This is a genomic window from Cupriavidus sp. 05T41 (assembly GCF_056396525.1).
This window is the reverse complement of record NZ_JBFTLQ010000002.1, coordinates 1-111,265: the sequence shown is the minus strand read 5'-3', so window position 1 is coordinate 111,265 and position 111,265 is coordinate 1. Positions and strand designations below refer to the sequence as shown.

Genomic DNA, 111,265 nt, shown 5'->3' with positions numbered 1-111,265 from the left:
AGCGCCACAGCACGCCGGCGTCCGGGTAGGCGGGGTTGCCGTCGTAGAGCGCGATGGTGGTGCCCAGCAGCAGTCCCGCCACCTGCGCGTTCCACATGATCCAGCCGCTGCTGCTGTACCAGTGGAAGACATCGTCCGGGCCGAGGTTGTTGTGGAATGCCATGAGCTTGAGCTGCTCGATGACGATGCCGCCGTGGCCGTGCACGATGGGCTTGGGCATGCCGGTGGTGCCGGACGAGTAGACGATCCACAGCGGGTGATCGAACGGCACCGGCTCGATCGCCAGCGCCACGCGATGCGCCAGCACCGCCTGCCAGGCGTGGCGGCGCATGCCGGCGGGCAGCTCGACGTGGCTGGCCTGCCCGCGTGCCGGCAGCAGCACGATGTCGGTCAGCGAGGGCAGGGCGGCGGCCAGGTCGGCCAGCACCGGCGCGCGGTCGAAGTACTTGCCGCCGTACTGGTAGCCGTCCACGGCGATCAGCACCTTGGGCTCGATCTGGCGGAAGCGGTCGGTCACGGCCACCTGGCCCATGTCCGGGGCGCAGCCAGACCAGATCGCGCCGAGGCTGGCGGTGGCCAGGAAGGCGACCACGGTGGCGGGAATATTCGGCAGGTAGCCCGCCACTCGGTCGCCGCGCGTCACCCCCATGGCGCGCAGCGCGTGGGCGAGCGAGGCTACCTGTGCCTCGAGCGCATCCCAGCTCAGGTCTGTCACGCCGACGGCTTCGCCGGCAGAACGGATGGCGGCGCGCTGGCGCGCGGTGCCGCTGCCTGCGTGGCGGAACACCTGTTGCACGTAATTGAGGGTGGCGCCCTCGAACCAGCGTGCGCCGGGCATGGCGGGATCGCCGAGCACGCGTGCGGGCTCGGTGTCGAAGCGCAGGTCGAAGTAGGCGCGGATGGCGTCCCAGAAGGCTTCGAGGTCGGTTACCGACCATTGCCACAGGGCCGCGTAACCGTCAAAAGCGAGGCCGCGCTCGCTCGCCAGCCAGCGCATGAAGTGCGCGATATGGCTGTCGTCGCGGAACGCCGGCGACGGCGTCCACATCAGTCTCCCTTCTTCAAGGGTGGTCATGTCTCCTCCTCGGGTCCGTCTTTCGCGGACGTGCGGATGGTTGGGTCTTGGCTCGGTGCCGCGGCGGCAGCGCTGCCGCGTGCGGCTTTGCATGATCTTACATGCTGCGTCCCTTTGCGCTGGCGCGGTCCTCGAAAAGCGAGTCCCACAGGCCATCTATGCGCGCCTTCACCGCATCGTCCATGCGGATCGGGCGGCCCCATTCACGGGTGGTCTCGCCCGGCCACTTGTCGGTCGCGTCGATGCCCATCTTGGAGCCGAGCCCAGAGACCGGGGACGCGAAATCGAGGTAGTCGATCGGCGTGTTGTCGACCAGCACCGTGTCGCGCGACGGGTCCACGCGCGTGGTGATGGCCCAGATCACTTCCTTCCAGTCGCGCACGTCGACGTCGTCGTCCACCACCACGATGAACTTCGTGTACATGAACTGCCGCAGGAAGCTCCACACGCCGAACATCACGCGCTTGGCATGGCCGGCGTACTGCTTCTTCATGCGCACCACGGCCATGCGGTAGCTGCAGCCCTCGGGCGGCAGGTAGAAGTCGGTGATCTCCGGGAACTGCTTCTGCAGCAGCGGCACGAACACTTCGTTCAGCGCGACGCCCAGGATGGCCGGCTCGTCGGGCGGCTTGCCGGTATAGGTGGAGTGGTAGATCGGGTCGCGCCGCATGGTGATGCGGTCGATGGTGAAGACCGGGAACCAGTCCTGCTCGTTGTAGTAGCCGGTGTGGTCGCCGTAAGGGCCTTCGAGCGCATGCTGGTAGCCGCTGGGATGGTTCGGGTCGGGCTGGATATGGCCTTCGAGCACGATCTCGGCCGAGGCCGGTACGCTCAGTTCGGACAGCGTCGGCGTGATGCAGCCCGCCAGGGCGGTGCGGCTGCCGCGCAGCAGCCCGGCGAACTGGTACTCGGACAGGGTGTCCGGCACCGGCGTGACGGCGCCGAGGATGGTGGCGGGATCGGCGCCCAGCGCCACCGCGATCGGGAACGGCTTGCCCGGACTGGCGAGCGCGTGTTCACGGAAATCCAGCGCGCCGCCGCGATGGGCCAGCCAGCGCATGATGACCTGGTTGCGGCTGATGACCTGCTGGCGGTAGATGCCCAGGTTCTGGCGCTTCTTGTGCGGGCCCTTGGTAACCACCAGGCCCCAGGTGATCAGCGGCGCGGCATCCTCGGGCCAGCAGGTCTGGATCGGCAGCCGCGCCAGGTCCACGTCGTTGCCTTCCCAGACCACCTCCTGGCAGGCCGGGCTGCCGACGCGCTTGGGCGCCATGTCCCACACTGACTTGGCCAGCGTGAAGAGCTTGCCGGCTTCGCGCAGGCCGCGCGGCGGCTCAGGCTCCTTGAGGGCGGACAGTACGCGGCCGATGTCGCGCAGGTCGGCCAGGCTTTCTGCGCCCATACCTAGCGCAACCCTGCGTGTCGTGCCGAACAGATTGGCGAGCACGGGCACGCTATAAGTGTGTCCAGGCCGCCGGGGATCGCTCGGGTTTTCGAACACGACTGCCGGTCCTTCTGCCCGCAACAACCTGTCGCAGATCTCAGTCATTTCCAGGTTGGGCGACACCGGCGCGCCGATTCGCTTCAGTTCGCCAAGGCCTTCCAGTTGGCCGATGAAATCGCGCAAGTCGTTGTATTTCATAGTGAATTGTGTTGATGCCCAGGCGCGGCGACGCGCTTCTTCGGGCAGTGAGTGCGTGTTAATCATCACATGGGCACGGCGAGACGCAAATAAATCGCCCTGTTTTACATGCCCAAATTGTAAATTTTTTTGCCTTGTCCACTGCGGCGGCGATAGCCCCGATGCTTTACCAGCACTGACTTTGCCCCAATCCACGGCATGTCAAAGTGATGGAAAGGACTTTGTTACATATAGCTTTTAGTTATTATTTTGCCAAACGTTATTCTTGACGAGGTATAAAAGCGTTCCTACAATCCGGTTCTGCTCGTTGGAGTGTTGCGTTGCAGCACATTTTTTTCGGCCCTGTCAAGGGGCTGGTGAAGAATCATCCATATCTGATCATCTAAGCGGAATCGCCTGAGCAAGGGCGGATCCGGATCGACTGCCCCGGCGCTGACCGGGTGCATTGAGTAGTTCGCGGCAGGGCAGGCTCCCCCAAGAGCCTACCCTGTTTCCCGTTGGGCGCATGGGGAGCGCCCACCAACAGGTGCTGGCAGCCTTTGCTGGGCAGTGCAGCATCCTTACTTTGAGTACGCGGTCATCGGCGTGGTGCGTTTCGGCGCGGCACGATGCGGACGGCGGATGGAGGTAAGTATGAGTGGTTGGAAAACCCTTCATCTTCCCGGTGTCGGACGGGCATTGCAGGTCCGTTTCAGACAACCGGTTCCCGGGGTGAGTCGGGCATTGCAGGTCCGTCTCGCACACCGGGTCGCCGGCCGCGCCTTCCGGGGTGGCCGCGCAACACTGAAGTACGCCCTGAACAGTCTCGGGGTGGTGTCTGTAGTCGCAGCGGTATCGCTGGCTGTCAGCCAGGAATGGCGTACTGCACTGGCCGGCGCGCTGGCCGGTGAGGAAGCGCCTGCGGTGCTGATGGAAGCCGCGGTGCCGGCCGCCACGGCCGACGTGGCCGCGGCCAAGCTCGGCCTGGCGCCGTCGCCGATGCTGTCCAAGGCCGCGGGCCTGCCGACGGTGTCCGGCACGGACGACTGGGGCCAGCAGCCGGCCGGCAAGGTGCCCTCCGTGGCCCACCTGGCCGCGCAGATCCCGGCACAGCGCGTAGCGCTGGACGCCCGCAACCCGGCCACGCTGGGCAGCGCGCGCGAACAGGCCGTGGTGGCGGACTATATTGCCCGCAAGTACCGCGTGGCAGCCCAGGCAACCGTGCAACTGGTGAAGGCCGCGTACCTGACCGGCCGCGAGGTCGGTATCGATCCGCTGCTGATCCTGGGCGTGATCGCCATCGAGTCCAGCTTCAACCCATATGCCGAGAGCGGCGTGGGCGCGCAGGGCCTGATGCAGGTCATGACCAAGGTCCACCAGGACAAATACGAGGCCGTGGGCGGCGTGGCAGCCGCGCTCAACCCGTACGCCAATATCAAGATCGGCGCGCTGGTGCTGAAGGACTGCATCGCCCGTGCCGGTTCGCTCGAAGGCGGCCTGAAGTTCTACGTGGGTGCGACCAGCAACACCGATGGCGGCTATGGCGCCAAGGTGCTGGCCGAGCGGGCCCGCCTGCGCCAGCTCCCGGGCGTGCGCAGCGCGCCGGAGCCTGCCAAGCCGGAAGTCACGGCCGACGCCGATGCCAAGGCGCAGGCCCAGGCGGTGCACAACCAGGGTACCGCCGGCGACAAGCTGGAAGCCGCGGGCAATGTGCCCAAGAGCGCCTGATACGTCGCCTGGCCATGCATCGACAAGAAAAGCACCCCTCGGGGTGCTTTTCTGCTTTTTGCTCTTTGCTTTTTGCTTTTCCCGCCGCGCGCCAGCGCGGCCGGGCAGCGGGCAAGGCGTCAGGCGAAGAACTTGCGCAGCCGCGCCATGGCTTCCTCGATGTTTTCCATCGAGGTGGCGTAGGAGATGCGGATATAGTCGCTGGCCGTGTACGGCCCGAAGTCCTGTCCGGGCACCATGACCACGCCGGCATCGCGCAGCATGGCCTGGGTCAGGCTGTCGGCGTTGCCGGCGGCGGGGTGGTTGACGCCGCGGCAGTCCGCATAGATATAGAAGGCGCCGTCCGGCTTGACCGGCACCCGCAGCCCGATGGATTCCAGCGCCGGCACGACGGCATCGCGGCGGCGGCGGAACTCTGCCTTGCGCGCATCGTAGATGGCCAGCGCCTCGGGCGTGAAGCAGGCCAGCGCGGCATGCTGGGCGACCGCAGAGGCGCAGATGAACAGATTCTGCGCCACCTTCTCGAAGGCCTCGACCAGTTCGTCGGGCACCACCAGCCAGCCCAGGCGCCAGCCAGTCATGTTGAAGTACTTGGAGAAGCTGTTGACGGTGATCACGTCGTCATCCAGGCTCAGCGCCGACACCGGCGGCGCGTCATAGGACAAGCCCTGGTAGATCTCGTCGACGATGGCGAAGCCCTGGCGGGCGCGCACGGCCTTGAGGATGCGATCGAGTTCGGCCGGCAGGACCGAGGTGCCGGTCGGGTTGGAGGGCGAAGCCAGCAGCACGCCGCGCGTCTGCTCGCCCCAGTTGGCCTCGACCTGGTCGGCCGTGAGCTGGAAGCGCTGTGCCGGACCGCTAGGAATCATCTTCGCGCGGCCGTCGAAGGCTGCCACGAAATGGCGGTTGCACGGGTAGCTGGGATCCGGCATCAGCACCTCGGCGCCGATTTCGACCAGCACCGCGCAGGCCAGCAGCAGCGCGCCGGAGGCACCCGCCGTGACGATCACGCGGCGCGCGGGGATGTCGATCCCGTAGGTGGTCTTGTAGTAGCCGGCGATGGCCTCGCGCAGCGGCGCGATGCCGAGGGCGCCCGTGTACTGGGTGACGCCGCGCCGCATGGCCGCCTCCGCCGCCTTCAGGACGGGCTCGGCCGCCGTAAAGTCAGGCTCGCCGATGCCCATGTGGATGATGTGCCGCCCGGCACGTTCCAGGTCGGCAGCCTGCTTGGCCAGCTCCATCACGTGGAAGGCGTCGATATTGGCGAGGCGGGAGGCGGTGGCGAGGCGCTGCAGGTCCATGGCGGAAAAGGCTCGGTTGAGGGCGCGGTTGGCCCCGTAGTCGGTTCGGGTGCGGGAGCACAGGCTCCAGCTCAAGTAAAAACACCCGCCTGAAGCGGGTGTCGTTGTGGCAGGCGCGGGCGCCGCAGTGCGGCCCCGGCTGCCTTGCTCAGCGTCGGGCGGCCAGTTCGGGTGCGCGCACCTGGGCGGCCAGCTTGTCCAGCACGCCATTGACGTACTTGTAGCCTTCCACGCCGCCGAAGGTCTTGGTCAGCTCCACGGCCTCGTTGATGACGACCTTGTAGGGGATGTCGACGCAGTGGACCAGCTCGTAGCTGCCGATCAGCAGCGCGGCGCGCTCCACCGGCGAGAGCTCGTCCACCGGGCGGTCCAGGAACGGTGCGAACACCCCCGTCAGCGTGCTTTCCTCGCGGATCGCGCCGTTGAGCAGGGCGTCGAAATGCTCGCGGTCAGCCTTGTTGAAGCCTTGTGCCTCATGCAGGTGCGCCTGGATGGCGCCGGTGTCGTTGCGGTTCAGCAGCCACTGGTAGAGGCCCTGCAGCGCGAGCTCGCGCGAGCGGCGGCGGGCGCTCTTGGGTGCCGCCTTGGGCTCGGACTTCGCCTCGGACTTGCCTGCGGGCTTGCCGGCCGGGTTGCTGCTCTCGGGCGCATCACTCATCGTCGTCCTCGTCTTCGTCCTCTTCCTGGCCGCGCAGCGAATCCAGCGCGGAAACCAGGTTGGCCATCTCGACCGCGGCACGGGCGCAGTCGCGGCCCTTCTCGCGGGTGCGGGCGTGCGCCTGGGCGTCGGTGTCCACGGTCAGGATGCCGTTGGAAATGGGCACGTTGAAGTCCAGGCCCACGCGGGTGATGCCGGCGCCCGATTCGTTCGAAACCAGTTCGAAATGGTAGGTCTCGCCGCGTACCACGGCGCCCAGCGCGATCAGGGCGTCGAATTGGCCGCTTTCGGCCATCTTTTGCAATGCCAGCGGCACTTCCAGCGCGCCGGGCACGGTCACCACGAGGGTATCTTCGCCTTCGATGCCCAGCTTTTCCAGCTCGGCGACACAAGCTTCGCGCAGTTCTTCGCAAACCGGCTCGTTGAAGCGGGCCTGAACGATGCCGATGCGCAGGCCTTCGCCTTCGAGGTTGCTGGGGTAGAAACCGTGATCCATCTTGTATTCTCCTGGGTTCGGTTCGCGGCTGCCGCGGTTCGGAAAGGGGCGGCCGCTGGTATTCGATATTTCAGTCTGCCTGGCCGCGCATGGGCTGGTACCCGGTCACTTCCAGGTCGTAGCCGGTCATGCTCGGCATCTTCAGCGGCGAAGCCAGCACGCGCATCTTGCCCACCCCGACGTCCTTGAGGATCTGGGCGCCCGTGCCGTAGGTACGCAGGTCCGGCTTCTGGCGCGGCCGCTCCTGGGGCGTGTCGAGCGCTGCAAACTGGGTGAAGAGCTGCTGGGCGGTATCGCCGCAGTTCAGCAGCACCATCACGCCATGCTCGGCCTCGGCGATGGCTTCCAGCGCGGCCGGCACGCTCCACGAATGCGTAGTGCACGACACTTCCAGCAAGTCCAGCGTGGACAGCGGCTCGTGCACGCGCACCAGGGTTTCGCGCTCCGGCCGCGGTTCGCCCTTGACCAGCGCCAGGTGGGCGCGGCCGCTCGGCTTGTCGCGGTAGATGATGCTGTGGAAGGTGCCATACGGGGTCTGCATGGCGCGTTCGCCGGCGCGCTCGACGATGCTCTCGGTCCGGCTGCGGTAGTGGATCAGGTCGGCGATCGTGCCGATCTTGATATGGTGTTCTTGCGCGAACTCGATCAGGTCGGGCAGGCGCGCCATGGTGCCGTCGTCCTTCATGATCTCGCAGATCACGGCAGCCGGCGTCAGGCCGGCCAGGGCGCCCAGGTCGCAACCGGCTTCGGTGTGGCCGGCACGGATCAGCACGCCGCCCGGCTGCGCCGTGAGCGGGAAGATATGGCCCGGCTGGACCAGATCCACCGCGCGGGCATCCTTGGCTACCGCGGCCTGTACGGTGCGTGCGCGGTCAGCCGCGGAAATCCCCGTGGTCACGCCCTCCGCGGCCTCGATCGAGACCGTGAAGTTGGTGCCATGCACCGTGCCGTTGCGGCTGACCATGGGTTGCAGGTCCAGCTGGCGGCAGCGTTCGGCGGTCAGCGTCAGGCAGATCAGGCCGCGCCCGTACTTCGCCATGAAGTTGATTGCCTCGGGTGTGACGAAATCGGCAGCCAGGACCAGGTCGCCCTCGTTTTCGCGGTCTTCCTCGTCGACCAGGATGACCATGCGGCCGGCACGGATTTCGGCAATGATTTCTTCGGTACGGGCGATTGTCATGGATGGCAGGCTGGAGAACTGGCTGAAATTGGGGCGGAGTGCTTTGAAATTCGGGGCGGGATGGGATTGCTGGCCGGCTGGCGGGGCGCGTTGGCCGGGTTTTCGGAAAAAACCGGCCGGCCGCGCCAGCGGTCTGGCCCAATATTGTACGTCAAGCCGGCGCCGCGGGGCGCGGTGCCGCCGGCTGTCGGCTCGGTTCGGGACTCAGCCGGCCTTGGGCGCGCTCATCATGCGCTCCACGTAGCGCGCGATCAGGTCGATTTCCAGGTTTACGCGGGCGCCTGCCTTCAGGTCCTGCAGCGTGGTGACTTCGATGGTGTGGGGGATCAGGTTGATCGAGAACGTGCAACCCTGCGCGTCGTCGCTGACCTTGTTGACGGTCAGCGAGACGCCGTTGACCACCACGGAGCCCTTGTACGCCAGATAGCGGCCGAGTTCGCGCGGGGCGCGGATGCGCAGTTCGTGGGACTCGCCCACCGGGGCGAAATGGACGACCTCCCCGAGGCCGTCGACATGGCCGGACACCAGGTGGCCGCCGAGGCGGTCGGCCAGGCGCAGTGCCTTTTCCAGGTTGACGCGGCCCGGGCGGTCCAGGCCGGCGGTCTTGTCGAGCGATTCACGCGACACATCTACGTCGAAGGCGTCGCCATCCAGCGCGATCACCGTCATGCAGGCGCCCTGGATGGCAATGCTGTCGCCGAGGATGACATCGCTCAGGTCCAGTCCGGTGGCGCGCACGCGCAGGCGCACGCCGGCGGTTTCACCGGCAGCCAGCGGGGAAATGGTTTCGATGCGGCCGACGGCCGCGACAATGCCTGTAAACATGGTCAGTGCGGGATGCAAGGGGAAAACACGCATGCTAGCAGGTGCGCGGCCAGTTCGTTTTCCCGGCACGCGGCGGTGGCCGTGGCCGCGCCGCCGCCCGGCGCCTGAACGTGATCGCTGCCCGGCACCTAGACGTGGTCGGCGCGGCGGGCGATCAGGCGCAGGTCTTCGCCGACCATGCGCACGTCGTGCCAGCGGAAGGCCGCGGCATCCTGCAGGCGCGCCAGCGGCGGCAGGTTGAACATGCCCTGGGCATCGCCCAGCAGCTTGGGAGCCAGGTAGACCAGCAGTTCGTCGACGCAATGCTCGCGGATCAGCGAGCCGTTGAGCTTGAAGCCGGCCTCCACATGCAGTTCGTTGATGCCGCGCTTGCCCAGTTCCTCCAGCATGCGGCGCAGTTCTACCTTGCCATGCGGATTGGGCAGCACCACCACCTCGGCGCCGCGGGCTTCCAGCGCCCGCCGGCGGGCAGCGTCGTCGAAGGCGCAGAAGACCAGCACCGGCTTGGCGAAATCGCCGGTGTCCGGCGTGAGCAGGCGCGCATCCAGCGGGATCTCCAGCCGCGAGTCGACCACCACGCGTTGCGGCTGGCGCGGCGTTTCGATGGCGCGCACGTTGAGCTGCGGGTTGTCGTCGCGCACGGTGCCGATGCCGGTGAGGATGGCGCTGGCGCGCGCGCGCCAGGCATGGCCGTCGTCGCGCGCCGCCTGGCCGGTGATCCACTGGCTGGTGCCGTCGTGCAGCGCCGTGCCGCCGTCGAGCGAAGCCGCCACCTTGACCCGCACCCAGGGCAGGCCGCGCGTCATGCGAGAGACAAAGCCGATATTGAGTTCGCGCGCTTCCTTTTCCAGCAGCCCGCAGCGCACGTCGATGCCTGCTTCGCGCAGGCGCTGCAGGCCACGCCCGGAGACCGAGGGATTGGGGTCTTCCATGGCAGCCACCACGCGGGCGATGCCGGCGCGCGCCAGCGCATCCGCGCACGGCGGCGTACGACCGAAGTGGCTGCATGGCTCGAGCGTGACGTAGGCCGTCGCGCCCGCCGGGTCGTGGCCGTTTGCCGCGGCGTTCTTGAGCGCCTGGATTTCCGCGTGGTCCTGCCCGGCCGGCTGGGTGAAGCCCTGGCCGATGATCTTGCCGTCCTTCGACAACACGCAGCCGACGCGCGGATTGGGCGTAGTGGTGTACATGCCCCGCGCAGCTAGCGCGAGAGCCTGTGCCATGGCTGCGTGGTCGGTGTCAGAGAACATGAGGCTAGGGTGTCGCTCGCGGCGCGTTGGGTGGGGATCGGTCTCGGCAACAGGATACCCGGGCGTCCGGATGTCACGATGTCACTGTGGATCGGGCTGGGCGGCGCCGTCGCAGTCGGCATCCCGTCCCGGAGTGCAAAGGCGAACCCGGCCATGCGCGCCGAGCCTCAGCTGCCGTTGTTCACCGCGGCAGGACACGGTGAAGGTGGCGGCAAGGAAACCACCCTGCTCTGAGCGAGAGTATCCCACAGCTGTCATGCGCAGCGTATTGTTGCCTTGCGCCGTAGAGCGCAGGCCGATCCGCAGGCAGGCGCTGCGCATTTCCACCACCGCAAGCGGCGGTGCGGCGTGTTCGCCCGCCGTCACCACGCTCAAATGCCAGCCGCGGTCGAGCGTCGTGGCACCGGGCAGCGGCGCGAGTATCACGTCGCTGCGCCTGGCCACGGCGGTGGCGCGCGCCAGCGCGAGCGAGCCGGCCAGGCGGTCCGCCGCCAGATCGACCTGCTGCCGCGCCACCATGTGCTGCAACGACGGATAGGCCGCCCCGGCAAGGATGGCAAGCACGGCCAGGCAGGCCAGGAGTTCGGCAAGCGTGGCGCCGTGCCACGGGCGCCACGCCAGCGGTCGCCCCATCGCTCAGCAAACCGGCGGTAGCGGCACCGCTTCGGCGGCATGCGCTGGATGTGCAAGCCATTCGCCCGTGCTGCGCAGGATCAGCGTGCCGCATGGCGCATCGGGCCGTTGCGGCACGGCGCGAAGCTCGACGCAGCGCTCCAGCTCCCCGCCCGGGCAAGCACCGGCACTGATCAGATGTCGGGAGCGCGCCGGCGGTGCCGGCACGGGGCGCGGCCACTTGCCTGCCACCTGTCCGCCGCCGGGCTCGGCTGCGAAGGTCATGGCGGCCAGCGCGTGGCGTTCCAGTTCCAGCATGCCGCCAAGCAAGGCGCTGCGCGCCTCGGCGCGCCAGCCGCGCTCCAGGTGCTGGTGCCAGGCGGGCACGACCATGGCGGCGAGGATGCCCAGGACGGTCAGCGTGACCAGCAATTCGAGCAGGGTAAAACCGGTTGGGCGGGGTCTGTGCGACATGAGCGGTTCTCCGGTTGCGGACCGGCGCACCACGGGATGCGCGACGGGCGGTGAATGAGGAGGGGAGGGGAGGTGTGGCGTGCCGTTTCAAGGGGCGCCCGCGCGGATCAGCTCCCGCCAGCGCAGGCGGCCGGTGCGGCGGCTGGCCACCGTGCTGGCGAGTTGCGTGGCACGGCCCGCCTCAAGGGACCAAAGTGTCAATGTCACCGTCGCGCGCGCGCCTAGGCCAGGCCCGCTCGGCGGTGCCGGGGAAAGCGGCGTGGCGGCAAGGCTGATCGCGGCGTCCGCACCGACGGCTTGCCCGCGTGGCGGCTGCACGAGGGGCTTGCCGGGCGGGGCGGCATCTCCGCTCAGCGCGCGGAGCAGGTAAGCCCGCTGGCGTGCGTCGGGCGTGCGCGTAACCAGGGCCAGGTGACCCGGGGCGGCGGGCAGGATCCGCTCCAGGCGCTCGCCGGGGTTGGCAAGCACTCGTTTCCAGCCGCCCGTGGCTTGCGCGTTCGCCGAGGTGGCAGGCTCGAACACGGCGGCGACATCGCCGCCGCTGCCGTACACCACGAGATGGCCGCCGGGCGCGCTGATGATCTCCGGCGCCACGGGTATGGGCGGTGCCGCTTGCTGCGAGGCGCGCGTATCCAGGCGGTGCTGGCAACGGCCGTCCTCCCCGAGCCACGGCGCTGGCCCGCGCAGGTCGAAGCGCCAGAGGCGGCCGGCGTCATCCACGGCATAGGCTGCCACGGCCAGCCCGCCAGCATCGGACAGCACGGTCGCGGCGAGCAGCGCCGTACCGGCCGTGCCTGCCCCGCAGCCGCTCGCGGGCAAGCGCAGGCGTTGCACGGCGTACTTGCCGAGCCACGGGGTGTGGGCGGGTTTGTCCAGTGGCAGCAGCGCGAGTCCGCCCGGCGCCAGCGGCACCATCGCATACCATCTGTTCCCGTCAGGCGCGGGCAGGGCCAGCGCCCGGATCGGCCCCGCGGGCGCCAGCGGAAGCGCGGGGGAGGCATGGGCTTCCCACAGCGGGCCGAGCGGGGGCTCGAGCGCGGTATCGGTGATATCGAGGGCGAACACGGCGGCCGGGGCCTGCTGCCCCGCCTGCCTCGCCTGCCCCGGGCGGGCGGCCGTGATTGCTGCCATGCCGCACAGCAGCACAGTTCGCCAGCGTCCCGGTCCGAGCAGGACATCGGCGGCCTCGGGGAATGGGCAGGGAACCTGGGCTGGCCGGTTGGCGGGGGCTGACAGCGTTCCTCGCGCGACTGGTCCCGATGGTGCCGCCTGGCCCGGCAGGACGCCTGGCGCGTAAGCCAGCACTTCCTCGCCGGTGCCGGCATCGAAGGCATGCAGCAGGCCGCCGTGTGTTCCCAGCCAGACGAGGGCGGGGCGGGCCGCATGCTTGCGGGCAAACCTGGCGTGGCCGGGGCGGCCTGGCATCCATGCCGGCGGCGGCACGAGAACTGGCTGCGCACCGGTCGGGCTGCGGGCCAGGGGCGCCCGACGCAGCCTAGCCAGATGCCGTGCCGCGGCGCCATCCACGTCCGGTTGCGCGGAGAGCAGCCGGCGTGAATCCGGATCGCGCGCGGCAAGCCGTGCTCCGGCTTCCCAGGCGGGCAGGAAGGGCGCAGGCAAATGCGGAGGTTGCTTCGCAGTCGTGGCCGGACGGACAAGGGCGAGCAGGCGGCCGGTCCCGGGCTGCTGGCCGGGCTCCGCTATATAAATGAGCGACTGCCGCGACGCCGTGACGGAGCCCTGCACCGCGCCGGCGCCGAGACCGGCGAAGAAGGCGACCAGCAGGCCGCAGCCCAGGACAGCGCGCCTCATGGCTCGAATTCCGTCTGCAGCAGCCTGCGCACCGCCCGGTCGCGCCCGGCGCCAAGCGCGGTGATGCGAAAGCGCAGCCGCGGGCCGCCGCTCGCATACCCTGGCGTCAGCCATTCGCCGGCTGGCCGCTCGTGGAGCAGCTCGACCACGTAGCGCGGCAGCGCATTCGCGCCAGCGACGTCTGGCGGCAGCACCGGCAGCGTGGTCCCCGTGAAAGCGCCCATGGCGACGCCGGTGGCCACATCCGCTCCGCGCGCATCGAGCCAGTCGTCCCAGGCCGGCGGCAGGCCCACGCCGGGCCGGCACAGCCCCAGCCGCGGTCCCTGCCCGCACTGGCCGGCCGGCGGCCACGTGCCCAGCCGTGCATCCGCGCCGGCGTTGCCGGCGCGCAGTGCCTGCAGCAGGTCGGCCTCGGCGTCCAGCAGACCGGTCTCAGCCGCACGGAAGGCAATTTCGCGATCGAGCTGGTAGGTGCCGATCTGCCGTGCGGAGAGCAGGAAATGCAGGCCAGCCACCATGGCGGTTGCGGTGAGCAGCAACATCGTGGCGGTCAGCATCAGCGTCGTGCCGCCGGCGGCACGGTGCCGCGCGTTCAACAAGGGCAGCATCAACATACCGCTGCCGCGCAAGGCACGGCATTGCGCAGCCGTACCGAGGCCGAGAACACGCGCCGCATCACACCCGGCCCCGCGGGCGGCTGGAATACCGTGTCGCCGCCCTGGACATCGGGCGTGGGCGGAAACAGCACGAGCCGCTGCCCCCCAGCTGCCTGCGGCAGCGGCCGCTCGCCGCGCAAGACCAGCGCCACCTGCACCGCCAGTACCCCGCGCCATGCAGACGTTCCCCGCCGGTTCAGTTCCTCGGCGCGCAGGAAGGTGTCCGGCTTGCCGTCGCCGCTGGTGTCGATGCCGTAGCGCAGCTGCATGGCCTCGACGCCGCGCACCAGCGCGCCCGATGTCCAGCTGCCAGCCTGCACCTGCCCGCCGCGCCGGCTTGCATAGCGGCACAGTAGCTGCGGCTCGCCATCGGCGCCAATGGCGACGTAGAGCAAGTTGGCGCCCGCATACGCCGTGGCGGGCGCTGCGCCGGCCGCATCGCCCACGCTTTGCGCCGCCAGCGCATAGCCGCTGCAATCCACCATGGTCCGGTCCGGCACGGTCGGCTGCAGTTCGCGTCCGCTGCCACTGAAGCGCACCAGCAACGCGTCGCTGCCATTGACGCCGCTGCGCGCGCAACTGGGGACGGCGGCGATGCCGGGCTGCCCGCAGTCGTCGCGCCCGGACAGCGCCGGCGGCGCATCGGCGGGATCCGGCGCGGCGTCCGGCAGCCAGCCGGCGTGGTGGACCAAGTGCGTGACGATGGCGAGCGCACGCTGGCCGCGTTCTTCCAGCAGCACGAGATCGACCGCGGTGCGATAGGCGGCCTGGGCCATATGAAGGGCCGACATCGCCAGCGCGCTAACCAGCAGGCCAAGGGTCAGGCCGACCAAGAGTTCGATCAGCGAGTAGCCCTTCCAGCGTTGGCGCAGGGGAACACAAGCGCTTGTCACGGTCGCACCCATAGTGCAATCGTGCGCAAGCGCGCATTGTTGCTGTTGCCGCTGGCCGCGTCCGCGAACGCATGGAGCGGACCAACGACCGCCAACTGCTGCCCAGCCACGCAAGCCGGCAGGATGTGTTGGTCGCCTGCGGAAGCAAGTGATTTGCACAGACGCAGGTGCTCCGTAGCGATGCCGCGGGTGTGCACCGAAGACAGTACCAGTGATGGTGCTTCGAGTTCGGCCAGCTCGGCGCCCGCGCGCGTCGCATGGCTGAGCGCTTCGTAGTGGCGCAATGTTCCAAGTGCGACAGGTGCGAGCGTGCAGAGCGGCAGGAGACCAATGCCAAGCAAGGCGAGAGCGGTAAGAGCCTCGATCAGGAAGAAACCTCGCATGGGCGGATTGCCCTCGCAAATCGGGGGCATGACATGTCGCGGCGGCAGTTCTCTGAACGTATTGACATGAGTGGCACCGAGCGGACGCAGAAAGCCCGCGCGCCGGGCGCACCGATTCATGTAAGCCGGATGAAGTGTCGCTGCGGGCATGGCAAATCCGCTCTGGATGACGATTTGCCGAGGATGCCGCGCCAAAGATCAGGTGAATGTGCCGGGCAGTGACGAGTTTGAAAATTCATGTTGCAGACATATGTGGCCACAAACCAACGCCGGCGATCGAAAATCATGGGCTAGAGCGCCTGAATTGACACTTCCCTGTCCTTTCCCCCACTATAGCGGGGTGGCGCTGACGGCTGGATGCGCTATGAAGTAAGCAAGGCCGATGCGCATGTCGCCGGCCCGCAGAAAATTAAAAGATATTTCGGGATGGGTTCGGTGCTTCCATCGCAGAGTGGGATGCCGGAATCCGGATGAGTTATTCAACCGGGGGTCATATGAACTGGGTCAAATCTTCGCTCGCGCAGCGCCCGTATCCGGCTGTTTACCGGCGGCGTTGACATGTCCGCGCCGCTTCGCTATTTCGCGACCGCGCCGCGCCTCCTCACTCAGCAAGACGCTCCGCCTGGATCAGGCCGGCGCGGATGTCGAGTGGCGCGCGGCTTTACCTTGATCGAACTGATGGTGACGGTGGCGATCCTGGCCATCCTATCGGCGATCTCTATTCCGATGTACTCGGACTACGTCACGCGTAGCAAACTGTCCGAAGCCTTTGATACGCTTTCCGTTTTCGGCTTGCGCATGGAGCAGAGCTTTCAGGACAACGGCAACTATGGCGTGGCAGCTTGCAATGTTTCCACGTCGTCGGCGAACTTCTCCTACCAGTGCAACCTGACTTCTGCTGGGCAAGGCTTCCTTGTGACTGCGCAGGGCAAGGGACCGGTCACCGGGTATACCTATACGCTTGACCAGACCGGCAATAGAGCAACCACTATCTACAAGGGCCAGGCGGCAAATGGCGCCTGCTGGTGGCTGACTGCGGGGAACTGCTGATATGAGGATGAAAGGGCTGTCTCTTATCGAGATGATGGCCGTGCTTGCCATCATCTCCATTCTGTTGATGGTGGGCGTGCCGAGCCTTAGCGACTATTTGCAGAACAACCGCTTGCGTGCCGTCGGCGAACAATTGTCCTCCGATCTCAAGGCTGCGCGCGTTGAAGCGCTCAATCGCAACCGGATGACGACATTCACGATGTCGGCAAAGGGCTGGTCCTACGCGGTGCCAAGCGCTGCCGGATTCGCCGGTTATTCTGCCTCTCCGCCGGAGATGAGCCGGGCGGTGGCTATTGCCTCGAACCAGGCATCGATTTGCTTCGACGGTACTGGGCGTGTGCTGGCAGCGGATTGCGGCGGACCGCCGGTGGCGCTGCCGCAGTTTGATGTCCAGCCTGTGAGCGGAAGTGCCGCCTGTCAGGCCAAGGGCGGGACCATGCAGTGCTTGCGCGTGACGCTGTCAGCGTTGGGGCAAGCGCGCGTGTGCAATCCTGCGGCCGCGGCCAACAGTGTGATGGCGTGCTGATATGAAAGTACGCACCGAAGGCTTCGCGCTAATCGAGGCGCTGGTGTCATTGACGCTTTTCTCGATCGGGATCGTTGGCTTGTGCGCGGCGACCTTGCTCGCGGCCAAGCAGAACTCGCAAACGCGCTACCGCACGGTGGCACAGTACTACGCCGCGGAGATCATCGGGGTCGCCACGGTGGATTCCGCGAACGCAGCTTGCTACACCGTGCCCGCCGGGGGTGGCTGCACAGCGGGCACGGGCCAGGCGATCGCTGCCGACTGGTTGACGCGCGTGAAGGCGGCGCTGCCCAGCGATGTACCGCATGCGCCTAGCGTGGTGTACGACGCCGTCTCAGGCAATATGACCGTTACGCTGCAATGGAAGCTTGCGGGCGAGGCACAGGAGAAGACCTACGTGAGCCTCACCACGTGGCACAACCTCGTGACCACCACTAACCTCAGGTAGCCACTCCATGCACGCCAGGCTTCACTCGCATCTGCGTACTAGCGGCTTTACGCTGATTGAGTTGCTGGTCGGCCTAGTTGTCGGTCTGATCGCCGGGGTCGCCATTGTCAGTGCGACTTATTTTTTCGAAGATTTCAAGCGTACGCAGTTCGGTACGAACGCCGCCGCCGACAGCAGTGTGCTGGCGATGCTGGCGATCGAGCGCGATATCAAGGGCGCAGGGGTAGGCGTTGCCACGAGCGGGCGAAACAACCAATCCACCATCATCTGCCAGGCGCTGAATGCCTATTTCAATGGCGTGCTGGTCGACAATGCCGCCATTGCGCCGGTATGGGTGACGCGCCCGGGCGGGGCGGGCGCTTCGGATACGATTTCCGTCGCGGGCGCCGTCTCGATTAGCGCTGCCGCGCCCATTGCCCTCACCACTGGCATGGCCGCCGCATCGGATTCGCTGAACGTGGCTTCGGCCCAGGGGATCAGCGCGCCAGGCCCAAATGCGCAAGGTTCGGTGCTGCTGGTGTCCGCGTACAGCGGCACCGGCAGTGTGACCTCGCCCTGCACAGTCATGCAGGTCAGCGGCACATCGCTGCAAGCCAATAGTACGCAGATCGCACATGTGGCTGGTAGCGGCAACTGGAATCCTCCGGCGACAGTCGCATTCTCGAATCCACAACTATATGGCGCAGGCGCCAGCGTAATGAACGCGGGGGCATTCTCCTGGACGGCCTACCAGGTGAACAATGCGACTGCCATGCTTGAACTTGTCAATCAGTTTGCCGCAGCCAATACCCCGGCGACACCCATGGCCGAGAATGTGGTCTACATGCGCGCGCAATACGGCGTGGCGGCTGGGGTGGGCCTGAGCGTCTCCCAGTGGGTTGATGCAAGCGGGGCATGGGCATGGCCGCTGAGCGCGGCAAACATGAGTCAGATCCGCGCAATCCGTGTAGGCCTGGTGACGCGAATTCCGGCGGCGGTAAAGCCGACGGGAGGAGCGGGAGCTGCGTGCGATGCAACCACGGCCGCGACGCTGCCCGTGATATTTCCGGCTACCGTATCGCCGCTGGGAGCGGCCGTGTCAGCCGACCTGAGCGCGACGCAGAACTGGCAATGCTATCGCTATCGCACGCAGAGCCTGGTCATACCGCTCAAGAATATCGTGTTCGGAGAACAATAAGTATGCGATCGCTTCGCGCCCAGAGAGGCCTCGCACTTCCGGTAGTGCTGATCATCCTGCTGGCCATCCTGGTGTCCGCCGTCTCGTTGCTGCGCTCCGGGTCGGTGTCCGGAACCACGGCCGGCAATATCGCCTTCAAGGAGGCTGCGAGCCATGCGACCGACCTGGCCTTGACCGCGGCAAAGGCCACTCTTGACGGGATTGCCAATCCGGATGCCACGGATAGCACCAAGCAGTACTACGCGACTTCCGGGACCTTCGCGGTGGACCAGAATGGCCTGCCCAATGTGAACTGGGGCGACATCAACACTTTCCCGCAGGTCAAGGTCGCCAACGGTGGCCTGCAGTACCAGTACGTTGTCGAGCGCCTTTGTGGTCTGACGCCGGTAACCGATCCTTACGGACAATGTACTGCCCGTCCCAAGACGATTCAGGGGCCGGGCAGCTACCAGGTAGGCTCACCGTCGCTGCAATTGCCGCAGGTTGCTTATCGTGTGACGGTACATGTTACAAGCCCGCGTAGCGGCGAGACATTCGTTCAGGCAATCCTTAACAGATAATCTGCCATGAAATTCTCTACGTTGCTCAAGGCCTGTCTGGCAGTTTCGGCATTAGCGGTGATTTCGGCCTATCCAGCTTCGACCGACATCTCCGTCACCCCATTGTCCGCAACGTCGCAGGCTCCTCCCAATGTCATCTTTGGCGTTGACGATTCGGGGTCGATGGACTTCGAGGTGCTGATGAGTACGAGCGACGGTGCCTTGTGGTGGAATACGAGCAACAAGAACTTCTACTCGAATGGCACGTTCAACTTCAACGACACGGGATCGTCCGGAAGCCCGTGGATGAAGTATGCCTATCTGTTCCCGAACGGCCAGAGCACGAGCAATGACAGCGATCTGCGCCGCTATGCCGACTCGAACTCCGACCACTACGCAATACCGCCTCTGCCGCAGTACTCGTACATGCGCAGTTCGGACTACAACCCGCTCTATTACAACCCGAACGTAACTTACGTCGCGTGGCCTACCGCCTATGTGGGTAGCGCCATGAAGAGTTTCGGCGACGCGAATACGGCGGCTACACGCAGCCACCCATACTACCCGACCCAGAGTTCGTCCTCGCCCTACCTGTGGAACCTGGCGACGACAGTCGCTGCGCAAAACAGCGCGGCGGGCAATACGGCCTTCCGCATGTTTTCTGGCATGACGATCACGGCGAAGTGGGCGTCAGACAACGGCTACACGACGATCTACTACAAGCCCAAGAATGGCAATTGGACGTCAAGCAATATGGCGTCCGATCTCACGGTACCCGACGCCGCGACCTACTGGGACGTGTCGCTTCCGTATCGCCCTGCGACATACTACGTCAAGGATGCGACCTGCAAGGCCAATACCGCCGGATGTAACGCCACCCCGGATGGCAGCTATGTGCGGGAGTGGCAGATCACCGCCGCCAACAGCCTGAAGTTTCCCGGCGGGCGTACATATAGCGCCGAATTGCAGAATTTCGCCAACTGGTTCCAGTACTACCGCAAGCGTAAGCTGATGCTGGCCTCGGGCATGGGCCAGGTATTGACGAATCTCAAGGGCATGTATGGCGCCTATACCAACTTCAACTCCGGCGCGGGCACCGATGTCACCATGTACGACTTTTCTTCGACGGACAACTCGAAGAATGGCTCCGCCTTGCTGGGGGCGATTTACCAGAGTGTAGCGTCCGGCGGTACGCCCACGCTTGAAACACTCAACTTCATTGGCAAGCAGTTCATGAGAACGGACGCTAATGCGCCGGTCAAGTTTGCATGCCAGCAGAATGCCGGCTTTATCCTGACTGATGGCTATGCCAACAAGTCAACCGTGACGCCGCCAAGCTATTCGGCGAGCAGCAACTTCATAAATAGCGCGCCTTACACGTCGATCCCCAAGCCTTCCTTGGCGGACATTGCCAGTTCCTACTTCGTCAACAATTTGCGCGGCGATCTCACTAAGGGACTGGTGCCGGTGAATTCGACGGACAGCTCATGGAATGCCGACAAGAACTCCGACCCGCATATGAATACGTATGCAGTGGCACTGGGAGCCAGAGGTTATATCTATGGTCAGAACGCGGCGCAGACCGCCAATCCGAACCTTAACCCGCCAGCCTGGGTGGCTACATCCCAGAACTACAGTCCGAACGCCCTGGACGACCTTTGGCACGCCACTATCAACGGTCGCGGGCAGATGTTCCGTGCCACCAATGCCGCGGACCTGACTTCGTTCTTTCAGCAGGTCCTTCAGAGCCTGCTGTCGAAGTCCGCATCCAATGCGGCGATTGCTGTCAGTTCCACCAACGGCGGCGGCGCGGCGTTCATGGCTAGCTACAACGGACAGAATTGGTCCGGTGAACTGACTGCCGCTCCTATCGACCCGACAACCGGCTTTATCAATGCGGCGGCGCCGTTGTGGAAGGCGCGCGACCAACTGACCAGCCTCACGCCGAGCGGGCGTCGGATCGGTACCTACGATAACGGGAAGGGCGTTGCGTTCGCGGCGGGGTCGGGGGCCGGGTTCCTGCAGCCGGCCACTATCAGTCTTCTCAATACTCCTGGGAAGACTGACGGAGCCAGCGTGTTGGGCTACTTGCGCGGAGACCGTTCGCTGGAAGGCAGCACCTATCGCACACGGTCGTCGCTTCTCGGCGATATCGTTTCGGCGGAGCCCGTGTATGTCGCAGGTGCCGCAGCCTACTATTCGGATCCGGGCTACCCTAGCTTCCAGAGCCAGTTGGCATCACGCAAGTCGGCGATCTACCAAGGGGCAAACGACGGCATGCTGCATGCATTCGATGCGTCCTCGGGGGCAGAACTCTGGGCTTACGTGCCGGGCGCGCTCCTGACCTCGAGCGGGAAGATGAATGCGTACACAGTGACGCCCTACACGCACCAATACTATGTGGATGCAACGCCGGCGGTTGGCGATGTCTACATGGCAGGTACCAAGACCTGGCAAACATTGCTTGTCGGCGGCTTGGGGGCGGGTGGGAGTGGCTACTACGCGCTTGACGTGACCAGCTCTACGGCGCAGAGCGATGCGGACGTAGCCAGCAAGGTGAAGTGGGAGTTTCCGAATTCTTCCACCAGCAGTACGGACGCAGCCAACCTTGGCTTGACCTTCGGCAAGCCTGTTCTCGCCAAGACCAAAGCAATGGGGTGGGTGGTACTGGTGCCGTCGGGCTACAACAACAATGTGGTTCGCAATGGCGGAACGCAGGGCGATGGCAAGGGCCGGCTGTTTGTGCTGGATCCTGCGACCGGCAATGTGCTCAAGTCGATTTCGACGGGGGTTGGCGATACCACTACGCCTTCCGGGCTGGCCTATATCTCAGCGTTTGCGGCGAACGGCGCCACCGATGCGACGATCGACTACGTCTATGGCGGTGACCTGCTGGGGAATGTGTGGCGTTTCGATCTGTCTGGCACCACCGCTACAGCATGGAACGTCAGCAAGCTGGCCAGCCTTGCTGATAGCACCGGCAAGGTACAGCCGATCAGCTCGGCGCCGGAGCTTACTGTCTATAACGGGCAGCGCATGGTGTTCGTGGGTACGGGGCTGTTGCTCGGTCAATCAGACCTGGGCGTCAGCAATGTGCAGTCGATGTATGCGCTGGTCGACAAGATGACCGCGGCACCGCTGATCTCCAACGTACGGACCGCTCTCGTGAAAAGAGCCGTGACACTATCGGGGTCGGTTCGGCATATCAGTAACACCCCCGCAATCGACTACACCAAGAACCCGGGTTGGTATTTCGACCTGCCAGGGTCGGGCGAACGTGTGGTGACCAATCCGACAGCAGTCGCGGGAATCCTGGTCTTTACGACCGACATCCCTTCGGCGGCGACGTGTGGCTCGTCTAGTTACCTGTACGCCGTTGACTTGACCACCGGCGGCGAACTGCCCAGCACGAATTTCACCTTGACTGGCCAGTCTCCGTGGACAGGCATTGCGCTGTCCAATACTGCGCTGTCGTCGAGACCCTCCCTGGTCGCGCTGACCAATGGCAACCTCGATGCGCTTACCCAGCAGTCGAATGCAACTTCGTCCACATCGCGGCTTCCCATCAATCTTCTGGGGACATCCAAGCGAGTGGCATGGAAGGAGGTCTATATCCAGAAATAAATGGCGTATGGGGCAGGGGGGAGCCCCCTCTGTTCCGCGCGTGTTCAGCGCTTGCTATTGTTCCCGCTCACCTCGGCCAGCACGTCCGAGAATTCCGCCACGTCCTCGAAGCTCCGATACACCGAAGCAAAGCGGATATACGCAATCTTGTCGAGCCGGCGCAGTTCGCGCATGACCTGCTCGCCGACCTGGCTGCTGGGGATTTCCTTTTCGCCAAGCGCAAGCAGTCGTTCTTCGATACGGGCCAGCGACGCGTCGATGGCTTCGGCCGAGACGGGGCGCTTGCGCAACGCCAGGCGCATGGAGTCCTTCAGCTTGTCGCGGGCATAGTCCGCGCGGGAGCCGTTTTTCTTGACGATGGCGGGGAAGGACAGTTCGATCCGCTCATAGGTGGTGAAGCGGCGGTCGCAGGATTCGCAGCGGCGGCGGCGGCGAACGGTATCGCCTTCTTCCGACATGCGCGTGTCCAGGACCTGCGTATTGGAATGGGCGCAAAAGGGGCATTTCATGCCTGACCACCTTGTAGTTTGAGCCTGGGCGCCGGCTGCGCGGGGCAGCGCCCCGTTATCTTGTCATTCTGTGATGCGCCGGGCCGGGTTGGCAAGGCCCGCGCCGCACAGCGGCACGGGGCTGCCGGCCGCCCGCGCTCAGGCGGGCGGCGCAGGGCATCAGCCGTAGACCGGGAAACGCTTGGTCAGGGCCGACACTTGCTCGCGCACGCTGGCGATGTTGGCTGCGTCGTGCGGGTTGTCCAGCACGTCGGCCACCAGGTTGGCCACCAGGCGGGCTTCTTCTTCCTTGAAGCCGCGGGTGGTCATGGCCGGCGAGCCCAGGCGGATGCCCGAGGTGACGAAGGGCTTTTCCGGGTCGTTGGGGATGGCGTTCTTGTTGGCGGTGATGTGCGCTTCGCCCAGCACGCGTTCGGCTTCCTTGCCGGTGATCTTCTTGGCGCGCAGGTCGACCAGCATCACGTGGCTTTCGGTGCGGCCCGAGACGATGCGCAGGCCGCGCTCGATCAGGGTCTCGGCCATCACGCGGGCGTTCTTGACCACTTGTTGCTGGTAGGTCTTGAACTCAGGCGAGAGCGCCTCCTTGAAGGCCACGGCCTTGCCGGCGATGACGTGCATCAGCGGGCCGCCCTGGATGCCGGGGAAGATGGCCGAGTTGATGGCCTTCTCGTGCTCGGCCTTCATCAGGATCACACCGCCGCGCGGGCCGCGCAGGCTCTTGTGGGTGGTGGTGGTGACGAAGTCGGCGTGCGGCACCGGGTTGGGGTACTCGCCGGCGGCGATCAGGCCGGCGTAGTGGGCCATGTCGACCATGAACAGCGCGCCGACCGACTTGGCCACGCGGGCGATGCGCTCGAAGTCGATGCGCAGGGCGAAGGCCGAGGCGCCGGCGATGATCAGCTTGGGCTGCTTTTCATGGGCCAGCTTTTCCAGCGCGTCGTAGTCGATGTCTTCGTTGGCGTCCAGGCCGTAGCTGACCACGTTGAACCACTTGCCGCTCATGTTGAGCGCCATGCCGTGGGTCAGGTGGCCGCCTTCGGCCAGGCTCATGCCCATGATGGTGTCGCCAGGCTTGAGGGCGGCGAAGAACACGCCCTGGTTGGCCTGGGAGCCGGAGTTGGGCTGCACGTTGGCGGCTTCGGCGCCGAACAGTTGCTTGACGCGGTCGATGGCGAGCTGTTCGACCACGTCGACGTACTCGCAGCCACCGTAGTAGCGCTTGCCGGGATAACCTTCGGCGTACTTGTTGGTCAGTTGCGAGCCCTGCGCGGCCATCACGGCCGGCGAGGTGTAGTTTTCCGAGGCGATCAGCTCGATGTGCTCTTCCTGGCGCTGGTCTTCCTTCTGGATGGCGGCAAAAATCTCGGGGTCGATCTGGTCGATCGTATAGCGGCTGCGTTCGAACATGGCGAAAAACTCGTCTTAAGAAATGGGGATCCGAATGGCTTCGGGGTAGGGCGCGCGGGGAAGGCACAGGCGACCGGCGCCGGACACGTCAGAAGTCCGGCGCAGGGCGCACCCTGCTTCCCATTCGCTGCCCAGGCGAGCGGCAGGCGCTTGAAACTTCGCGCCAGAGAGCTTGCGCTTCCTCGTGGTAGTACCCACTGACTTCGCCAGTCGCGCAAGATGGAATGGTTGGCGGCAGTTTACGCGAGGCGCCGCCCGGCCGCAAGACGTGGGCCGGGCGGCGGCAGCGCATAAAGTCAATGGCTTGTCTGTCAGACAATGTAATTGTTGTAAAGTCAGACAAGGGTTTACACCGGGTCGGGCCACCTGTCCGCTACAATCGCGGCCATGAGCAACAATGTGTGGGCCCTGCGGGTGTACTGGGAAGACACTGACGCGGGCGGCGTGGTTTTCTACGCCAATTACCTGAAATTCTTCGAGCGCGCCCGGACCGAGTGGCTGCGCTCGCTCGGCATCGAGCAGCAGGCGCTCGCGGACGGAGCGGGCGTGGTCTTTATCGTCAGGAGCACGGCGGTGGACTACAATGCCCCCGCCCGGCTGGACGACCTGCTCGAGATCCGGACCCGGATTGAACGGGTTGGGCCGGCATCGGTCCAATTCGCCCAGGAAGCCTGGCGTGGGGAGCAGTTGCTGGCTACCGGCGCCATCCGTGTCGGATGTGTTGATCGCAGCACGTTCCGCCCGACCCCCATCCCCGCTCCCGTCCTCGCAACCATCAAGACCGCCCGATGAACCCCGTGACCGTCACGCAAGACCTGTCGATCATTTCGCTGGTGCTGCACGCCAGCTTGCTGGCCCAGGCCGTCATGGCCCTGCTGCTCGTCATGTCCCTGTTCTCGTGGACATATATCTTCCGCAAGCACCTGGCGCTGCGCGCCGCGCGCACCCAGACGGAGCGCTTCGAGCGCGATTTCTGGGCCGGCGGCGACCTCCAGGCGCTATACCAGAGCGCGGCCAACAACCGCCACAGCACCGGTGCCCTGGAACGTATCTTCGAGTCCGGCATGGGTGAATACCTGAAGGCACGCGAGCGCAACCACGAAGCCGGGGCCCTGCTCGACGCCGCCCGGCGCGCCATGCGCGCGGCTTACCAGCGCGAGATGGATGTGCTGGAATCGCACCTTCCGTTCCTGGCGTCGGTTGGCTCGGTCAGTCCCTATATCGGCCTGTTCGGCACCGTGTGGGGGATCATGAACGCCTTCCGCGGCCTGTCGAATGTGCAGCAGGCGACGCTGGCTTCCGTGGCGCCCGGCATCGCGGAGGCGCTGGTCGCCACCGCCATCGGCCTGTTTGCCGCCATTCCCGCCGTGATCGCCTACAACCGCTACGCCACCGAGATCGATCGCCTGGCAATCCGCTTTGAAAGCTTCATGGAAGAGTTCCTGAATATCCTGCAGCGCCAGACTCGCTGAGCTGCCGGTTCGCGCCGGCTCGCGCAAGTCCACGCAGTTACGTAGTCAAGGTCAAGGAGAAACCCGCATATGGCAGCGATACAGCGCCGCGGCGGTTCGCGCCGCCGGGCCAGCGCCGAGATCAACGTCGTTCCCTATATCGACGTGATGCTGGTGCTGCTCGTCATCTTCATGGTGGCGGCACCGATCGTGAATCCGGCCGTGGTCGACCTCCCCACCGTGGCCAACGCCACGCCGCAGCAGAAGGCGCCGCCGATCGTGGTGACCGTGCATGAAGACGGCCAGCTGACCGCACGCGGCAAGGACAATGCCGGCAACGCCTTCGACCGCAAGGTCGACAAGGCCGGACTGGTGGCATTCGTGCATCAGCGCCAGAACGAAAATCCCGACCAGCCCGTGGTGATCGCCGCCGACCGCTCGGTCAAGTACGAGTCCGTGCTCGACGTGATGTCGGTGCTCAAGGCCGACGGCGTCAAGCGCGTCGGCCTGATGGTCAAGTCAAAGTAATCAGACATTGCAGCGCGAGATGAAGACCGTCGCCTATCCTTATCAGCCGGTCAAGGAACGGGGAACCATGCGTTCCTTCCTGCTCGCGCTCTTCATGCACCTGCTGCTGGGCATCGTGCTGTACTACGGCGTGCACTGGCAAAGCAGCACTCCGGTCGGCGCCGAAGCCGAGTTGTGGGAAGAAATCCCGGACACGGCCGTCGCGCCGCCACCGCCGCGTCCCGTGCCCGAACCGGTGGTGCAGCCGCGTCCGGCCCCTCCCGCGCCCGCGGTCAAGTCCCGCGCCGAGGAAGACGCCGATATCGCGCTCGAGCAGCAAAAGCGCAAGCAGGCCGAAGCTGCCGCCCGCGAGGAAGCACGCAAGCAGGCCGATCTGCGCGCGCGCCAGGAAGCCGAGCGCCAGGAAGAGGCCCGCAAGGAGGCCCAGCGCAAGGAAGACCAGCGTAAGGACGCGCAGCGCAAGGAAGACCAGCGTAAGGACGCGCAGCGCAAGGAAGATCAACGCAAGGAAGACCTGCGCAAGGACGCGCAACGCAAGGAAGACGCGCGCAAGCTTGCCGCCCAGCAGGAGCAGCAGCACAAGGAGCAGGCCGAGCGCGACCGCAAGGAAGCCGACGCCAAGGCCCGCGCGGATGCGAAGGCCCGCGCGGACGCCGACGCCAAGGCCCGCGCCGAAGCCGACGCCAAGGCCAAGGCAAATGCGGACGCCAAGGCCGCCGCCAGCGCGAAGGCGAAGGCCGACGCGGACGCCAAGGCCAAGCGCGATGCCGCCGCCAACGCGCAGCGCCACAGCGAACTGGCGCGGCTGCAGGCCATGGCCGGCGGAGCCGGCGTGCCGGGCGGGGCCGGCGGCGTGGGCAGCAATGCCGGCAGCGGCGCAGGTTCGGGTGGCAAGGCCTCGCCGGGTTATTCGGATCGCGTACAGCGCAAGGTGCAGCCCAATATCAAGTATTCGGAGGATTTCCCGGCCAGCCTCGCGGCCGTGATCTCGGTCCGGCTGGCACCGGACGGCGCGTTGCTGTCGGCTCGGGTCAAGTCGTCGAGTGGCAACGCGGCCTGGGACGACGCCGCCCTGAGGGCGGTGCAGAACTCGGATCCGCTGCCCAAGGATGAGAACGGCAAGGCACCCCCGAGCTTCGACATCCGGCTGCGCCCGCATGCCAATTGAAGCGGCGAACGTAACAATATGCATAGTGAACGGATGCCTGGCGACGATGCGGCTACTATCTAGCGCTCATGGCCGGGCACGGCCGGCAAGTTAAACCATTTGTTAGGAAACGACATGCGATTCTGCAAACGGAACATAGCCTGGATGAAGGGACTTCTCCTCGGTAGCCTGCTGCTGCTGGCAACCGGCGCCCAGGCGCAATTCACGGTGGAAGTCACCGGCGTAGGCCCGACCCAGTTCCCGATTGCCACGGCCAACTTCCAGGGCGAGGCGCAGGCACCGCAGAACCTCACCGCCATCATCCGCAGCGACCTGCAGCGCAGTGGCCGCTTCCGCAATGTCGACGTGGCCGGCGCCACGGTGGCCGAGTCCGCCAACGTCGACCTGGGCAGCTGGAAGTCGCGCGGCGCGGATGCCTTCGTGGCCGGCAGCGTGACTCCCACCGGCAACGGCCAGTACGATGTCCGCTTCCGTCTCTACGACACGCAGAAGGGGCAGAGCCTCGGCGGCCTGGCCTTCACGGTCGGTGCCAACCAGCTGCGCGTCACCGGCCACAAGATCGCCGACTACATCTATGAAAAGCTGCTGGGCGAGCGCGGCGTGTTCGCCACGCGCCTGTCCTATGTGGCGCGCGTGGGTGGCCGCTACCAGCTGCTGATCTCGGATTCCGACGGCCAGAACTCGCAGGTGGCGCTGACCAGCAACGAGCCGATCATCTCGCCGTCGTGGTCGCCGGACGGGGGCAAGGTTGCCTACGTCTCGTTCGAGGCCAAGAAGCCGGTGGTCTATGTGCATGACCTCGCTTCGGGCCGCCGCACGCTGGTGTCGAACCAGAAGGGCAACAACAGCGCGCCTTCGTGGTCGCCCGACGGGCAGCGCCTGGCGGTGGCGCTGTCGCGCGACGGCAATACCCAGATCTACCAGGTCAACGCCGACGGCTCCGGCCTCAAGCGCCTGACGCGCAGCAGCGCCATCGACACCGAGCCGCAATACGCGCCGGACGGCCGCAACATCTATTTCACCAGCGACCGGGGCGGTGCGCCGCAGGTCTACCGCATGCCCACCGGCGGCGAGGAAGCCGGCGCGGCCCAGCGCGTGACCTTCAAGGGCAGCTACAACGTCAGCCCGCGCATTTCGCCGGACGGCAAGCAACTGGCCTACATTACCCGTAGCGGCGGCTTCAAGCTGCAACTGCTGGACCTGGGCAGCGGCGATGTCACTTCGCTGACCGATACCGCCAACGACGAAGCCCCGAGCTTCGCCGCCAACGGCAAGTACATTCTCTACGCCACCCGGGTGGGCGGTCGCGCGGTGCTGGCGGCGGTATCCACCGACGGGCGCACCCGGCAGGTTCTGTCCCTCCAGTCCGGCGAGGTTCGCGAGCCGTCCTGGGGCCCATTCATGCAATAACGAGGAGTATCACGCCATGACCCAAATGATGACCAAGACCCTTGCCGTAGCCGCACTGCTGGCCCTCGGCGCCTGCAGCTCCGGCGTCAAGCTGGACGACACCGCCAACGCCGGCGCCAACAAGGGCGCGCCGACGACCGATGCCCGCGCCGTGGCGCCGGTGGACGTCTCGCGCGATCCGCTGAACGACCCGAACAGCCCGCTGGCCAAGCGCAGCGTGTACTTCGACTTCGACAGCTACAGCGTCAAGTCCGACTACCAGGGCATGCTGTCCGAGCATTCGAAGTACCTGGGCGCCAACAAGGGCCGCCGCATCCTGATCCAGGGCAACACCGACGAGCGTGGCACCAGCGAGTACAACCTGGCGCTGGGCCAGAAGCGCGCCGAGGCCGTGCGCCGCTCGCTGTCCTCGCTGGGCGTGCCTGAAAGCCAGATGGAAGCCGTCAGCCTGGGCAAGGAAAAGCCCAAGGCAACCGGTCACGACGAAGCCGCCTGGGCGGAAAACCGCCGCGCGGACATCACGTACTAATCCGCGCATAGGCATCTCATGAAAGCACGCGTCTCCAAGTTGGTATTGCTCACTGCGATGTCCTGCGCCAGCCTGCTGCCGGTGGCGCAGGCGCGAGCGGGCGTGTTCGACGATGACGAGGCGCGCCGCGCCATCGTTACCATGCGAGACCAGTTCAACGGTTTCCAGGCGACGGCATCGCAGCGCATCGACCAGAACAGCCGCGCCCAGCTCGACATGCAGAACCAGCTCGAGGGCCTGCGCCAGGAAGTGGCGCGGCTGCGCGGCCAGAACGAGATGCTGCAGAACGAGGTGACCACGCTGCAGAAGCAGCAGAAGGACTACTACGCCGACCTCGATGCGCGCCTGAAGAAATTCGAGCCGCAGCAGGTCACCGTGGACGGCCGTGAGGGCTTGTCGCAACCTGGCGAGAAGACCGAGTACGATGCCGCGCTCAAGCAGTTCCAGACCGGGGACTTCAAGGGCGCGGGCAACGTATTCGCCGGGTTCATCAAGAAGTACCCGCAGAGCCCGTATGTCCCGCTGGCGCAGTTCTGGCTCGGCAACTCGCTGTACGCGCAGCGGGACTACCGCGGTTCCACCACGGTGTTGCAGAACATGGTGCAGGCGTACCCGGACCACCCCAAGGTGCCCGACGCGCTGATCGCCATCGCCAACAACCAGATGGAATCGGGCCAGAAGCCCGCGGCCCGCAAGACCCTGGAGCAGGTGGTGGCAAAGTATCCTGGCACCGAGGGCGCGCAGGCAGCGAGCAATCGCCTGAAGACGCTGAAGTAGGCGTTGCGCGGGCCGGCGCCTCGAAAGGGCGGCCTTGCCGGAGCATGACAAAGGCCCGCATTCGCGGGCCTTTGTCATGCTCGCGCTAAAATACGCGATTCGCCCTGATTTTCCGCGTGCCGCCGTGCGGCGCCGCGCCCCCGCCATCATGAAAAAACGCGCTATCGTCCTGCTCTCCGGCGGCCTGGATTCCGCCACCGTCCTCGCCATGGCCAATGCGCAGGGCTTCGAGACCTATGCCCTGTCGATGCGCTACGGCCAGCGCCATTCCTCCGAGCTGGAGGCGGCCAGGCGCGTGGCCGCGGCCCTCGGCGCGGTGCGCCACGAGATCATCGACCTGGACCTGCGCCGCTTCGGCGGCTCGGCCCTGACCGACGACAGCCTCGATGTGCCCACCGACGGTGCCCTCGGCGGCATCCCCGTGACCTACGTGCCGGCGCGCAATACGATCATGCTGTCGCTGGCGCTCGGCTGGGCCGAGGCCGTGGGCGGGCGCGACTTGTTCTTCGGCGCCAACGCGGTCGACTATTCCGGCTATCCGGACTGCCGCCCCGAGTACGTCTCCGCCTACGAGGCGCTGGCCAACCTGGCCACCAAGGCCGGCGTGGAAGGCGAGCGCATTCGCGTGCATGCGCCCATCATCGACATGACCAAGGCCGAGATCATCCGCGCCGGGGTCCGCCTTGGCGTTGACTACGGCATGACCGTGTCGTGCTACCAGGCCGACGACGATGGCCGCGCCTGCGGTGTCTGCGATTCCTGCCGCATCCGCCGCAGCGGCTTCGAGGCCGCCGGCGTGCCCGATCCCACGCGCTACCAGGATGCTGCCTGACGGCTGACCGGCAAGGCGGCGCGATCGCGTGCCGTCTGGCCGGCGCCACATCCGCCCCTTTCCCCATCCCTTTCCCCGTTCCGCTTCCCCCGCCGGACACCCATGCCTGAAATCGACATCGCCGCGCTCAGCCGTACCATACTGGCCAGCACGTTCATCCTGACCTTCCTCTTCGGCGCGGTGCTGCAACGCACGCATTTCTGCACCATGGGCGCCGTCTCCGACATCGTCAACATGGGCGACTGGAGCCGCATGCGCATGTGGGGGCTGGCCATCGGCGTGGCGATGATCGGCACGGGCGCGCTGGCCGCGGGCGGCCTGATCGACCCCACCAAGACCATCTATGCGGCCAGCAAGCTGGGCTGGCTTTCCGCGCTGGTGGGCGGGCTGATGTTCGGCTTTGGCATGGTGCTGGCTTCGGGCTGCGGCAGCAAGACGCTGGTGCGCATCGGTGCGGGCAACCTGAAATCGCTGGTGGTCTTTGTCTTCCTCGGGCTGTCGGCCTATATGACGCTGCGCGGGCTGTTCGGCGTGATCCGCGTCAACACGGTCGATGCGGTATCGCTCACGTTGCCCACCACGCAGGACCTGCCGTCCGTGCTGGCGCACGCCAGCGGCATGGCGCGCCCGACCCTGCAACTCGGCATGGCGCTGGTGCTGGGCGGGGCGCTTGTGATCTGGGCGCTGGCGGGGCGGGGCTTCCGCACCTTCGACAACCTGCTCGGCGGCCTTGCCGTAGGCCTGATCATCGTGGCGATGTGGTATGTGTCGGGGCATCTCGGCTATGTCGCCGAGGATCCCAATACGCTCGAAGAACTGTTCGTTGCCACCAACAGCGGCCGCATGGAAAGCCTGAGCTTCGTCGCGCCGTACGCCTATACGCTCGACTGGCTGATGCTGTTCAGCGACAAGAGCAAAGTGTTGACGCTTGGTATCGTCAGCGTGTTCGGCGTGGTGGCCGGTGCCGCCGCCTACGCGCTGGTCACGGGCACGTTCCGCTGGGAAGGGTTCGGTAACGCCGAGGACGTCGGCAACCATATGGTGGGCGGCATCCTGATGGGCGCCGGCGGCGTGACCGCGCTCGGCTGTACCATCGGGCAGGGCCTGTCGGGCGTGTCGACGCTGGCGATCGGCTCGTTCATTGCGCTGGCCGGCATCCTGGCGGGCTCGGTACTGGGCTTTCGCTACCAGATATGGCGCCTTGAGCGCATGGCCTAGCCAGCATGGCTTATCACACCGTGCCTGCGTTCCAAGGTTGACATAGAGGCCGGTATCTTCCTATAATCGCGGCTTCAGTTTTTCCGGGTCGTTAGCTCAGTCGGTAGAGCAGCGGACTTTTAATCCGTTGGTCGCGTGTTCGAGTCACGCACGACCCACCAGCATTACGAAGGGCCTGTGGCGCAAGTCACAGGCCCTTTTTGTTTTGCGTTCCGTTTTGCCTTCCGGCTCGGTCCGGACCTGGCCCGGACGGTGTTCGCCCGGGCCAGATCGCCCGCTCAGGCGGGCTTGCCCAGGTGCTTGGCAAGGAACGCTTCCATCGCCTCGTAGAAATCGAAGCGGTTTTCTTCGTTGTGGAAGCCGTGTCCTTCGTTCTCCTTGAGCAGGTAGGCCACGTCGACGCCGCGCGCGCGCAGCGCCTCGACGATCTGGTCGCTCTCCGCCTGCTTGACGCGCGGGTCGTTGGCGCCCTGGGCCACCAGCAGCGGCGTGCGGATGCGGTCGGCGAAGAATACCGGCGAGGCGTCGTGCATGGCCTTGCGGTCGTTCTCGTCGTCGGGGTTGCCGATCATCTCGTAGAGCATGTCGAGCATCGGCGTCCAGTAGGCGGGAATGGTCTCCAGCAGCGTGAACAGGTTCGATACGCCTACGTAGTCGATGGCCGCAGCATAGCGCTCGGGCGTGAAGGCCACACCCGCCAGGGTGGCATAGCCGCCGTAGCTGCCGCCGTAGATCGCCACGCGGCGCGCATCGGCGATGCCTTGCGCGGTCAGCCAGTCGACGCCGTCGTCGATGTCGTTCTGCATCGTCCTGCCCCATTGCTTGAAGCTGGCTTCCCAGAACTTGCGCCCGTAGCCGGTCGAGCCGCGGAAGTTGATCTGCAGCACCGCATAGCCGCGGTTGGCCAGCAACTGCACCTCGGGGTTGAAGCCCCACACGTCGCGCGTCCACGGGCCGCCGTGCGGGTTGACCACCAGCGGCAGGTTCCCTGGCTCGGCCCCGGCTGCCAGCGGCAGCGTCAGGTAGCCGTGCAGTTGCAGGCCATCGCGCGAGGTGAAGCTCACCGCTTGCATCGGCGCCATGTCGGCCTCGTCGAGCCACGGCAGGATCTGCCCGAGCGAGACCAGCTTGCGCGTGTCGCTGTCGTACAGGTAGCGCGTGCCGGTAGTGCGGTCGCTCGATGCCGAGACGATCATGCGGGTCTCGTCGCGCGTGATGCTGGTGACGTGGTGCTCGTAGCCCGGCAGCTGGCGTTCCAGGTCGGCATGGATCTGCTCGCTGCGCGCGTCGAAGAAATGCCGGCGGGTCTTCCAGTCCGTGTACCAGGCGGCGGTCAGCACGCGGCGGTGGCGCGAATACGCCAGGCCGCCGGCATCGACCTCGCCGTGCTCGAACACCAGGCGCCCTTCCTGCGCGGTTTGCGGGTCGAACTCGAAGATGGCCAGCTTGTCGCGGCCGCGGTTCGATTGCACGTAGAGCCGGGCATCGTCGAAGGTGAAGAACAGCGGCGAGACCGTCTCGCGGAAATCCGTGGTGAGGATGGGGCGGAACGGCTCGTCTTCGGCATCGCGGTAGAGCAGGGTGGTGTTGACGCCGTCGCTTGCCGTGGCCACGCGCAGGCGGCCGGCATGGTCGGTGCCCCAGCTCATCACATTGCCGGGGTTCTCGGCGATCTGTACCGATTCCCCGGTCACCACGTCCACGCGCAGCACGTCGAACACCTGCGGGTCGCGCCGGTTGTGCGACAGCAGGATATGGCGGTCGTCGTCCTCGAGGTCATCGACGATGTCCGCGCGAACGTCCGGGTACGGGGTCAGGTCGACCGGATCGCCGCCGTCGATTGGCACCGACAGCACATGGAAATTCTCGTCGCCGCCGAAGTCCTTGATGTAGAGAATGTGCGCATTGCCTTTCCATGTATGGAAGGGCAGGTCGCGCTCGGTTTCTCCGGTCAGCGGCCGGGCTTCGCCAAGGAGGTTGCCTTCGGCGTCGATGGCTTGCACGAAGATGTTCTGGCGGCCCTGGTGGCGCGCCAGGAACGACAGGTGGCGCCCGTCCGGCGAGATCGAGAACTGGGAGCGGTCCGGCTTGCGGAACAGCTCGCGCACCGTGTAGTGCCTGGGTTTTGTGTCGCTCTGGTTCAAGGCTTGCTCCTGGATGGATGCGGGGATGCCCGCGGCGTGCTTACTCGGTGCGGTCCGCGGCAGGGCGGCGGTCCTGCGGGCTGGCCGGCGTGGCCGGGGCGGCAGGGCTGGCGGCCATGTCGGGCGCCGGCGGGGGTGTCGCGGCCTGGTCCTGCGCAGCCTCGCGGCGTTCGATTTCCTCGCGCGTGGAGGTGGACAGGTCCCAGCTGGCGATGAACAGCGCGGCGATCAGCGGACCGATGACGAAGCCGTTCAGCCCGAACAGCGCCATGCCGCCCAGCGTGGAGATCAGGACCACCCAGTCGGGCATGCGGGTGTCCTTGCCGACCAGGATGGGGCGCAGCACGTTGTCCACCGCGCCGATCACCACCACGCAGAAGCCGATCAGGATCGAGCCCTTGCCGACGTCGCCGGTCAGCAGGAAGTAGATTGCCACCGGCCCCCAGATCAGCGCCGCGCCGATGGCGGGCAGCAGCGAAAGGAAGGCCATCAGCACGCCCCACAGCAGCGAGCCCTGGATGCCGAGGAACCAGAAGATCAGGCCGCCGAGCGCGCCTTGCACCGCCGCCACGGCGATATTGCCCTTGACGGTGGCGCGCGCCACGGTGGTGAACTTGCGCAACAGGTGCAGCTTGTGCGGCTCGCTCAGCGGGATGGCATGCACGATGCGGCGCGAGATCTCGGGGCCATCGCGCAGCAGGAAAAACAGCAGGTACAGCATCACGCCGAAGCTGATCACGAACTGGAAGGTGTTCTGTCCGATGCTCAGCGCCTGTGTGGCAATCAGCTGGCTGGCCTGGGCGGCGCCGGCGGTCAGCTTTCGCTGCAGGTCGGCGATGTCCGAAAGGCCGAAGCGTTCCAGCACCCTGCCGATGGAAGGCGGCAGCGCATGCACCGCTTGCTGGAAGTAGGAGCCGAAGTTGATCTGGCCCGACTTGATCTGCTGGTAGACCATGCTGATTTCCTGCATCAGCGCGCCGGTGACGAAGATCAGCGGCAGCACCACGATCAGCAGGCACAGCGTGAGCGTGGTCAGCGCGGCCAGGTTGCGGCGACCGCCCATGCGGCGCGTGAGCCAGTTGTTCGGCGGTGTGAAGATGATGGCGAGGATGGCGCCCCAGAACACGGCGCCGAAGAATGGCCACAGCACGAAGCAAAAGGCTATCGAGACTGCCGCCAGGAGCAGATAGAACGCCTTCTGCTGCATATCCGCTCGTTGGGTCATTGCGCTCTACCTTGCGTGGCAAATCCTTCGGGGCTGGTCTAAAAAGGACCTCGCCCGGATCTCGTTTCCGCAACGGGTTCCTGCCGCGCGCGCCATGTGGAGATCTGGCGTGACTGGTGCCGCGGCGCGCTGCGCGGTGTGCCCCGTGGCGCGTGTGCGCGGGACAGGGCCGCCAGTGCGGCGGCCCGGCATGACGGCATCTAGCGTACCAGGGGGTCGCGGAAGCCGGTGTCGATGGTGCCGGCGGGGGTATCGCCGGGGCCGGGCCGTGCCTGCCGTGCCTCGGCCGTGCCTTTCTGCCAGGTCTCGTAGGCCCAGTAGCCGGCCGCCGCCAGGCCGCCCAACTTGGCGAGCTTCCAGCCCCAGCGCAGCACCGGGGTCCTGCGCACCAGGGGCAGGGCCAGGGACACGGCCGAACTGAGCATCGGATAGTCCTTGGCCAGGCCTAGCAGCTTGAGCCAGGAGGCTGGCCGCGTCATGCGTGGCAGCCATGTGCTGAAGCGGCCGAGCCGGACCGCGCCGCCACGCACCTGGCGCAGGGCCTCGGCGCAGTCATGGCGCTCAATCAGGGCACGCGTGATCAGCAATTCCTTGCGGATCGCGAGTGGCAGGCGGACTTCGCGGGAATGACGCACGGGGCGGGGATGCGCGCGGGGCTGCCCGGTAGCGCGGGCCGCCGCCGTATCCGCCTGGTCGTCGGGCGCCTCGGGGGGAGTGGATGGCGTGCTCATCGGCGCAGGATCTCCCGGTCTTTGTCGATCTCGGCCAGCGTGGCCTCGAACAGGGGCGGGGCGTTGCGCACGAGATGGCGCGCCATGGCCAGGCAGGCCACGCAGGCGAGCAGGTAGAGCGCGACCAGCGCGCCCAGGGCCTGCCAGCGGTAGGAATCCCAGAATACGATGGCGATCAGGAACGTAAGCGTGACCATGGACAGGCCGAAGAACACCAGGCCGAAGCAGGCCAGCAAGGCCATCTTCATCAGGCGGGTTCGTTCTTCCGCGAGTTCGACGGTGGCAAGTTCGAGGCGCGTCAGCATCATCGCCACCAACGATCCTGCCAGGCTGCGCAGGGCGTCCATGAACTTGGGGGAAGGGGTGGGGTCGCTCATGCAATTCCGGCAAGGGCGTGCAACGGAAGGCTGCACCGGTTGCGGACGGGAAGCCAGGCGGGCGGCGTAAGGCCTGCCCGCGAGGCATTCGCCCTGCATGCCCGCCAGGCGGGCCTGCAGGGCGCTCGGGTTCTGGTGCCGGGCCCGCTGGCCCGGCAGTTCGAAAAATCCGAATTACTTGCGGTTGAGCAGCAGGCCGACCAGCAGGCCGACGCCGGCCGCCACGCCCACGGCGCGCCACGGGTGATCGTGCACGTAGTCATCGGTGGCGCGAGCTGCCGCCTTGCTCTTGGTGACGACTGCGTCCTGCAGGTCCTGGGCTTTCTCCTTGGCTTGCTTCAGCAGGCCCATGCCGCGTTCGCGCAGTTCGGCGGCTTTCTCGCCAGTGGTCGAGGCCGCTTGCTTAAGCAGTTCTTCGGCATCGGACAACACGGTCTTGACATCGCTCATCAGTTTCTCCTGTTTGCGGGCGGTGGTTTCGGATTGTGACATTTTGCCTTCCTCGCACGTTCTCGGGCATTTTTCTCGCCCTCTTTCCTAGCATATGCGGGGAACCGCCGTGGTTTCAACACCACGGGTCCGACATCGCATGTAGGACAGTAACGTATGTCAAAGGTCCTAAAGACACAAAGGTGATTTTGTAGTGACTTTATATTCGTTTGGGTTGGATCGCAATCGGACTAGACTGGTTCAACCCTAATTTGGCCCATGAAGGAGACATTAATGGCATTACGTCTTGGCGACCTCGCCCCGGATTTCGAGCAGGATTCCAGTGAAGGCCAGATCAGCTTCCACCAGTGGCTTGGCGATAGCTGGGGCGTGCTGTTCTCGCACCCGGCCGATTTCACGCCCGTCTGCACCACCGAACTGGGCCTGACCGCCAAGCTCAAGGGCGACTTCGCCAGCCGCAACGTCAAGGCCATTGCGCTGTCGGTCGACTCGGTCGAATCCCATCGGGAGTGGATCAAGGACATCAACGATACCCAGGGCACGGTGGTCAACTTCCCGATCATCGCCGATGGCGACCGCAAGGTCTCGCAGCTCTACGACATGATCCATCCCAACGCGAACGAAACCCTGACGGTGCGTTCGCTGTTCGTGATCGATCCGAAGAAGAAGGTGCGCCTGATCATCACGTATCCGGCCAGCACCGGGCGCAATTTCAACGAGATCCTGCGGGTGATCGATTCGCTGCAGCTCACCGACAACCACAGCGTCGCCACGCCGGGCAACTGGCAGGACGGCGATGACGTGGTGATCGTGCCTTCGCTGAAGGACGAGGAAGTCATCAGGCAGAAATTCCCGAAGGGCTACAAGGCCGTGCGGCCCTATCTTCGGTTGACGCCGCAGCCCAACAGGTAATGGCCTTGCGGCCGGCCGGGCGCATTGCGCCGGGCCGGAGCGTCACGGTGTTGTAACGCGATGGGCTCGCCCGTCGTCTCTCCTTGGTAGTGTGCTTGGCCCGGCTTCGCAGCCGGGCCTTTTTATTTCTCGGGAGAGATTGGTCGCAACGGGCGGCGGTGCCGCGCAGGCTTCAGTAGAACGCCTGGATGCCGGTCTGGGCGCGGCCCAGGATCAGCGCGTGGATGTCATGCGTGCCCTCGTAGGTATTGACGACCTCGAGGTTCACCACATGGCGGATCACGCCGAATTCGTCCGAGATGCCGTTGCCGCCGAGCATGTCGCGCGCCACGCGGGCGATGTCCAGCGACTTGCCGCAGGAATTGCGCTTCATGATCGAGGTGATCTCGACCGCGGCGGTGCCTTCGTCCTTCATGCGGCCCAGGCGCAGGCAGCCTTGCAGGCCCAGCGTGATCTCGGTCTGCATGTCGGCCAGCTTCTTCTGCACGAGCTGGTTGGCGGCCAGCGGGCGGCCGAACTGCAGGCGGTCCAGGGTGTACTGGCGGGCGGTGTGCCAGCAGAATTCGGCGGCGCCGAGCGCGCCCCAGGCGATACCGTAGCGCGCCGAGTTCAGGCAGGTGAAGGGACCCTTCAGGCCGGACACGCCGGGCATCAGGTTTTCCTCCGGCACGAACACCTGGTCCATGACGATTTCGCCGGTGATCGAGGTGCGCAGGCCCACCTTGCCGTGGATGGCGGGAGCCGTCAGGCCCTTCCAGCCCTTTTCCAGGATAAAGCCGCGGATGGCTTCCTTGCCATCGTCGCCGGCCAGCTTGCCCCACACCACGAACACATCGGCGATCGGCGAGTTGGTGATCCACATCTTGGCGCCGCTCAGCTCATAGCCGCCGGCGACCTTCTTGGCGCGCGTGACCATGGAGCCCGGGTCGGAGCCGTGATTGGGTTCGGTCAGGCCGAAGCAGCCGATCCATTCGCCGCTGGCCAGCTTGGGCAGGTATTTCTGCTTCTGCGCTTCGCTGCCGAATTCATGGATCGGCACCATCACCAGCGACGACTGCACGCTCATCATCGAGCGATAGCCCGAATCCACACGTTCCACTTCGCGCGCGATCAGGCCGTAGGCCACGTAGTTCAGGCCCGGGCCACCGTATTGCTCGGGAATGGTCGGGCCGAGCAGGCCGAGTTCGCCCATTTCACGGAAGATCTCGATGTCGGTCTTCTCATTGCGGAACGATTGCAGCACGCGCGGGGCGAGCTTGTCCTGGCAATAGGCCTGGGCGGCATCGCGCACCATGCGCTCGTCGTCGCTCAGTTGGTGGTCCAGCAACAGCGGGTCGGCCCAGTGGAATTCGGCGTTGGCAGCCATGTAGGTCTCCTTCGGTAGTGCAGTTCGTAGTGCAGGTGGTCTTGCAGATAGGTCGGGCAGTCTCGCGGGCGGCCCGGAACTCAACATCATCGGCGCATTCCGCGGTCTGTCGTGACGCTTTTCAGTTCCGCATTGCGGAACCTTGTTCCGATGATGTAGTATAGCGCAATGCGCCGTCCGTGCAATAGCCGGAATCGGCACCCGCAATACGACCGTTCGCTGACCGGCCGCGGTGCGTTCCCATCCAACCAGCCGGAGCCGTCCCTTGGCCACTGAATCGCAAGCCTTGTCCGCCACGAAGGATGCGGATGCCGCCGGCGCCGCGCCGCGCGAAAGCGATCCCAATTTCGTCGCCGCCCTGGCGCGCGGCCTGGAACTGCTGCGCTGCTTCCGCACCGGCGAATCGATGCTGGGCAACCAGGACTTCGTGCGCCGTACCGGCTTCCCGAAGGCGACCGTGAGCAGGCTGGCCGGCACGCTGGTGCAGCTCGGCTACCTGCGCTACGACGACAGCCTGGGCAAGTACGCGCTCGACGCCGGCGTGCTGGCGCTGGGCTATTCGTATCTGGCGGCATCCAACGTGGTGACGCTGGCACGCCCGCATATGCTGGCGTTTGCGCAGGCGTACGGGGTGTCTGTGTCGCTGGGCAAGCGCGAGCGGCTGGACGTGATCTATCTCGAGTCGATCCGCAACGATGCCGGCGTGATGCTCGGACTGGGCGTGGGATCGCGGCTCTCGCTGGTATCCAGCTCGATGGGGCGCGCCTATCTGGCAGCCTTGACGGCAGCCAGGCGCGACCGCGTGCTGGCGGAGTTCGCACAGGCCTTTCCGGAGCAATGGAAGACCCAGGAGGCGGCCATGCGCGCGTCGGTGACGCAGGCCGCTGCACGGGGCTATGCGGCATCGTTCCGCGACTGGCACCCGGCGATCCACGCCTGCGCGGTGGCCTTCCGGCCGGTGGGGGAGAAGGAGCTGCACATGCTGAGCTGCAGCGCGTCGTACGGCTCGGTGGAAGAGGCCGAATTCCACGACAAGCTGGCGCCGGCCCTGCGCGCGCTGGCGGCGCGGCTGTCGGACCCGGCGTCCTGAAGCACGGCCCGCGCCGGGGTCCTCCGGGGTCCTTCCTGTCTTGAAGCGTTTCCCGCAGACGCCTAGAGATCGGTGCGCAGTTTCCAGAGTTCGGGGAACAGCACCACGTCGAGCATCTTGCGCAGGTAGCTCACGCCTTCCGTGCCGCCGGTGCCGCGCTTGAAGCCGATCACGCGCTCCACGGTGGTGACATGGCGGAAGCGCCATTGCCGGAACGCATCTTCCAGGTCGACGAACTTCTCGCCCAGTTCATACAGTTCCCAGTGCGCCTCGGGCTGGCGATAGACCTCCAGCCACGCAGCCTCCACCGAGGCATTCTCCCCGGCAGGGCGGGTCCAGTCGCGTTCGATGCAGGCCGCGTCGATGGCGAAGCCGCGCCGCGCCATCAGGCGGATCGCTTCGTCATAGAGCGACGGCGTGCGCAGCGCCTCTTCCACCAGCGCCAGGTGCTCCGGCCGGTGCGCGTGCGGAAGCAGCATGGCGGCGTTCTTGTTGCCGAGGATGAACTCGATCTCGCGATACTGGTAGGACTGGAAGCCGGAGGACATGCCCAGGTAGGGACGCATCGCCGTGTACTCCGGCGGCGTCATGGTGGCCAGCACGCTCCACGCCTGCACCAGCTGCTCCATGATGCGCGACACGCGCGTGAGCATCTTGAAGGCCGGCGGCAACTGGTCGCACCGCACGCATTCGCGCGCCGCGCGCAGTTCGTGCAGCGCCAGCTTCATCCACAGTTCGCTGGTCTGGTGCTGCACGATGAACAGCATCTCGTTGTGCTCGGGCGAGAGCGGATGCTGGGCGTTGAGGATCTGGTCCAGCGCCAGGTAGTCGCCGTAGCTCATGTCCCTGGCGAAGTCCATCTGCGCGTCGTGCCAGGCGGCATCGTTCCCGCTTGCCGCCGCGCTGCCCGCGCCCGACATCGGGCATCCCTTGTTGATCGTCATGGCGAATTCCTGTTCAGGTCACCTGGCCGCGGGCCTGGTGACGCGCTTCCTTGTAGCTGCCGCTGTCGAGCACGTCGCGCAGCACCTCCACCGCATCCCACACGTCGGTAAAGCCGATGTACAGCGGGGTGAAGCCGAAGCGTGCAATGCGTGGTTCGCGGTAATCGCCGATCACGCCGCGCTCGATCAGCGCCTGCACCACCGCGAAGCCGTCGGGATGGGCAAGGCTGACATGGCTGCCGCGGCGTGCATGCGCGCGCGGCGTGGCCAGTTCGAGCGGGTGGTGGCCGCAGCGCTGCTCCACCAGCGCGACGAAGAGATCGGTCAGCAACAGCGACTTGGCGCGCAGCGCCCGCATGTCGGTCTGGGCGAAGATGTCGAGCCCGCATTCGACCATGGCCAGCGAGGTCACGGGCTGCGTGCCGCACAGGAAGCGGCCGACCCCTTCGCGCGGCCGGTAGCCCGGTTCCATCGCGAACGGCGCGGCATGGCCCCACCAGCCGGACAGCGGCTGCCAGAATGCATCGCGCAGCGCGGGCGCCACCCACAGGAAGGCCGGCGAACCGGGCCCGCCGTTGAGGTACTTGTAGGTGCAGCCGACCGCGTAGTCCGCGCCCGATGCCTTCAGCGCAACCGGCACCGCGCCGGCCGAATGCGCCAGGTCCCACACCGTCAGCGCGCCGCACGCGTGCGCCATCTCGGTCACGGCGGCCATGTCCAGCATCTCGCCGCTCTGGTAGTTCACGTGGGTCAGCATCAACACCGCGGTGTCGGCATCGACCGCCGCCTCGATCTCCGCCGGCGAATTCACCAGGCGCAGCGAATAGCCCTGCTGCAGCAGGTCCGCAAGGCCCTGCGCGATATAGAGGTCGGTGGGAAAGTTGCTGGCTTCCGAGACGATCACCTTGCGCCTGGGGTCGCGCGCCTGCTGCACGCGCAGCGCTGCCGCCAGGACCTTGAACAGGTTGATCGACGTGGTGTCCGTCACCACCACTTCGTCCTCGCCGGCGCCGATCAGCGGCGCCAGCTTGTTGCCCAGGCGCTGCGGCAGTTCGAACCAGCCGGCCGTGTTCCAGCTGCAGATCAGGCCCGTGCCCCATTCCTCGCTCACCACCTCGGCGGCGCGCGCGGCGGCACTGCGCGGGCGGGCGCCCAGCGAATTGCCGTCGAGATAGATCACGCCCTCGGGCAGCGCGAATTGGTCGCGCAGGCTGCGCAGCGGGTCCTGCTGGTCTAGCGCGAGACATTGCGCGCGGGTTTGTACGGTCATGGGCGAAGCGTCCTGGAAGAGTTCAGTGGTTCAGTGTCGGGTGGGTGGCGACGCGGCTCCGCGTCATGCCAGGCTGCGCAGTACCGCGCGCACCGGGCTGGCGTCGAGGCCCGCCAGGCGCAGCGGCAGCGCGATCAGTTCATAGTCGCCTTCGTCGACCGCATCGAGCACCAGCCCCTCGAGGATGGCCAGCCGGTGCCGGCGCACCATGCGGTGCGCATCCATGGTCTTGGATTGCTGCGGGTCCAGCGAAGGCGTGTCGATGCCGACCAGCGTCACGCCGTGCGCAGCCAGCAGGGCGATGGTCTCTGGCGCGACCGCGCAGAAATCCGGATCCCAGTGCGCCAGCGGCGCCTGCCGATAAGTGCGCAGCAGCACGCGCGGCGGTGTGCCGGCCAGCGCGTGCCCGAGATGGCGCGGCTCGACCACCGGTGCGGCGCCGATGCAGTGGATGACGCGGCAGGGGCCGAGGTAGGGCGCCAGGTCCACCGCGCCGATGGGCGCGCCGTCGGCGGCGTAGTGCAGTGGCGCGTCGGCATGGGCGCCGGTGTGCGGCGACAAGGTGATGCGGCCGACATTCACCGGGCAGTGCGCGTCCATCTGCCAGGCGCGCTCTTCCTGGAACGGCGTGTCGCCCGGCCACACCGGGGTGGCGGGCGACAGCGGCGGGCTGATGTCCCACAACTGGCGTTCGGTGGGGGGTGCGAGGGCGGCTTGGTCTGTCATTGGCTGGTCGCGCCGTCATCCGGCGCTCCTTGGCTCAGTGGGGAGCGGATGACGGCATGATAGTCAATATTCCGGGCAAGAGGCTTGCTAAATGCCTGGGGTTTTGGTCGCGAATTCGCATAGAATTTCACGAGACGACAAAATGTGTAAATAATCTGCGAAATGAATCTCGACCCCACCGATTTGCGCATCCTGAGCTGCCTGCAGGAGAACGGACGCATCAGCAACCAGGACCTGGCGGACCGCGTGGCGCTGTCGCCGTCGGCCTGCCTGCGGCGGGTGCGGTTGCTGGAAGAAAGCGGCGTGATCGGCGGCTATCGCGCCTGGTTCGATGCCGAGCGGCTCGGGCTGGAAATCGAAGCGATCGTGCAGGTGTCGATGCGGCACGACGTGGAAGGCTGGCACGACACCTTCAACGCGGCGGTGCAGGCGTGGCCTGAAGTGGTGTCTGCCTACATCATCACCGGCGACAGCAACTACATCCTCAAGGTGCAGGCGCGCAACCTCAAGCACTACTCGGATTTCATCGTCAACCGGCTCTACCGCACGCCGGGCGTGATGGACATCCGCTCCAATATCGTGCTGCAGAAGATCAAGACCGATGGCTCCCCACTGGCCGTGATCAAGGGCTCGCCCGGCACATGAGCGCAGGCCCCGCTAGCGCGGCGCGTGCAGCGCGATCAGCCGGCGCAGCGTGTCCTTGAGCTGGTCGGCCTGCGCGGCGCCGAAGTCGTCCAGCACCTGCTGCTCGTGCACGGCGGCCTGGTCGAGCAGGGCGCGGGCACGGGTGCGGCCGCCCGCGGTGATGGAGACCAGCGCATGGCGGCGGTCATGCGCGCCGTTGCGGCGCGTGACCAGGCCGCTGGCCTCCATGCGGTCGATCAGCTTGGTCAGGGTAGGCTGCTTGGTGAGGGTGATATCGGCCAGGGCGCCGATGGTGCAGGCGGGCCGGTCGGCCAGCGTGGCCAGCACGCGCCATTCGGGCACGGAGAAACCCGCGGCTTCCACCTGCCGGTGGAATTCGCCCGAAACGAGATAGCTTGCGCGCGCCAGCAGGTAAGGCAGGTAGCCGTCGACGAAGGCAGGCTTGGACGATTGCGTCATGGCCGTGCGCCCGGCGCCTCAGTCCGCCAGCGGGTAGGTGGTGGCGAAGCGTCCGTCGTGGAACACCAGCGGGCTGCCGCCGTCATCGTGCACGCCGCAGCGCTCCACCTCGCCCACGAAGATCACATGGTCGCCCTCGTCGTACCGGCTGCGGTTATGGCATTCGAACCACGCCAGCGCATTGCTCAGGATGGGCAGGCCGTTCTCGGACAGGCGGTAGTCCACGCCGGCGAAACGATCGCCCTTGAGCGTGGCGAAGCGCTGGCACAGGTCCAGCTGCGTGGATGACAGCACATTGATGATGTAGTGCGAGCCGTCGCGGAACATCGGCAGGCTGTTCGCGCGCGTGGCCATGCTCCACAGCACCAGGGGCGGGTCCAGCGATACCGAGTTGAAGGAGCTGGCGGTGATGCCCACGAACGGCACGCCCGGGGGCGAGCCAGGGCCCGCACGGGTGGTGATGACCGTCACGCCGGTGGCGAACTGCGACAGCGTGCGCCGGAAGTGCAGCGTATCGAAATCGGGAGAAGCAGCCTTGCCGATCATGCGCGGCGTGGCCTCAGGCATGCCCATAGCGCGGGCTCCACTTGAATCCATGAAATTTCATATATTATTTGCGCCAGCGACAAGAAGCACAAGTACAAGCTAATGCGTCCGGTGCCAGGCATCGGTGGGCTGGCGCACCAAGGCTGCCCGCGGGCCTGCCGGGACGCGGCGGATTCCGCACTGGAGGAGACAACATGCTCATCGAGCACATCGAACACCGCTGGCTGGCGGCGTTCCGTCATACCCTCGAACTCTGCGCCCTGTCGGCCGGACAAGTCGTGGGGATTGTAACGGAGTCCCAATCCCGTCCTGTCAATGTGGAGTTGGCCGAGCTGGCGGTGCAGGCGCTCGGCGCCACGCCGGTACGCATCCGGGTGCCGTCCGCGCCCCTCAGTGCGCCCGCCCCGGTGCGCTCCACCGGCGCCAGCGACGCGCTCCGGCAACTTGCTCCGGTAGTGGCCGCGCTGCAACGCTGCCACCTGGTGATCGACTGCACCGTGGAAGGCCTGCTGCACGCTCCCGAGTTGCCGCGCATCCTGCAGGGCGCCGACGGCATCGTGCCGCGGTTGCTGATGGTCAGCAACGAACATCCCGAAATCCTCGAGCGCTGCCAGCCCGATGCTGCGCTGGAGGGCAGCGTGCGCGCCGCCATGAAGCGCCTGCGCGGCGCGCGCGAGATGCGCGTGCGTTCGGCGGCCGGAACCGAGCTGCGCATCGGCCTCGGCGACGCCCGCGTGGGCGGCGTGTGGGGCTACTGCAACAAGCCGGGGCAGGTCGCGCACTGGCCGGGCGGCCTGTGCCTGGCATTTCCCGCCGGTGGCCAGGTCAACGGCACGCTGGTGCTGGCGCCCGGCGACGTCAACCTGACCTTCAAGACCTACCTGCGCGACATCATCGTCTGCCATGTCGAGGATGACTACATCGTCGCCATCGAAGGCCTGGGTGTCGACGCCGACATGATGCGCGGCTACTACGCGGCGTGGGCCGACCGCGAAGGCACGCGCGATGCCTATGCGGTTTCCCACGTGGGCTGGGGCATGAACCCGCAGGCGCGCTGGGATGCGATGACGTTCTACGACAAGCGCGACTGCAACGGTACCGAGCTGCGCGCCTTTGCCGGCAACTTCCTCTATTCGACCGGCGCCAACGAGGTCGCCGGCCGCCACACCCTTGGCCACTTCGACCTGCCGCTGCGCAATTGCACCGTCACGCTGGACGGGGCGAACGAGGTCGAGGAAGGCAGGCTGGCCGCGGCCAGCTGATGCGATGGCCGGGCAGACCATTTGAAGAGGGCAGGCGCATGACAGGAAACGCAATGGCAGAGACCACAAAGACCACAGCGACCACAAAGACCACCATCCACACCCATCCCAACGGCATCGCCACCATCGCGCAGGGCGATGGCCCGGTGGCGGTGGTGATGCTGCATGGCATCGGCGGCGGCAAGGCCGCGTGGCCGGCGCAGCTCGACGCGCTGGCGCAGGCGGGCTATCGCGCCGTGGCCTGGGACATGCCTGGCTACGGCGCGAGCGCAATGATCGAGCCCTACGATTTCGCCGGGCTGGCGCAAGCGCTGATGCCGGTGTTGCAGGCCGAGCGCGACGCCGGCCGGCGCGTCCTGCTGCTGGGTCACAGCATGGGCGGCATGGTGGCGCAGCAAGCATACGCCGCCGCACCCGCGCTGATCGACGGCATGGTGCTGTCCGGTACCTCGCCGGCGTTCGGCAAGGCTGATGGCCAGTGGCAGCGCGACTTCGTCGCCGCGCGCACGGCGCCGCTCGACGCGGGCAAGACCATGGCCGAAATGGCGAGCGGGCTGGTGCGCGCGATGGTGGCGCCGCAGGCGGATGCCGATGCGGTAGCCTTCGCCGCCAGCGTGATGGCTGCCGTCCCCCCCGCGACCTATCGCGCCGCGCTGCAGGCGCTGGTGCGTTTCGATTGCCGCGAGCTGCTGGCGCGCATCACGGTGCCGGTGCTGGCGCTGGCCGGCGAGCACGACGCCAATGCGGCACCGGCGGTGATGGAGCGCATGGCGCAGAAGATCGCCGGCGCCGAGTACCTGTGCCTGCCGGCGGTGGGTCACCTCGCATGCATGGAACGGCCCGCGGCATTCAATGCCGCCGTGCTCGCTTTCCTCGGCCGCCATTTTCCCGCGCGCTGAAGGCGGCGTTTCACCAGAAAACACAAGCAATAGCGAGGCATCGCCGCGCGACGATGCCCGGGAGACCAACCAATGCCATTGGACTTTATCCCTGCCGTCGGCGCCGCCGACTTCACCCAGGCGCAGGAGCGCCTGCTGGTGCTGGCCAACCGGCTCGGCCGCGAGCGCTTCGCCCCGCGCGCTGCACAGTGGGACCGCGAGGCCAGCTTTCCCTTCGCCAACTATGACGACCTGCGCGAAGCCGGCCTGCTCGGCCTGTGCGTGCCGCGCGAGTTCGGCGGCGAGGGCGCGGACTTCGCTACCTATTGCATGGTGGGCGCGGAGATCGGCCGCTTCTGCGGTGCCACGGCACTGACCTACAACATGCATATCTGCTCCACCATGTGGACGGGCATGCTGGCCGACGGCGTCGCCATGACGCCCGCGCAACGGGCCGAACACGACGGCCGCCGCGAGCTGCATTTCGCGCGCGTGGTCAGGGACGGCGCCATCTACGCGCAGCCGTTCTCGGAAGGCTCGGCCGCCGCCGCCGGGCGAGCCCCGTTCGGCACCAGCGCGCACAAGGTCGATGGCGGCTGGGTGCTCAACGGCCGCAAGATCTTTGCTTCGCTGTCGGGCGCCGCCGACTACTACGGCATCCTTTGCACCGAGGAATGCGCCGACCATTCGCCCGACATGCGCGACACGCTCTATATCGCCGTGCCGGGCAATGCCGAAGGCCTCGCCGTCACCGGCGAGTGGGACCCGATGGGCATGCGCGGCACGGTCTCGCGCACGCTGCTGCTCAAGGATGTGTTCGTCGCCGACCACGAGCAGCTGATGCCGCGCGGCGTCTACTTCAAGGCCGCGCAGACCTGGCCCGCGATGTTCTTCACGCTCTCGCCGACCTACCTCGGCGTGGCCCAGGCAGCCTATGACTTCACCGTGCAGTATCTGCGCGGCGAGGTGCCGGGCCAGCCGCCGGTGAAGCGGCGCATGTATCCCACCAAGCAGATCGCGGTGGCGCAGATGCGCATCCAGCTGGAAAACATGCGCTCGATCTTCTGGCGCGTGATCCACGAAGCGTGCGCCAATCCTTCCAAGGATGCGCGCATGCGCCTGTACGCCGCGCACTACAGCGTGATGGAGGGCGCCAACGACATCGCGCGCCTGGCGATCCGCACCTGCGGCGGGCAGTCCATGCTCAAGGACCTGCCACTCGAGCGGCTTTACCGCGATTCGCGCTGCGGCGCGCTGATGCTGCCGTGGACCGCCGAGCTGATCCTCGACCGCATGGGCCGGGAAACGCTCTACGAATCGGGCGAGCGCGACGAATGAGCGCGCGTGCCGACCGGCTCCTTGTCGTTCCCGCCGGCACGCCGGAGCCAGGCGCCTTGCTGCGCGCGCTGCATGCGCACGCACGCGCGGCGCCGCAGCGGCCCGCGCTCCACAGCCTCGGCCACACCATCAGCTACGGCCGGCTGTGGCGGCGCGTGGAGCGTCTCAGTGCCCACCTTGCCGGCACCTGGGGCGTGCAGCCGGGCGAGCGGGTTGCCACGCTCTGCCTGAACCACGACCTGCAGCTCGCCATGCTGTTCGCCTGCGCACGGCTCGGCGCGATCTTCGTGCCGCTGAACTTCCGTCTTGCGGTTCCCGAGCTGGAAGCCATCGCAGTGCATGCGGGCATCCGCGTGCTGTTCCACGACGCGCCACACGCGCAGGCGGCCGGGGCAGTGGCCGCCGCGGCCGCCTGCGCAACGCAGGCTCGCGTCGGGCACGCGCCCATCGACAGCCTGGTGGATCGTCCTGCCACGGGACACGCGGCGCTGCCTGCGCCGCCCGGGCAACCAGACCAGGCGCCGCTGCTGCTGGTCTATACCTCGGGTTCCACCGGTCAGCCCAAGGGCGCACTGCACACGCAGGCGGCCTTGCTGGCCAATGCGCGCGCGAGCTGGTGGGCGCACGGCATGACGCCGGACGACCACGTCCTGTCGGTGCTGCCGCTGTTCCATGTGGGCGGCCTGTGCATCCAGACGCTGCCGGCCCTGCTGGCCGGCGCGCAGGTCACGCTGCACCAGCGCTTCGCGCCGCAGGCATGGCTGGCCGAACTGGCGCGCTCCAAGGTCACGCTGTCGCTGATGGTGCCGGCCACGCTGCGCGCGGTGCTCGAGCACCCGGACTGGGCGCGCGCGGACCTTGCTTCGCTGCGCGGCGTGATGGCGGGATCGTCGCCGATTCCGCGCGCGTATATCGATGCCTTCCATGCGCGCGGCGTGCCGCTCGGGCAGGTCTACGGCGCCACCGAGAGCGGCCCGGTGTCGGTCGTGCTGCGGCTGGACCAGGCCATGGCACACCCCGGCTACGCGGGCTGGCCGCAGCCCGAAGTGCGGGTGCGCGTGGCCGGCGCCGGCGGCGCCGAGGTGGCGCCAGGCGAGGTCGGCGAGTTGTGGCTGTCCGGCACCAACCTGATGCAGGGCTACTGGCGCCAGCCGGACCATCCGGATTTCCGCGACGGCTGGTTCCATTCGGGCGACCTCGCGCATTGCAATGCCGACGGCTGCATCGAGGTGGTCGGCCGCAGCAAGGACATGATCATTTCGGGCGGCGAGAACATCTATCCGGCCGAGATCGAGAACGTCCTGCTGGGCCTGCCGGGCGTGGCGGATTGCGCGGTGGTCGGCCTGCCCGATACGCACTGGGGCGAGGTGCCGGTCGCGGTGGTGGTGCCGGCCACTGGCGCGGACCGTGCCGCGCTGGCGCAGGAGCCGCTGCGCGAAGCGCTGGCCGCGCAGATCGCGCGTTTCAAGTTGCCGCGCCGCGTGGTGCTGCTCGATGCCCTGCCCAGGAGCGCGCTGGGCAAAGTGCTCAAGCCGCAATTGCGCGCCATGTTGCAGGCGGACGGACCTGCCGCCGCCGGCTGACAGCCACGCCGCCCGGGCGCGGCCGTGGCAGCAACTCTTCGGCGGCATGACGCGCGCCGAGCGAGTATGCTAGTTATTGTCACGAGCCGGAGGGAGCAACATGGATAACGAGCGCGAGATTGCCACGCTGGGCGGCGGTTGTTTCTGGTGCCTGGAGGCGGTGTACCAGCAGGTCAGGGGGGTGCGGGCGGTGGAGTCAGGCTATACCGGCGGCCACGTGAACCATCCGACGTACGAGCAGGTATGCGACGGTGAGACCGGACACGCCGAAGTGGTGCAGGTGAGCTTCGACCCGTCCGTGATCAAGTATCGCGAGATCCTGGAGATCTTCTTCGCCATCCATGACCCGACCACGCTGAACCGGCAGGGCAACGACGTCGGCACGCAATACCGCTCGGTCATCTTCACGCACTCCGAGCCCCAGCGCGCGATGGCCGAGTACGTCATGCGCGAAGTTATCGCGCAGAAGCTCTACGACGCCCCGCTGGTCACCCAGATCGAGCCCACCCAGCCGTACTGGCGTGCCGAGGAAAGCCACCAGAACTACTACCAGAACCACCCCAACCAGGGTTATTGCTCGTTCGTGATCTCGCCCAAGCTGGCCAAGTTCCGGCAGAAGTTCGCGCACTTGCTGATCCGGTGAGGCGCGCCGTCGCCGGTGCGCTTGCGTGCCGGCGAGCCGCTCAGTTCGCGGCAAGCCGCTCGGCGATCGCCTCCGCCAGCCGCACGCAGGTCAGCGGCGCGGAACCTTCGGCCTTGTTGCTGACGATCACATAGGCGGGCTGTCCGGCGCGCAGCGTGCGGGCAACCTGCTCGGCGATCACGGCGCGCGTGTGCGGATCTTCGTCGACCAGCCGGTCGAACGGCGCGTAGCGCGATTCGGCCTGCTCGTAGGCAAAGCCCGCATGCAGCATCCAGCGCAGCACCAGTGGTCCCGGCGCGGCTTCATCCATCAATGCCTGCGCGGGCAGCTGGCGTTCTGCCGGCGGCATGCGCTCGCGCGCCGACAGGCAGAAACGCACGCCACGCGCACGCAGCAGCTTGATGAAACGGGGCGTGAGCAGGGACGCATCGCGCAGTTCCACCGCATAGCACGCATGCGGCGTGGCGGCGGCGTCGAGCGCGGGCAGGGCACCCAGGAAAGCATCGAGCCGAGACAGGAAGCCGGCGCTGTCCACGGCCATCGCGCCCAGCGGCGACAGCTGGAACAGCAGCGGGCCGCACTTGGCTCCGAGCCCCGCGGTAGCCGGCCCGACGAAATCGCGCGCCGCGATCCCCGCATCGAGGAAGCTCGCATTGGCCAGCCGCCCCGCGCCCTCCGACGTGCGCAGCCACGGATCGCATACGCTCGCGGGCGCCTTGGTCAGGAAGCGGAAATGCGCCGGCACCTGGGCCGCATAGGCAAGATAGTCCGCAAGCGGGATCGGTGCGTAGAAGCCGCGGTCGATGCCGGCAGCCCGTAGCAGTGGATGCAGGGAGTAAGCGGCCAGGCCCTTGCGCGAGAGCAGGTTGTCGCTGTATTCACCGTGGTAGACCAGTCCGTTCCAGCCGCCATAGGACCACGACGATGTACCGAGGTGCAGTCCGGCCGGAAGGCGCTCGGCCAGTGCGAGCAGGGCGGGATCGGGAGGGGGCGCCTGCACGCTTTTTCCGCGCACAGGGCGCGCGGCGCAGGCCGTGGCGTCGGTGCCAGGCAATGTGTCGCCACTGCGCGCGGTGGCCGCGGGTATTTCCGGCAGGCCGCCGAACAGGTCTTCAGTCAAGCAGGTTTTCAGTCCAGCGATTTGTCGTAGATATAGCGGCGCGACCAGGGCAGGCCCGTCGCCGACAGGCCGGCCTTGTGGCACACCACCTGGTAGATCGACATCTGGTCGGTGTCGAAGGCATGCGCGCAGCCCGCCAGGTAGACGCGCCAGATGCGGTATTTCTTCTCGCCCACCATGGCGCGGATGGTATCACCCTGCGCCTCGAAGTTGTCCGCCCAGTGATGCAGCGTGCGGTGATAGTGGCCGCGCATCAGTTCGACGTCGGTCGCCTCCAGGCCGCCGCGCTGCAGGGTGTTGAGCACCATGCCGATGTGCGGCAGCTCGCCCTGCGGGAACACATAGCGATCCATGAACTCGGAGCCGTCCATCGGCGTGGCGCCGCTATCCGGATCGGGCGAGGTGATGCCATGGTTCATGGCATAGCCGTCGTCGGCCAGCAGGTCGCACATGCGGCTGAAGTAGCCGGACAGATTGTTCTTGCCCACGTGCTCGAACATGCCGACGCTGGTGATGCGGTCGAAGGTCCCGGCGGTATCGCGGTAGTCCTGCAGGCGGATCTCGATGCGCTCGGACAGTCCGGCCTGCCTGACGCGCTCGGTAGCGAGGTCGAACTGGTTTTGCGACAGCGTGATGCCCACGCAGCGCGCGCCGAACTTCTGCGCCGCGCGCAGCACCAGCGCGCCCCAGCCGCAGCCGATGTCGAGCAGGGTCTGCCCGGGCTGCAGGCGGATCTTGGTCAGGATGTGGTCGATCTTCTTGCGCTGCGCGGTGGCGAGATCCTCGTTGCCGTGCTCGAAATAGGCGCAGGAATAGACCATCGCCGGGTCGAGCCAGAGCCGGTAGAACTCGTTGGAAACGTCGTAGTGGTACTGGATCGATGCCTTGTCGGCCGCCTTGGTGTGAGCGAAGTGCTGCGCCACCCGGGCCAGTGCGCCGCCTGCCTGTGCGCTGGCGGCGGCGGAAAAGCGGTAGGCCACGGCGATGATGTCGCTGAGCTTGCCGTCCAGGTCGATCTTCTCCTGTACGTAGGCTTCACCGAGGTTGTCCAGGCTGGGCGTCAGCAGCAGTGACAGGGCGCCGGCCTCGCGTATCGTCAGCGTCACAGCCGGGTGCTCGAAACGGCCGAGTGGATATTCGCTGCCGTTCCATAGCCGCAATCTGACAGGGAGATTGGCACGGTCGCGCAAATCGGCGATCCAGTGATCCAGTTGCTTGTCCAGTGCTTGCTTGAAAAACATGCGGCCTCCCTATTCGGCGGTTGCGGCACACTCCTCGAACCTCAGCATCGGGCAGGCTTGTGGCCCGCGCCTTATGGCCGCTCCCTGATGGAAGCAGCCATAAACCACTTTACGACAATTCCCAAATTTGTGCAGTGCGCGGCCCCGGTCGGGCGAGCGTTCCCAGGGCCCCCGCGTCCTTCATGGCGACAGCCGCGCGATCTGCCACGCACCGTCCGCCTGCAGGCGGTAGGCGATGCGGTCATGCAGGCGCGACGGGCGGCCCTGCCAGAACTCGATCCGTGTCGGCGCGAGACGGTAGCCGCCCCAGTGGGCCGGGCGTGGCGGGTTGTCGCCGAACTTGGCGCGGAAATCCGCTTCGCGCTGCTCCAGCACGGCGCGGTCCGCGACCTCGCGGCTTTGTTCCGAGGCCCAGGCGCCGAGGCGCGAGCCGAGCGGGCGCGAGGCGTAGTAGGCATCGCTCTCGGACTCGTCCACCTTCTCCACGACGCCTTCCACGCGCACCTGGCGCTCCAGTTGCACCCAGTGGAACAACAGCGCCGCGCGCGGGTTGGCAGCCATGTCCAGGCCCTTGCGGCTTTCATAGTTGGTGAAGAACGTGAAGCCCCTGGCATCCATGCCCTTGAGCAGGACGATGCGCGCGGAAGGCTGGCCGCCGGCATCGACCGTTGCCAGCGTCATCGCATTGGGTTCGGGCAGCTTGGCGTGGGTGGCTTCATCGAACCAGCGCTGGAACTGGCTGATCGGGTCGGGCGCCACGTCGGACTCGGAAAGGGAGCCCAGCACATAGGTGCGGCGGAGGTCGGCAAGTTGGGTCATGTCAGGTCAGGTATCAAGTCTGCGGGCCGCGCACCGGGCAAGCCTGCCCGGCACCGGCGGCGCGCCTGATTTGAGTATAGCGAAAGCGCTGCAAGCCGCATTTGCGCCTGCGCAATCCCTTCGCCCGGCCAGCGCTCAGGCCTCGGACGGCGGCAGCTTGCGCGCATGCGCGCGCGAATAGTAGCCAGCCACGCCCATGGCGCCCGCCATCGACAGGAAGATCGGCAGCATGCCAAGCGCCGTGCCGACCACGCCGAATGTCAGCGGCCACACCACCTGGCTCGTGTTGAGCACCGCCGAACGCAGGCCCAGCGCTTCGCCGGCACGCCCGGAAGGCGACGCCGCATGCAGGATGTTCATCACGTTGGGTTGCGCGCTGCCCAGCGCGAGCCCGAGCAGGAACGCCAGGCAGCACATCAGCCAGAACTGGGACACGAAGGGATAGAGCAGGTAGGCCACCGCGCCGACCAGCAGCGCGCCGCGGATCACCTTCCATTCGGACAGCCGGCGCGACACCAGCGGCATCGCCACCCGGATCGCGAAGGTGGCGATGGCGAAGGCGCCCAGCACCCAGCCGATCGACGACGGCGAAAGCCCGACGCGCGTGCCCTGGATCGGGATCAGGAATGCGTGCAGGTCCCAGGCGGCGGACAGCACTGCGCTGGCGATGAAGACCGCACGCAGCTCGGGGTGCGCCAGCAGCCCCAGCGTGGAGTTGCGGCTGCCGTCGGCGATGGCGCCGCGTGCGGCACGCCCGCCGCGTTCGGGCAGCCGGCGGCGTACCAGGCACAGCCCGGCCAGTCCGGCGCCGGCCACCACGACTAGCGCGCAGAAGGCCGGACGGAAGCCGGCGTGCTCGATCAGGTAGCCCATCACCACCGGCCCCACCGTGCCCGAGAACGACAGCCCGAGCGCGTGCAGCGTGTAGTTGCGCAGTCGCGTGCCGTCGCTGGAGATCTGCCCGATCAGCAACTGCATGGCGACCTGGACCAGCATGAAGCCGACCCCGATCAGCGCGCACGAAAGATACAGCGCCGCGATGCCCGGCCACAATGCCGGCAGCAGCGTGCCCGCCAGGACCATCATCGAACCGGCGGCCATGGGCTTGCGCGGCCCGGTCTCATCGATGCGCTTGCCGGCATGGATGGCCAGCAACATCGGCAACAGCGCATAGAGCGACATCAGGATGCCGAGCGTGACGGTGGAAGCCTTGAGGGAGAGGGCGAACAGCGAGACCACCACGCGGCTGGCATTGAAGGCCACGTGGTTACACACCGTGAGCGCGATCAGGCAACTGATCGGCGGAACGGTGGTCTGTAGCGGCGGCATGCGCGGGCGGGGGCGGGTAGGAAACCGGAGGAAAAACAAGTGCGGCCGAAACCGCACCCAGGGAAGGAGGCCACGATCGCTCGCGGACATCCGTATTGCGCCATCTATTGGAAACTTCGTTGTAAATGGCCGTTTAATTATGCGAGCGGCGTGGCCGATGTACAACGACTGTCTGCGCGGAGAGCGCGAAAGTGTTGCGAAAGTGCCTCGTCTGGCGGGGATGTGTCGCGGGTGGGCAACAGCCGCGGGGTTGGCTCAGCCGCCCTGGTGCAGCGAGGCATCGGGAGCCGGGCGCGCAGGCGCGGCGGGGCGCACTTGCGCGGGCCTGGCACTCGCCGCGGCCGCGGCGGCGGCCGGCGTCCTGGCTTCGGCCCCGCTGTCCGGCGACGGCGCGGGTCCGGCAGCCTGGCCGGTGGCGCCGGTGGCCGGATCGCGGTAGGTCTTGCCGGGAGGCGGGGCGATCGGACGCTTGCGGATCTCGGCCAGCAGCTTGCCGCACTGCGAGTTCTCGCTGGTGGAAAGGTCGATCAGGGGCAGCACGGCGGCGCCGATAGGCGCCACCAGCGCGAGCGCCACCACGCCCCCGGCGCGCAGGGCCAGCACGCCCACGTCCGGGCTGACCGATGGTTTTTTCAGCGTGCCGCCCACATAGAGCGGCGAGCGCAGCGAGAAGATGCGCAGGCCCTTCGAGTCGGGCCGGACGGTCAGCGCCAGCCGCTCGCTGGCCAGGTCGACGGCGCCGCTGGTATCGATCACGGCATCCTGCGTATCGAGCACGAAGGTACGCGCGCGCGCCACGCCGTTGGTGAAACTGAAATCGCTGACGCCGCAATTGATCTGCACCGGCTTGTCGCCGAACAGCTTCGAGATCACCACGCTGCCCACGTTCAGCCCCATCGCCTCCAGGACGAACTTGCTCACCGTGCCGTTCTCCACCAGCAGCTTGGCTTCGCCGTTGGCGCTGCCCAGCAGCGTGGCCACCGAGTTGCCGGTCGCGCTCAGCCTGGCGCTGCCGTTGAGCTCGCCGATGCTGGCGCGCATCGATTCGAGCTTGGGGAACAACTCCTTGAGCTTGAGGTGGCGCGCCTTCATGTTGATGATGGCGGCCAGGGGTTCGCGCTTGCCGTTGAGTTGCAGCGAGGACACCAGGTTGCCCCCCGCCACGCCAAAGTCGAGCGGGTCCAGGGTCAGCACGCCGTCGTCGAGCTTGAGATGGGTGACGAGGTCGGTGATCGGCAGGTCGCTGGTGCGGATGATGCGCTTGCCGGTGAACTTCACGTCGGCGTCGATGCTGTCCCAGCGTTCGGTGCGGAATGGCGCCACCGGCAGGGCTTTGTCGGCGGGCTGCTTCACGCCGCTGCCGGAAGCAGCTTGCCCGGGCTTGGCGTCGGCGCCGATCAGCGGTGCGAGGTCTTCGAAGCGCAACTGGCCGGATTCGAGCTCGCCCGACAGCAGGGGGCGTGGCTGGCGCTGCGTGTAGGTAAGCGTGCCGTTCAGGTCGCTGCCGCCGACGCGTCCGCTGAACTTGTCGTAGCGGTACACCGAGCTGCCTTTTTTCAGCGTGGCGACGAGCCGGCCGCGTGTTTCGTATGGCGGCGTGCTGGGCAGCACGATGCCGGTCAGGGCATAGAGCTTGGCCATGTTGTCGCCCGACAGCTGCAGGTGGACGTCGAGCGCGCCAAGGTGGGCGGGGTTGGTCAGCGTGCCCTCCACCACCGCGCGCGTATTGCCGACACGCGCGTCGGCCTGTACCGGGAAGGGCATGTTGGTGTCGCGCAGGCTGAGCACCGTGCCGGCCTTGCCGGTGGCGTTGATGGTGGCGTCGTTGTAGCGCCCGGTGGCCTTCCAGCGCACGCCATAGCGCTGGCTGCCGGTGCCGGGCTGGCCGGGGGCGGGGACCGTTGCGCTGGCGCTCCCCGGCGTGCCCGAGGCCGCGGGATTGATCAGCGCGCCGTCGCGGGCCCTGTCGTAGAGCGGGCTGTCGCCTATGGTGTCCAGGCGGGCCTGCATCTCGATTTTCATGGCCTTGTCGGACAGGGTCAGGTCGCCCCGCGCCAGCGCCATTTCGCCGATATCGAGCTTCCATTCCGAAGGCTTCTTGCTCGACGCCATGTCGAACGTCCAGTTGTTGCGCTGGTCCGCCAGGCGCTCCAGCCACACGGCGGGGCTGTCGACGACGATGGTGGGAACCGAGATCTGGTGCCTGAGCAGCGGCAGCGGACGCACCACGAAGATCAGCTCGCGCACGGTGGCGAAGTTGGGCTCGCGCGCCCAGCCGGGGTTGCCGACGGTGATGTCGGTGGCGGACAGGCGGGGCCAGGGCACCCAGGTGTGCCAGCCGGTCTCGCCTTCCGCCCGGCGCCAGGTCAGGGTCAGGTCGCCGTTGACGGCAAAGGGCCGGCCGATCGCCTCGGACACGCGCTGGTTGAGCCACGGCTTGAGGCGGTTCCAGTCGAAGGTCAGAATGACCACGAACAGCACGGCGATCAACACCAGCGGTGTCAGTACACTCCAGATAACTGCCTTGCGGCGCAGGGACATGGGGTCGGTATCCTGGTCGGGCGGACCGCGCGCAGCGCATGTATTGCGTCTTGGGGGGCGAGGCGGCGGTCGAACCACTGCTGTAGGTATTGTATAGTTGCGCGCCCCGTTCTCCTGTCGGCGCTTGGCTGACAGTGTGATGTGACGGGCATTTTGCTTCTCGCGTGGCTTTCGCGTGGTTGCCGCGTGCCTTGCCGTGCTTCCACGGCAGCCTCTTTTCTCTCTTACCAGCAAGTCTCGAGCCAAGATATGAGCAATCTCGTCCCGGAAACAGCCCCGGAAACGTCCACCTCCCCGGCACTGGCGCAACTGCCGCCGGCGCTGACGCACGAGAGCCCGGCCGACGACGACTACCACCGCCGCTTCGGCGGCGTGGCGCGCCTGTACGGCGCCGACGGCCTGGCGCGCCTGGAGGCGGCGAGCGTTTGCGTGGTCGGCATCGGCGGCGTGGGCAGCTGGGCGGCAGAGGCGCTGGCGCGCAATGCCGTGGGCCGCGTCACGCTGATCGACCTCGACCATATCGCGCTGTCCAATACCAACCGCCAGATCCACGCGCTGGGCGACGACTACGGCCGCGCCAAGGTCCAGGCCATGGCCGAGCGCATGGTGCAGATCAACCCGCGCTGCCGCGTGACCGAGGTGGACGATTTCGTCACCGTCGACAACGTGGCGGAGCTGCTTGGCGGGCACGACTACATCATCGACGCGATCGACTCGGTCAAGGTCAAGATCGCCATGCTGGGCTGGGCGCGGCGCGAAGGCCGGCGCATCATCACCTGCGGCGGCGCCGGCGGCCAGCTCGATCCGACCCGCATCCGCGTCGTCGACTTCTCGCGCACCGTCCAGGACCCGCTGCTGGCCAAGGTGCGCTCCAGCCTGCGCAAGGACTGGGGCTGGCCGCGCAACCCCAAGCGGAAGTTCGGCATCGACGCAGTGTACTCGGACGAACCGCTGCGCTATCCCGAACCCGAGCAGCAGGCCTGCGAGATCGATGAGGCTCCGGCCGCGGCCGTGCCGGCAGCACCGCCCGCCGGCCCGCAGGGGCTGGCCTGCGCCGGCTTCGGTTCCTCGGTGGCGGTGACCGCCGTGTTCGGCATGGTGGCGGCCGCCAGCGTGCTGGGGGCGCTGACGGCGCCGGAGTGAAGCGCCGGGGCGCGGGAGCTAGGCCGCCAGCTCGGCCAGCAACGCGGCCAGGTCGGCTTCGTCCGGGGCGGAGTTGTCGAAGTAGCTCAGTTCGGGATGCGCCTGCGGTGCCGGCATGAAGCGCCGGGCGCGGTAGTCGTCCCAGTGCGTCAGCTTGTAGGCATCGTTGGGGTTGCCGCGCCGGATGATGCGGGCATGGGCTTCGTCTTCCGGCAGGTGCACCCACAGGGTGCGTACCTCGGTGCCGGGCGGCACGCGCAGCCACGCCGGGTCGTGCAGCAGATGGTCGCGTACCTCGCGCGAAAGCGGGCCCACCACGATCACGCTGATGCCCAGCGCAAGATTCTCGCGCGCGGTGTCGAGCAGGCCGTGGTACTCGGCATCGCGCAGGTGCTTGAGGTAGGTGGGGCTGTCGCGGTCGTTCGGGTCGCCGGTCAGCGCGCCCATCGCCGCGGCGCTGTAGCCGCCGTACAGGGTGTCCTTGTCGAGCAGGCAGAACGGTTCGCCGGTGGCCTGCATGAGCGGGCCGATCAGGCGGTGGGCCAGGGTGGTCTTGCCGGTGCCGGCGTGGCCGCAGAAGAAGAGCAGTCGGGGCATATGGGGGCAGGCCTGGGCCTGGCGCGATGGAAAGCCAGGCTCCAGCATAACCCGCGCGCCGTCTTGTCCTGGATCAGGCCGGCGAACCGCGGATTCGGTATCCTCTGGCCTTATGCCGGCACCCGGCGCCATGCATGCCGGCGAGCCTGCCCACTTTCTTCTCCCCAGACATGACCGATTCCCCTACGGATGCCATTGCGGATGCCCTCGCGCCGAGCCGCGCCACCCTCGCGCCCGAGTTGTTGCTCGGCGAGCCGGTGACCGACGCCACCCATGAAGAGTTCGTGCAATTGCTGGACGCCGCCGCGCGTGCCGAAGACACCGGCTTCCTGGCCGCGCTGGACGAGTGGATCGACCACTCGCGTCATCATTTCGGCCAGGAAGAAGCGTGGATGGAAGCCATGGCCTTCGGCCCGCAGCACTGTCATCGCGGCGAGCACCAGCAAGTGCTGGCGGTGGCCGACGCGGTGCGGGCCAAGGTCGCGGAAGGCGACGTGGCGCTGGGCCGGCGGCTGGTGTCGGAGCTGCCCGGCTGGTTCGACCAGCATGTGAAGTCGATGGACGCGATGATGGTCAGCCACATGCGCGAAAACGGCTTCAGCCTGATCGAGGCACCTGCCGGGCAGGCTGCCTGAATACGCTGGCGGGCTTCAGCCTGCGCCGGCGGCCGCGCGGTCGAGCACGACGAAGTGCTTGCGCACGGCTTCAATCACCTCGAACAGCCCGGTAAAGCCCGCCGGGATCACGCACGCATCGCCGGGCCCGAATTCGCGGGCGTTGCCGGCATCGTCGCTGATGCGGATGCGTCCGCTGATGATCTGGAAGAACTCTTCCTTGCCTGCCGGGAAGGCAATGCGCCACGCACCCGGCTCGCACGCCCACACCCCGCAGTCGAAGTCGCCCCGGCCGGCGCTGTAGTGCGTCCACGTGGTGCGCTCGGGATTGCCCGACACCAGCCGGTCCGGGCGCGGACGGTCGTGGCTGGGAGTCGGGTCGGTGCGGAAATCGGCCAGGCGGGGCAGGGAAGCGGTCACGGCAGCAGCGGGCAAGAAGGTATGACAGGCCCGCCAGTTTAATTCAGCGCGGAAGCCAGCTGCCGGCGCCAGCGCGAAACCGCCTCGGGCTGGTCGCTCATCAGGTCGAATACCGAGATCATGGTGACGCGCCCGACATCTTCCTCGAAGCTGCGGTCGGCCCGCACGATCGCCAGCAATTGCTCCAGCGCGGCCTCGTATTGCCGGTGCGCGATGAGCGCGCGGGCGAGGTCCAGGCGCGAACGCAGGTCGCCGGGCGCCGCGGCGATGCGCGCCGTCAGCGTGGCGGTGTCGGGCAGTTCGGACACGCCGCGCATGGCCTCGAGGCGAGTACGCAGCGCGGCGAAGCCTTCCGCCTGGGGTGCGCTGGGCGACAGCATGCCGAACTCGGACTCGGCCTGGTCCAGCGCGTCCATGTCGAGCAGGAAGCCGATGTATTCGAGCCGGGCCGCGTCGAAGCCGGGATCGAAAGCCAGCGCGGCCTGGAAAGCCTCCCGGGCGGCTTCATGATCACCGGCGCCGATGGCATCGCGCGCCGCGCGCAAGGCGGTCTGGCCAGGATTGGGCATCACGCGGGCCAGGAACTCGCGCAGGCCGGACTCCGGCAGCACGCCGGTGAACTGGTCTACCGCCTGGCCGTCCGCGAACGCAACCACGTGCGGGATGCTGCGCACGCCGAAGTGCCCCGCCAGGTCCTGGTTCTCGTCGACATTCACCTTGGCCAGCCGCCACTTGCCGCCGGCCTCGGCTTCCAGCTTTTCCAGCATCGGGCCCAGCGTCTTGCACGGACCGCACCAGGGCGCCCAGAAATCCACCAGCACCGGGATGTGATGCGACGTCTCGATCACGTCGGCCTCGAAATTCTGCAGGGTTACGTCGCTCATGGCTTGCTCTCGGTAGAAGGTGGGCCCGGCGCGTGCCGGGGGGCAGACCTAAGCTAGATTGGGGCGGACGGCGCCGTTTGCAACCACGCCCGGCCGGGCGACGGGTAGACAAGGGTAAGCGATGGATTGAAAATAGAACGGTCGTTCGGTTATATTGCTTGATTCGCATTTCAAGATCAGGTCCAGCAGACCGCATAGGAGACATTTATGCCAACCCACCAGTCCGCGCGCCCGCATTTCAAGTTCTGGCCCAAGCGGGTACCCACCGAGATCGTGCTGCCGGAAACCTCGCTCTGGTACAACCTGGTGGTGTCCGCGCACCGCTATGCCGACAAGGCGGCCATCCGCTATTTCGGCAACGCCATCAGCTTCAGCCAGCTCGAGGCGCAGGCCAGCGCCATGGCCGGCTGGCTGCAGCAGAAGGCGGGCGTGAAGAAGGGCGACCGGGTGCTGCTCTATATGCAGAACTGCCCCCAGTTCATCGTCGGCTACTACGCCATCCTGCGCGCCGACGCCGTGGTGGTGCCGGTCAACCCGATGAACCGCACCGAGGAATTCAAGCACTACATCAGCGACGCCCAGGCCCGCGTGGCGATCTGCAGCGCCGACCTGGCGGCCGGTGCCGAACAGGCCAACGCCGAGCTGCCGGCCGGGCAGCGCCTGCAGCATATGCTGGTCACGCAATACAGCGACGCGCTGCCTGCCAGCTACGAACACCCGGAAGATGCGCCCGCCGCCTGGCTCACCGCCCAGCATCCGCTGCCGGCCGGCGCCACGCCGTGGGCCGAGGCGCTCGCCCTGAAACTGGTGCCGTCCGAACATACCGCCGGTCCCGACGACGTGGCAGTGATGCCCTACACCTCGGGCACCACCGGTTTCCCCAAGGGCTGCATCCACACCCACCGCTCGGTCATGCACAACGTGATCGGCGGCGGCATCTGGAGCGGCAGCGGCGCGGAATCGACGATCCTGTCGGTACTGCCGATGTTCCACGTCACCGGCATGCAATACGGCATGAACGGCCCGATCTACAGCGGCGCCACGGTGGTGATGCTGCCGCGCTGGGACCGCGAAGTCGCCGGCCGCCTGATCTCGCGCTACCAGGTCACCCACTGGACCAATATCCCGACCATGGTGATCGACTTCCTCGGCAGCCCGAACCTGGCCCAGTTCGACCTGTCGAGCCTGCGCTACATCGGCGGCGGTGGCGCGGCCATGCCGCAGGCAGTGGCGGAGCGCCTGCAGCAGCAGTTCGGCCTGAACTATGTCGAGGGCTATGGCCTGTCGGAAACGATGGCGCCGACCCACAGCAACCCGGTCGACCGCCCCAAGCTGCAATGCCTGGGCGTGCCCACCCTGAATACCGACGCGCGCGTGATCGACCCGGTCACGCTGGCCGAGCTGCCGCCCAATGAAGTCGGCGAGATCATCGTGTGCGGCCCGCAGGTGTTCAAGGGCTACTGGGGCAAGCCGGACGCCACGCGTGACGCCTTCATCGAGTTCGACGGCAAGACCTTCTTCCGCACCGGCGACCTGGGCCGCATGGACGAGGAGGGCTATTACTTCCTGACCGACCGCCTCAAGCGCATGATCAACGCGTCCGGCTTCAAGGTGTGGCCGGCCGAGGTGGAGAACCTGCTCTACAAGCATCCGGCCGTGCAGGAGGCCTGCATCATCGGCTCGCGCGACCCGTACCGCGGCGAAACCGTGAAGGCGGTGGTCGTGCTCAAGGCCGATGCCAAGGGCAAGACCACGCCCGAGGACATCATCGAGTGGGCCAAGGAAAACATGGCGGCCTACAAGTATCCGCGCGTGGTGGAGTTCGTCGATGCGCTGCCCAAATCGGGCACCGGCAAGGTGATGTGGCGCCAGCTGCAGGAAAGCGAGAACGCGCGCAGCGCCTAACCGGCTGCTGCCTGACAGCGCCCGGCGCGCCGTGCGCCGGGCTTAGTGCCCGCGCGCGCGCATCAGCATCTTCACCATGGTCTTGTAGCTGCGTTCGCGCGCGTGCCGCGTCGGGCTGGTACCGTCGCGGTCCGCCAGGTTGGCGTCCGCGCCGGCATCGAGCAGCAACTGCACCGTATCCTCGTAGCGCGCGCTGCCGTCGCCCATGACGATGGTCTCCAGCAGGGCGGTCCAGCCCTGCCGGTTGACGTGGTCGACCGCCACGCCCGCCTTCAGCAGCACCTTCACCACCTCGGTATTGCCATGCGCGCAGGCGACGATCAGCGCCGTGCTGTTGCTGATGTCCGTGCTGTTGAGGTCTGCTCCGTGCGTAATCGCCAGTTGCACCACTTCGAGCTGCCCCGTGGACGCGGCCAGCAGGAAGGGGCTGTTTGAGTCGATGTCCTTGCGGTTGACGTCGGCGCCGGCCGCCACCAGCGTCTTGGCCACCTCGGTGTGGCGGCTGTACACGGCTACCAGCAAGGCGCCGCGGCCGCGTTCGTCGGTGGCCTGGGCGGAAGCGCCGGCCGCCAGCAGGCGCTTGACCAGCTCGAGATCGCCTTGCGTGGCGGCAGCGATCAGGTTGCGGTCGAGGGCGCCAACGTTTTCGTGGGCACTGGTAGCGCCGGTGGCGGCGGTGGCGCCCTGCCCGTGCGGGCGCGGCGAGGTCTGGGCCGGGCTGCTTCCGCCCGGGCGGGCCGCCAGGCTCGAACCGCCCGGGCTGGCCAGCAGCGCCCCGCCCATCAGCAGCCCGGTCAGCCCCAGCACTTCGGCGAGTACCATTCGGCGGGAGCGGGCGGCAGGGCGTGGCATCAGGCTGCTTTCCGGGTCAGGCGGCTTCGCTGGTGGCGCGCTCGCAGGCGGCGTCGGTGTCCTGGAGCTGGCGCCACAGGCGGCCCAGGTAAGGATCGTCGACCCCGTTCGTGGCGAGGCCGAGCAAGGTCTGCTGCAGGTATTCGCGCGCCGGGCCATAGAGGCCGCAGGCGTGGCGCAGGCACGCCACCACCCGCTCGTCGGGCAGGCGCCCGGCATAGGCTTCGTGGGTACGGTTCATGACGAAGGCCAGCGCCGGCTGCGGCTTGCTGCCGGCCAGCTTCACCTTGAGCCAGCGCGGATGGTAGGCGCCGGTGAGCATCTCGCGGCGCCACAGCAGGCGGAATTCCTGCTCGATCATGTCGTGGGGGATGCGGAACACCATGCCGTGGCAGCAACCACCGCGGTCCAGGGCCAGCACCAGGCCGGGATCGTCCCAGGTGCCGCGGTTGATGCGCGAATACAGGTAGAAGCCGCGGTGGTAGCCATGCACGGTGGCCAGCTGACGCGCCGTGTGCACCACCATGGGGTTCCAGATCAGGGAGCCGTAGCCGAACACCCAGACATCGCCGGCCAGCCCTGGTGTGTCCGGCCGCTGGTCCAGCGTGGCGCGCAGGGAGCCTTCGAACGCTTCTTCCGGGAGTAGGGAGGAAGCCACCGGCGTGCTGCAAAGAGAAGCACGAAGCCGATCCGTTTCGAGATCTTGTCGGGTGATGGCCATGCTTGCAAGCATAATCCAAAGCTGCGTTTCAGGCGGCACCGAAACCACATGGCAAGCAGAAATCTCTGAAACGACTGTCCCTGTGTGTGCGGCAGACAACGGTTGCCGGTATGGCAGGCGCAGCGAAAATCGCGCCGAGTTGACCGTACGAGGTGGCGGCGGCGGCAGACATGTCCTTACAATACCGCATCAACCAGGAGATCAGGCTATGGCGCGCACGCTCACGGTGGCCTTCGGCACCGGCAAGGAATTCGGTTTCACCATTGGCGACGCCGAACTGGCGGCCGTCAGCGAAGAGGCCGGCTGGCGCTGGTTCGACCGCGAATACGCCGAACTCGATTGCCAGGCTTCGAGTCCGGTGGGCAAGGTGCTGGTGATCGACAAGATCCTGAACGTGGCCAAGTTCTCGGGCGAGCAGCGCTTTGCCGGCGATGCCGCGTGGGCCCAGGACTATGCGCGCCACGCCGCGCGGCTGCTGGACCGCGACAAGGTGCGGGTCGACGTCGGCAACGCCGCGATCAGTTTCTGACGCCGGGGGCGCCAGAAGGCAAAAGGGACGCCCGCGGGCGTCCCTTCTTGCATGGCCGGGTCCGCGACCCGGAGGCTCAGACTGCCAGCAGTTCCACTTCGAACAGCAGCGTGGCGTTCGGCGGGATCACGCCGCCCGCGCCGCGCGCGCCGTAGCCCAGCTCGGCCGGGATCACCAGGCGGCGAGTCCCGCCCACCTTCATGCCCTGGACGCCCTCGTCCCAGCCGCGAATGACGTGGCCTGCACCCAGCGGGAACACGAACGGGTCGTTGCGGTCCTTGCTCGAATCAAACTTGCGGCCAGCCTGGCCGTTGTCGTAAAGCCAGCCGGTGTAGTGCACCGTGACATGCTTGCCCGCGGTGGCTTCGGCGCCTTCGCCGGTGACGGTGTCTTCGTATTGCAGGCCGGAGGGAGTGGTGTTCATGATTGGCTTCCTTATGCTGTATCAGGGAGGGTCACGGTACCGGAACGGCCAGCGCATGGCTGGCCGTTCCGGGCAAACGGGTACTGCGCAACCGCGGCGGCGCCGGGGGTCAGCCCGCGGCGCGCTGCAGGATGTCGAGCGTGATGCGCACGTTGTGGTCGTCGTCGCTGACCCAGATCTCGCTGTCCTGGATCGTCACCGACAAGCGCATGGCGCGCTGGGCCAGCGCGGCCAGGGCATCGACCGCATCGGCCGGCACATTGTAGATGGTCACGTTGCGCAGCTTGCCGACCTTGCCGGACATGCCCTTCCACCATTCGCGCGCGCTCGCACCATTGTAGGTGAACACGGTCACGCGCCCGGCGCGCGCGGAGGCGCGCTTGAGGCGGGATTCGTCGGGCTGGCCCAGCTCGATCCAGTGCGCGATCTCGTCGGTCAGGGTCTTTTCCCACAGGTCCGGCTCGTCGGGCTCGTCCAGGCCGCGGGTGAAGGTGAGCGATTCGCTGGCCTCGCAGGCAAAGGCCAGCAGCCGCACCATCATGCGCGCGTCGTTCTCCGACGGGTGCTTGGCGATGGTCAGGGCGTGGCTGCCGTAGTAGGGCCGGTCCATGTCGGACACGGAAAGCTCGGCCTTGTAGATGGTGGATTTGAGAGCCATTGGGAAACGCTGTGAACCGCTGTGAAGCGCCGCCGCACATGGCGTCGGCGAGATGCGAAAGGCCGCATGATACGTGAATCCGGCGGCGCGCTCGCGGCTGCGCCACGCAGGGCGGCGGGCGGCATCGCCCGGGCGCCCCGGCGTCAGCCCGCGGATGCGGGCGCGGCGATACGCTCAGCGCGCCTTGCGGTACTCGCTCAGGTAGAACCGCAGCAGCGCCGAGCCCAGCACCAGGCACAGGAAGGCCGCCGCGACCACCATGGCGTGGCCGGCCGCACTGTCGACCTGCCCGAACATGGCCAGCCCGGCCAGCCAGCTCGCCACCGGCAAGCTCAGCGCCGGCACCATCAGGGCCCGGCGGCCGTACGTTTGCAGCGCCCACGCCGGGAAGCGGCGCAGGAAGCCCAAGGGAATGCTGCAGATCAGGCAGGCGCCCGCCGCGGCCAGCGAAGCCGCCACTACATCCCCGATGTGAATCATCGTCATCCTGTTGTCGTCCCGTGTCAGGCGGCGGCCGGGAAGCCAAAGGAAACGGGGCCGGCCAAAATATGCAAACCGCTGATTCTACAGAAGAAAATCGCCGGTCAGGCGCCTGCTGGGCAACATGTGGCGGCAGCGCGAGCGCCGCCATGAGGAAGGACGCCGGCCGGGTGGCGCGGCTGTCACTCGCCCGCCGGCTTGTCCGGCGTGGCTTCGACGGAGAGGGTGAGCGTCACGGTGTCGCCCACATCGGGCAGGAAGCGCGTCATGCCGAACGCGCTGCGCGACAGCACCGCCCGGAAGTCGCCGCCGCACACGTGGCGCTTGATGCCGAACAGCGAGATCTCGCCGCAACTGAAGCGCTCGGCCTCCAGTCGCAGCGGCCGGGTGACGCCGTGCAGCGTCAGTTCGCCTTCCACCGCGACCAGCCGCTCGCCTTCGCGTATGAAACGGTCGGCGCGCAGTCGCACGACCGGGAAGGCCTGCGCATCGAGGAACTGTGCCGAACGCAGGACGCCGTCGAGCGTGCGGTTGCCGGTGTCGACCGTATCGGCATCCGCCGTGAAATCGATGCCGCCGCTGCCGGTGGCCTCGTCATAGCGGATGCGGCCATCGATCTTGCCGAAGCGCCCGCGCACGGAGGTGCGCTCGAAGTGGCTGGCGGCAAAGTAGACCGCCGTGTGCGTGGGGTCCACCGCATAGTCGGCGGGGGCGCCCTGCGCCGCGCAGGGCAACGCCGCGGCCAGCAGCCACAGCGTGCGTACCAGGACCGGCGTCTTGCGCATGGCGGCAGGGCTCTAGTGGACGAACACGGGCAGCAGGAACATGCCGATCACCGACAGGAAGCCCACGGTCCAGCACAGGGTGCGCAAGGTGGGGCGGTCCGCCAGGTAGCACACGGTGTAGAAAATGCGCGCGGCGATGAAGACCAGCGCCAGTTCGTCGATGCGCGCCGCCGGCGCATGCAGGAAGCTTGCCGACAGCACGGCCGCGGCAAAGAAGGGAAAGGCTTCGAAGTGATTGCGGTGCGCCATGTCGGCACGGCGCGCGCGTCCGGCCTGCCCTTCCAGCCAGCCGCGCGGGTCGTGGTTGTCGAAGCCGGCGCCGCCGGCCTTGGCGATGGCCACCGTCACGACGGGCAGGATGCCTGCCAGCAGTACACACCAGAACGCTATCGGCATCGCTGTTTCCCTGTTTCCGTATCTGCCTGCCGGCCTGCCCGTTCGCGGAAATCGCACCCGGTTGCCGTCGCGGCGCCCGGGCGCGCTGCCAGCGCGGCCAGCCTCAAGCGGCCACCACGCGGATCTTCACGCCTGCCACGCTGACCACCTGGCCAGCGCGGATCTTGGCGGTCTTGCGCGATTCCACCGCGCCGTCGACCGAGACTTCACCGGCCGCCACCAGGGCCTTGCCGGCGCCGCCGCTGTCGCAGACGCCAGCCACCTTGAGGAGGTCGTTGAGGGCGATATGCTCGCCTTCGAGCGAAAAGGTGATGGTCTGCATGGTCATTTGCCCCAGCTGTCCTTGAGGCCGACGATACGGTTGAAGACCGGCTTGCCCGGCTTCGAATCGACACGGTCGGCCACGAAGTAGCCATGGCGCTCGAACTGGAAGCGGTCGTCGGCGGCAGCCTGCTCCAGGCCCGGCTCCAGATAGGCTGTGACCACTTTCCTGGAGTCCGGGTTCAGCGCGTCGAGGAAATTCTTGCCGCCGGCGTCCGGGTTGGGGTCGTTGAACAGGCGGTCGTACAGGCGCACCTCGGCCTCGGACGCATGCGGCGCGCTGACCCAGTGGATGTTGCCCTTGACCTTGACGCTGTCCGCGCCCGGCGTGCCGCTCTTGGTGTCCGGCAGGTAGCTGGCGTGCACGGCGATCACCTTGCCGTCCGCGTCGCGGTCCACGCCCGTGCATTCGATCACGTAGCCGTAGCGCAGGCGCACCTTGCTGCCGGGGTTGCCGTCCTTCGGCGCGAACAGGCGGAAGTAGCCCTTGGGGGGCGCTTCGCTGAAGTCGTCGCGCTCGATCCACAATTCGCGCGACAGCGGGAACACGCGGCGGCCCAGTTCGGGCTTCTTCGGGTGCACCGGGGCCGAGCATTCCTCGCTCTGGCCTTCGGGGTAGTTGTCGAGGATCAGCTTGACCGGGTCCAGCACGCCCACGCTGCGCGCGGCGCGCGCGTCGAGGTCGTCGCGCACGGCGCCTTCGAGCGTGCTCATGTCGATCCAGCTATCGGACTTGGCCACGCCGATGCGTTCGCAGAACAACTGTATCGATTCCGGGGTGAAGCCGCGCCGGCGCATGCCCACGATGGTCGGCATGCGCGGGTCGTCCCAGCCTTCCACGCGGTTCTCGTTGACCAGTTGCAGCAGGCGGCGCTTGCTGGTGATGGCGTAGGTCAGGTTCAGGCGCGCGAACTCGTACTGGTGCGGCAGCGGCTCGCTGAACACGCCGCAATCGCGCAACTGGGCGAGCACCCAGTCGTACAGCGGGCGGTTGTTCTCGAACTCCAGCGTGCACAGCGAGTGGGTGATGTTCTCGATCGCGTCCGAGATGCAATGCGTGAAGTCGTACATCGGGTAGATGCACCACTTGTCGCCCGTGCGGTGGTGATGGGCATGGCGGATACGGTAGATCACCGGGTCGCGCATCACGATATTGGGCGCGTTCATGTCGATCTTGGCGCGCAGCACGTGCTCGCCGTCGGCGTACTTGTCGTCGCGCATGTCGCGGAACATCTGCAGGTTCTCCGCCACGCTGCGATCGCGGAACGGCGAAGGCGTGCCCGGGCGCGAGAAGTCGCCGCGGTTGGCGGCGATCTGCTCGGCGCTCTGGCTGTCCACGTAGGCCACGCCGCGCTCTATCAGCTTTTCGGCGAAGGCGTAGAGCTGGTCGAAGTAGTCGCTGGCGTAGTACAGGTGCGGCTGGCGGGCGCCGTCCTTGTCCGTGGTGTCCCAGCTGAAGCCGAGCCAGTGCACCGAGTCGATGATGGAATCGACGTATTCGGTGTCTTCCTTGACCGGGTTGGTGTCGTCGAAGCGCAGGTGGCAGCGGCCGGCGTAGTCGCGCGCCAGGCCGAAGTTCACGCAGATGCTCTTGGCGTGGCCGATATGCAGGTAACCATTGGGTTCCGGCGGGAAGCGGGTGATGACGGTGGGCAACGCCTGGCCCTGCGTATCCTGGCGGCCGGCATAGGTACCGGCGTTGAGATCCTGGTCGATGATGCTGCGCAGGAAATTGGATGCGGCGGGGGTGCTGTCGTTGGCTTTGGGGTCGTGGCTCATGGTTGCGCCGGAGGCGGTTACGTCAGCAGGCGCAGGCTGCGCACCGGAATGCGGCGCGCAGCCTGCCGCGCTGCTCGATTGCATGGCGGAATGCCGGATCGCGTGATTTTACCGTGCCTGCGCCCGGCGTCGTGCAAACTCGCCGCGCCGGCCTGAAAAGACGCCAAAACGGCTGGCGCGTCCTAGCATGGAGTCAACGCATCCGCTTCCCGGAGTCCATTCGCCATGCCTGCCTCGACCGTCACTCCAGCCGCCCGCCCGACCCCGCACGAAGCCCTGGCCGGGCTCTGGCAGGCCGCCGGGCTGCCTGCCGCCGCGCCAGGCCACGCGCGGCTCGGCGGCGCCGATCCCGGCCTGCCCTCGTCCTTTGCCGTGGGCACGGCCGCGCAGGCCAGCCTGGGCAGCGCGGCGCTTGCCGCGGCGGCCCTGTGGGAATTGCGCGGCGGCGGTCGCCAGCAGGTTGCCGTCGATATGCGCCATGCGCTGGCCGAGTTCCGCAGTGAACGCTACCTGCGGGTGGACGGCGCGCCTGCGCCGGAATTCCGCGACCCCCTGACGCGCCTCTGCCGCTGCGGCGACGGCGGCTGGGTACGCCTGCACGCCAATTTCCCGCACCACCGGGACGGCGTGCTGCGCCTGCTCGGCTGCGGCCCCGATCCCGCCGCGGTGGACGCCGCCCTGCGCAAATGGGAGCCCGAGGCCTTCGAGACCGCCGCCTCGGAAGCGGGCCTGGTGGTGGCCGCCTTGCGCGGCTTCGACGAATGGGACCGGCATCCGCAGGCGCAGGCCCTGCGCGGCCTGCCGCCGCTGACGCTCGAGCGTATCGGCGACGCGCCGCCGCAGCCTTTGCCGGCGCTGCCGGGCGCCGGCGCGCGTCCGCTTTCCGGCGTGCGCGTGCTCGACTTCACGCGCATCATCGCCGGGCCGGTGGCGGGGCGCACCCTGGCCGCCCATGGTGCCGACGTGCTGCTCGTCACGGCTGCCCACCTGCCTTTCATCGCGCCGCTGGTGATCGATACCGGGCGCGGCAAGCGTTCCTGCCAGCTCGATCTGCGCGACCCCGACGACAAGCGGGCCCTGCACAAGCTGCTGCATGGCGCCGATGTATTGATCCAGGGCTACCGTCCGCAGGGCCTGGCCGAACTGGGGGTGGGGCCGGAAGCGGCGGCGCGGGCGCGCCCCGGCATCGTCTATGTGAGCTTGAGCGCCTACGGGCATGTGGGGCCGTGGGCAGGCAAGCGTGGCTTCGATTCGCTGGTGCAGGCCGCCACCGGTTTCAACCATGCCGAGGCACTGGCGGCCGGCAGCGAAGAGCCGCGGCCCTTGCCGGCGCAGGTGCTGGACCACGCGGCGGGCTACCTGCTGGCACTGGGAGCCATGGCCGGGCTTTACCGCCGCGCCACCGAGGGCGGCAGCTGGCATGTGCGCGTGTCGCTGGCGCAGACCGGGCAGTGGCTGCGCAGCCTGGGCCGTGTCGATGGCGGACTGCGCCAGCCGGACCAGCAATACGCGGATGTGGCGGACCTGCTCGAGACCCTGCCATCGGGGTTTGGCGAGCTGACCGTGGTATCGCATGCCGGGCGTCTGTCCGAGACGCCCGCGCGCTGGGCGCTGCCGTCAGTGCCGCTGGGTTCGCACGCGCCGGAGTGGCTGCCGCGCGCCTGAGTGGCGCGCGTTCCCGGGCTTGCCCGGCCGGGGTCAGGCGCCGGTCATGCGCCAGTCATGCGCCAGTCATGCGCGCCATCCATTGCGCCATGTCGCGTTCGAGGGGGCTGCCTTCCTGCTGGGCGGCGAGGATGCGTTCGCGGTCCGCGGCAGGGCGGTTCTGGCTCAGCTTGAACTTGGCTTCGATGCGTGTCGGCACGATGCGCAGGCCCACGATCGCGCCCAGCATCTTCTGCTGGAAGTCTTCCGGCAGCGCGCGCCACTGCGCGGCGTAAGCGGGCTCGTTGCGGGCAATGAGGCGCTTGAGCAGTGCGTCCTTCTCCGTGGCGTCATGGATGGTGGCGATGTCCGCGTAGACGTGCACGGCGACGTAGTTCCAGGTCGGCACCGACAGTTTCTGCTCGTACAACGCGGGCGATACGTAGCCGTGCGGCCCCTGGAACACCAGCAGCGCGCGCGGGTTCTGTTCGAGCCAGCGCCAGTGCGGGTTGGCGCGCGCCATATGGCCTTCGACCTGCCAGCTGTCGCCGGCGCGTTCGGCAACCACCGGCAAGTGGGTGGCGAACGGGATGCCGTCGGCATCGTTGCCGACCAGGGTGGCAAACGGGTAGCCGCGCAAGACGTCGTCGATGGCGTCGGCTTCGGTGCTGGCAAAGTGGGATGGCGTGTACATGGGCGCGTGGTGATCGGGCGGGATCAATACAGGGTTTGTTGCAGCCGTGCGGGCTGGGTCTCGTCGTAGGCGGCGCCGTCGATGGTGTGGTGGCTCAGGGTGGCGAGGATGGTGCCGTTGCTCGGCAGGCTGGCGCGCGCCACCTGGCTTTGCGGGGCCCACAGTTTCGAGCGCACCAGCGCGCGGGCGCACTGGAAGAACACCGATTCGATCGCGATCACCAGCACCGTCGCCGGCGCCTTGCCATCGACCACGCAGCGCGCGATGAGCGCGGGGTCCACCGAGATGGTGGCGGTGCCCGCCACGCGAATGGTCTCGTTGACGCCGGGAATGACGAACAATAGTCCCACGCGCGGATCGGCCACGATATTGCGCAGGCTGTCGATGCGGTTGTTGCCGCGGCGGTCGGGCAGCAACAGGGTGCGTTCGTCCAGCACCTGCACGAAGCCGGGCGCGTCGCCGCGCGGCGAGCATTCGGCATGCCTGCTGCCAACGGTAGAGAGCAGGCATAGCGGGGCGGCTTCGATGAAGGCGCGGTAGAGCGGGTGCAGGTAGCTGACTTCCTTGGCGAGCGAAGCTTCGGCGGCGTCGGCGTAGCGCGCTTCCAGCTCGGCCAGCGTGGTGATGGCGTATGGGTTCATGGCGAGGAGCATGCGCGGCGGCCGGGGCATCGCTACGCTTGTTTCTTTTGGTTTCCCGAGACGCTGCGGGACGATTGCGGGACAGTGCCTCACTGTACCGCAATCGCGCCGCGTGCCCGGCGCTACAGCGTGACTGTGCCGCGGCCCAGCTCGATCACGCGCCCGCCCACGCGGATGGCCTTGTCGGCCGTGACCTCCAGGTGCAGCGCGCACGGACGGCCCACGGCCTCGCCCTGGGCAATGCGGCAGGTGGCGGGCAGGTCGCGGCCGCTGGCGACGATCCAGCCGCCCAGGTTGGCGCAGGCCGAGCCGGTGCCCGGGTCCTCCGCCACGCCGCCGCCCTGCTTGGTGAAGAAGTAGCGCGCCTCGACCTGGCCGGGCTGCGCGGGATCGAAGGCGAACACATAAGCGGTCTTGCGGCCCAGGCTGCTCTGCGGCCATGCTTCGAGCCGGCTGCCGTCGGGCTGGGCGCGGCGCACGGCGTCCACGCTGCGCAGCGGCACCAGCAACTGGTCGGCGCCGGTATCGACCCACATCGGCGGCGCCAGCAGGTCCGCTGCGGTCAGGCCGAGCAGGCCAGCCATCTGCGCGTCCGGCAGGCCGGCCGGCGCGGTACGCGGCGCGCCCGCGTGCGGCGCGGTGAAGGTCCAGATGTCGCCCTGCGCGGTGACCGGCACCACTCCCGCCTTGAATTCGAGCGAGAAGGCATCGCCGGCGGCGGCCAGTTCGCGCACCACGTGGGCGGTGCCGAGCGTGGGATGGCCGGCGAAGCGCATCTCGTAGCCGGTGGTGAAGATGCGCACCTGGGCGGCAGCCCGCTCCGACGGCAGGATGAAGGTGGTTTCCGACAGGTTGAACTGCAGCGCCAGCGCTTGCATGGTGGCGTCGTCGAGCCCGCGCGCGTCTTCGAACACGCATAGCGGATTGCCGCCGAAGGTCGATTCGGCGAACACGTTGAGCAGGCGGTAGGCGTAGGTGGTCATGCTGTTCCCGGGGAATGCGCCGGGCCATGGATGGCGGACATCACAGTCTAAGGTGCCGGCGCGCGTACGCCATGCACAGTCATGCCGACGCCGGGCAGGCCAGTTGCGGACAGTCGCGCGCCGGCCCGCCAAGAAAAAAGGCGCCCCCGTTGCCGGGGGCGCCCTCCCAGTACTGCTTGCGGGGACTCAGAAACCGATTCAGAAACCGACTGCCTGCCCATCGCGCCGGCTATCGCTGGCGGCTACGTAGCCGTGTTCGGCGTCGTCGGACATACGCCAGATGAACTGGCCGGAGCCAAAGTCCATGTAGGGGTCGTCGACCGACTTGAGCTGGTGGCCGCGCGCCTTGAGGGCGGCCACCACGGCAGGATCCATGGTGGATTCAACGTCCAGGGTGAAGTCTCGGTTGACCTTCCAGCGCGGCGCGCAGCATGCGGCCTGCGGCTGCTGGTTGTAGTCCACCATGCGCACCACGGTCTGCAGATGGCCCTGCGGCTGCATGTCGCCGCCCATCACGCCGAAGCTCATCACCGGCTGGCCGCCCTTGGTCAGGAAGGCCGGGATGATGGTGTGGAAGGGACGCTTGCCGCCTGCCACCACGTTGGCGGACTTCGGGTCCATCGAGAAGCCCACGCCGCGGTTCTGCAGGCTGATGCCGGTGCCGGGCACCACCACGCCGGAGCCGAAGCCCATGTAGTTCGACTGGATGAAGGAAATCATCATGCCGTTCTCGTCGGCGGCGGTCAGGTAGATGGTGCCGCCCACCTTGGGCATGCCGAAGTCGAAATGCGTGGCGCGCTGCATGTCGATCAGCTTGGCGCGCGACTTCAGGTAGGCGTCGTCCAGCATCTGCTCGGGCGTGACTTCCATGCTGCGCGGATCGGCCACGTAGCGATAGAGGTCGGCGAAGGCCAGCTTCATCGCTTCGATCTGCAGATGCTGCGACTCCACCGAATCCACCGGCAGCGAGCCCACGTCGAACTGGTCGAGGATGCCGAGCGCCATCAGCGCGGCGATGCCCTGGCCGTTGGGCGGGATCTCGTGCATCTCATAGCCGCGATAGGACTTGCTGATCGGCTTGACCCAGTCCGGCTTGTAGTCGCGCAGGTCGGCGGCGGTCATGGCGCCGCCGCATTCCTTGCTGAAGGCGGCGATGCGCTCGGCGATCTCGCCTTCGTAGTAGGCCCGGCCGTTGGTGGCGCCGATCTTGCGCAGCGTCTCGGCGGCGGCCTTGAGCGTGAACTTCTCGCCCACGTTGGGCGCGCGGCCGTTGGGCATGAAGGTGTCGGCGTAGCCGGGCTGGTCCTTCAGTTCAGGCACGGCCGCGGCCCACTTGTGCGCCACCACCGGCGGCACCGCATAGCCGCGCTCGGCGATCTCGATGGCAGGCTCCATCAGGTCGGCGAACGGCAGCTTGCCGAAGCGCTCGTGCAGCGCGGCCCAGCCGGCGATCACGCCGGGCACGGTGACGGCGTCCCAGCCGCGCACCGGGCGGTTGGCGATGCCGTTGGCGTCCGTGCCGTACTTGTTCTTGAAATATTCGGGGCTCCAGGCCGCCGGCGCCACGCCGGACGCGTTCAGGCCGTGCAGTTCCTTGCCGTCCCAGAGAATGGCGAAAGCGTCGCTGCCCAGGCCGCACGAGACCGGCTCGACGATGGTGATGGCCGCCGCCGCGGCGATGGCCGCATCCACCGCGTTGCCGCCCTTGAGCAGCATGCGCAGGCCGGCCTGCGCCGCCAGCGGATGCGAAGTGGACACCACGTTGCGCGCGAACAGCGGGATCCGCACGGAGGGGTAGGGGTTGGTCCAGTTGAAATTCTGCATGCTTGTCTCGGTTGCTTGCGCGGGCGGCGCGCCTGCGGCGCCGCCACGGAGGTGGCTTGAACCGACCTCTTATTCGACGGTGATCTTGCGATCCTTGATGAGCTTACCCCAGCGCGCGCTGTCCTTCTTGACCATCGCGGCGAACTGCGCCGGCGTGCCGCCGACCGGCTCGGCGCCCAGCTTGCCCAGGCGCTCCTTGACGTCAGGCGACTGGATCGCCTTGTTGAACTCGGCGTTGAGGCGGTTCACCAGGTCGGCCGGCATGCCCTTCGGGCCATAGATGCCGAACCATGTGTCGGATTCGAAGCCCGGAAGGCCGGACTCGCTGGCCGTGGGGATCTCCGGCGCCAGCGGCGAGCGCTTCAGGCTGGTCACGGCCAGCGCCTTGAGCTTGCCGTCCTTCACGTGCGGCAGGCCCGAGACGATGCTGTCGAACAGGACCTGCACCTTGTTGGAGATCAGGTCGGGCACGGCCAGCGCGGTGCCGCGGTAGGGAATGTGCGTGATGAACACGCCGGCCTGCGCCTTGAAGGCCTCGGCCGTCAGGTGCACCACCGTGCCGTTGCCGCTCGAAGCGTAGTTCAGCTCGCCGGGATGCTTCTTGGCGTAGTCGATCAGTTCCTTGACGTTCTTCACCGGCAGGCTGTTCGGCACCACCAGCACATTGGTGGCGATGGCCACCTGGCCGATCGGCGTGAAGTCGGTTTCGGTGTTGTAGGGCAGGCGGGTGTTGATATACGGCCCGATCGAGTGCGTGCTGGTGGTGGCGATCAGCAGCGTGTAGCCGTCCGCCGGCGCCTTGGCCGCCATGTCGGAGCCGATCGCGCCGCCCGCGCCGGGCCGGTTGTCCACCACGATCTGCTGGCCCATGCTGGTGCCCACTTTCTGGGCGATGGCGCGTGCCAGCAGGTCGGTGGCGCCGCTGGCCGGGAACGGCACGATCAGGCGGATCGGCTTGTTCGGGTAGGTGTCGGCGAGAGCCGGCACCGCGCTCAGTGCGAGGCCGGTGGCGAGGCTCGTGCCGAGCAGGCGCAGCCAGTGTTTCATGGTGTTCTCCGGAACTGGAAGGCAGGGGCAGGCGGCAACTGCCCCAGGGCTGGCCGCCGCACGCGATTCGATGATGCTTTGCATCATTATTCCGTGCGCTACATCGTAATGAAAGCTAATATTTCTTTTGTGTGTCTCAATATTTTCTTAAGTTATTTAGTGGATTAAAGGGCGCTTTTATGGCGCCGATTTCATGAGCACCATCCGCTTCCTCCGTACCTTCGTCGCCGTGGCCGACCACGGCTCCTTTGTCGCCGCCGCCGAGCAGGTGTCGCTGACCCAGGCCGCGGTCAGCCTGCAGATGCGTGCGCTGGAGATGGAGCTGCGCCGCGAACTGTTCGACCGCGGCGGCAGGGTAGTGGCGCTCAACGCAGGCGGACGCGAACTGCTGCCGCAGGCGCGCCGCATGCTGGCGCTGTACGACGAGATGCGCCTGCCGCCCGAGGCGCCCGACGCCATGGCCGGCGCGGTGGCCGTGGGCGCCGTGGTCTCGGTGATGGGCGGCCTGTCGCACGTGGTGGCACGCATGAAGCGCGAATACCCTGCGCTGGACGTGCGCCTGGTCGGCGCCAAGTCCCTCGAGCTGGCCGCCCAGGTGGAAGCCGGCGAGCTGGACGCCGCCATGCTGGTCGAAGGCGCCGGCCGCCTGCCCGGCACCCTGGTGTGGACGCCGCTCTACCGCGAACCGCTGGTGGCCATCGCCGGGCTCAGCAGCCCTGGCGCGACGGCCCGCGAGGCGCTGGCCGCCAACCCGTTCCTGCGCTTCGACCGCGGCCAGCGCACCGGCATGCTGGTGGAGCGCGCGTTGCGCCGCGCCCACCTGCGCGTCAACGAGTTCCTCGAGCTGAATTCGATCGAGGCGCTGGTCGAGCTGGTGCGCCAGGAGGTCGGCGTCACCGTGGTGCCGCTGCTGCAGCGCGCGCGCTGGCTGGACGACGACGCCTTGCGCATCCTGCCGCTGGCGGTGGGCGGCGCGCCCGTGCTGCGCACCATCGGCATGCTGGAGCGGCGCGATCATGCGCGCCGGCATATCACGGCGGCCGTGCGCGAGGCGTGCGCCGGGCTGTTCGGGGCCTGAGGCGCGGGACGCCGATTCCCGCGGCCCACGGACAGGCGGGCGGGAAACGAAAAAAGGGCGCCTCGCGGCGCCCTTCGATGGTCTTGCTGTTGTTGCTTGTTGTCCTGCTTATTCTTCCTGGAACGCTTCTTCGCGCTTGTTCTTGATCGACGGCAGCGCCACGATCAGCACCAGCACGGCAGCGGCGATCAGCAGGCCGAGCGAAAGGGGGCGGGTCAGGAACACGCTGAACTCGCCACGCGACAGCAGCAGGGAACGGCGGAAGTTCTCTTCCATCATCGGTCCCAGCACGAAGCCCAGCAGCAGCGGCGCCGGCTCGCACTTCAGCTTGATGAACAGGTAGCCGATCACGCCGAAGGCAGCGGTCTGGAACACGTCGAACGTGGTGTTCTGGACCGAGTACACGCCGATGCAGCAGAAGGTCAGGATGGCCGGGTACAGGTAGCGGTAAGGCACCTTGAGCAGCTTCACCCAGATCCCGATCAGCGGCAGGTTCAGGATGATCAGCATGAAGTTGCCGATCCACATCGAGGCGATCAGGCCCCAGAACAGCGCGGGGTTGCTGGTCATGACCTGCGGACCCGGCTGGATGTTGTGGATGGTCATCGCGCCCACCATCAGCGCCATCACGGCGTTGGGCGGAATGCCCAGCGTCAGCAGCGGGATGAAGGAGGTTTGCGCCGCGGCGTTGTTGGCCGATTCCGGACCGGCCACGCCTTCGATGGCGCCCTTGCCGAATTCGTGGGAATACTTGGAGGTCTTCTTCTCCAGCGAGTAGGCCGCGAACGACGCCAGTGCCGCACCGCCGCCCGGCAGGATGCCCAGCAGAGAGCCGAGCGCAGTACCGCGCAACACGGCGGGAATCATGCGCTTGAAGTCGGCCTTGGTCGGGAACAGGTTGGTGATGTGGTCCGTGAAGGTTTCGCGGGCATCCTTCTGTTCCAGGTTCGCGATGATTTCCGCGAAGCCGAACACACCCATGGCCACCGAGACGAAGTTCAGTCCGTCGGTCAGTTCAGGCACGTCGAAGGAAAAGCGCGCGGCGCCCGAGTTCACGTCGGTGCCGACCAGGCCCAGCAGCAGGCCCAGCACGATCATGGCGATGGCCTTGACCAGCGAACCCGAAGCCAGCACCACGGCGCCGATCAGGCCCAGCACCATCAGCGAGAAGTATTCGGCCGGGCCGAACTTGAATGCCAGTTCCGACAGCGGCGCGGCGAACGCAGCCAGGATCAGGGTTGCCACGCAGCCGGCGAAGAACGAGCCCAGGCCGGCGGTGGCTAACGCCACCCCCGCTCGTCCTCGCCTGGCCATCTGGTAGCCATCGATGGTAGTCACCACCGACGACGATTCACCCGGCAGGTTGACCAGGATGGCGGTGGTGGAGCCACCATATTGCGCGCCGTAGTAAATACCGGCCAGCATGATCAGCGCGGCCACCGGCGGCAGCGTGTAGGTCACCGGCAGCAGCATGGCGATGGTGGCCAGAGGCCCCAGGCCCGGCAGCACGCCGATCAGGGTACCCAGCACGCAGCCCAGGAAGGCGTATGCGAGGTTTTGCAGGGTCAGGGCGGTAGAGAAGCCCAGCCCCAGGTTGGCGAGTAGTTCCATATGGCCGTCTCCTTATCCTGCCAAGAATGCCGGCCACACCGGCATCTGAAGATTGATGCCGTAGACGAAGGCGCCCATGCTGATCACCACCAGGATGATGGCGTTGAGAACGGCACCCTTCCAGCTGAATTCATGGCTGGCCATCGAGGACACCAGCACCAGTACCAGTACGGACAGCACCATGCCAAGCGGCTTGAGCATGAGGCCGAACAGCACCACCGCGCCCAGGATCCACAGCAGCGTCTTGATATCCCAGCGCGCCAGCTGGTCTTCTTCCTTCTTGGCGGACAGGGAACTCCACAGCACCAGTGCGCCCAGCAAGGCGAGCACGACGCCGAGCCAGAACGGGAAATATCCCGGACCCATCTTGGCGGCGGTTCCCATGGAATAGCCGCGTGCGACCCAGGAAAAGCCGAATCCGACCAGGATGAACATCAGGCCGGAGGCAAAGTCCTTTTGGCTACGTATGCGCAAAATGATTCTCCTCGAAAAGCTGCTTGAAATCCGGGCGGCGGGCGCTGCTGCGGCGCATCAAAGTGACACGCCAAACCGACCTGCCGCGGGCAGGGTGGAAAGTAAGGGGCGGACCTTTCAGCTACCTTTCAGATGTCTTGTGAAATGGTCAATCTGCGGGTATCTCCCTAGGCGACATACGGATCGCTTCCAGCCGATCCGCGACGGCACCGGGGCGCCCCGCCCGGGGCGGCCCGGCGCGGTCGTGCCGGCAATGGGCTGCGCTATCATCGTTGGCCGCCATGCCGCGGCTCGCCGCCCTCCGGGCATGTGGGCAATGCAGCACGGCGCTGAAAGGAAAGCCGCTTTGGAAAGCATCGACCATGTCATCCTGATCGGCGCCGTCGTGATGTCCCTGGGCATCGTGGTGGGCGCTTTCTCCGCGCGCCTCGGCGTGCCTTTCCTGCTCGTCTTCCTGTCAGTCGGCATGCTGGCCGGCGTCGACGGCCCCGGTGGCATCCGCTTCTCCAATACCTGGCTGAGCTTCCTGGTCGGCAACCTGGCGCTGGCGGTGATCCTGCTCGACGGCGGCCTGCGCACCAGGCTGACCACGTTCCGCGTGGCGCTCAAGCCGTCGCTGGCGCTGGCCACGGTGGGCGTGCTGGTCACCACCGGCCTGGTAGGGCTGTTCGCCGCCTGGGTGCTGGAGATCGACTGGAAGCTCGGATTGCTGCTGGGCGCCATCGTCGGCTCCACCGATGCCGCGGCGGTGTTCTCGCTGCTCAATACCAGCGGCATCCGCCTCAAGGAGCGGGTCGCCAGCGTGCTGGAGATCGAATCCGGCATCAACGACCCGATGGCGATCTTCCTGACCCTGACCCTGATCGAGTGGATCGGCGCGCCCGCCGGCCTGACTCCGGGCGCCCTGCTGTGGCGGCTGGTGGTGCAGTTCGGCGTGGGCGGCGTGCTGGGCATGGGGCTGGGCTACTGCCTGGCCAATGTGATGGAGCGCATCCGCGTGGCCGAGGGGCTGCAGGCCATCCTGCTGTGCTCGGGCGGCGCCATGGTGTTCGCCATCGTGCAGAGCGCCGGCGGCAGCGGCTTCCTGGCGGTCTACCTGACCGGCGTGCTGGTCGGCAACCGCGAGCGCGCGGTCAGCGCGGACGCCATGCGCGCGATGGACGGCATGGCCTGGCTGTCGCAGTCGGTGATGTTCCTGCTGCTGGGCTTGCTGGTGGCGCCGCACCGGATCTGGGAAGTGGCGGGGCCGGCCGCGGCCGTGGCGGCCTTCCTGATGCTGGTGGCGCGCCCGGCCGCGGTCTGGCTGGCGCTGCTGCCGTTCCGCTTCAGCGCGCGGGAGAAGGGCTTCATGGCGTGGATGGGCCTGCGCGGCGCGGTGCCGATCGTGCTGGCGCTGTTCCCGCTGCTGCAAGGGCTGCCCGACGCGGGCCTGCTGTTCCGCGTCGCCTTCGCCGTGGTGCTGGCCAGCCTGCTGCTGCAGGGCACCACGGTGCCGTTCGCGGCGCGCCTGGCCCGTGTGCTGCGGCCGGCATACCCCGAGCCGCTCGCGCGCGCCCGCCTGCATGGCACCCACGGCCCCGCGCTCGAGGTGATGCAGTTCGCCGTGGAGCGCGATGCCCCGGCCGAGAGCCTGCGTGCCGACCAGCTCGAACTGCCGCCGCGTTGCCGTTTGCTGACGGTGGTGCGCGACAAGGCGCTGGCAGCGCCCGAGCAGACCGTGCTGCGCGCCGGCGACGTGGTCTCCATCCTGGCGCCCGGCACCAGCGTGCCGATGCTGGCGCTGCTGTTCCGCAAGCCCGGCCCGGCGCCGGCCTGGGGCAAGGCCAGCCACGATTTCCTGCTGTCCGGCGAGGCCATGCTGCGCGATGTGGCGGGGCTCTACGGCACGCGCGAACTGGGTGCGGCGGAGGCTGGCCTGACGCTGGAGGCGGCCATGCAGGCGGCCTTCACGTCGCCGCCGGTCGAAGGCGATATGGTGGAGATCGCCGGCCTGAAGCTGACCGTGACGCGGATGGACGGGCCGCGCATCATCCAGGTCGGACTATTGCTGCCGCGCACGGCGCGCGGCGCGCGAGCGGCGGAAGGCTGAGGGCCGGGGCGCATTGCGCGCCCTCGCCGGCGCGGCCGGCGCCCGTCGTCAATCCACCTTCGCGCCGGACACCTTCACGATCTGCGCATACTTCTTCAGCTCGCGCTGCACCAGCGCGCCGAACTGCTCGGGCGTGGTCGGCGCCGGCTGCGCGCCGATGCGGGCCAGGCGGGCCTTCATGTCGTCGGTCTTGAGGATGGCCACGATGTCGTGGTTGAGGCGGTCGACGATCTCGCGCGGCGTATTGGCCGGCGCGAACACGCCGAACCAGGTCGAGATATCGAAGCCTTCCAGCCCCAGGCCCTTGCCGGCTTCGGCAATGGTCGGCAGCTCCGGGAAGGCCGCGGCGCGCACCGCCGTGGTCACCGCGAAGGCCTTGAGCTTGCCGGCCCTGATATTGGCCGAGGCCGAGGCAAGGTTGTCGAAGATCATGTCGGTCTGGCCGGACAGCACGGACAACTGCGCGGGCGAGGCGCCGTTGTACGGGATATGGACCATGCTCACCTTGGCCATGCTCTTGAACAACTCGCCCGACAGGTGCCCGGCGCTGCCGTTGCCGCCCGAGGCGTAGTCCAGCTTGCCGGGGTTCTTGCGGGCGTATTCCACCAGCTCGCGCAGGTCGGTGATGTGCAGCTCGGCGGCCTTGCCGGGGTGCATCACCAGCACGTTTGGCACGTCCGCCACCAGGGTGACCGGGCTGAAGTCCTTGACCGGGTCGTACGGCATCCTGGCGAACAGCGACGGGTTGATGGCGTGCGTGGCCACCGCGCCCATCACGATGGTGTAGCCGTCCGCCGGTTGCTTGGCGACGTAGTCCGCGCCGATATTGCCGCCGGCGCCGGGACGGTTCTCCACCACTACCGGCTGGCCCAGGCTGTCCTTGAGCTTGTCGCCGATGGCGCGCGCCACGGTATCCAGCGGGCCGCCGGCGGGGTAGGGCACCACGAACTTCAGCGGCTTGACGGGGTAGGCCGAGGAAGCCACGGCCGGCGCGGCGGCGAGTGCGCCAAGGGCGCCGAACGCCAGCAACGCGGCGGCGAATTGTTGCTTGAACATGGAAATGCGCATTGGAGTTGCGGGGTACGTATGGGAATTCTGGTGGGTTGGGAGGCTGCCCGAAAGCGCGGCGGTCCCGGCTCTCTTTCGACGGGCCGCCTAGATGCCGATGCCCCGGGCCATCATCACCGCGCACAGCGGCAGCAGGATCAGCAGGTGGGCTTCGATCATGACCCAGCGGCGCGCCTTCTTCAGCTCCGCCGCCGCCGGCACGAAGTCCGGCGCCGTGCGTGCCTGGCGACGCCAGCGCTGGATGGCGAAGGTGGGCGGCAGCGAACACAGCGCGATCACCACGAACACGGTCATCTTGGCGTGGAACCACGGGTTGTGCAGGTAGAACTGCATGCCCTTGGCGCCGTAGAACAGGCGCAGCAGGCCGGTCGCCAGCACCGCCATGGCTGACAGGAAGTAGACCAGGTCGTAGATCGAGATCCGCCTGAGCGTGGCCGGCGTGAGGCCGGTGCGCATGATCACGGCCTCGGCCGTGAGCAGCGCGATCAGGGCGAAGATGAAGGCAAAGTGCAGGAAGGCCAGCAGGGCGTCGGTCAGCATCCAAACTCCTTTCGTGGGTATGGGCAGGCGCCGGCCGGCGGCGCGCGGGTCAGGTCATCGGTTTGTGCTTCATTTGCTGCTTTGCTGCTTTGCTGCCGGATCCGGCACGGGCCAAGGCCGGCCGCCGCCTTGCGGGACGGACGGCAAAGCCTTTACAGCACGCCCTTGGCGCGCAGCGCTGCGATCTGCTCAGGGCTATAGCCGAGCATGCCTTCGAGCACCGCGTCGGTGTGTTCGCCCAGCAGCGGCGGATGCCGCACCGCCTCGGGCGGGGTCGCGCTCATCTTGATCGGGCTGCCGACCAGCTTGACCTCGCCGGCGCTCGGGTGCGGCAGGTCCACGCGCAGGCCGCGCGCCTTGACCTGGGCATCGTCGAACACGTCGTCCAGCGTATTGATCGGACCGCACGGCACCCCGGCGCTTTCCAGGTCGAGGATCCACTGCGCGCGCGTGCGCGGCTTGACCATCTCGGCCAGGATCGGCACCAGCACGTCGCGCTGCGCCACGCGCTGCGGATTGGTGGCGAAGCGCGGGTCGTCGGCCAGCTCGGGGTGGCCGCCCGCGGTCACGAACTTGCGGAACTGGCCGTCGTTGCCCACCGCCACGATGATCCAGCCGTCGGCGGCCTGGAAAGTCTGGTAGGGAACGATGTTCGGGTGCGCGTTGCCCCAGCGCTTCGGCGCCACGCCGCTGGCCAGGTAGTTGGTGTTCATGTTGGCCAGCATGGCGACCTGCACGTCGAGCAGGGCCATGTCGATGTACTGGCCTTCGCCGGTGCGCTCGCGGTGCGCCAGCGCCGCCAGCACGGCGATGGTGGCGTACTGGCCGGTCATCAGGTCGGAGATGGCCACGCCGGCCTTCTGCGGGCCGCCGCCGGGCAGGTCGTCGCGCTCGCCGGTCAGGCTCATGAAGCCGCCCATGCCCTGGATGATGAAATCGTAGCCCGGGCGCGCCGCGTAGGGGCCGGTCTGGCCGAAGCCGGTCACCGAGCAATAGATCAGGCCCGGCTTCACCGCCTTGAGCGATTCGTAGTCCAGGCCGTACTTCTTGAGCTGGCCGACCTTGTAGTTCTCCAGCACCACGTCGCTCTGGGCGGCCAGCGCGCGCACCAGTTCCTGGCCTTCGGGCGTGCTGATGTCGCAGGTGACCGAGCGCTTGTTGCGGTTGGCGGCCAGGTAGTAGGCGGCTTCCGCGGTGTCGCGGCCGTCCGCGTCCTGCAGCCAGGGCGGGCCCCAGGTGCGGGTGTCGTCGCCGGCGCCGGGCCGCTCGATCTTGATCACGTCGGCGCCGAAGTCGGCAAGGTTCTGGGCGCACCAGGGCCCGGCGAGGACGCGGGTCAGGTCGAGGACGCGGAGGTGGCTTAAGGCTCCCATGGGGTGTGATGCAATCCGGAAGGGGTGGCAAGGGAAGGCCGGGCGGCCCCGCCGTCTGGTTCCTGCCTGGCTCGTGCCGGATGCAGGGCGGCTTGCGGGGTGACCGGGGCGGCGCTGAGGGCGGCGCCAGGGGTGTCCGGCCGGGACAGCCAGCACTTTACCACCGGCAGGCCCCCGGGAGCACATCGCGGCCCGGCCGGGCGGGCGCCGGCGCGCATGCGCCACGAAACCCCGGCGGCGCGCCGCGGCAGCAGGCTTCCCCGTATAATCAATGGTTTGCAAATCCATCCTGACCGACAGCGACCTGCCACGCCGCGGGACGCCCTGCCCAGAACATGAAAGTCTCCGACATCCGCAGCAAGTTCCTGCAGTACTTCGAATCGAAGGGCCACACCGTGGTCCGCTCGTCCAGCCTGGTGCCGGGGAACGATCCGACGCTGCTGTTCACCAACTCCGGCATGGTGCAGTTCAAGGACGTGTTCCTGGGCACCGACAAGCGCCCGTACACGCGCGCCACGTCGTCGCAGCGCTCGGTGCGCGCCGGCGGCAAGCACAACGACCTGGAGAACGTGGGCTACACCGCGCGCCACCACACGTTCTTCGAAATGCTCGGCAACTTCTCGTTCGGCGACTACTTCAAGCGCGAGGCCATCCAGTACGCGTGGGAGCTGCTGACCAAGGTGTACCAGCTGCCCGCCGACAAGCTGTGGGTCACGGTGTACGCGGAAGACGACGAGGCCTACGACATCTGGGCCAAGGAAGTCGGCGTGCCGGCCGAGCGCATCGTGCGCATCGGCGACAACAAGGGCGCGCGCTACGCCTCGGACAATTTCTGGCAGATGGCCGACACCGGTCCCTGCGGCCCGTGCTCGGAGATCTTCTACGACCACGGCCCGGACGTGTGGGGCGGCCCGCCGGGATCGCCCGAGGAAGACGGCGACCGCTACATCGAGATCTGGAACCTGGTGTTCATGCAGTTCAACCGGGACGAGCAAGGCAATATGCCGCGCCTGCCCAAGCCTTGCGTCGACACCGGCATGGGCCTGGAGCGCATCGCCGCGGTGCTGCAACACGTGCACAGCAACTATGAGATCGACCTGTTCCAGGCGCTGATCAAGGCCGCCGCGCGCGAGACCGGCATCACCGACCTGAACAACAACTCGCTCAAGGTCATCGCCGACCATATCCGCGCCTGCTCCTTCCTGATCGTGGATGGCGTGATCCCCGGCAACGAAGGCCGTGGCTACGTGCTGCGCCGCATCGTGCGCCGCGCCATCCGCCACGGCTACAAGCTGGGCCGCAAGACCCCGTTCTTCCACAAGCTGGTGCCGGACCTGGTGGCGCAGATGGGCCAGGCCTATCCCGAGCTGGCCGAGGCAGAGTCGCGCGTGATCGAAGTGCTCAAGGCCGAAGAGGAACGTTTCTTCGAGACCATCGAGAATGGCATGTCCATCCTCGACGCGGCGCTGGCCGAGGTCAAGGCCAAGGGCGGCACCGTGCTCGACGGCGAACTCGCCTTCAAGCTGCACGACACCTTCGGCTTCCCGCTGGACCTGACGCAGGACGTGTGCCGCGAGCAGGAAATGACGGTGAACGAGACCGCCTTCGACGCTGCCATGAACCGCCAGCGCGAGCAGGCCCGCGCCGCCGGCAAGTTCAAGATGGCCGCCGGCCTCGAATACAACGGCGACAAGACCACCTTCCACGGCTACGACCAGCTCGCCGTCGAAGCCGCCCGGATCACCGCGCTGTACGTGGACGGCGCCGCCGTCGACACCATGCAGCCCGGCCAGACCGGCGTGGTGGTGCTGGACAACACCCCGTTCTACGCCGAATCCGGCGGCCAGGCCGGCGACCAGGGCGAGCTGCGCAGCGGCAGCGCCGTGTTCGCCGTGGCCGATACCACCAAGGTGCAGGCCGACGTGTTCGGCCACCAGGGCACCCTGGCGGGCGGCGCGCTCAAGGTGGGCGACAGCGTCGGCGCGCAGGTGGATGCGCAGCGCCGCGCGCGCACCATGCGCAACCACTCGGCCACCCACCTGATGCACAAGGCCCTGCGCGAAGTGCTGGGCACCCACGTGCAGCAGAAGGGCTCGCTGGTGGATGCCGACAAGACCCGCTTCGACTTCTCGCACAACGCGCCGATGACCGACGAGCAGATCCGCCGGGTCGAGGACATCGTCAACGCCGAGATCCTGCAGAACGCCGCCACCGGCGCCGAGGTGATGCCCTTCGACGATGCCGTCAAGAGCGGCGCCATGGCGCTGTTCGGCGAGAAGTACGCCGACGACGTGCGCGTGCTGTCGATCGGCAGCTCGAAGGAACTGTGCGGCGGCACCCACGTGGCGCGCACCGGCGACATCGGCCTGTTCAAGATCGTGGTGGAAGGCGGCGTGGCCGCCGGCATCCGCCGCGTGGAAGCCATCACCGGCGACAACGCGCTGCACTACCTGCAGGCGCTCGACGCCAAGCTCAACGAAGCCGCCGCCGCGCTCAAGGCGCAGCCGTCCGAACTGGTGCCGCGCATCGGCCAGGTGCAGGAGCAGGTGCGCGCGCTGGAGAAGGAACTGGAGCGCCTCAAGAGCAAGCTGGCCGCCTCGCAGGGCGACGAGCTGGCCGCGCAGGCCATCGACGTCAAGGGCATCAAGGTGCTGGCAGCCCAGCTCGACGGCGCCGACCTCAAGACGCTGCGCGAGACCATGGACAAGCTCAAGGACAAGCTGGGCAGCGCGGCCATCGTGCTGGGCGCCGTGGCCGACGGCAAGGTCAGCCTGATCGCCGGCGTCACCGCCGACGCGACTGGCAAGGTCAAGGCCGGCGAGCTGGTCAACTTTGTCGCCCAGCAGGTCGGCGGCAAGGGCGGCGGCCGCCCCGACATGGCCCAGGCAGGCGGCACCGAGCCGGCCAACCTGCCGAAGGCGCTGGCAGGTGTCGGCGAGTGGGTGGCGGCGAAGGTGTGATGCTTTCGTCGTGGCCGGCCAGGGACGTCGGCACTGCCTGATGTCCTGGCCTCCTCTGCCCTCATGGGGAGAGGAAAGACCACCGGTGGCATGTTTGTCACGCTTAGTCACGCGGGACGGGAGGAAGGCGCTGCGGCGCCTTTTTTCACGTCCCCTTGCTTCATCATGTCCCCTGCCGGCTGAGCTTGCCCACCAGCGTGAGGATGTCGATCGGCAGCGGAAACACGATGGTCGAACTCTTGTCGCAGGCAATCTGCGTGAGCGTCTGCAGGTAGCGAAGCTGCATTGCCTGTGGCTCGCGGGCCAGCATCTGCGCTGCCTCCAGCAGCTTCACGGAAGCCTGCAGTTCGCCTTCGGCGTGGATCACCTTGGCGCGCCGTTCGCGCTCGGCCTCGGCCTGGCGCGCGATGGCGCGGATCATGGTCTCGTTGAGGTCGACATGCTTGATCTCCACGTTCGAGACCTTGATGCCCCAGCTGTCGGTCTGGGCGTCGAGCGCCTTCTGGATATCGATATTGAGCTGCTCGCGCTCGGCCAGCATCTCGTCGAGCTCATGCTTGCCCAGCACCGAGCGCAGCGTGGTCTGCGCCAGCTGGCTGGTGGCCTCGAGGAAGTTCGCCACCTGGATGATGGCGCGCTCGGGATCGATCACGCGGAAGTACACCACCGCGTTGACCTTGACCGAGACGTTGTCGCGCGAGATCACGTCCTGCGGCGGCACGTCCATCACCACTGTGCGCAGGTCCACGCGCACCATCTGCTGCACGGCAGGGATCAGGATCACCAGGCCCGGCCCCTTCACCTTCCAGAAACGGCCCAGCATGAACACCACGCCGCGCTCGTATTCGCGCAGCACGCGGATGGACGAGACAATGAGCAGGGCGACCAGGAAGACGAGACCGCCCGCGCTGAATCCGAATGCCATGATCATGCTCCTCGAGTGGATGGATTGATCGTGCCGGCCGCGCCCGCCGTGCCTGCGGCGTTCGCGGCGGCATCATCGATGGCGCGCACTTCCAGCAGCAGCCCGCTGCGCCCGGTGACCAGCACCCGCTGGCCGCGCTGCAGCGGCAGCATGCCGTGCACGCGCCAGCGCTCGCCGCGCACCTCGGCCCAGCCGTCTTCGCGCGCGTCGCCGTCCAGCAAGTCCAGCACCACGCCGGGCGTGCCGATCATGGCATCGCCGCCATTGACCGAAGGCATGCGCCGCGCGCGCCAGAGCAGCGTCCAGACTCCCAGCAGGAAGGCGGCGCTGGCCAGCGCCAGCGTGCCGATCAGCCACAGCGGGATGCCGAAGCCAGGCACCTCGGTGTCGATCAGCATCACCGCGCCGAAGATGAAGGCGATGATCCCGCCCACGCCGAGCGCGCCGAAGGTTGGCAGGAACAGCTCCGCCACCATGCAGCCGATGCCCAGCGCGATCAGTCCCAGCCCGGCGTAGTTCACCGGCAGCATCTGCAGCGCGAACAGCGCCAGCAGCAGGCAGATCGCGCCGGCCACGCCGGGCAACACCATGCCCGGCGTGGAGAACTCGAAGATCAGGCCGTAGATGCCGATCATCATCAGGATCAGCGCCACGCTGGGCTCGGTGATGACTGCCAGGAAGCTGCTGCGCCAGTCCGGCTCCAGCACCTGCACCGGCGCCTGCGCGGTGCGCAGCACGCGCTCCACGCCGGCGGCCTGCACGCGCCTGCCATCCACCGCGCGCAGCAGGGCCGGCAGGTCGGGCGCGACCAGGTCGGCCACGTGCTGTTCCACGGCTTCGCTGGCCGACAGGCTGACCGCCTCGCGCACCGCGCGTTCGCCCCATTCGGCATTGCGCCCGCGCAGCTGCGCCAGCCCGCGGATATAGGCGGAGGCATCGTGCATCTGCTTGCGCTCCATGGTGTCCTGTGGCTGGGGCGTGCTGGCCGGCGCCGAGGCGGGCGTGGCTTCCGGTTTCTGCGGCCCGCCCGTGCCGCCAATACCGATCTGCACCGGGCTGGCCGCGCCCAGATTGGTACCCGGCGCCATCGCGGCGATATGGCTGGCGTAGAGGATGTAGGTGCCGGCGCTGGCCGCGCGCGCGCCGCCCGGGTAGACGTAGCTCGCCACCGGCACCGGCGAGGCGAGGATGGCCTGGATGATCTCGCGCATCGACAGGTCCAGCCCGCCGGGCGTGTCCATTTCCAGCACGATCAGCTGGGCGCCGCCGTCGCGGGCGCGGGCCATGCCGCGCACGATGAAACTGGCGCTGGCCGGGCCGACGGCGCCCTTGAGCGGGATCACGACTACCGGGGCGGCCGGCGTGGCGGGGGCCATGGCGGCCTGCGTCGCGGACCACGTCGTTGCCGGCACTACGATGGCAAGGACGGCCAGGGTGACGGCGAATGCAGCGGCCGCGGCCAGCCGGGTGCCGGCGGCAAGCCATCGCAAGTGCATCGGGGCATGCTTCATGGCAGGGACGCCGGCACAGTGAGTGCACACGCGGCGCCACTTCCAGTGTAGGCGAACGGGCACATCCTGCCGGGCGCGCGGCCCCGTCCGGCCGCCGACCGGGCGGGCTCAGGCCGCGGCGGCCAGCCGGAACCTGTCGGCCAGCGCCGCCAGCGCGGTGCTGGCCATGGCCGGATGCCAGGCCAGCACGGTATCGACCTTGCCGGCGGCGCCGAGCGTGTGCACGCTGATCTTGGGCAGGTCGCGGTAAAGGCCCAGCACCGAGCGCGGCACGATGGCCACGCCGATGCCCGCCGCGGCGCAGGCGATGATGGCATGGTACGAGCCCAGTTCCAGCACCCGGCGCGGCGGGCTGTTGCCCGCGGCCAGCCAGGTCTCCAGCCGCATGCGGTAGTTGCAGCCCGGATCGAAGGCCAGCATGGTGCGGGTTTCCAGGTCGGCCGCGCAGCCGATGGGCGGGTGCTGCTCGCGCGCGATCAGCAACAGTTCCTCCTGGAAGGCCGGCAGCCAGGCCAGGGCAGGGTCGTCCAGCGGCTCTGCCACGAAGGCGCAATCCACCTCGAAGCGGCCCAGCGCCTGCAAGGCCTGCCGCGTAGTCAGCGTCACCAGTTCGAGTTGCACCTCGGGCCAGGCCTGGTGATAGGCGGCCAGCACCGAGGGCAGGCGGCTGGCCGCCGTGCTTTCCATCGAGGCGATGCGCAGGCGGCCCTGGGGCTTGGCCGGCAGCACCGCGTGGCGGGCTTCCTCGGCCAGGTCCAGCACGCGCCGTGCGTAGTCGAACAGGGTCTGCCCGGCTGGTGTCAGCACCATGCGCTTGCCTTCGCGCAGGAACAATTCCACGCCGAGCGAGCTTTCCAGCTGGCGGATGCGGGTGGTGACGTTGGATTGCACTCGGTGCAGGCGCGCCGCGGCGCGCGTGACGCCGCCTTCTTCGACGACGCAGCGGAAGATTTCCAGGGAAGCCAGGTCCATTGCGATGCTCTTGCTAGCGGTTCCACGCGCCGCCGGAAGGAAGTCCGGATGGGAACGCCTCATCCATCTCGCCGGAAGATCGTTGCGTTCTCAATTATTCATTTTTCGGTCGCGTGTCCTGAGCGTAGCATGCGGCGATGGACTTCACATTCCCCACCGTCATCGTCCCGTGCCTGCGGCGTCTCTTCCAGGGAGGCCGCGCGGATGGGCAGCGCTGACCACCGCCTGGCCGCCGCGCTCGCGCCGGCGCACGTCCAGCCCGGCATCTGGACCGTGGCGCTGGCCGGCCTGGTTGCGCTGGGCGTGGCGATGGGCATAGGCCGCTTTGCCTTTACGCCGCTGCTGCCGATGATGTTGCATGACGCCAGCGTCACGCTGGGCGAGGGCGGATGGCTGGCGACGCTGAACTACCTGGGTTATTTCGCTGGCGCCGCCGTGTGCCTGTTCATCCGCCCGGAGCCGGCGCGCATGGTCAGGCTCGGCCTGGTCGCCACCGTACTGCTGACCCTGGGCATGGCCGCGCCCGGCGGCATGGCGGCGTGGGGCGTGTGGCGCGCGGCGGCGGGCGTGGCGAGCGCGTTCGTGATGGTCTACGGCACGGCCTGGTGCATGCACCGGCTGGCAGAGATGGGCCGGGCGCCCTTGGGCGGGCTGATCTTCTGCGGGCCCGGCATCGGCATCGTGCTGACGGGCGTTTCGGCCTTCGGCATGGTCGGCGCCGGCTGGCGCGCGGGCTGGGCCTGGCTGGCCTTCGGGTTGCTGGGCGCCGTCCTGGTCGGCATGGTCTGGCCTGTGTTCCGGCCGGCGCCCCGCGGCGCGCCACCGGCCGGCCCGGTGCCCGCGGCGGCCGCGATTGCGGCATCCGCCGTGCCGAGGCTCGACCGCGAGACCTGGCTGCTGACGCTGGCTTACGGCCTGGCCGGCTTCGGCTACATCATCACCGCCACCTTCCTGCCCGTGATCGCGCGCCAGGCCATGCCCGGCTCGGTATGGGCCGACCTGTTCTGGCCCATCTTCGGCGCCGGCGTGACCGTGGGCGCCTTCGTCGCCTCGCGCGTGCGGGTGGAGTGCGACAACCGCAAGCTGCTGGCCTTTACCTACGCCATGCAGGCGGCGGGGGTGGCGGTCGCGGTGGTATGGCCGACAGTGACCGGATTCGCGCTCAGCAGCCTGCTGGCGGGGCTGCCGTTCAACGCGCTGGTGTCGTTCGCGATGCGCGAGGCGCGGCGCCTGTGGGGCGGCCAGGCCCAGCGCCTGATGGGGCTGATGACCGCCAGCTACGGCCTGGGCCAGATCGTGGGGCCGCCGCTGGCCACGGCGCTGGTGGCACGCAGCGGCGGCTTTGCCGCCTCCCTGTGCTGTGCGGTCGCGGCCCTGCTGACGGGCAGCGCGGTGTTCGCCTGGATGGCGCGCGCGCCTGCGCGCTAGACGCGCCCGCGGGCCTGCCCGGGCGCCGCCTGACGGGGCTGCGGGGCTTGCGCTACAGTATCGCCTTCGCCGCGCGCGCTGCCACCGGGAGCGCCGTCCGGGCCGCCCGGACGCGCGTGGCGCAGGAGCCGATTCCATGTCTTTTTCCCTGCAGCCTGCCCGCGCCACCGGCGCCACCCAGCCCGCCACGCCGGCCGAGGCGCGCATGCGCGCCGATCTTGCGGCCGCCTACCGCCTGTGCGCGCTGCAGGGCTGGGATGACCTGATCTACACGCATATCTCCGCGGTCGTCCCGGGCGAGCCGGATCATTTCCTGATCAACCCGTTTGGCTTTGCCTTCGACGAGATCCGCGCCAGCGACCTGGTCAAGATCAACGGCCGCGGCGAGGTGGTGGGCGAGAGCGTGCACCCGGTCAACGTCACCGGCTTTGCGCTGCATGGCGCGGTGCACGCCGCGCGGCCCGACGCGGTATGCGTGATGCACCTGCACAATACCGCCGGCGTGGCGGTGTCGGCCCAGGCCCGCGGCCTGCTCGCGCTGTCGCAGCACGCCATGCGCTTCCATGGCCGGCTGGCCTACCACGACTACGAAGGCCTGGCCTTCACGCCGGCCGAGGGCGAGCGCCTGACCGCTTCGCTCGGCGCGCAGCCTGCCATGCTGCTGCGCAATCACGGCACGCTCACGGTGGGCCGCACCGTGGCCGAGGCCTATGTGCTGATGGCCACGCTGATCAAGGCCTGCGAGATCCAGATCGCGGCGCAGGCGGGCGGCGAAGTCGTGCAGCCGCCGCCCGCCGTGGCGGTGCATGCATCGGCGCAGCTCGACGACAACGGCGCGCTGGAAGGCGGGCTCGAATGGCCGTCATTGCTGCGCAAACTCGATAGAATCGATGTTTCCTACCGCGATTGACGCGCGCGAGCGCATTGGTCCCGCTCCCCCGATACCCAAGAGGAACCCTAGCCATGCCGACATACCATGTAGAACTCTTCGAAGGCCGCACCATCGAGCAAAAGCGCAAGCTGGTCGAGGAAGTCACCCGCGTCACCTGCGAAACGCTGGGCTGCTCGGCTTCGGCGGTCGATATCATCATCACCGACATCAAGCGCGAGAACTGGTCCACCGGCGGCGAACTGTGGGCCGACAAGAAGTGAGCACGGGCGGACCTTGCGCGCTCCGCCCGCGCTGACCACAGCACGTATCCACCCGCCACGGACTTTTCCCTCCATGCAGCACTTCGCCTCCGACAACTACGCCGGCTTTTGCCCGGAATCGCTCAAGTATTTCCTCGAAGCCAATGGCAGCGGCCATGAGCAGGCCTACGGCGACGACTCCTGGACCCAGAAGGTCTGCGACCGCATCCGCGACCTGTTCCAGACCGACTGCGAAGTCTTCTTCGTCTTCAACGGCACCGCGGCGAATTCGCTGGCGCTGTCGGCGCTGTGCCAGTCCTACCATTCGGTGATCTGCCATGAACTGGCGCACATCGAAACCGACGAATGCGGCGGCCCTGAGTTCTTTTCCAACGGCTCCAAGCTGCTGACCGCGCCGGGCGCCAACGGCAAGCTCACCCCCGACGCCGTGGAAGCGCTCGTCACGCGCCGCTCCGATATCCACTATCCCAAGCCCAAGGTGGTGTCGCTGACGCAGTCCACCGAAGTCGGCACCGTGTACACGGTGGAGGAGGTGCGCGCCATCGCCGCCATCGCCAAGCGCCGCCAGTTGCGCGTGCACATGGACGGGGCGCGCTTTGCCAACGCGGTGGCGTCGCTGGGCGTGCATCCCTCGGAAATCACCTGGCGCGCCGGGGTCGATGTGCTGTGCTTCGGCGGCACCAAGAACGGCCTGCCGGTGGGCGAGGCGGTGGTGTTCTTCGACCGCAGGCTGGCCGAGGACTTCGCCTACCGTGTCAAGCAGGCCGGGCAACTGGCCTCCAAGATGCGCTTTATCTCGGCGCCGTGGCTGGGCCTGCTGGAGAACGACGTGTGGCTGGCCAACGCTCGCCATGCCAACGCCATGGCCCAGCTTCTGCACGAGCGCATCGCCACCATCCCCGGCGTGCGCATCATGTTCCCGACCGAGTCCAATGCGGTCTTCGCCGAACTGCCGCTGGCGGCCATCGAAACGCTGCGCGCGAAGGGCTGGCGCTTCTACACCTTCATCGGTGCGGGCGGCTGCCGTTTCATGTGCTCGTGGGACCTGCAGCCGGAAACGGTGGAAGCGCTGGCCGCCGACATGCGCGACGCCTGCGCCGCCTGAGCGCCGGCAAGCAAGAACGCAGGAAAGCAGGCATCGTGACAAGCTGACGACCCGACAAACACAACAAAGCCGGCAAGGCTGAAAGACAAGGAGCTTCGCAATGTCCTATTACCGTTACTGCCCCCAATGCGGTTCGCCGCTGGAAGTGCTGCCGCATTCCGGGCGCGAGCGCGATGCCTGCGTGCAGCCCGAATGCGGATTCGTCCACTGGAACAACCCGCTGCCGGTGCTGGCCGCGGTGGTGGAGTACGAGGGCAAGCTGCTGCTGGCGCGCAACGCCGCGTGGCCCGAGAAGATGTTCGCCCTGGTGACGGGTTTCCTGGAGCGCGACGAGACGCCCGAGCAGGGCGTGGCGCGCGAACTCAAGGAAGAGACCAACCTGGACGCCCACGCGGTGTCGCTGATCGGGGTCTACGAGTTCATGCGCAAGAACGAGCTGATCATCGCCTACCATGTGCAGGCCAGCGGCCAGATCGCGCTATCCGAGGAACTGGCCGACTACAAGCTGGTGGCGCCCGAGGACATGCGGATCTGGTCGGCGGGCACCGGCTTCGCGGTGGCAGACTGGCTGGCCTCGCGCGGCCACCCGGTGCGCTTCTTCGACCGCAACACCGGCGAGGACATTCCCGACCCGCGCAAGCGCGACGCCTTCGGCCTGCCCGGTGCTTCGCTACAATACAGGCCGTGAATACTCAGTGTCCTGGATAAAGAGCCGGGACACAAAGACAAAGGAAGAGAGGAATGGAGTTCCAGAAAGAAGTGGACGCGCGCGGCCTGAACTGCCCGCTGCCGATCCTGCGCACCAAGAAGGCGCTGGCCGACATGGCCAGCGGCGATGTCCTCAAGGTACTTGCCACCGATCCGGGCGCCACGCGCGATTTCCAGGCGTTTGCCAAGCAGACTGGCAATGAGTTGCTGTCGCATCAGGAAGTGGACAAGGTGTTTGTGTTTTATATGCGGAGGCGGTGAGGGGTGTTGGGTTTGGCTTTTAAGTCAAAGTCAACGTTAAAGTCAAAATCAACATCAAAGTCAAAGGCTTTCGCGCCCCCGGCGCGACCTACTTTCTTTTGTCCGAAAAGAAAGTAGGCCAAGAAAGCGGACTCCTGGCCGGAGGGGCAGAAGCATTTAGGGGTTACCCGGTTTGCGGATTCGTGGTGGGGGCGGTGGTTCTGCTGGAATCTGCCGGTACCGGCTCGGGCGGCCACTAAGCTGCGGGCGGTGCCGGTTTCGTGGTGATGCCCCTGATTGCTGGTGCACTGCTTGTTCGGGCATCTGCCGTTACCGACTCGGGCCGCCACGAGATAGCACCCTGGTGTTTTCGTGGTGGGCGTGGTGGACCGGGGCGCAGGTGGTTGAGTGCTCTTTACTCTCATGTGGGCGCCACCGCGCCCACCACGAAACCAGCGAGGCAACGATGCAGTGGCCATCAGAACCGGTAACGGCAGATGGCCGAACCAGCAGGGCACTCGCCATCATAGGTCTGACCCCGAAACCGCAGCCGCCAGCAAGATCGTGGTTGGTCGCACCGGTAACGGCAGGATGCGAACAGAACCGCAGGCACCACGACGAAACCACCACAACCAGAAACCCCGACGTTTCTGCCCCTGCCGGCCAGGCAGCCCGCTCTCTTTGCCTACTTTCTTTTCGGGGAAAAGAAAGTAGGTCGCTCCGGGGGAGCGAAAGCCGTTGACTTTGAAGTGAAGTTAAGCCGTTTGATCCTGACCCCAACCCCTCACCCAGCGAACCAACAAAAAAGCCCCGCAAAGCCGCCGGCAACCGGCCACCCTGCAGGGCTTTCCTTATCCAGCCAAACCGACAACAATCACCCGCGCGTGCGCAGGTAAGTGCTGAACTCGTCCATCACTTCCGGGTGCTTGAGCGCGAATTCGACGGTCGCCTTCAGGTAGCCGAGCTTGCTGCCGCAGTCGTAGCGCACGCCCTTGTAGCGGTAGGCCAGCACCTGTTCCTGGCTGAGCAGCGAACCGATCGCGTCGGTGAGCTGGAACTCGCCGCCGGCGCCCGGCTTGAGGTTGCGGATATGGTCGAAGATGCGCGGCGTCAGGATGTAGCGGCCGACCACGCCCAGGTTTGAGGGCGCGTCCTCGGGCGCCGGCTTCTCGACGATGCCGGAGACCTTGATCACGCCTTCGTCCCATTCGCGGCCGTCGACCACGCCGTACGAGCGGCTCTGTTCCGGAGCGATCTCTTCCACGCCCAGTACCGAGCAGTTGTAGTGGCCGTACAGGTCCGTCATCTGCTTCATCACGGGCGGCTGGCCGTCCAGCAGGTCATCGGCCAGCATCACGGCGAAGGGCGCGTCGCCCACCAGCTTTTCCGCGCACAGCACGGCGTGGCCCAGGCCCAGTGCTTCGGGCTGGCGCACATAGAAGAATTCCACGTGCGAGGGCTTGATCGAGCGCACCAGCGAGAGCAGGGCCTGCTTGTTCTTGGCCTCCAGTTCGGCTTCGAGCTCGTAGGCCTTGTCGAAGTGATCCTCGATGGCGCGCTTGGAGCGGCCGGTCACGAAGATCATCTCGGTGATGCCGGCAGCCATGGCTTCTTCCACCGCGTACTGGATCAGCGGCTTGTCGACCACCGGCAGCATTTCCTTCGGGCTTGCCTTGGTAGCGGGCAAAAAGCGGGTGCCCAGACCAGCTACGGGGAAGACAGCCTTGGTGACACGGGTTTCCATAACAGGTTTTCCTTATCGTTTCGGTGTACGCAACCCTGCTGGTGATGCAAAGCTCATGCCGGCAGACGTTGCAGCTGATCCTGCAACTTGCCCAGCGTCTGTTCGAAATCGGACAGACGCTGGTTTTCCTGCGCGACCACGGCCGGCGGTGCCTTGGCGACGAAGCTCTCATTGGAAAGCTTGCCCCGGCACTTGCCGATCTCGGCGCTCAGGCGCTCTATTTCCTTCGACAGCCGCACGCGCTCGGCCGCCACGTCAATCTCGATCTTCAGCAGCAGGCGGTTACCGCCCACGATTGCCACCGGTGCGCCGGCACCTTCGGCCATCAGGGCATTCTCGTCTTCGAATACCTTTACCTCGGAAAGTTTCGCCAGCGCCTGCACATAGGCCTGGGCCGAGGTGAGGAAAGCGCTGTCGCCCTGGGCGTAGAGCGGGATGCGCTGGGCCGGGGAGATATTCATCTCGCCGCGCAGGTTGCGGCAGGCGTCGACCACCGCCTTGAGCTGCGCGGTCCACTGCTCGGCGGCCTCGTCGATCTTGGCCACGGCCGGCAGCGGGTAAGCCTGCAGCGCCAGCGTCTCGCTACCGTCGCCCTTGGCGCGGCCGGCCAGCGGCGCTACCTTCTGCCACAGTTCCTCGGTGATGAAGGGGATGATCGGGTGGGCCAGGCGCAGCACCGTCTCCAGCACGCGCAGCAGCGTGCGGCGGGTGGCGCGCTGCTGGGCGGGCGTGCCGTTCTGGATCTGTACCTTGGCCAGTTCCAGGTACCAGTCGCAGTACTCGTCCCACACGAACTTGTAGATCGCGCTGGAGATATTGTCGAAGCGGTACTCGGCAAAGCCCTTTTGCACATCGGCTTCCACGCGCTGCAGCAGCGATACGATCCAGCGGTCCGCCTGCGAGAAGTCGAGGTAGCCGTCCGGGCCGCAGTCGTTGTTGCACGGGCCCATGCCGCAGTCATGGCCTTCGGTGTTCATCAGCACGAAGCGGGTGGCGTTCCACAGCTTGTTGCAGAAGTTGCGGTAGCCCTCGCAGCGGCCGGTGTCGAAGTTGATGTTGCGGCCCAGCGTGGCCAGCGAGGCGAAGGTGAAGCGCAGCGCGTCCGCGCCGAAGGCGGGAATGCCTTCGGGGAATTCCTTCTTCGTCTTCTTCTCGATCTTGGGTGCGTCCTTGGGGCGGCGCAGGCCGGTGGTGCGCTTCTGGAGCAGGGTATCGAGATCGATGCCGTCGATCAGGTCCACCGGGTCCAGGGTGTTGCCCTCGGACTTGCTCATCTTCTTGCCTTCGGAGTCCCGCACCAGGCCGTGCACGTAGACGGTATGGAAGGGCACCTTGCCGGTGAAGTGCTTGGTCATCATGACCATGCGCGCCACCCAGAAGAAGATGATGTCGTAGCCGGTAACAAGTGCCGACGACGGCAGAAAATGCTGCAATTCGGGCGTTTCCTCAGGCCAGCCGAGCGACGAGAACGGGACCAGCGCGGACGAGAACCAGGTGTCCAGCACATCGTCCTCGCGGCGCAGCGCGCCGGTGCTGCCGGCCGCGGCGGCCTGCGCCAGGGCGTCTTCCTCGGTGCGGGCGACGAAGCACTTGCCGTTCTCGTCGTACCAGGCCGGGATCTGGTGGCCCCACCACAGCTGGCGCGAGATGCACCAGTCCTGGATGTTCTCCAGCCACTGGTTGTAGGTGCTGTTCCAGTTCTCGGGGATCAGCTTGATCTCGCCGCCTTTCACGGCCTCGAGCGCCACCTCGGCGATCGAGCGGCCCGGGTTGAAAGTGCCCTCGGGCGCCGGCTTGCTCATGGCGACGAACCACTGGTCGGTCAGCATCGGCTCGATGGCGCTGCCGGTGCGCTCGCTGCGCGGGGTCATCAGCTTGTGCTTCCTGACTTCGGCCAGCAGGCCCTGCGCGTCGAGGTCCTCGACGATGCGCTTGCGCGCGTCGAAGCGGTCCAGGCCCGCGTAAGCGGCCGGGGCGTCGGCGACGATCTTCGCGTCGAGCGTGAGGATGGACAGCTGGGGCAGGCTATGGCGCTGGCCCACCGCGTAGTCGTTGAAATCGTGGCCCGGGGTCACCTTGACCACGCCGGTGCCGAACTCGCGGTCGACGTATTCGTCGGCAATCACGGGGATGTCGCGGCCGGTGAGCGGCAGGCTGACCGACTTGCCGATCAGGTGGGCATAGCGCTCGTCTTCCGGGTGCACCATCACGGCCACGTCGCCCAGCATCGTTTCGGGGCGTGTGGTGGCCACGGTCAGGTGGGTCAGGCCGTGCACGCTGTCGGCTTCGGTGAGCGGGTAGCGGATGTGCCACATCGAGCCTTCTTCCTCGACGTTGTCCACTTCCAGGTCGGACACCGCGGTGCCCAGCACCGGATCCCAGTTGACCAGGCGCTTGCCGCGGTAGATCAGGCCCTGCTCGAACAGGCGCACGAACACTTCGGTGACCGCCTGGGACATTTCCGGCGACATGGTGAAGTACTCGCGGCTCCAGTCGATCGAAGCCCCCATGCGGCGGATCTGGCGCGTGATGGTCGAGCCGGACTCTTCCTTCCACGCCCACACCTTCTCGGTGAATTTCTCGCGGCCGAGTTCTTGGCGCGACACGCCCTGTGCCTCCAGCTGGCGTTCCACCACGATCTGGGTGGCGATGCCGGCGTGGTCGGTGCCGGGCACCCACAGCGTGTTGGCGCCCGACATGCGGGCGTGGCGGGCCAGGCCATCCATGATGGTCTGGTTGAAGGCATGGCCCATGTGCAGCGTGCCGGTCACATTAGGCGGGGGCAGCTGGATGCAGAAATCGGGGCGGTCCGAGTCGAGGGTCGGCTTCGCGATGCCGCGCTTCTCCCACTCTGGGCCCCATTTGGCCTCAATGGCGGCGGGTTCGAAGCTCTTGGCAAGGGACTGGTCTTGGGCGGTCATGCTCGGGTGTCGATGATTACGTCGGATTCTGCGGCCCAGGCGGGCAGGGGCAACGCGCCGGGAAACGTTAAATTATACGGAAGGCGGGGTGCCGGGTGCGGGAAATGGGCCCGCGCAGGGCAGTACCGCGCCATCCGGGCGCATTTCAGGGCCGATCCATGGGTGGCCCGGGAGCGATCCGGGCGCGATGCTGGCGTAATCCGGCCGCTATTTTGCCGCTGCTTCGGCGTCCCGGGTGGATTTCTGCTTACTCCGGGAGAGGGGAAAGCCCGCGCATTGTGCGCTTGGTGCTACCTGTGCCGCAGCGCGCGACGGGGCGGCGGCCGGCCGCCGCGGGCCGGGGGTGCGCCCCGGTATAATTCGGGGCACTCCACAAGGCCCTCCCGATGTCCGACCTGCTTGCCAATCTCAACGCCGAACAACTTGCCGCCGTCACCTTGCCCGACGAACCGGCGCTGATCCTGGCGGGCGCGGGCAGCGGCAAGACGCGCGTGCTGACCACGCGCATCGCGTGGCTGATCCAGAACGGCCGCGTGTCGCCCGCCGGCCTGCTGGCGGTGACCTTCACCAACAAGGCCGCCAAGGAAATGACCGCGCGGCTGACTTCGATGCTGCCGATCAACACCCGGGGCATGTGGATCGGCACCTTCCACGGCTTGTGCAACCGCATGTTGCGCGCCCACTTCCGCGACGCCGGGCTGCCGCAGACCTTCGCCATCCTCGACAGCCAGGACCAGCTCTCGGCGCTCAAGCGCCTGCTCAAGTCGCTCAACGTGGACGACGAGAAGTACCCGGCCAAGAACCTGCAGTACTTCATCAACAATGCCAAGGAGCAGGGCCTGCGTCCGGCCGACGTGGAGGCCAACGATGACTTCAATCGCCGCTTCGTCGACCTCTATGCCGCCTACGACGTGCAGTGCCAGCGCGAAGGCGTGGTCGACTTCGCCGAACTGCTGCTGCGCTGCTACGAGCTGCTGCGCTACAACGACGCCATCCGCCAGCACTACCAGAACCGCTTCCGCCACGTGCTGGTCGACGAATTCCAGGACACCAATGTGCTGCAGTACCAGTGGCTCAAGCTGCTGGCGGGCTTCGGCACGCAGAACCCGGCGGCGGTATTCGCGGTGGGCGACGACGACCAGAGCATCTATGCGTTCCGCGGGGCCAATGTCGGCAACATGCGCGATTTCGAGCACGAATTCCGCGTGCGCCACATGATCAAGCTCGAGCAGAACTACCGCTCGCATGGCCACATCCTCGATTCCGCCAACCACCTGATCGCCCACAATGCGCGCCGCCTCGGCAAGAACCTGCGCACCGACGCCGGCCACGGCGAGCCGGTGCGGGTGTTCCAGGCCGGCTCCGACGGCCAGGAAGCGGCCTGGATGGTGGAGGAAATCCGCGACCTGGTGGCGCAGGGCATGAGCCGCTCGGAAATCGCCATCCTGTACCGCAGCAATGCGCAGTCGCGCGTGATCGAGCATGCGCTGTTCTCGTCGGGCATCGCTTACCGGGTGTACGGCGGCCTGCGCTTCTTCGAGCGCGCCGAAATCAAGCACGCCCTGGCTTACCTGCAGCTGCTGGAGAACCCGCGCAACGACGCCGCCTTCGGGCGCGTGGTGAACTTTCCCGCGCGCGGCATCGGCGCGCGCTCGCTCGAAGCACTGCAGGACGCCGCGCGCCAGTATGACTGCTCGCTCGCGGAAGCCGTGGCCTACGTGGCCGGCAAGGCCGGCAGCACGCTCGGCGCCTTCGTGCGGCTGATCGAGCAGATGCGCGCGGAGACGCGCCGCATGACGCTGCCGGAGACGGTCGAATACGTGACCAATACCAGCGGCCTGATCACCTACTACCGCGGCGAGAAAGAAGGCCAGGACCGCATCGAGAACTTGCAGGAACTGGTGACCGCGGCGCAGGCCTTCGTGACGGAGGAGGGCTACGGGCTGGACGCGCTGGCCAGCGCGATCCCGGTGGGACGCGACGGCGGGCCGGCGCTGCCGGCGCTGGCCGATGGCGACCAGGCCCAGCAGGTGCTGGACCCCGAAGCGCTGCCCGTGGTGATGACGCCGCTGGTGGCCTTCCTGACCCATGCCTCGCTCGAGGCCGGCGACAACCAGGCGCAGGCCGGCCAGGACGCGGTGCAGATGATGACCGTGCACGCGGCCAAGGGCCTCGAGTTCAACGCGGTGTTCATCACCGGGCTGGAAGAAGGCCTGTTCCCGCACGAGAACAGCGCGAACGAGGCCGACGGCCTCGAGGAAGAGCGCCGCCTGATGTATGTGGCGATCACCCGCGCCCGCCAGCGGCTCTACCTGTCATTCGCGCAGAGCCGCGTGCTGCACGGGCAGATGCGCTATCACGTGCGCTCCCGCTTCTTCGAGGAGCTGCCCGACGAAGCGCTCAAGTGGCTGACGCCGCCGGCGCAAGCCTACGGTTCGCAGCGCCGCCAGCAGAACGACGGCGGCTGGGGTCGTGACTGGTTCAAGAAGGCGGAAGACGTGCCCTACTCGGGCACCAAGCCGACCGGCGGCATGGATACCGGCAACGGCTACGCCGACTCCAAGCGCGAGGCCGGCTCCGGGCTGCGCATCGGCCAGAGCGTGTTCCACAACAAGTTCGGCGAGGGCGTGATCACGGCGCTCGAAGGCGACGGCGCGGATGCCCGCGCCAATATCAAGTTCAAGCGGCACGGCGCCAAGTGGCTGGCGCTCTCGGTGGCCAAGCTGGATCCGATAGACTGAGCGGCACCAGCAAGAAGATCCTGGCGTCGTTGCGCGGCCTTGCCTTGCCAGTCGTACTGTCCGCGGCCGCGCCCTTGCGGGGCGCGTGCACGCTGGCCGGCGCGCACCGCTGCGCAGGCGGATCACTGCGTGGTCCGGATTCCCTGCTCCGCCCTGGCCACGACCGCTTCGCTTCAATCCGATAGCGCCGCCAGGGCCTGCCCGCCTCAGTCGAGCTGGATGTTGCCGTCCTTGATGACCTTGGCCCATTCCTTCGTCTGCGCCTGCACGAACTTCGCGGCCTCGGCCGGCGTGCCGGCCACGATCTCGCCGCCCAGGCTGGCGATGCGCTCGCGGTTCTCCGGCAGGTTGATGACCTTGCGGATCGCCTCCGAGAGGCGCGCCACGATGTCCGGCGGCGTGCCCGCCGGCAGGAACACGCCGTTCCATTCATAGACTTCATAGCGCGGCACGCCGGCTTCGGTCATGGTCGGGGTGTCCGGCAGGATGGCCGTGCGCCGGGCTCCGGTCACCGCCAGCACGCGCAGCTTGCCCGCGCGCACATGCTGCAGGCCCGAGGCCGTGTTGGCGAAGAACACCGGCACCTGGCCCGCGATCACATCGGCCATGGCCGGGCCGCCTCCCTTGTAGGGCACATGCAGCAGATCCAGCTTCATGCGCTGCGCGAACAGCGCGCCGGCGAGATGCTGCGCCGAGCCGTTCCCCGACGAGGCGTAGGCGATGCTGCCAGGCTTGGCGCGGGCCATCGCCACCAGTTCCTGCGCGGATTTGGCCGGGAACTGCGGATTCACCACCAGCATATTGGGATAGAGCGCCAGCACCGAGACCGGGATGAACGACTTGGCCGGATCATAGGGCAGCCGCTTGTAAAGCGCCGGGTTGGAGGCGAACGAGGCGGCATCGAGCAGCACGGTGTAGCCGTCCGGCGCGGACTTGGCAACGATGTCCGTGCCGATCTGGCCGCCCGCGCCGGGCCGGTTGTCCACCACGATGGTTTGGCCGAGTTCCTGCCCCAGGCGGGGGGAAATCATGCGGGCCATGGTGTCGGCGCCACCGCCCGGCGCGTAGGTGACCACCAGGCGGATGGGCTTGGCGGCGGGCCAGGCCTGCGCGAGTGCAAGGCCGCTGGCGCAGGCGGCGAGCCCGAACAGGGCGGTCGCGCAAAGGCGGATGGAATTTCGCATGGGTCTCCTCGGGGTCTGTAGGTATGGGGTGGCAGCGAGGCGGGGCGCGTCAGCGGACCTCGGCGCGATAGTGGAAGTCGTCGGCGTTGCCCAGCGTCTGCCGGTACTCGACCCGCCGGCCCGCCAGGTCGAACGCCACGCGGCTGACCGCCAGCGCCGGGTGACCCTCGGGCAGGCCAAGCCGGGCGGCCTCGCGCGGGCCCAGCCGGCTAAAACGCAGGTCGTCGACCGCGCGGCCCACGGTGACGCCGTAGCGCTGCGCATACATCGGGTACAGCAGGGGCGCGAACTCGGCCGGCTTGAGCGCGGCAAGGCCGTCGAACAGCGCCGCGGGCAGCCAGATCGTCTCAAGCAGGCGGACCTTGCCTTCCCAGCCGCGCTGGCGCGTCATGCGCAGCACCTGCGTGCCGCTGGCCAGGCCGAGCTGGATGGCGACCTCGGCCGGCGCGGCCAGCGCGCGCACCGACACGATGCGCGATTCCGGGATCTCCGAGCCGGCGTCGCCGAAGCGGAAGAAGCGCGCCATGGTGGCGCCCGCGAGCGCGCCCCGCACGAAAGTGCCGCGGCCGTGCACGCGTTCGAGCAGGCCCTGGTCCACCAGCGCCTGGATGGCGGCGCGCATGGTGCCCAGCGCCACGCCGTAGTGCTCGGCCAGCGCGCTCTCCGCCGCGATGGCGGTGCCCGAGGCCCATTCGCCGGCCAGGATCCGGCCCCGCAGCGCGGTAGCGATGCGGGCCCAGCGGGGTGCCGCGAGGCTGGCGGCCGAATCGGGGGCGTCGGCTGCCGCCGGGATGGGGGAGGGGGAACCGCTTGGCATGCATGTCTCCGTGTCGGATTTCCGCGCTGGCATCGAGGCCGTCATCGGAGATCTAGTCATCTATAGGAGTAGAGCTTAGAATGGAGGCTGTGCGCTGTCAACGGGTTTGACGGCGGGACACGGCGCCAGGCGGACACCAGGCATTCCGGCCAGGCCACCCCGGCGCCATCAGCCAGCGAAACATGTTCGAGATCGATACCCATTTCCACGTGTTCTCCACCGGCGCGCCCGCGGTGGGCGGCGCACGCTACCGGCCCGCCTACGGCGCCAGCCTGGCGCAATGGCAGGCCATCGCGGCCGCGCACGGGGTGCGCGCCGGCGTGGTGGTGCAGCCAAGCTTCTTCGGCAGCGACAACAGCGAACTGGAGGCGGCGCTGGCGGCGTCGGCGGCGCTGCGCGGGGTCTGCGTGCTGGGGCCTGAAGCGTGCGCCGCGGAGCTGGCGCGGCTGCATGCGCTTGGCGTGCGCGGCCTGCGCTGGAACATGGTGGGGCGCCATGACGATGCGGGCTGGCGCGATGCGCGCTGGCCGGCTCTGCTCGAAGCCGCGCATGCGCTCGGCTGGCACCTGGAGCTGCATACCGATCCCGGCCGCCTGCCCGAAGTGCAGTCATGGCTGCCGCCGGTGCCGATTGCGCTGGTGCTGGATCACTTCGGCAAGCCTGCCGCCGGCGCGGCGCGCGATGCGCCGATGCTGGCCTGCGCGCGGCAGTGGCGCAGCCAGCGCCAGGTCTGCGTCAAACTGAGCGCGCCATACCGCGTGGCGGCGGCGGACCTGCGCGGCCTGGTGGCCGACTGGCACGATTGCCTGGGAGAGCAGGGGCTGCTATGGGGATCGGACTGGCCATGGACCAACCACGAGGCGGGGCCCGGCTACGGCGCGCTGCAGCGCATGGTGTGGGAATGGCTGGGTCCGCTGCGCGACGCGCCGGACCGCAATGCCGCGCGGCTGTTCGGCCTGCCGGCGGCGCCGGGGGCATAGCGGTGGGCAGTGCAGGCATGCGGGGCCGGGGCCCCGCATGCGTTCAGGCAGCGGCGTCCACGTTGCCGGTGGAGTTCTCGGGCACCACGTTGAAGCAGCCGCGGTAGGTCGCGTAGAACGAGCAGTACATGATCGCCAGCATCAGCAGCGAATACGGCGTGACCAGGAAGGAGAGCAGGGCCTCCGCGCCAAACGCGCCGAACACCGCCTCGAGGAAGAACGGGATCGCCACCAGCAGCACCGCGAACACCACGGCGTAGGCGAAGAACGCGCCGCGGTTGCGCCAGCACGCGGTCCAGCTGAAGAACAGCGCCTTGACCGGCGGCACGTTGTGCCACGCTGTCAGCAGCGGCGCGAACCAGAACAGCATGGCGATCGGCGTGTACAGCGCGGCGCCGATCATCAGCGCGAAGTAAAGCTGGCGCACTGCGTCGGCCGAAGGCGCCTCCTCCTTGAGCAGGATCGGCAGCAACGTGCTGATGTCGACCAGGCTGCCGGCGATCAGGCTCAGCACGAACACCAGCCCGGCGTAGATGCCGCCGAGCACCAGCAGGTTGCGGCTGGCCAGCTTGCCGTTGCCGCGGAACCCCGCTAGCAGGACGGTGGGTAGTACCCGCTTGTTCTGGATCACTTCGCGGCAGGCGGTCATGATGCCGACCGACAAGCCCGGGGTGATCACCAGCAGCGCGATGATGCCGATCAGCGGCACGAACACGGCCAGCTGCGCGGCGATGAGGTAGATGAACAGCAGCATCAGGAAGGCGAGCGGGTTCTTGCGGAACAGCCAGACACCCTGGCGGAACCAGACATAACCTTCCTTGGCGGAAACTTCCAGTAATTGCATGGCGCTCAGGTCCAGGGCAGTGCGGCGGCTTCGATGCGCCGGCGCAGGATGCGTTCGAAATGGGTCGGGTCGTGAGGCTGCAGCATGTCGGCTTCGCGCGGCAGGTAGAAGTCCCAAAGGCGCGATACCCAGAAGCGCAGCGCACCCGCGCGCAGCATGTCGCGCCAGCGCGCCGCCTCGACCGGCCCAAGCGGCCTTACCGCATGATAGGCCCGCAGCAGCGCCTGGGCACGGGCGTCGTCCAGCGTGCCGCTGGCCAGGTCGATGCACCAGTCGTTGACGGTGACGGCCAGGTCGAACAGCCACTTGTCGTTGCCGGCGAAGTAGAAGTCGAAGAAGCCGCCCAGCTTGTCGTGGCCTTGCCGGTCGACCTCGAACAGCGCATTGTCGCGGAACAGGTCGCAGTGGCAGGGGCCGCCCGGCAGCGCGGCGTAGTCGGTGCCGTGAAAAAAGGCGGCCTGGTGGGCCAGTTCCTGCTGCAGCAGCGTGCGCTGTCCGGCATCCAGGAAGGGCAGGATCTCGGCTTCGGTCTGCTGCCACCAGGGCAGGCTGCGCAGGTTGGGTTGCTGGCGCGGGTAGCTCTGGCCGGCCAGGTGCATGCGGGCCAGCATGTCGCCCACCTCGGCGCAGTGCCCTGCCGCGGGCGCCAGCTGCGAGCTGCCCGGCAAGCGCGTGACGATGGTGGCCGGCTTGCCCTTGAGCGCGCGCAGGATTTCGCCGTCGCGGCCCGGGATCGGGGCCGGCACGCGGATGCCTTGCGTGGCCAGGTGAGCCATCAGGTGCAGGTAGTAGGGCAGCTGCTCGAAAGTCAGCCGCTCGAAGATGGTCAGCACGTACTCGCGCGTGCTGCCGTCCTGTTCCATGGTCAGGAAGAAATTGCTGTTCTCGATGCCCGAGGCAATGCCGCGCAGGTCGCGCATCTTGCCCAGGTCGTAGTCAAGCAGCCAACTGGCGATCTCGTCCGGCGAGACCGTGGTGAATACGGCCATACTCTTTGTGTGAATCGAATCGGATGGCGGCGGGCGCAAAAGCCTGCGCATCGCCGCGGCATGGATGCCGGAAGCGCCGGCGCGGCCCCGCAGCGGTACTCTGGCGGGGTCGTGGGAAAGCGAAAAAAACGGAAATCGGAACCGGGTCAGGCAGCCAGCGCCGGAATCCCTGTTCAGGTTTCACGGCCCGGCTGCGATACCCACCGGCCGGATTGTGCCATCCGGCCCCGGGCAAGTCTCAGAATTGCAGCACGTTGACCGACGGCACGCGGTTCATGTCGCGGTCGCGGATCTTCGGCGAGCTGTCTTCCGGTTTGCTCATCTGGTACTTGGTGCCCACCCCGGACTTGACCTCGATATCCGTGGCCTGGCCCTTGTTGCGGTATTCCCGGATCTGCGTGCCGTCCGGCTCGTTGAGCTGGAAGCTCGGCTCGCGCGGCTTGTTGAGCTGGGTCTTGGCGGGCGGCGCAATCGGGCTGTTGTTGATCTGGTTCAGCTCTTGCTGGGTCAGGGCGCCGCCGACCTGCTCGGTGCCTTGTTGCGCAAACGCAGCGAAAGGTGCGCCGAGCGCCAGCAGTGCTGTGAATGCCAGCACCCGCGCGGATGCGGGAAACGGCTCCGGCTCTTCCGCGTTCGCGGCGGCCAGGAGGGAGGGGGAGGTCATTCAAGGCTCCTGTGCGATCCAGCAGTCAGGCATGCTGCATCGCGAATGGCGCTGCAGCCCGGCGACGCCGGGCTTTGGCAGTGTGTCAGGCTTCCATTCTAGCAATTCCTGCCCGTGCCGGGCCCCTGCGGTGACCCGCCGGGCACCCTGGCACGCGCCGTGCCGGGCGGAACCTACAGGTAGAACATTTCTTCCTTGGGCGGAATCGGGTTGTCGCCGCCGCGCTGCTCGTAGTATTCATATACCGCTTCGAGCACTTCATGCGGTTCGTCCACGATCTTCATCAGGTCGAGGTCGTGTTCGGCGATCAGGCCCATCGGCAGCAGCGTGAAGCGGAACCAGTCGAGCAGGCCCTTCCAGAAGCGGCTGCCGAACAGCACCACCGGCACCGCGCGCGACTTGCCGGTCTGCACCAGGGTCAGCACTTCGGCCAGTTCGTCGAGCGTGCCGAAGCCGCCCGGCATCACGATGAAGGCGTCGGAGTTCTTGACGAAGGTCACCTTGCGCGTGAAGAAGTGGCGAAAGCGCATGGCGATGTCCTGGTAGGGATTGCCTTGCTGCTCGTGCGGAAGCTCGATGTTCAGTCCGACGCTGGCCGATTTGCCGGCATGGGCGCCCTTGTTGGCCGCCTCCATGATGCCGGGGCCGCCGCCCGAGATCACCGCGAAGCCGGCGTCCGAGAACAGGCGCGCGATCTCGATGGTGCGCTGGTAGTAGGGCGAGTCCTCGCGCAGGCGTGCGCTGCCATAGATCGACACGGCCGGGCGGATCTCCGAGAGGTACTCGGTCGCCTCGATGAACTCTGCCATAATCGTGAACATTTGCCACGAGGCGCGCGCCTTCTTTGCCGTTGCGCGATCTTCGTCGGCCAGCGCGCGCAGGCTGGGAATCATCTTGCGCGGGTTGGCGCGAATGCCGGCGGCAGCGGGAGCGGTATCGCCCGGGCCATCGGAAGCGGCGCTGACCGTCACGTTCACGTCCATATCGGCCGCAGTGGTAATGCTGCCTTGCGCGGCCTGCTTCAGGGCCGCAGCCGGGTCTGCGGCGTCGGCCGCGCCGGTGCTGGGAGCGGCATTCGCACCGCCTGCGGCGGCACCAGTCAATTTTGAGTCCATGGGAATGTCGGATAGTCCAAAAACACTCTTGCTCGTCGATGGGTCGAGCTATCTGTATCGCGCGTATCACGCCCTGCCGGACCTGAGGAACGCGGAAGGGCTGCCCACAGGGGCAATCTACGGCATGATCAATATGCTGCGCAAGCTGCGCAACGATTTCCCGGCAGAGTATAGCGCCTGCGTGTTCGACGCCAAGGGCAAGACCTTCCGCGACGACCTTTATCCCGCCTACAAGGAGCATCGCCCGTCGATGCCCGAGGACCTGGCCAGGCAGATCGAGCCGATCCACGCCGCGGTGCGCGCGCTGGGCTGGCCGATCGTGGTGGTGGAGGGCGTAGAGGCCGACGACGTGATCGGCACGCTGGCGCGGGAGGCTACCGCGCAGGGCATGCGCACGGTGGTTTCCACCGGGGACAAGGACCTCGCCCAGCTGGTGGACGAGCATGTCACGCTGGTCAACACCATGAGCGGCGAGATCCTGGACCCGCCGGGCGTGGTGGCCAAGTTCGGCGTGCCGCCGCAGCGCATCGTCGACTATCTCTCGCTGATCGGCGACGCCGTGGACAATGTGCCCGGCGTGCCCAAGGTGGGTCCCAAGACCGCTGTCAAATGGCTGGCCGAGTACGGCACGCTCGACGACATCATGGCCAATGCCGCAGGCATCAAGGGCGTGGTGGGCGAGAACCTGCGCAATACGCTGGAATGGCTGCCCAAGGCGCGCGAGCTGGTGACGGTCAAGCTTGACTGCGACCTGAAGAGCGCGTTGTCCGATTTCCACCAGCTCAAGGATGCGGGCGAGGACAAGGACAAGCTGGTCGAGTTCTTCGGGCGCTACGGCTTCAAGACCTGGCTGCGCGAAGCCGCCGGCGAGAGCCTGCCCAATCCACGGGCCCAGGCG

106 protein-coding genes, 1 tRNA gene and 1 riboswitch (1 of these 108 cut by a window edge) are annotated in these 111,265 nt (G+C 67.3%); of the genes, 42 read left to right on the top strand and 65 right to left on the bottom strand.

What is annotated here, in order from left to right; all coding sequences use genetic code 11:
- Positions 1-1,075: the 5' portion of an acetoacetate--CoA ligase gene (locus AC1DKV_RS01855; RefSeq protein ID WP_441613241.1), read on the bottom strand. It extends 947 nt beyond the left edge of the window; the window shows 1,075 of its 2,022 coding nt (coding positions 1-1,075); the start codon lies at positions 1,073-1,075; its stop codon lies off the left edge, out of view.
- A gap of 97 nt (positions 1,076-1,172) precedes the next feature.
- Positions 1,173-2,717, bottom strand: a complete 1,545-nt coding sequence (gene ubiD, locus AC1DKV_RS01850; RefSeq protein ID WP_441613240.1) for a 4-hydroxy-3-polyprenylbenzoate decarboxylase — start codon at positions 2,715-2,717, stop codon at positions 1,173-1,175.
- A 633-nt stretch (positions 2,718-3,350) separates the two neighbouring features.
- On the opposite strand from ubiD, the gene AC1DKV_RS01845 reads away from it, so the two are divergent.
- Entirely contained in the window at positions 3,351-4,424 is a 1,074-nt protein-coding gene (locus tag AC1DKV_RS01845) for a lytic transglycosylase domain-containing protein (protein ID WP_441613239.1), read from the top strand.
- Between the two features lie 119 nt (positions 4,425-4,543).
- On the opposite strand, the gene AC1DKV_RS01840 is transcribed toward AC1DKV_RS01845, so the two are convergent.
- The 12 genes from AC1DKV_RS01840 to AC1DKV_RS01785 form a co-directional block, all read right to left on the bottom strand.
- Entirely contained in the window at positions 4,544-5,725 is a 1,182-nt protein-coding gene (locus AC1DKV_RS01840) for a pyridoxal phosphate-dependent aminotransferase (RefSeq protein WP_441613238.1), read from the bottom strand.
- Positions 5,726-5,873: 148 nt separating this feature from the next.
- Entirely contained in the window at positions 5,874-6,383 is a 510-nt protein-coding gene (gene nusB / locus AC1DKV_RS01835; protein WP_441613237.1) for a transcription antitermination factor NusB, read from the bottom strand.
- Positions 6,376-6,879 carry a 6,7-dimethyl-8-ribityllumazine synthase gene (gene ribH / locus AC1DKV_RS01830; protein ID WP_441613236.1) on the bottom strand — a complete coding sequence of 168 codons (504 nt, stop codon included), beginning with the start codon at positions 6,877-6,879 and terminating at the stop codon, positions 6,376-6,378. The genes nusB and ribH overlap by 8 nt, the downstream gene beginning before the upstream one ends.
- 70 nt (positions 6,880-6,949) lie before the next feature.
- A complete protein-coding gene (gene ribBA / locus AC1DKV_RS01825; protein ID WP_441613235.1) occupies positions 6,950-8,059 on the bottom strand; it encodes a bifunctional 3,4-dihydroxy-2-butanone-4-phosphate synthase/GTP cyclohydrolase II in 1,110 nt (369 codons plus the stop codon).
- A gap of 204 nt (positions 8,060-8,263) precedes the next feature.
- The gene (locus AC1DKV_RS01820) at positions 8,264-8,884 is read right to left on the bottom strand and encodes a riboflavin synthase (protein ID WP_441613234.1); all 621 of its coding nucleotides are present in this window, start codon (positions 8,882-8,884) and stop codon (positions 8,264-8,266) included.
- A gap of 128 nt (positions 8,885-9,012) precedes the next feature.
- The gene (gene ribD / locus AC1DKV_RS01815; RefSeq protein WP_441613233.1) at positions 9,013-10,131 is read right to left on the bottom strand and encodes a bifunctional diaminohydroxyphosphoribosylaminopyrimidine deaminase/5-amino-6-(5-phosphoribosylamino)uracil reductase RibD; all 1,119 of its coding nucleotides are present in this window, start codon (positions 10,129-10,131) and stop codon (positions 9,013-9,015) included.
- An 81-nt stretch (positions 10,132-10,212) separates the two neighbouring features.
- On the bottom strand, positions 10,213-10,764 hold the full coding sequence (locus AC1DKV_RS01810) for a GspH/FimT family pseudopilin (protein ID WP_441613232.1): 552 nt from the start codon (positions 10,762-10,764) through the stop codon (positions 10,213-10,215).
- A gap of 3 nt (positions 10,765-10,767) precedes the next feature.
- A complete protein-coding gene (locus AC1DKV_RS01805) occupies positions 10,768-11,217 on the bottom strand; it encodes a type IV pilin protein (RefSeq protein ID WP_441613231.1) in 450 nt (149 codons plus the stop codon).
- Between the two features lie 87 nt (positions 11,218-11,304).
- Positions 11,305-13,029 carry a pilus assembly protein gene (locus AC1DKV_RS01800; RefSeq protein ID WP_441613230.1) on the bottom strand — a complete coding sequence of 575 codons (1,725 nt, stop codon included), beginning with the start codon at positions 13,027-13,029 and terminating at the stop codon, positions 11,305-11,307.
- On the bottom strand, positions 13,026-13,637 hold the full coding sequence (locus AC1DKV_RS01795; RefSeq protein WP_441613229.1) for a pilus assembly PilX family protein: 612 nt from the start codon (positions 13,635-13,637) through the stop codon (positions 13,026-13,028). The genes AC1DKV_RS01800 and AC1DKV_RS01795 overlap by 4 nt, the downstream gene beginning before the upstream one ends.
- A complete protein-coding gene (locus tag AC1DKV_RS01790) occupies positions 13,637-14,590 on the bottom strand; it encodes a PilW family protein (RefSeq protein ID WP_441643193.1) in 954 nt (317 codons plus the stop codon). Before AC1DKV_RS01790 ends, AC1DKV_RS01795 begins: the two co-directional genes overlap by 1 nt.
- Positions 14,575-15,111, bottom strand: coding sequence for a hypothetical protein (locus AC1DKV_RS01785; protein WP_441613227.1), 537 nt, complete (start codon positions 15,109-15,111; stop codon positions 14,575-14,577). The genes AC1DKV_RS01790 and AC1DKV_RS01785 overlap by 16 nt, the downstream gene beginning before the upstream one ends.
- Before the next feature lie 408 nt (positions 15,112-15,519).
- On the opposite strand from AC1DKV_RS01785, the gene AC1DKV_RS01780 reads away from it, so the two are divergent.
- Genes AC1DKV_RS01780 through AC1DKV_RS01755 form a run of 6 tightly spaced genes read left to right on the top strand, consistent with a single transcriptional unit; the run spans position 15,520 to position 22,325 of the window.
- Positions 15,520-16,011, top strand: a complete 492-nt coding sequence (locus AC1DKV_RS01780) for a type IV pilin protein (protein ID WP_441613226.1) — start codon at positions 15,520-15,522, stop codon at positions 16,009-16,011.
- A gap of 7 nt (positions 16,012-16,018) precedes the next feature.
- The gene (locus AC1DKV_RS01775) at positions 16,019-16,537 is read left to right on the top strand and encodes a GspH/FimT family pseudopilin (RefSeq protein WP_441613225.1); all 519 of its coding nucleotides are present in this window, start codon (positions 16,019-16,021) and stop codon (positions 16,535-16,537) included.
- A 1-nt stretch (position 16,538) separates the two neighbouring features.
- A complete protein-coding gene (locus AC1DKV_RS01770; RefSeq protein ID WP_441613224.1) occupies positions 16,539-16,985 on the top strand; it encodes a type IV pilus modification PilV family protein in 447 nt (148 codons plus the stop codon).
- A gap of 7 nt (positions 16,986-16,992) precedes the next feature.
- On the top strand, positions 16,993-18,162 hold the full coding sequence (locus AC1DKV_RS01765; RefSeq protein WP_441613223.1) for a PilW family protein: 1,170 nt from the start codon (positions 16,993-16,995) through the stop codon (positions 18,160-18,162).
- A gap of 44 nt (positions 18,163-18,206) precedes the next feature.
- Positions 18,207-18,722 carry a pilus assembly PilX family protein gene (locus tag AC1DKV_RS01760; protein ID WP_441613222.1) on the top strand — a complete coding sequence of 172 codons (516 nt, stop codon included), beginning with the start codon at positions 18,207-18,209 and terminating at the stop codon, positions 18,720-18,722.
- Between the two features lie 6 nt (positions 18,723-18,728).
- Positions 18,729-22,325, top strand: a complete 3,597-nt coding sequence (locus AC1DKV_RS01755) for a pilus assembly protein (protein ID WP_441613221.1) — start codon at positions 18,729-18,731, stop codon at positions 22,323-22,325.
- Between the two features lie 44 nt (positions 22,326-22,369).
- Here the strand turns inward: AC1DKV_RS01755 and nrdR are convergent, their stop codons facing one another.
- On the bottom strand, positions 22,370-22,834 hold the full coding sequence (gene nrdR, locus AC1DKV_RS01750) for a transcriptional regulator NrdR (protein WP_441613220.1): 465 nt from the start codon (positions 22,832-22,834) through the stop codon (positions 22,370-22,372).
- A gap of 159 nt (positions 22,835-22,993) precedes the next feature.
- Positions 22,994-24,241: a serine hydroxymethyltransferase gene (glyA, locus tag AC1DKV_RS01745; RefSeq protein WP_441613219.1), complete on the bottom strand. Its 1,248-nt coding sequence runs from the start codon at positions 24,239-24,241 to the stop codon at positions 22,994-22,996.
- 122 nt (positions 24,242-24,363) lie between these two features.
- A riboswitch (ZMP/ZTP riboswitch) is annotated at positions 24,364-24,465 on the bottom strand.
- A 163-nt stretch (positions 24,466-24,628) separates the two neighbouring features.
- Between glyA and ybgC the strand changes: the two genes are divergently transcribed.
- The 10 genes from ybgC to AC1DKV_RS01695 all read left to right on the top strand — a co-directional run bounded on the left by ybgC (position 24,629) and on the right by AC1DKV_RS01695 (position 32,315).
- Positions 24,629-25,033 (top strand): tol-pal system-associated acyl-CoA thioesterase, encoded by a 405-nt coding sequence (ybgC, locus tag AC1DKV_RS01740; RefSeq protein WP_441613218.1) that lies wholly within the window; start codon positions 24,629-24,631, stop codon positions 25,031-25,033.
- The gene (gene tolQ, locus AC1DKV_RS01735; protein WP_441613217.1) at positions 25,030-25,713 is read left to right on the top strand and encodes a protein TolQ; all 684 of its coding nucleotides are present in this window, start codon (positions 25,030-25,032) and stop codon (positions 25,711-25,713) included. The genes ybgC and tolQ overlap by 4 nt, the downstream gene beginning before the upstream one ends.
- 69 nt (positions 25,714-25,782) lie before the next feature.
- Positions 25,783-26,220: a protein TolR gene (gene tolR, locus AC1DKV_RS01730; RefSeq protein WP_441613216.1), complete on the top strand. Its 438-nt coding sequence runs from the start codon at positions 25,783-25,785 to the stop codon at positions 26,218-26,220.
- A gap of 19 nt (positions 26,221-26,239) precedes the next feature.
- Positions 26,240-27,388: a cell envelope integrity protein TolA gene (tolA, locus tag AC1DKV_RS01725; protein WP_441613215.1), complete on the top strand. Its 1,149-nt coding sequence runs from the start codon at positions 26,240-26,242 to the stop codon at positions 27,386-27,388.
- Between the two features lie 144 nt (positions 27,389-27,532).
- Complete coding sequence (tolB, locus tag AC1DKV_RS01720; RefSeq protein WP_441613213.1) at positions 27,533-28,798, top strand: Tol-Pal system beta propeller repeat protein TolB; 1,266 nt, start codon at positions 27,533-27,535, stop codon at positions 28,796-28,798.
- Positions 28,799-28,814: 16 nt separating this feature from the next.
- The gene (pal, locus tag AC1DKV_RS01715) at positions 28,815-29,327 is read left to right on the top strand and encodes a peptidoglycan-associated lipoprotein Pal (RefSeq protein WP_441613212.1); all 513 of its coding nucleotides are present in this window, start codon (positions 28,815-28,817) and stop codon (positions 29,325-29,327) included.
- Positions 29,328-29,345: 18 nt separating this feature from the next.
- A complete protein-coding gene (gene ybgF, locus AC1DKV_RS01710) occupies positions 29,346-30,104 on the top strand; it encodes a tol-pal system protein YbgF (protein WP_441613211.1) in 759 nt (252 codons plus the stop codon).
- A 76-nt stretch (positions 30,105-30,180) separates the two neighbouring features.
- Complete coding sequence (gene queC / locus AC1DKV_RS01705; RefSeq protein WP_441613210.1) at positions 30,181-30,936, top strand: 7-cyano-7-deazaguanine synthase QueC; 756 nt, start codon at positions 30,181-30,183, stop codon at positions 30,934-30,936.
- Positions 30,937-31,038: 102 nt separating this feature from the next.
- Entirely contained in the window at positions 31,039-32,154 is a 1,116-nt protein-coding gene (locus AC1DKV_RS01700; RefSeq protein ID WP_441613209.1) for a YeeE/YedE family protein, read from the top strand.
- A gap of 85 nt (positions 32,155-32,239) precedes the next feature.
- Positions 32,240-32,315: transfer RNA gene (locus AC1DKV_RS01695), tRNA-Lys, on the top strand.
- A gap of 117 nt (positions 32,316-32,432) precedes the next feature.
- Here the strand turns inward: AC1DKV_RS01695 and AC1DKV_RS01690 are convergent.
- From AC1DKV_RS01690 to AC1DKV_RS01670, 5 genes are all read right to left on the bottom strand, one after another.
- The gene (locus tag AC1DKV_RS01690; RefSeq protein WP_441643192.1) at positions 32,433-34,298 is read right to left on the bottom strand and encodes a S9 family peptidase; all 1,866 of its coding nucleotides are present in this window, start codon (positions 34,296-34,298) and stop codon (positions 32,433-32,435) included.
- A gap of 40 nt (positions 34,299-34,338) precedes the next feature.
- The gene (locus AC1DKV_RS01685; RefSeq protein ID WP_441613207.1) at positions 34,339-35,523 is read right to left on the bottom strand and encodes an AI-2E family transporter; all 1,185 of its coding nucleotides are present in this window, start codon (positions 35,521-35,523) and stop codon (positions 34,339-34,341) included.
- 200 nt (positions 35,524-35,723) lie between these two features.
- On the bottom strand, positions 35,724-36,254 hold the full coding sequence (locus AC1DKV_RS01680; protein ID WP_441613206.1) for a DUF3318 domain-containing protein: 531 nt from the start codon (positions 36,252-36,254) through the stop codon (positions 35,724-35,726).
- Positions 36,251-36,631 (bottom strand): phage holin family protein, encoded by a 381-nt coding sequence (locus AC1DKV_RS01675; RefSeq protein WP_441613205.1) that lies wholly within the window; start codon positions 36,629-36,631, stop codon positions 36,251-36,253. Before AC1DKV_RS01675 ends, AC1DKV_RS01680 begins: the two co-directional genes overlap by 4 nt.
- Before the next feature lie 174 nt (positions 36,632-36,805).
- Positions 36,806-37,123 (bottom strand): ElaB/YgaM/YqjD family protein, encoded by a 318-nt coding sequence (locus tag AC1DKV_RS01670; RefSeq protein ID WP_369796917.1) that lies wholly within the window; start codon positions 37,121-37,123, stop codon positions 36,806-36,808.
- A gap of 231 nt (positions 37,124-37,354) precedes the next feature.
- Between AC1DKV_RS01670 and AC1DKV_RS01665 the strand changes: the two genes are divergently transcribed.
- Positions 37,355-37,993, top strand: coding sequence for a peroxiredoxin (locus AC1DKV_RS01665; protein WP_441613204.1), 639 nt, complete (start codon positions 37,355-37,357; stop codon positions 37,991-37,993).
- A gap of 172 nt (positions 37,994-38,165) precedes the next feature.
- Here the strand turns inward: AC1DKV_RS01665 and AC1DKV_RS01660 are convergent, their stop codons facing one another.
- Positions 38,166-39,359 (bottom strand): acyl-CoA dehydrogenase, encoded by a 1,194-nt coding sequence (locus AC1DKV_RS01660; RefSeq protein WP_441613203.1) that lies wholly within the window; start codon positions 39,357-39,359, stop codon positions 38,166-38,168.
- A 265-nt stretch (positions 39,360-39,624) separates the two neighbouring features.
- Between AC1DKV_RS01660 and AC1DKV_RS01655 the strand changes: the two genes are divergently transcribed.
- Complete coding sequence (locus tag AC1DKV_RS01655; RefSeq protein WP_441613202.1) at positions 39,625-40,449, top strand: IclR family transcriptional regulator; 825 nt, start codon at positions 39,625-39,627, stop codon at positions 40,447-40,449.
- Positions 40,450-40,511: 62 nt separating this feature from the next.
- On the opposite strand, the gene kynA is transcribed toward AC1DKV_RS01655, so the two are convergent.
- The 3 genes from kynA to kynB form a co-directional block, all read right to left on the bottom strand.
- Entirely contained in the window at positions 40,512-41,393 is an 882-nt protein-coding gene (gene kynA, locus AC1DKV_RS01650; protein WP_441613201.1) for a tryptophan 2,3-dioxygenase, read from the bottom strand.
- A gap of 13 nt (positions 41,394-41,406) precedes the next feature.
- Positions 41,407-42,663 carry a kynureninase gene (gene kynU, locus AC1DKV_RS01645; RefSeq protein ID WP_441613200.1) on the bottom strand — a complete coding sequence of 419 codons (1,257 nt, stop codon included), beginning with the start codon at positions 42,661-42,663 and terminating at the stop codon, positions 41,407-41,409.
- A gap of 63 nt (positions 42,664-42,726) precedes the next feature.
- Entirely contained in the window at positions 42,727-43,389 is a 663-nt protein-coding gene (gene kynB, locus AC1DKV_RS01640; RefSeq protein ID WP_441613199.1) for an arylformamidase, read from the bottom strand.
- Positions 43,390-43,551: 162 nt separating this feature from the next.
- Here kynB and AC1DKV_RS01635 point away from each other — a divergent pair, with 162 nt between their 5' ends.
- Complete coding sequence (locus AC1DKV_RS01635; protein WP_441613198.1) at positions 43,552-44,034, top strand: Lrp/AsnC family transcriptional regulator; 483 nt, start codon at positions 43,552-43,554, stop codon at positions 44,032-44,034.
- 12 nt (positions 44,035-44,046) lie between these two features.
- Here the strand turns inward: AC1DKV_RS01635 and AC1DKV_RS01630 are convergent, their stop codons facing one another.
- Together AC1DKV_RS01630 and AC1DKV_RS01625 are read right to left on the bottom strand one after the other, a co-directional pair.
- Positions 44,047-44,493 (bottom strand): MarR family winged helix-turn-helix transcriptional regulator, encoded by a 447-nt coding sequence (locus AC1DKV_RS01630; protein ID WP_441613197.1) that lies wholly within the window; start codon positions 44,491-44,493, stop codon positions 44,047-44,049.
- Positions 44,494-44,511: 18 nt separating this feature from the next.
- Positions 44,512-45,066: a flavin reductase family protein gene (locus AC1DKV_RS01625; protein ID WP_441613196.1), complete on the bottom strand. Its 555-nt coding sequence runs from the start codon at positions 45,064-45,066 to the stop codon at positions 44,512-44,514.
- Positions 45,067-45,233: 167 nt separating this feature from the next.
- Here AC1DKV_RS01625 and AC1DKV_RS01620 point away from each other — a divergent pair, with 167 nt between their 5' ends.
- The 5 genes from AC1DKV_RS01620 (at position 45,234) to msrA (ending at position 50,743) form a co-directional block, all read left to right on the top strand.
- On the top strand, positions 45,234-46,301 hold the full coding sequence (locus AC1DKV_RS01620; protein WP_441613195.1) for a 2,5-dihydroxypyridine 5,6-dioxygenase NicX family protein: 1,068 nt from the start codon (positions 45,234-45,236) through the stop codon (positions 46,299-46,301).
- Positions 46,302-46,354: 53 nt separating this feature from the next.
- Positions 46,355-47,200 (top strand): alpha/beta fold hydrolase, encoded by an 846-nt coding sequence (locus AC1DKV_RS01615; protein WP_441613194.1) that lies wholly within the window; start codon positions 46,355-46,357, stop codon positions 47,198-47,200.
- A 72-nt stretch (positions 47,201-47,272) separates the two neighbouring features.
- Entirely contained in the window at positions 47,273-48,517 is a 1,245-nt protein-coding gene (locus AC1DKV_RS01610) for an acyl-CoA dehydrogenase family protein (RefSeq protein ID WP_441643191.1), read from the top strand.
- Positions 48,514-50,100: a class I adenylate-forming enzyme family protein gene (locus AC1DKV_RS01605; RefSeq protein ID WP_441643190.1), complete on the top strand. Its 1,587-nt coding sequence runs from the start codon at positions 48,514-48,516 to the stop codon at positions 50,098-50,100. The genes AC1DKV_RS01610 and AC1DKV_RS01605 overlap by 4 nt, the downstream gene beginning before the upstream one ends.
- Positions 50,101-50,200: 100 nt before the next feature.
- The gene (gene msrA, locus AC1DKV_RS01600) at positions 50,201-50,743 is read left to right on the top strand and encodes a peptide-methionine (S)-S-oxide reductase MsrA (protein ID WP_441613191.1); all 543 of its coding nucleotides are present in this window, start codon (positions 50,201-50,203) and stop codon (positions 50,741-50,743) included.
- 40 nt (positions 50,744-50,783) lie between these two features.
- Here msrA and AC1DKV_RS01595 read toward each other — a convergent pair whose 3' ends face one another.
- The 5 genes from AC1DKV_RS01595 to AC1DKV_RS01575 form a co-directional block, all read right to left on the bottom strand.
- Complete coding sequence (locus AC1DKV_RS01595; RefSeq protein ID WP_441613190.1) at positions 50,784-51,863, bottom strand: DUF72 domain-containing protein; 1,080 nt, start codon at positions 51,861-51,863, stop codon at positions 50,784-50,786.
- Between the two features lie 8 nt (positions 51,864-51,871).
- Positions 51,872-53,104 carry a class I SAM-dependent methyltransferase gene (locus tag AC1DKV_RS01590; protein ID WP_441613189.1) on the bottom strand — a complete coding sequence of 411 codons (1,233 nt, stop codon included), beginning with the start codon at positions 53,102-53,104 and terminating at the stop codon, positions 51,872-51,874.
- Between the two features lie 180 nt (positions 53,105-53,284).
- Entirely contained in the window at positions 53,285-53,923 is a 639-nt protein-coding gene (gene pdxH, locus AC1DKV_RS01585; RefSeq protein ID WP_441613188.1) for a pyridoxamine 5'-phosphate oxidase, read from the bottom strand.
- A 135-nt stretch (positions 53,924-54,058) separates the two neighbouring features.
- A complete protein-coding gene (locus tag AC1DKV_RS01580; RefSeq protein WP_441613187.1) occupies positions 54,059-55,252 on the bottom strand; it encodes an MFS transporter in 1,194 nt (397 codons plus the stop codon).
- A gap of 255 nt (positions 55,253-55,507) precedes the next feature.
- Complete coding sequence (locus tag AC1DKV_RS01575) at positions 55,508-57,793, bottom strand: AsmA family protein (RefSeq protein ID WP_441613186.1); 2,286 nt, start codon at positions 57,791-57,793, stop codon at positions 55,508-55,510.
- 249 nt (positions 57,794-58,042) lie between these two features.
- Here AC1DKV_RS01575 and tcdA point away from each other — a divergent pair, with 249 nt between their 5' ends.
- The gene (gene tcdA, locus AC1DKV_RS01570) at positions 58,043-58,936 is read left to right on the top strand and encodes a tRNA cyclic N6-threonylcarbamoyladenosine(37) synthase TcdA (RefSeq protein ID WP_441613185.1); all 894 of its coding nucleotides are present in this window, start codon (positions 58,043-58,045) and stop codon (positions 58,934-58,936) included.
- 18 nt (positions 58,937-58,954) lie between these two features.
- Here tcdA and AC1DKV_RS01565 read toward each other — a convergent pair whose 3' ends face one another.
- Positions 58,955-59,533 carry a P-loop nucleotide/nucleoside kinase family protein gene (locus tag AC1DKV_RS01565; protein ID WP_441613184.1) on the bottom strand — a complete coding sequence of 193 codons (579 nt, stop codon included), beginning with the start codon at positions 59,531-59,533 and terminating at the stop codon, positions 58,955-58,957.
- A gap of 170 nt (positions 59,534-59,703) precedes the next feature.
- Here AC1DKV_RS01565 and AC1DKV_RS01560 point away from each other — a divergent pair, with 170 nt between their 5' ends.
- Positions 59,704-60,168: a bacteriohemerythrin gene (locus AC1DKV_RS01560; protein ID WP_441613183.1), complete on the top strand. Its 465-nt coding sequence runs from the start codon at positions 59,704-59,706 to the stop codon at positions 60,166-60,168.
- A gap of 15 nt (positions 60,169-60,183) precedes the next feature.
- Here the strand turns inward: AC1DKV_RS01560 and AC1DKV_RS01555 are convergent, their stop codons facing one another.
- Both AC1DKV_RS01555 and trxA read right to left on the bottom strand, forming a co-directional pair.
- The gene (locus tag AC1DKV_RS01555) at positions 60,184-60,567 is read right to left on the bottom strand and encodes a cupin domain-containing protein (protein ID WP_441613182.1); all 384 of its coding nucleotides are present in this window, start codon (positions 60,565-60,567) and stop codon (positions 60,184-60,186) included.
- 38 nt (positions 60,568-60,605) lie between these two features.
- Positions 60,606-61,451: a thioredoxin gene (gene trxA / locus AC1DKV_RS01550; RefSeq protein WP_441613181.1), complete on the bottom strand. Its 846-nt coding sequence runs from the start codon at positions 61,449-61,451 to the stop codon at positions 60,606-60,608.
- Between the two features lie 207 nt (positions 61,452-61,658).
- On the opposite strand from trxA, the gene AC1DKV_RS01545 reads away from it, so the two are divergent.
- Positions 61,659-63,356: a long-chain fatty acid--CoA ligase gene (locus AC1DKV_RS01545; RefSeq protein ID WP_441613180.1), complete on the top strand. Its 1,698-nt coding sequence runs from the start codon at positions 61,659-61,661 to the stop codon at positions 63,354-63,356.
- A 42-nt stretch (positions 63,357-63,398) separates the two neighbouring features.
- On the opposite strand, the gene AC1DKV_RS01540 is transcribed toward AC1DKV_RS01545, so the two are convergent.
- Positions 63,399-64,208 carry an ankyrin repeat domain-containing protein gene (locus AC1DKV_RS01540; RefSeq protein WP_441613179.1) on the bottom strand — a complete coding sequence of 270 codons (810 nt, stop codon included), beginning with the start codon at positions 64,206-64,208 and terminating at the stop codon, positions 63,399-63,401.
- A 16-nt stretch (positions 64,209-64,224) separates the two neighbouring features.
- Positions 64,225-64,929, bottom strand: a complete 705-nt coding sequence (locus AC1DKV_RS01535) for a gamma-glutamylcyclotransferase (RefSeq protein ID WP_441613178.1) — start codon at positions 64,927-64,929, stop codon at positions 64,225-64,227.
- 208 nt (positions 64,930-65,137) lie between these two features.
- Here AC1DKV_RS01535 and AC1DKV_RS01530 point away from each other — a divergent pair, with 208 nt between their 5' ends.
- Entirely contained in the window at positions 65,138-65,458 is a 321-nt protein-coding gene (locus AC1DKV_RS01530) for a hypothetical protein (protein WP_441613177.1), read from the top strand.
- Positions 65,459-65,534: 76 nt separating this feature from the next.
- Here AC1DKV_RS01530 and AC1DKV_RS01525 read toward each other — a convergent pair whose 3' ends face one another.
- The 7 genes from AC1DKV_RS01525 to AC1DKV_RS01495 all read right to left on the bottom strand — a co-directional run bounded on the left by AC1DKV_RS01525 (position 65,535) and on the right by AC1DKV_RS01495 (position 70,301).
- Positions 65,535-65,882, bottom strand: coding sequence for an FKBP-type peptidyl-prolyl cis-trans isomerase (locus AC1DKV_RS01525; protein WP_020204589.1), 348 nt, complete (start codon positions 65,880-65,882; stop codon positions 65,535-65,537).
- Between the two features lie 109 nt (positions 65,883-65,991).
- The gene (locus AC1DKV_RS01520) at positions 65,992-66,540 is read right to left on the bottom strand and encodes a YaeQ family protein (RefSeq protein WP_441613176.1); all 549 of its coding nucleotides are present in this window, start codon (positions 66,538-66,540) and stop codon (positions 65,992-65,994) included.
- 174 nt (positions 66,541-66,714) lie between these two features.
- Entirely contained in the window at positions 66,715-67,026 is a 312-nt protein-coding gene (locus AC1DKV_RS01515; protein WP_441613175.1) for a hypothetical protein, read from the bottom strand.
- A gap of 176 nt (positions 67,027-67,202) precedes the next feature.
- A complete protein-coding gene (locus tag AC1DKV_RS01510) occupies positions 67,203-67,805 on the bottom strand; it encodes a YceI family protein (protein WP_441613173.1) in 603 nt (200 codons plus the stop codon).
- A 12-nt stretch (positions 67,806-67,817) separates the two neighbouring features.
- Positions 67,818-68,201: an MAPEG family protein gene (locus tag AC1DKV_RS01505; RefSeq protein ID WP_441613172.1), complete on the bottom strand. Its 384-nt coding sequence runs from the start codon at positions 68,199-68,201 to the stop codon at positions 67,818-67,820.
- Positions 68,202-68,304: 103 nt separating this feature from the next.
- Positions 68,305-68,523, bottom strand: coding sequence for an RNA-binding S4 domain-containing protein (locus tag AC1DKV_RS01500; RefSeq protein ID WP_441613323.1), 219 nt, complete (start codon positions 68,521-68,523; stop codon positions 68,305-68,307).
- 2 nt (positions 68,524-68,525) lie between these two features.
- On the bottom strand, positions 68,526-70,301 hold the full coding sequence (locus AC1DKV_RS01495; RefSeq protein ID WP_441613171.1) for a glutamine--tRNA ligase/YqeY domain fusion protein: 1,776 nt from the start codon (positions 70,299-70,301) through the stop codon (positions 68,526-68,528).
- 225 nt (positions 70,302-70,526) lie between these two features.
- On the opposite strand from AC1DKV_RS01495, the gene AC1DKV_RS01490 reads away from it, so the two are divergent.
- The gene (locus AC1DKV_RS01490) at positions 70,527-71,966 is read left to right on the top strand and encodes a CoA transferase (RefSeq protein ID WP_441643189.1); all 1,440 of its coding nucleotides are present in this window, start codon (positions 70,527-70,529) and stop codon (positions 71,964-71,966) included.
- A gap of 55 nt (positions 71,967-72,021) precedes the next feature.
- Here AC1DKV_RS01490 and AC1DKV_RS01485 read toward each other — a convergent pair whose 3' ends face one another.
- The 5 genes from AC1DKV_RS01485 to AC1DKV_RS01465 form a co-directional block, all read right to left on the bottom strand.
- Positions 72,022-72,639 carry an FMN-binding negative transcriptional regulator gene (locus AC1DKV_RS01485; RefSeq protein WP_441613169.1) on the bottom strand — a complete coding sequence of 206 codons (618 nt, stop codon included), beginning with the start codon at positions 72,637-72,639 and terminating at the stop codon, positions 72,022-72,024.
- A gap of 23 nt (positions 72,640-72,662) precedes the next feature.
- Entirely contained in the window at positions 72,663-73,280 is a 618-nt protein-coding gene (locus AC1DKV_RS01480; RefSeq protein ID WP_477137355.1) for a pyridoxamine 5'-phosphate oxidase family protein, read from the bottom strand.
- Between the two features lie 122 nt (positions 73,281-73,402).
- A complete protein-coding gene (locus AC1DKV_RS01475; protein ID WP_441613167.1) occupies positions 73,403-74,263 on the bottom strand; it encodes a PhzF family phenazine biosynthesis protein in 861 nt (286 codons plus the stop codon).
- A 198-nt stretch (positions 74,264-74,461) separates the two neighbouring features.
- Positions 74,462-76,087, bottom strand: a complete 1,626-nt coding sequence (gene ggt, locus AC1DKV_RS01470; RefSeq protein ID WP_441613166.1) for a gamma-glutamyltransferase — start codon at positions 76,085-76,087, stop codon at positions 74,462-74,464.
- Positions 76,088-76,156: 69 nt separating this feature from the next.
- Complete coding sequence (locus AC1DKV_RS01465) at positions 76,157-77,134, bottom strand: Bug family tripartite tricarboxylate transporter substrate binding protein (RefSeq protein WP_441613165.1); 978 nt, start codon at positions 77,132-77,134, stop codon at positions 76,157-76,159.
- A gap of 193 nt (positions 77,135-77,327) precedes the next feature.
- Here AC1DKV_RS01465 and AC1DKV_RS01460 point away from each other — a divergent pair, with 193 nt between their 5' ends.
- Positions 77,328-78,212: a LysR substrate-binding domain-containing protein gene (locus tag AC1DKV_RS01460; protein ID WP_441613164.1), complete on the top strand. Its 885-nt coding sequence runs from the start codon at positions 77,328-77,330 to the stop codon at positions 78,210-78,212.
- 108 nt (positions 78,213-78,320) lie between these two features.
- On the opposite strand, the gene AC1DKV_RS01455 is transcribed toward AC1DKV_RS01460, so the two are convergent.
- Both AC1DKV_RS01455 and AC1DKV_RS01450 read right to left on the bottom strand, forming a co-directional pair.
- A complete protein-coding gene (locus AC1DKV_RS01455; RefSeq protein ID WP_441613163.1) occupies positions 78,321-79,823 on the bottom strand; it encodes a tripartite tricarboxylate transporter permease in 1,503 nt (500 codons plus the stop codon).
- A 12-nt stretch (positions 79,824-79,835) separates the two neighbouring features.
- Positions 79,836-80,297 carry a tripartite tricarboxylate transporter TctB family protein gene (locus AC1DKV_RS01450; protein ID WP_441613162.1) on the bottom strand — a complete coding sequence of 154 codons (462 nt, stop codon included), beginning with the start codon at positions 80,295-80,297 and terminating at the stop codon, positions 79,836-79,838.
- Between the two features lie 346 nt (positions 80,298-80,643).
- Between AC1DKV_RS01450 and AC1DKV_RS01445 the strand changes: the two genes are divergently transcribed.
- Positions 80,644-82,386, top strand: coding sequence for a potassium/proton antiporter (locus AC1DKV_RS01445; protein ID WP_441613161.1), 1,743 nt, complete (start codon positions 80,644-80,646; stop codon positions 82,384-82,386).
- Between the two features lie 48 nt (positions 82,387-82,434).
- Here the strand turns inward: AC1DKV_RS01445 and AC1DKV_RS01440 are convergent, their stop codons facing one another.
- From AC1DKV_RS01440 to AC1DKV_RS01430, 3 genes are all read right to left on the bottom strand, one after another.
- The gene (locus tag AC1DKV_RS01440; RefSeq protein ID WP_441613160.1) at positions 82,435-83,442 is read right to left on the bottom strand and encodes a tripartite tricarboxylate transporter substrate binding protein; all 1,008 of its coding nucleotides are present in this window, start codon (positions 83,440-83,442) and stop codon (positions 82,435-82,437) included.
- Positions 83,443-83,541: 99 nt separating this feature from the next.
- Positions 83,542-83,994 carry a DUF2214 family protein gene (locus AC1DKV_RS01435; protein WP_441613159.1) on the bottom strand — a complete coding sequence of 151 codons (453 nt, stop codon included), beginning with the start codon at positions 83,992-83,994 and terminating at the stop codon, positions 83,542-83,544.
- A 152-nt stretch (positions 83,995-84,146) separates the two neighbouring features.
- Complete coding sequence (locus tag AC1DKV_RS01430; protein WP_441613158.1) at positions 84,147-85,367, bottom strand: CaiB/BaiF CoA transferase family protein; 1,221 nt, start codon at positions 85,365-85,367, stop codon at positions 84,147-84,149.
- Positions 85,368-85,702: 335 nt separating this feature from the next.
- Between AC1DKV_RS01430 and alaS the strand changes: the two genes are divergently transcribed.
- Entirely contained in the window at positions 85,703-88,327 is a 2,625-nt protein-coding gene (gene alaS, locus AC1DKV_RS01425; RefSeq protein WP_441613157.1) for an alanine--tRNA ligase, read from the top strand.
- Between the two features lie 163 nt (positions 88,328-88,490).
- Here the strand turns inward: alaS and AC1DKV_RS01420 are convergent, their stop codons facing one another.
- The 3 genes from AC1DKV_RS01420 to AC1DKV_RS01410 form a co-directional block, all read right to left on the bottom strand.
- A complete protein-coding gene (locus AC1DKV_RS01420) occupies positions 88,491-89,252 on the bottom strand; it encodes a slipin family protein (protein WP_441643187.1) in 762 nt (253 codons plus the stop codon).
- A 2-nt stretch (positions 89,253-89,254) separates the two neighbouring features.
- Positions 89,255-90,763 carry an NfeD family protein gene (locus AC1DKV_RS01415; protein ID WP_441613155.1) on the bottom strand — a complete coding sequence of 503 codons (1,509 nt, stop codon included), beginning with the start codon at positions 90,761-90,763 and terminating at the stop codon, positions 89,255-89,257.
- A gap of 108 nt (positions 90,764-90,871) precedes the next feature.
- The gene (locus AC1DKV_RS01410; RefSeq protein WP_441613154.1) at positions 90,872-91,735 is read right to left on the bottom strand and encodes a LysR substrate-binding domain-containing protein; all 864 of its coding nucleotides are present in this window, start codon (positions 91,733-91,735) and stop codon (positions 90,872-90,874) included.
- A 204-nt stretch (positions 91,736-91,939) separates the two neighbouring features.
- Here AC1DKV_RS01410 and AC1DKV_RS01405 point away from each other — a divergent pair, with 204 nt between their 5' ends.
- The 6 genes from AC1DKV_RS01405 to AC1DKV_RS01380 all read left to right on the top strand — a co-directional run bounded on the left by AC1DKV_RS01405 (position 91,940) and on the right by AC1DKV_RS01380 (position 96,389).
- Entirely contained in the window at positions 91,940-93,163 is a 1,224-nt protein-coding gene (locus tag AC1DKV_RS01405; protein WP_441643185.1) for a YbfB/YjiJ family MFS transporter, read from the top strand.
- Between the two features lie 136 nt (positions 93,164-93,299).
- A complete protein-coding gene (locus AC1DKV_RS01400; protein ID WP_441613152.1) occupies positions 93,300-94,073 on the top strand; it encodes a class II aldolase/adducin family protein in 774 nt (257 codons plus the stop codon).
- 53 nt (positions 94,074-94,126) lie between these two features.
- On the top strand, positions 94,127-94,315 hold the full coding sequence (locus AC1DKV_RS01395) for a 4-oxalocrotonate tautomerase (RefSeq protein ID WP_441613151.1): 189 nt from the start codon (positions 94,127-94,129) through the stop codon (positions 94,313-94,315).
- A 73-nt stretch (positions 94,316-94,388) separates the two neighbouring features.
- Complete coding sequence (locus tag AC1DKV_RS01390; RefSeq protein ID WP_441613150.1) at positions 94,389-95,420, top strand: threonine aldolase family protein; 1,032 nt, start codon at positions 94,389-94,391, stop codon at positions 95,418-95,420.
- A gap of 100 nt (positions 95,421-95,520) precedes the next feature.
- Positions 95,521-96,108: an NUDIX domain-containing protein gene (locus AC1DKV_RS01385; protein WP_441613149.1), complete on the top strand. Its 588-nt coding sequence runs from the start codon at positions 95,521-95,523 to the stop codon at positions 96,106-96,108.
- A 53-nt stretch (positions 96,109-96,161) separates the two neighbouring features.
- A complete protein-coding gene (locus AC1DKV_RS01380; RefSeq protein ID WP_011297045.1) occupies positions 96,162-96,389 on the top strand; it encodes a sulfurtransferase TusA family protein in 228 nt (75 codons plus the stop codon).
- Positions 96,390-97,242: 853 nt separating this feature from the next.
- On the opposite strand, the gene galU is transcribed toward AC1DKV_RS01380, so the two are convergent.
- A complete protein-coding gene (galU, locus tag AC1DKV_RS01375; RefSeq protein WP_441613148.1) occupies positions 97,243-98,112 on the bottom strand; it encodes a UTP--glucose-1-phosphate uridylyltransferase GalU in 870 nt (289 codons plus the stop codon).
- Positions 98,113-98,165: 53 nt separating this feature from the next.
- The gene (locus AC1DKV_RS01370) at positions 98,166-101,033 is read right to left on the bottom strand and encodes a valine--tRNA ligase (RefSeq protein ID WP_441643184.1); all 2,868 of its coding nucleotides are present in this window, start codon (positions 101,031-101,033) and stop codon (positions 98,166-98,168) included.
- Positions 101,034-101,419: 386 nt separating this feature from the next.
- On the opposite strand from AC1DKV_RS01370, the gene AC1DKV_RS01365 reads away from it, so the two are divergent.
- Entirely contained in the window at positions 101,420-103,774 is a 2,355-nt protein-coding gene (locus AC1DKV_RS01365) for a UvrD-helicase domain-containing protein (protein WP_441613146.1), read from the top strand.
- 206 nt (positions 103,775-103,980) lie between these two features.
- Here the strand turns inward: AC1DKV_RS01365 and AC1DKV_RS01360 are convergent, their stop codons facing one another.
- Positions 103,981-104,958 (bottom strand): tripartite tricarboxylate transporter substrate binding protein, encoded by a 978-nt coding sequence (locus AC1DKV_RS01360; RefSeq protein WP_441613144.1) that lies wholly within the window; start codon positions 104,956-104,958, stop codon positions 103,981-103,983.
- Positions 104,959-105,007: 49 nt separating this feature from the next.
- A complete protein-coding gene (locus AC1DKV_RS01355) occupies positions 105,008-105,775 on the bottom strand; it encodes a GntR family transcriptional regulator (protein ID WP_441613143.1) in 768 nt (255 codons plus the stop codon).
- Between the two features lie 182 nt (positions 105,776-105,957).
- Here AC1DKV_RS01355 and AC1DKV_RS01350 point away from each other — a divergent pair, with 182 nt between their 5' ends.
- On the top strand, positions 105,958-106,755 hold the full coding sequence (locus AC1DKV_RS01350; protein ID WP_441613142.1) for an amidohydrolase family protein: 798 nt from the start codon (positions 105,958-105,960) through the stop codon (positions 106,753-106,755).
- A gap of 43 nt (positions 106,756-106,798) precedes the next feature.
- Here the strand turns inward: AC1DKV_RS01350 and AC1DKV_RS01345 are convergent, their stop codons facing one another.
- The 4 genes from AC1DKV_RS01345 to AC1DKV_RS01330 form a co-directional block, all read right to left on the bottom strand.
- Positions 106,799-107,599, bottom strand: a complete 801-nt coding sequence (locus AC1DKV_RS01345) for a BPSS1780 family membrane protein (protein ID WP_441613140.1) — start codon at positions 107,597-107,599, stop codon at positions 106,799-106,801.
- Between the two features lie 5 nt (positions 107,600-107,604).
- Positions 107,605-108,588 (bottom strand): homoserine kinase, encoded by a 984-nt coding sequence (locus AC1DKV_RS01340; RefSeq protein WP_441613139.1) that lies wholly within the window; start codon positions 108,586-108,588, stop codon positions 107,605-107,607.
- A 238-nt stretch (positions 108,589-108,826) separates the two neighbouring features.
- The gene (locus AC1DKV_RS01335) at positions 108,827-109,252 is read right to left on the bottom strand and encodes a DUF2782 domain-containing protein (RefSeq protein WP_441613138.1); all 426 of its coding nucleotides are present in this window, start codon (positions 109,250-109,252) and stop codon (positions 108,827-108,829) included.
- 173 nt (positions 109,253-109,425) lie between these two features.
- Positions 109,426-110,367: an LOG family protein gene (locus AC1DKV_RS01330; protein WP_441613137.1), complete on the bottom strand. Its 942-nt coding sequence runs from the start codon at positions 110,365-110,367 to the stop codon at positions 109,426-109,428.
- A 4-nt stretch (positions 110,368-110,371) separates the two neighbouring features.
- Here AC1DKV_RS01330 and AC1DKV_RS01325 point away from each other — a divergent pair.
- On the top strand, positions 110,372-111,265 hold an 894-nt coding region (locus AC1DKV_RS01325), incomplete at its 3' end, for a 5'-3' exonuclease (protein ID WP_477137354.1).

Bases quoted from the DNA above. Each gene is read 5' to 3' on its own strand.
- ubiD (WP_441613240.1), bottom strand. From the start codon at position 2,717: ATGAAATACAACGACTTGCGCGATTTCATCGGCCAACTGGAAGGCCTT.
- AC1DKV_RS01845 (WP_441613239.1), top strand. From the start codon at position 3,351: ATGAGTGGTTGGAAAACCCTTCATCTTCCCGGTGTCGGACGGGCATTG.
- AC1DKV_RS01840 (WP_441613238.1), bottom strand. From the start codon at position 5,725: ATGGACCTGCAGCGCCTCGCCACCGCCTCCCGCCTCGCCAATATCGAC.
- nusB (WP_441613237.1), bottom strand. From the start codon at position 6,383: ATGAGTGATGCGCCCGAGAGCAGCAACCCGGCCGGCAAGCCCGCAGGC.
- ribH (WP_441613236.1), bottom strand. From the start codon at position 6,879: ATGGATCACGGTTTCTACCCCAGCAACCTCGAAGGCGAAGGCCTGCGC.
- ribBA (WP_441613235.1), bottom strand. From the start codon at position 8,059: ATGACAATCGCCCGTACCGAAGAAATCATTGCCGAAATCCGTGCCGGC.
- AC1DKV_RS01820 (WP_441613234.1), bottom strand. From the start codon at position 8,884: ATGTTTACAGGCATTGTCGCGGCCGTCGGCCGCATCGAAACCATTTCC.
- ribD (WP_441613233.1), bottom strand. From the start codon at position 10,131: ATGTTCTCTGACACCGACCACGCAGCCATGGCACAGGCTCTCGCGCTA.
- AC1DKV_RS01810 (WP_441613232.1), bottom strand. From the start codon at position 10,764: ATGGGGCGACCGCTGGCGTGGCGCCCGTGGCACGGCGCCACGCTTGCC.
- AC1DKV_RS01805 (WP_441613231.1), bottom strand. From the start codon at position 11,217: ATGTCGCACAGACCCCGCCCAACCGGTTTTACCCTGCTCGAATTGCTG.
- AC1DKV_RS01800 (WP_441613230.1), bottom strand. From the start codon at position 13,029: ATGAGGCGCGCTGTCCTGGGCTGCGGCCTGCTGGTCGCCTTCTTCGCC.
- AC1DKV_RS01795 (WP_441613229.1), bottom strand. From the start codon at position 13,637: ATGCTGCCCTTGTTGAACGCGCGGCACCGTGCCGCCGGCGGCACGACG.
- AC1DKV_RS01790 (WP_441643193.1), bottom strand. From the start codon at position 14,590: ATGGGTGCGACCGTGACAAGCGCTTGTGTTCCCCTGCGCCAACGCTGG.
- AC1DKV_RS01785 (WP_441613227.1), bottom strand. From the start codon at position 15,111: ATGCCCGCAGCGACACTTCATCCGGCTTACATGAATCGGTGCGCCCGG.
- AC1DKV_RS01780 (WP_441613226.1), top strand. From the start codon at position 15,520: ATGTCCGCGCCGCTTCGCTATTTCGCGACCGCGCCGCGCCTCCTCACT.
- AC1DKV_RS01775 (WP_441613225.1), top strand. From the start codon at position 16,019: ATGAAAGGGCTGTCTCTTATCGAGATGATGGCCGTGCTTGCCATCATC.
- AC1DKV_RS01770 (WP_441613224.1), top strand. From the start codon at position 16,539: ATGAAAGTACGCACCGAAGGCTTCGCGCTAATCGAGGCGCTGGTGTCA.
- AC1DKV_RS01765 (WP_441613223.1), top strand. From the start codon at position 16,993: ATGCACGCCAGGCTTCACTCGCATCTGCGTACTAGCGGCTTTACGCTG.
- AC1DKV_RS01755 (WP_441613221.1), top strand. From the start codon at position 18,729: ATGAAATTCTCTACGTTGCTCAAGGCCTGTCTGGCAGTTTCGGCATTA.
- nrdR (WP_441613220.1), bottom strand. From the start codon at position 22,834: ATGAAATGCCCCTTTTGCGCCCATTCCAATACGCAGGTCCTGGACACG.
- glyA (WP_441613219.1), bottom strand. From the start codon at position 24,241: ATGTTCGAACGCAGCCGCTATACGATCGACCAGATCGACCCCGAGATT.
- ybgC (WP_441613218.1), top strand. From the start codon at position 24,629: ATGAGCAACAATGTGTGGGCCCTGCGGGTGTACTGGGAAGACACTGAC.
- tolQ (WP_441613217.1), top strand. From the start codon at position 25,030: ATGAACCCCGTGACCGTCACGCAAGACCTGTCGATCATTTCGCTGGTG.
- tolR (WP_441613216.1), top strand. From the start codon at position 25,783: ATGGCAGCGATACAGCGCCGCGGCGGTTCGCGCCGCCGGGCCAGCGCC.
- tolA (WP_441613215.1), top strand. From the start codon at position 26,240: ATGAAGACCGTCGCCTATCCTTATCAGCCGGTCAAGGAACGGGGAACC.
- tolB (WP_441613213.1), top strand. From the start codon at position 27,533: ATGAAGGGACTTCTCCTCGGTAGCCTGCTGCTGCTGGCAACCGGCGCC.
- pal (WP_441613212.1), top strand. From the start codon at position 28,815: ATGACCCAAATGATGACCAAGACCCTTGCCGTAGCCGCACTGCTGGCC.
- ybgF (WP_441613211.1), top strand. From the start codon at position 29,346: ATGAAAGCACGCGTCTCCAAGTTGGTATTGCTCACTGCGATGTCCTGC.
- queC (WP_441613210.1), top strand. From the start codon at position 30,181: ATGCTCGCGCTAAAATACGCGATTCGCCCTGATTTTCCGCGTGCCGCC.
- AC1DKV_RS01700 (WP_441613209.1), top strand. From the start codon at position 31,039: ATGCCTGAAATCGACATCGCCGCGCTCAGCCGTACCATACTGGCCAGC.
- AC1DKV_RS01685 (WP_441613207.1), bottom strand. From the start codon at position 35,523: ATGACCCAACGAGCGGATATGCAGCAGAAGGCGTTCTATCTGCTCCTG.
- AC1DKV_RS01680 (WP_441613206.1), bottom strand. From the start codon at position 36,254: ATGAGCACGCCATCCACTCCCCCCGAGGCGCCCGACGACCAGGCGGAT.
- AC1DKV_RS01675 (WP_441613205.1), bottom strand. From the start codon at position 36,631: ATGAGCGACCCCACCCCTTCCCCCAAGTTCATGGACGCCCTGCGCAGC.
- AC1DKV_RS01670 (WP_369796917.1), bottom strand. From the start codon at position 37,123: ATGTCACAATCCGAAACCACCGCCCGCAAACAGGAGAAACTGATGAGC.
- AC1DKV_RS01665 (WP_441613204.1), top strand. From the start codon at position 37,355: ATGGCATTACGTCTTGGCGACCTCGCCCCGGATTTCGAGCAGGATTCC.
- AC1DKV_RS01660 (WP_441613203.1), bottom strand. From the start codon at position 39,359: ATGGCTGCCAACGCCGAATTCCACTGGGCCGACCCGCTGTTGCTGGAC.
- kynA (WP_441613201.1), bottom strand. From the start codon at position 41,393: ATGACGATCAACAAGGGATGCCCGATGTCGGGCGCGGGCAGCGCGGCG.
- kynU (WP_441613200.1), bottom strand. From the start codon at position 42,663: ATGACCGTACAAACCCGCGCGCAATGTCTCGCGCTAGACCAGCAGGAC.
- kynB (WP_441613199.1), bottom strand. From the start codon at position 43,389: ATGACAGACCAAGCCGCCCTCGCACCCCCCACCGAACGCCAGTTGTGG.
- AC1DKV_RS01635 (WP_441613198.1), top strand. From the start codon at position 43,552: ATGAATCTCGACCCCACCGATTTGCGCATCCTGAGCTGCCTGCAGGAG.
- AC1DKV_RS01630 (WP_441613197.1), bottom strand. From the start codon at position 44,493: ATGACGCAATCGTCCAAGCCTGCCTTCGTCGACGGCTACCTGCCTTAC.
- AC1DKV_RS01625 (WP_441613196.1), bottom strand. From the start codon at position 45,066: ATGGGCATGCCTGAGGCCACGCCGCGCATGATCGGCAAGGCTGCTTCT.
- AC1DKV_RS01620 (WP_441613195.1), top strand. From the start codon at position 45,234: ATGCTCATCGAGCACATCGAACACCGCTGGCTGGCGGCGTTCCGTCAT.
- AC1DKV_RS01615 (WP_441613194.1), top strand. From the start codon at position 46,355: ATGGCAGAGACCACAAAGACCACAGCGACCACAAAGACCACCATCCAC.
- AC1DKV_RS01610 (WP_441643191.1), top strand. From the start codon at position 47,273: ATGCCATTGGACTTTATCCCTGCCGTCGGCGCCGCCGACTTCACCCAG.
- AC1DKV_RS01605 (WP_441643190.1), top strand. From the start codon at position 48,514: ATGAGCGCGCGTGCCGACCGGCTCCTTGTCGTTCCCGCCGGCACGCCG.
- msrA (WP_441613191.1), top strand. From the start codon at position 50,201: ATGGATAACGAGCGCGAGATTGCCACGCTGGGCGGCGGTTGTTTCTGG.
- AC1DKV_RS01590 (WP_441613189.1), bottom strand. From the start codon at position 53,104: ATGTTTTTCAAGCAAGCACTGGACAAGCAACTGGATCACTGGATCGCC.
- pdxH (WP_441613188.1), bottom strand. From the start codon at position 53,923: ATGACCCAACTTGCCGACCTCCGCCGCACCTATGTGCTGGGCTCCCTT.
- AC1DKV_RS01580 (WP_441613187.1), bottom strand. From the start codon at position 55,252: ATGCCGCCGCTACAGACCACCGTTCCGCCGATCAGTTGCCTGATCGCG.
- AC1DKV_RS01575 (WP_441613186.1), bottom strand. From the start codon at position 57,793: ATGTCCCTGCGCCGCAAGGCAGTTATCTGGAGTGTACTGACACCGCTG.
- tcdA (WP_441613185.1), top strand. From the start codon at position 58,043: ATGAGCAATCTCGTCCCGGAAACAGCCCCGGAAACGTCCACCTCCCCG.
- AC1DKV_RS01565 (WP_441613184.1), bottom strand. From the start codon at position 59,533: ATGCCCCGACTGCTCTTCTTCTGCGGCCACGCCGGCACCGGCAAGACC.
- AC1DKV_RS01560 (WP_441613183.1), top strand. From the start codon at position 59,704: ATGACCGATTCCCCTACGGATGCCATTGCGGATGCCCTCGCGCCGAGC.
- trxA (WP_441613181.1), bottom strand. From the start codon at position 61,451: ATGAGCGACGTAACCCTGCAGAATTTCGAGGCCGACGTGATCGAGACG.
- AC1DKV_RS01545 (WP_441613180.1), top strand. From the start codon at position 61,659: ATGCCAACCCACCAGTCCGCGCGCCCGCATTTCAAGTTCTGGCCCAAG.
- AC1DKV_RS01540 (WP_441613179.1), bottom strand. From the start codon at position 64,208: ATGCCACGCCCTGCCGCCCGCTCCCGCCGAATGGTACTCGCCGAAGTG.
- AC1DKV_RS01535 (WP_441613178.1), bottom strand. From the start codon at position 64,929: ATGGCCATCACCCGACAAGATCTCGAAACGGATCGGCTTCGTGCTTCT.
- AC1DKV_RS01530 (WP_441613177.1), top strand. From the start codon at position 65,138: ATGGCGCGCACGCTCACGGTGGCCTTCGGCACCGGCAAGGAATTCGGT.
- AC1DKV_RS01525 (WP_020204589.1), bottom strand. From the start codon at position 65,882: ATGAACACCACTCCCTCCGGCCTGCAATACGAAGACACCGTCACCGGC.
- AC1DKV_RS01520 (WP_441613176.1), bottom strand. From the start codon at position 66,540: ATGGCTCTCAAATCCACCATCTACAAGGCCGAGCTTTCCGTGTCCGAC.
- AC1DKV_RS01515 (WP_441613175.1), bottom strand. From the start codon at position 67,026: ATGACGATGATTCACATCGGGGATGTAGTGGCGGCTTCGCTGGCCGCG.
- AC1DKV_RS01510 (WP_441613173.1), bottom strand. From the start codon at position 67,805: ATGCGCAAGACGCCGGTCCTGGTACGCACGCTGTGGCTGCTGGCCGCG.
- AC1DKV_RS01505 (WP_441613172.1), bottom strand. From the start codon at position 68,201: ATGCCGATAGCGTTCTGGTGTGTACTGCTGGCAGGCATCCTGCCCGTC.
- AC1DKV_RS01500 (WP_441613323.1), bottom strand. From the start codon at position 68,523: ATGCAGACCATCACCTTTTCGCTCGAAGGCGAGCATATCGCCCTCAAC.
- AC1DKV_RS01495 (WP_441613171.1), bottom strand. From the start codon at position 70,301: ATGAGCCACGACCCCAAAGCCAACGACAGCACCCCCGCCGCATCCAAT.
- AC1DKV_RS01490 (WP_441643189.1), top strand. From the start codon at position 70,527: ATGCCTGCCTCGACCGTCACTCCAGCCGCCCGCCCGACCCCGCACGAA.
- AC1DKV_RS01485 (WP_441613169.1), bottom strand. From the start codon at position 72,639: ATGTACACGCCATCCCACTTTGCCAGCACCGAAGCCGACGCCATCGAC.
- AC1DKV_RS01480 (WP_477137355.1), bottom strand. From the start codon at position 73,280: ATGAACCCATACGCCATCACCACGCTGGCCGAGCTGGAAGCGCGCTAC.
- AC1DKV_RS01475 (WP_441613167.1), bottom strand. From the start codon at position 74,263: ATGACCACCTACGCCTACCGCCTGCTCAACGTGTTCGCCGAATCGACC.
- ggt (WP_441613166.1), bottom strand. From the start codon at position 76,087: ATGCAGAATTTCAACTGGACCAACCCCTACCCCTCCGTGCGGATCCCG.
- AC1DKV_RS01465 (WP_441613165.1), bottom strand. From the start codon at position 77,134: ATGAAACACTGGCTGCGCCTGCTCGGCACGAGCCTCGCCACCGGCCTC.
- AC1DKV_RS01460 (WP_441613164.1), top strand. From the start codon at position 77,328: ATGAGCACCATCCGCTTCCTCCGTACCTTCGTCGCCGTGGCCGACCAC.
- AC1DKV_RS01455 (WP_441613163.1), bottom strand. From the start codon at position 79,823: ATGGAACTACTCGCCAACCTGGGGCTGGGCTTCTCTACCGCCCTGACC.
- AC1DKV_RS01440 (WP_441613160.1), bottom strand. From the start codon at position 83,442: ATGTTCAAGCAACAATTCGCCGCCGCGTTGCTGGCGTTCGGCGCCCTT.
- AC1DKV_RS01435 (WP_441613159.1), bottom strand. From the start codon at position 83,994: ATGCTGACCGACGCCCTGCTGGCCTTCCTGCACTTTGCCTTCATCTTC.
- AC1DKV_RS01430 (WP_441613158.1), bottom strand. From the start codon at position 85,367: ATGGGAGCCTTAAGCCACCTCCGCGTCCTCGACCTGACCCGCGTCCTC.
- alaS (WP_441613157.1), top strand. From the start codon at position 85,703: ATGAAAGTCTCCGACATCCGCAGCAAGTTCCTGCAGTACTTCGAATCG.
- AC1DKV_RS01420 (WP_441643187.1), bottom strand. From the start codon at position 89,252: ATGGCATTCGGATTCAGCGCGGGCGGTCTCGTCTTCCTGGTCGCCCTG.
- AC1DKV_RS01415 (WP_441613155.1), bottom strand. From the start codon at position 90,763: ATGAAGCATGCCCCGATGCACTTGCGATGGCTTGCCGCCGGCACCCGG.
- AC1DKV_RS01410 (WP_441613154.1), bottom strand. From the start codon at position 91,735: ATGGACCTGGCTTCCCTGGAAATCTTCCGCTGCGTCGTCGAAGAAGGC.
- AC1DKV_RS01405 (WP_441643185.1), top strand. From the start codon at position 91,940: ATGGGCAGCGCTGACCACCGCCTGGCCGCCGCGCTCGCGCCGGCGCAC.
- AC1DKV_RS01400 (WP_441613152.1), top strand. From the start codon at position 93,300: ATGTCTTTTTCCCTGCAGCCTGCCCGCGCCACCGGCGCCACCCAGCCC.
- AC1DKV_RS01395 (WP_441613151.1), top strand. From the start codon at position 94,127: ATGCCGACATACCATGTAGAACTCTTCGAAGGCCGCACCATCGAGCAA.
- AC1DKV_RS01390 (WP_441613150.1), top strand. From the start codon at position 94,389: ATGCAGCACTTCGCCTCCGACAACTACGCCGGCTTTTGCCCGGAATCG.
- AC1DKV_RS01385 (WP_441613149.1), top strand. From the start codon at position 95,521: ATGTCCTATTACCGTTACTGCCCCCAATGCGGTTCGCCGCTGGAAGTG.
- AC1DKV_RS01380 (WP_011297045.1), top strand. From the start codon at position 96,162: ATGGAGTTCCAGAAAGAAGTGGACGCGCGCGGCCTGAACTGCCCGCTG.
- galU (WP_441613148.1), bottom strand. From the start codon at position 98,112: ATGGAAACCCGTGTCACCAAGGCTGTCTTCCCCGTAGCTGGTCTGGGC.
- AC1DKV_RS01370 (WP_441643184.1), bottom strand. From the start codon at position 101,033: ATGACCGCCCAAGACCAGTCCCTTGCCAAGAGCTTCGAACCCGCCGCC.
- AC1DKV_RS01365 (WP_441613146.1), top strand. From the start codon at position 101,420: ATGTCCGACCTGCTTGCCAATCTCAACGCCGAACAACTTGCCGCCGTC.
- AC1DKV_RS01360 (WP_441613144.1), bottom strand. From the start codon at position 104,958: ATGCGAAATTCCATCCGCCTTTGCGCGACCGCCCTGTTCGGGCTCGCC.
- AC1DKV_RS01355 (WP_441613143.1), bottom strand. From the start codon at position 105,775: ATGCCAAGCGGTTCCCCCTCCCCCATCCCGGCGGCAGCCGACGCCCCC.
- AC1DKV_RS01350 (WP_441613142.1), top strand. From the start codon at position 105,958: ATGTTCGAGATCGATACCCATTTCCACGTGTTCTCCACCGGCGCGCCC.
- AC1DKV_RS01345 (WP_441613140.1), bottom strand. From the start codon at position 107,599: ATGCAATTACTGGAAGTTTCCGCCAAGGAAGGTTATGTCTGGTTCCGC.
- AC1DKV_RS01340 (WP_441613139.1), bottom strand. From the start codon at position 108,588: ATGGCCGTATTCACCACGGTCTCGCCGGACGAGATCGCCAGTTGGCTG.
- AC1DKV_RS01335 (WP_441613138.1), bottom strand. From the start codon at position 109,252: ATGACCTCCCCCTCCCTCCTGGCCGCCGCGAACGCGGAAGAGCCGGAG.
- AC1DKV_RS01330 (WP_441613137.1), bottom strand. From the start codon at position 110,367: ATGGACTCAAAATTGACTGGTGCCGCCGCAGGCGGTGCGAATGCCGCT.